The 114,925-nt window shown below is 58.7% G+C and carries 97 protein-coding genes and 4 tRNA genes; 61 read left to right on the top strand and 40 right to left on the bottom strand.

Translation table 11 applies throughout. The annotated features are described in order from the left end of the window. Positions 1 to 161 precede the first annotated feature (161 nt). From QP828_RS05475 to QP828_RS05460, 4 genes are all read right to left on the bottom strand, one after another. The gene (locus QP828_RS05475; protein ID WP_375712906.1) at positions 162 to 437 is read right to left on the bottom strand and encodes a DUF3073 domain-containing protein; all 276 of its coding nucleotides are present in this window, start codon (positions 435 to 437) and stop codon (positions 162 to 164) included. Positions 438 to 594: 157 nt separating this feature from the next. Further along, the gene (locus QP828_RS05470; protein WP_274734131.1) at positions 595 to 1,311 is read right to left on the bottom strand and encodes a DUF3618 domain-containing protein; all 717 of its coding nucleotides are present in this window, start codon (positions 1,309 to 1,311) and stop codon (positions 595 to 597) included. Continuing rightward, positions 1,308 to 1,808: a phage holin family protein gene (locus tag QP828_RS05465; protein WP_274734129.1), complete on the bottom strand. Its 501-nt coding sequence runs from the start codon at positions 1,806 to 1,808 to the stop codon at positions 1,308 to 1,310. The genes QP828_RS05470 and QP828_RS05465 overlap by 4 nt, the downstream gene beginning before the upstream one ends. Before the next feature lie 144 nt (positions 1,809 to 1,952). After that, on the bottom strand, positions 1,953 to 3,386 hold the full coding sequence (locus QP828_RS05460; RefSeq protein ID WP_274734128.1) for a sodium/glutamate symporter: 1,434 nt from the start codon (positions 3,384 to 3,386) through the stop codon (positions 1,953 to 1,955). Between the two features lie 330 nt (positions 3,387 to 3,716). On the opposite strand from QP828_RS05460, the gene QP828_RS05455 reads away from it, so the two are divergent. Next, positions 3,717 to 4,655, top strand: a complete 939-nt coding sequence (locus tag QP828_RS05455) for a sugar kinase (RefSeq protein ID WP_274734127.1) — start codon at positions 3,717 to 3,719, stop codon at positions 4,653 to 4,655. Here the strand turns inward: QP828_RS05455 and QP828_RS05450 are convergent, their stop codons facing one another. From QP828_RS05450 to QP828_RS05420, 7 genes are all read right to left on the bottom strand, one after another. Further along, a complete protein-coding gene (locus QP828_RS05450; RefSeq protein WP_274734125.1) occupies positions 4,656 to 6,872 on the bottom strand; it encodes a hypothetical protein in 2,217 nt (738 codons plus the stop codon). After that, positions 6,805 to 7,470, bottom strand: a complete 666-nt coding sequence (locus QP828_RS05445) for an ATP-binding cassette domain-containing protein (RefSeq protein ID WP_274734123.1) — start codon at positions 7,468 to 7,470, stop codon at positions 6,805 to 6,807. The genes QP828_RS05450 and QP828_RS05445 overlap by 68 nt, the downstream gene beginning before the upstream one ends. A 727-nt stretch (positions 7,471 to 8,197) precedes the next feature. Further along, positions 8,198 to 10,432: a CAP domain-containing protein gene (locus tag QP828_RS05440; protein WP_274734122.1), complete on the bottom strand. Its 2,235-nt coding sequence runs from the start codon at positions 10,430 to 10,432 to the stop codon at positions 8,198 to 8,200. A gap of 265 nt (positions 10,433 to 10,697) precedes the next feature. Then, positions 10,698 to 11,888, bottom strand: coding sequence for an NAD-dependent formate dehydrogenase (locus QP828_RS05435; RefSeq protein WP_126135954.1), 1,191 nt, complete (start codon positions 11,886 to 11,888; stop codon positions 10,698 to 10,700). 461 nt (positions 11,889 to 12,349) lie between these two features. Continuing rightward, a tRNA-Phe gene (locus tag QP828_RS05430) sits at positions 12,350 to 12,425 on the bottom strand. A 39-nt stretch (positions 12,426 to 12,464) separates the two neighbouring features. Next, positions 12,465 to 12,538, bottom strand: a tRNA-Asp gene (locus QP828_RS05425). Between the two features lie 25 nt (positions 12,539 to 12,563). After that, positions 12,564 to 12,636: transfer RNA gene (locus tag QP828_RS05420), tRNA-Glu, on the bottom strand. A gap of 270 nt (positions 12,637 to 12,906) precedes the next feature. Between QP828_RS05420 and QP828_RS05415 the strand changes: the two genes are divergently transcribed. The 4 genes from QP828_RS05415 (at position 12,907) to QP828_RS05400 (ending at position 17,165) form a co-directional block, all read left to right on the top strand. Continuing rightward, positions 12,907 to 14,790 carry a mechanosensitive ion channel family protein gene (locus QP828_RS05415; RefSeq protein WP_274734120.1) on the top strand — a complete coding sequence of 628 codons (1,884 nt, stop codon included), beginning with the start codon at positions 12,907 to 12,909 and terminating at the stop codon, positions 14,788 to 14,790. Further along, a complete protein-coding gene (msrB, locus tag QP828_RS05410) occupies positions 14,762 to 15,238 on the top strand; it encodes a peptide-methionine (R)-S-oxide reductase MsrB (protein WP_126135801.1) in 477 nt (158 codons plus the stop codon). The genes QP828_RS05415 and msrB overlap by 29 nt, the downstream gene beginning before the upstream one ends. 91 nt (positions 15,239 to 15,329) lie before the next feature. After that, positions 15,330 to 16,127 (top strand): endonuclease/exonuclease/phosphatase family protein, encoded by a 798-nt coding sequence (locus tag QP828_RS05405; RefSeq protein ID WP_274734118.1) that lies wholly within the window; start codon positions 15,330 to 15,332, stop codon positions 16,125 to 16,127. A gap of 111 nt (positions 16,128 to 16,238) precedes the next feature. After that, complete coding sequence (locus tag QP828_RS05400) at positions 16,239 to 17,165, top strand: AEC family transporter (RefSeq protein ID WP_274734116.1); 927 nt, start codon at positions 16,239 to 16,241, stop codon at positions 17,163 to 17,165. 2 nt (positions 17,166 to 17,167) lie between these two features. Here the strand turns inward: QP828_RS05400 and QP828_RS05395 are convergent, their stop codons facing one another. Next, positions 17,168 to 18,682: an AI-2E family transporter gene (locus QP828_RS05395; protein ID WP_274734114.1), complete on the bottom strand. Its 1,515-nt coding sequence runs from the start codon at positions 18,680 to 18,682 to the stop codon at positions 17,168 to 17,170. A 117-nt stretch (positions 18,683 to 18,799) separates the two neighbouring features. After that, positions 18,800 to 19,528 carry a hypothetical protein gene (locus QP828_RS05390; RefSeq protein WP_126135798.1) on the bottom strand — a complete coding sequence of 243 codons (729 nt, stop codon included), beginning with the start codon at positions 19,526 to 19,528 and terminating at the stop codon, positions 18,800 to 18,802. A gap of 109 nt (positions 19,529 to 19,637) precedes the next feature. Between QP828_RS05390 and QP828_RS05385 the strand changes: the two genes are divergently transcribed. Genes QP828_RS05385 through QP828_RS05375 form a run of 3 tightly spaced genes read left to right on the top strand, consistent with a single transcriptional unit; the run spans position 19,638 to position 20,876 of the window. Beyond that, positions 19,638 to 19,952 carry a DMT family transporter gene (locus QP828_RS05385; protein ID WP_274734113.1) on the top strand — a complete coding sequence of 105 codons (315 nt, stop codon included), beginning with the start codon at positions 19,638 to 19,640 and terminating at the stop codon, positions 19,950 to 19,952. Further along, positions 19,952 to 20,287 carry a DMT family transporter gene (locus QP828_RS05380; RefSeq protein WP_274734111.1) on the top strand — a complete coding sequence of 112 codons (336 nt, stop codon included), beginning with the start codon at positions 19,952 to 19,954 and terminating at the stop codon, positions 20,285 to 20,287. The genes QP828_RS05385 and QP828_RS05380 overlap by 1 nt, the downstream gene beginning before the upstream one ends. Beyond that, the gene (locus QP828_RS05375) at positions 20,268 to 20,876 is read left to right on the top strand and encodes a hypothetical protein (RefSeq protein ID WP_274734110.1); all 609 of its coding nucleotides are present in this window, start codon (positions 20,268 to 20,270) and stop codon (positions 20,874 to 20,876) included. Before QP828_RS05380 ends, QP828_RS05375 begins: the two co-directional genes overlap by 20 nt. A gap of 28 nt (positions 20,877 to 20,904) precedes the next feature. Here the strand turns inward: QP828_RS05375 and QP828_RS05370 are convergent. Continuing rightward, positions 20,905 to 20,981, bottom strand: a tRNA-Lys gene (locus tag QP828_RS05370). Between the two features lie 145 nt (positions 20,982 to 21,126). Between QP828_RS05370 and QP828_RS05365 the strand changes: the two genes are divergently transcribed. The 7 genes from QP828_RS05365 (at position 21,127) to pstB (ending at position 30,625) form a co-directional block, all read left to right on the top strand. Further along, complete coding sequence (locus QP828_RS05365) at positions 21,127 to 21,753, top strand: hypothetical protein (protein ID WP_274733707.1); 627 nt, start codon at positions 21,127 to 21,129, stop codon at positions 21,751 to 21,753. Positions 21,754 to 21,944: 191 nt separating this feature from the next. Then, positions 21,945 to 25,196 carry an RNA degradosome polyphosphate kinase gene (locus QP828_RS05360; RefSeq protein WP_274733706.1) on the top strand — a complete coding sequence of 1,084 codons (3,252 nt, stop codon included), beginning with the start codon at positions 21,945 to 21,947 and terminating at the stop codon, positions 25,194 to 25,196. A gap of 70 nt (positions 25,197 to 25,266) precedes the next feature. Continuing rightward, entirely contained in the window at positions 25,267 to 26,220 is a 954-nt protein-coding gene (locus QP828_RS05355) for an NUDIX hydrolase (protein ID WP_274733705.1), read from the top strand. Between the two features lie 214 nt (positions 26,221 to 26,434). Next, positions 26,435 to 27,547: a phosphate ABC transporter substrate-binding protein PstS gene (pstS, locus tag QP828_RS05350; RefSeq protein WP_274733762.1), complete on the top strand. Its 1,113-nt coding sequence runs from the start codon at positions 26,435 to 26,437 to the stop codon at positions 27,545 to 27,547. Between the two features lie 41 nt (positions 27,548 to 27,588). Further along, positions 27,589 to 28,701, top strand: a complete 1,113-nt coding sequence (pstC, locus tag QP828_RS05345) for a phosphate ABC transporter permease subunit PstC (RefSeq protein WP_206435409.1) — start codon at positions 27,589 to 27,591, stop codon at positions 28,699 to 28,701. Positions 28,702 to 28,712: 11 nt separating this feature from the next. Next, positions 28,713 to 29,822 carry a phosphate ABC transporter permease PstA gene (gene pstA, locus QP828_RS05340; RefSeq protein ID WP_274733704.1) on the top strand — a complete coding sequence of 370 codons (1,110 nt, stop codon included), beginning with the start codon at positions 28,713 to 28,715 and terminating at the stop codon, positions 29,820 to 29,822. 23 nt (positions 29,823 to 29,845) lie between these two features. Next, a complete protein-coding gene (gene pstB, locus QP828_RS05335; protein ID WP_026428731.1) occupies positions 29,846 to 30,625 on the top strand; it encodes a phosphate ABC transporter ATP-binding protein PstB in 780 nt (259 codons plus the stop codon). Between the two features lie 155 nt (positions 30,626 to 30,780). Here pstB and QP828_RS05330 read toward each other — a convergent pair whose 3' ends face one another. Together QP828_RS05330 and QP828_RS05325 are read right to left on the bottom strand one after the other, a co-directional pair. Beyond that, positions 30,781 to 31,791 carry an inorganic phosphate transporter gene (locus QP828_RS05330; protein ID WP_274733703.1) on the bottom strand — a complete coding sequence of 337 codons (1,011 nt, stop codon included), beginning with the start codon at positions 31,789 to 31,791 and terminating at the stop codon, positions 30,781 to 30,783. Positions 31,792 to 31,793: 2 nt separating this feature from the next. After that, the gene (locus QP828_RS05325; protein ID WP_016442266.1) at positions 31,794 to 32,420 is read right to left on the bottom strand and encodes a DUF47 domain-containing protein; all 627 of its coding nucleotides are present in this window, start codon (positions 32,418 to 32,420) and stop codon (positions 31,794 to 31,796) included. A 405-nt stretch (positions 32,421 to 32,825) separates the two neighbouring features. Here QP828_RS05325 and QP828_RS05320 point away from each other — a divergent pair, with 405 nt between their 5' ends. The 5 genes from QP828_RS05320 (at position 32,826) to QP828_RS05300 (ending at position 38,218) form a co-directional block, all read left to right on the top strand. Continuing rightward, a complete protein-coding gene (locus QP828_RS05320; protein ID WP_274733701.1) occupies positions 32,826 to 33,509 on the top strand; it encodes a heme-binding beta-barrel domain-containing protein in 684 nt (227 codons plus the stop codon). Continuing rightward, positions 33,506 to 34,492, top strand: coding sequence for a hypothetical protein (locus tag QP828_RS05315; RefSeq protein ID WP_284891313.1), 987 nt, complete (start codon positions 33,506 to 33,508; stop codon positions 34,490 to 34,492). Before QP828_RS05320 ends, QP828_RS05315 begins: the two co-directional genes overlap by 4 nt. Before the next feature lie 41 nt (positions 34,493 to 34,533). Continuing rightward, on the top strand, positions 34,534 to 34,875 hold the full coding sequence (locus QP828_RS05310; RefSeq protein ID WP_274733698.1) for a DUF2516 family protein: 342 nt from the start codon (positions 34,534 to 34,536) through the stop codon (positions 34,873 to 34,875). A 61-nt stretch (positions 34,876 to 34,936) separates the two neighbouring features. After that, the gene (gene dtd, locus QP828_RS05305; protein ID WP_126135455.1) at positions 34,937 to 35,404 is read left to right on the top strand and encodes a D-aminoacyl-tRNA deacylase; all 468 of its coding nucleotides are present in this window, start codon (positions 34,937 to 34,939) and stop codon (positions 35,402 to 35,404) included. Between the two features lie 210 nt (positions 35,405 to 35,614). Next, positions 35,615 to 38,218 (top strand): ATP-dependent Clp protease ATP-binding subunit, encoded by a 2,604-nt coding sequence (locus QP828_RS05300; RefSeq protein WP_126135456.1) that lies wholly within the window; start codon positions 35,615 to 35,617, stop codon positions 38,216 to 38,218. A 116-nt stretch (positions 38,219 to 38,334) separates the two neighbouring features. On the opposite strand, the gene QP828_RS05295 is transcribed toward QP828_RS05300, so the two are convergent. The 4 genes from QP828_RS05295 to QP828_RS05280 form a co-directional block, all read right to left on the bottom strand. Continuing rightward, positions 38,335 to 39,330: a hypothetical protein gene (locus QP828_RS05295; RefSeq protein ID WP_274733696.1), complete on the bottom strand. Its 996-nt coding sequence runs from the start codon at positions 39,328 to 39,330 to the stop codon at positions 38,335 to 38,337. Next, on the bottom strand, positions 39,327 to 39,995 hold the full coding sequence (locus QP828_RS05290) for a DUF6318 family protein (protein WP_274733695.1): 669 nt from the start codon (positions 39,993 to 39,995) through the stop codon (positions 39,327 to 39,329). Before QP828_RS05290 ends, QP828_RS05295 begins: the two co-directional genes overlap by 4 nt. Positions 39,996 to 40,135: 140 nt before the next feature. After that, complete coding sequence (locus QP828_RS05285) at positions 40,136 to 41,143, bottom strand: aldose 1-epimerase (protein WP_274733693.1); 1,008 nt, start codon at positions 41,141 to 41,143, stop codon at positions 40,136 to 40,138. A gap of 129 nt (positions 41,144 to 41,272) precedes the next feature. Further along, positions 41,273 to 42,523 carry an ROK family transcriptional regulator gene (locus QP828_RS05280; RefSeq protein WP_274733692.1) on the bottom strand — a complete coding sequence of 417 codons (1,251 nt, stop codon included), beginning with the start codon at positions 42,521 to 42,523 and terminating at the stop codon, positions 41,273 to 41,275. Between the two features lie 177 nt (positions 42,524 to 42,700). Between QP828_RS05280 and QP828_RS05275 the strand changes: the two genes are divergently transcribed. The 7 genes from QP828_RS05275 (at position 42,701) to QP828_RS05245 (ending at position 50,890) form a co-directional block, all read left to right on the top strand. Further along, a complete protein-coding gene (locus tag QP828_RS05275) occupies positions 42,701 to 44,176 on the top strand; it encodes a xylulokinase (RefSeq protein ID WP_274733690.1) in 1,476 nt (491 codons plus the stop codon). Positions 44,177 to 44,266: 90 nt separating this feature from the next. Beyond that, positions 44,267 to 45,361, top strand: a complete 1,095-nt coding sequence (locus QP828_RS05270) for an ABC transporter permease (protein WP_274733688.1) — start codon at positions 44,267 to 44,269, stop codon at positions 45,359 to 45,361. Between the two features lie 19 nt (positions 45,362 to 45,380). Then, a complete protein-coding gene (locus tag QP828_RS05265; protein WP_016442278.1) occupies positions 45,381 to 46,391 on the top strand; it encodes a substrate-binding domain-containing protein in 1,011 nt (336 codons plus the stop codon). Between the two features lie 3 nt (positions 46,392 to 46,394). After that, entirely contained in the window at positions 46,395 to 47,945 is a 1,551-nt protein-coding gene (locus tag QP828_RS05260; protein WP_274733686.1) for a sugar ABC transporter ATP-binding protein, read from the top strand. A gap of 76 nt (positions 47,946 to 48,021) precedes the next feature. Further along, positions 48,022 to 48,645: a KpsF/GutQ family sugar-phosphate isomerase gene (locus QP828_RS05255; protein WP_087069743.1), complete on the top strand. Its 624-nt coding sequence runs from the start codon at positions 48,022 to 48,024 to the stop codon at positions 48,643 to 48,645. Further along, on the top strand, positions 48,642 to 50,144 hold the full coding sequence (gene xylB / locus QP828_RS05250) for a xylulokinase (protein ID WP_274733684.1): 1,503 nt from the start codon (positions 48,642 to 48,644) through the stop codon (positions 50,142 to 50,144). The genes QP828_RS05255 and xylB (QP828_RS05250) overlap by 4 nt, the downstream gene beginning before the upstream one ends. 104 nt (positions 50,145 to 50,248) lie before the next feature. Continuing rightward, positions 50,249 to 50,890, top strand: a complete 642-nt coding sequence (locus QP828_RS05245) for a transaldolase family protein (RefSeq protein ID WP_274733683.1) — start codon at positions 50,249 to 50,251, stop codon at positions 50,888 to 50,890. Here the strand turns inward: QP828_RS05245 and QP828_RS05240 are convergent. Beyond that, a complete protein-coding gene (locus tag QP828_RS05240) occupies positions 50,887 to 51,963 on the bottom strand; it encodes an aldose 1-epimerase (protein WP_274733682.1) in 1,077 nt (358 codons plus the stop codon). The genes QP828_RS05245 and QP828_RS05240 overlap by 4 nt on opposite strands. A gap of 60 nt (positions 51,964 to 52,023) precedes the next feature. Then, positions 52,024 to 53,490, bottom strand: coding sequence for a xylulokinase (gene xylB, locus QP828_RS05235; protein ID WP_274733680.1), 1,467 nt, complete (start codon positions 53,488 to 53,490; stop codon positions 52,024 to 52,026). Positions 53,491 to 53,654: 164 nt separating this feature from the next. Between xylB (QP828_RS05235) and QP828_RS05230 the strand changes: the two genes are divergently transcribed. The 11 genes from QP828_RS05230 to QP828_RS05180 all read left to right on the top strand — a co-directional run bounded on the left by QP828_RS05230 (position 53,655) and on the right by QP828_RS05180 (position 66,809). Next, complete coding sequence (locus QP828_RS05230) at positions 53,655 to 54,923, top strand: AGE family epimerase/isomerase (protein WP_274733678.1); 1,269 nt, start codon at positions 53,655 to 53,657, stop codon at positions 54,921 to 54,923. A gap of 161 nt (positions 54,924 to 55,084) precedes the next feature. Then, complete coding sequence (locus tag QP828_RS05225) at positions 55,085 to 56,269, top strand: ROK family protein (RefSeq protein ID WP_311376884.1); 1,185 nt, start codon at positions 55,085 to 55,087, stop codon at positions 56,267 to 56,269. A gap of 154 nt (positions 56,270 to 56,423) precedes the next feature. After that, positions 56,424 to 57,590, top strand: a complete 1,167-nt coding sequence (gene xylA / locus QP828_RS05220; protein WP_274733676.1) for a xylose isomerase — start codon at positions 56,424 to 56,426, stop codon at positions 57,588 to 57,590. Between the two features lie 278 nt (positions 57,591 to 57,868). Continuing rightward, positions 57,869 to 58,987 (top strand): multiple monosaccharide ABC transporter substrate-binding protein, encoded by a 1,119-nt coding sequence (chvE, locus tag QP828_RS05215; protein ID WP_274733674.1) that lies wholly within the window; start codon positions 57,869 to 57,871, stop codon positions 58,985 to 58,987. 9 nt (positions 58,988 to 58,996) lie between these two features. Beyond that, positions 58,997 to 60,550 (top strand): multiple monosaccharide ABC transporter ATP-binding protein, encoded by a 1,554-nt coding sequence (gene mmsA, locus QP828_RS05210; protein WP_274733672.1) that lies wholly within the window; start codon positions 58,997 to 58,999, stop codon positions 60,548 to 60,550. Then, a complete protein-coding gene (gene mmsB, locus QP828_RS05205; protein WP_274733671.1) occupies positions 60,547 to 61,878 on the top strand; it encodes a multiple monosaccharide ABC transporter permease in 1,332 nt (443 codons plus the stop codon). Before mmsA ends, mmsB begins: the two co-directional genes overlap by 4 nt. A 117-nt stretch (positions 61,879 to 61,995) precedes the next feature. Then, the gene (locus QP828_RS05200; RefSeq protein ID WP_274735225.1) at positions 61,996 to 62,718 is read left to right on the top strand and encodes a sugar O-acetyltransferase; all 723 of its coding nucleotides are present in this window, start codon (positions 61,996 to 61,998) and stop codon (positions 62,716 to 62,718) included. A 61-nt stretch (positions 62,719 to 62,779) separates the two neighbouring features. Beyond that, positions 62,780 to 64,309, top strand: a complete 1,530-nt coding sequence (locus QP828_RS05195; RefSeq protein WP_274735224.1) for a hypothetical protein — start codon at positions 62,780 to 62,782, stop codon at positions 64,307 to 64,309. Between the two features lie 49 nt (positions 64,310 to 64,358). Then, positions 64,359 to 64,862, top strand: coding sequence for a hypothetical protein (locus QP828_RS05190; protein ID WP_274735222.1), 504 nt, complete (start codon positions 64,359 to 64,361; stop codon positions 64,860 to 64,862). 98 nt (positions 64,863 to 64,960) lie between these two features. Next, complete coding sequence (locus tag QP828_RS05185) at positions 64,961 to 65,824, top strand: HAD family hydrolase (RefSeq protein ID WP_274735221.1); 864 nt, start codon at positions 64,961 to 64,963, stop codon at positions 65,822 to 65,824. Between the two features lie 289 nt (positions 65,825 to 66,113). Continuing rightward, positions 66,114 to 66,809: a GntR family transcriptional regulator gene (locus QP828_RS05180; RefSeq protein WP_274735219.1), complete on the top strand. Its 696-nt coding sequence runs from the start codon at positions 66,114 to 66,116 to the stop codon at positions 66,807 to 66,809. A gap of 8 nt (positions 66,810 to 66,817) precedes the next feature. Here the strand turns inward: QP828_RS05180 and QP828_RS05175 are convergent, their stop codons facing one another. Then, positions 66,818 to 67,057, bottom strand: a complete 240-nt coding sequence (locus QP828_RS05175) for a hypothetical protein (protein WP_274735217.1) — start codon at positions 67,055 to 67,057, stop codon at positions 66,818 to 66,820. Between the two features lie 210 nt (positions 67,058 to 67,267). Here QP828_RS05175 and QP828_RS05170 point away from each other — a divergent pair, with 210 nt between their 5' ends. The 12 genes from QP828_RS05170 to QP828_RS05115 all read left to right on the top strand — a co-directional run bounded on the left by QP828_RS05170 (position 67,268) and on the right by QP828_RS05115 (position 80,315). Continuing rightward, positions 67,268 to 67,918: a tripartite tricarboxylate transporter TctB family protein gene (locus QP828_RS05170; protein WP_274735216.1), complete on the top strand. Its 651-nt coding sequence runs from the start codon at positions 67,268 to 67,270 to the stop codon at positions 67,916 to 67,918. Positions 67,919 to 67,936: 18 nt separating this feature from the next. Beyond that, positions 67,937 to 69,631, top strand: a complete 1,695-nt coding sequence (locus QP828_RS05165; RefSeq protein ID WP_274735214.1) for a tripartite tricarboxylate transporter permease — start codon at positions 67,937 to 67,939, stop codon at positions 69,629 to 69,631. Positions 69,632 to 69,633: 2 nt separating this feature from the next. Further along, on the top strand, positions 69,634 to 70,617 hold the full coding sequence (locus tag QP828_RS05160) for a tripartite tricarboxylate transporter substrate binding protein (protein ID WP_274735213.1): 984 nt from the start codon (positions 69,634 to 69,636) through the stop codon (positions 70,615 to 70,617). Positions 70,618 to 70,682: 65 nt separating this feature from the next. Next, the gene (locus QP828_RS05155) at positions 70,683 to 71,690 is read left to right on the top strand and encodes a sugar phosphate isomerase/epimerase family protein (protein WP_274735211.1); all 1,008 of its coding nucleotides are present in this window, start codon (positions 70,683 to 70,685) and stop codon (positions 71,688 to 71,690) included. 75 nt (positions 71,691 to 71,765) lie between these two features. Then, a complete protein-coding gene (locus QP828_RS05150) occupies positions 71,766 to 72,758 on the top strand; it encodes a 4-hydroxythreonine-4-phosphate dehydrogenase PdxA (RefSeq protein ID WP_126135471.1) in 993 nt (330 codons plus the stop codon). A 35-nt stretch (positions 72,759 to 72,793) separates the two neighbouring features. After that, on the top strand, positions 72,794 to 74,107 hold the full coding sequence (locus QP828_RS05145; RefSeq protein ID WP_274778608.1) for an MFS transporter: 1,314 nt from the start codon (positions 72,794 to 72,796) through the stop codon (positions 74,105 to 74,107). A gap of 95 nt (positions 74,108 to 74,202) precedes the next feature. Further along, on the top strand, positions 74,203 to 75,171 hold the full coding sequence (locus tag QP828_RS05140; RefSeq protein WP_274778609.1) for an amidohydrolase family protein: 969 nt from the start codon (positions 74,203 to 74,205) through the stop codon (positions 75,169 to 75,171). Positions 75,172 to 75,181: 10 nt separating this feature from the next. Then, positions 75,182 to 75,889, top strand: coding sequence for a cyclase family protein (locus tag QP828_RS05135; protein ID WP_274778610.1), 708 nt, complete (start codon positions 75,182 to 75,184; stop codon positions 75,887 to 75,889). Beyond that, a complete protein-coding gene (locus tag QP828_RS05130; RefSeq protein WP_274778611.1) occupies positions 75,890 to 77,209 on the top strand; it encodes an MFS transporter in 1,320 nt (439 codons plus the stop codon). It begins immediately after the preceding gene. A 2-nt stretch (positions 77,210 to 77,211) separates the two neighbouring features. Further along, positions 77,212 to 78,924, top strand: a complete 1,713-nt coding sequence (locus tag QP828_RS05125; RefSeq protein WP_274778612.1) for a dihydroxyacetone kinase family protein — start codon at positions 77,212 to 77,214, stop codon at positions 78,922 to 78,924. A 183-nt stretch (positions 78,925 to 79,107) separates the two neighbouring features. Beyond that, positions 79,108 to 79,572: a ribose-5-phosphate isomerase gene (locus tag QP828_RS05120; protein ID WP_126135477.1), complete on the top strand. Its 465-nt coding sequence runs from the start codon at positions 79,108 to 79,110 to the stop codon at positions 79,570 to 79,572. Then, entirely contained in the window at positions 79,569 to 80,315 is a 747-nt protein-coding gene (locus tag QP828_RS05115; RefSeq protein WP_274733967.1) for a triose-phosphate isomerase, read from the top strand. Before QP828_RS05120 ends, QP828_RS05115 begins: the two co-directional genes overlap by 4 nt. Before the next feature lie 117 nt (positions 80,316 to 80,432). Here the strand turns inward: QP828_RS05115 and QP828_RS05110 are convergent, their stop codons facing one another. Together QP828_RS05110 and QP828_RS05105 are read right to left on the bottom strand one after the other, a co-directional pair. Beyond that, positions 80,433 to 81,458 carry a virulence RhuM family protein gene (locus QP828_RS05110; RefSeq protein ID WP_284891312.1) on the bottom strand — a complete coding sequence of 342 codons (1,026 nt, stop codon included), beginning with the start codon at positions 81,456 to 81,458 and terminating at the stop codon, positions 80,433 to 80,435. A gap of 262 nt (positions 81,459 to 81,720) precedes the next feature. Beyond that, the gene (locus QP828_RS05105) at positions 81,721 to 82,758 is read right to left on the bottom strand and encodes a LacI family DNA-binding transcriptional regulator (RefSeq protein WP_274733964.1); all 1,038 of its coding nucleotides are present in this window, start codon (positions 82,756 to 82,758) and stop codon (positions 81,721 to 81,723) included. A gap of 174 nt (positions 82,759 to 82,932) precedes the next feature. Here QP828_RS05105 and QP828_RS05100 point away from each other — a divergent pair, with 174 nt between their 5' ends. Genes QP828_RS05100 through QP828_RS05090 form a run of 3 tightly spaced genes read left to right on the top strand, consistent with a single transcriptional unit; the run spans position 82,933 to position 85,886 of the window. Then, a complete protein-coding gene (locus QP828_RS05100; protein WP_274733963.1) occupies positions 82,933 to 83,679 on the top strand; it encodes a glutamine amidotransferase in 747 nt (248 codons plus the stop codon). 3 nt (positions 83,680 to 83,682) lie between these two features. Next, positions 83,683 to 84,768: a DMT family transporter gene (locus QP828_RS05095; protein ID WP_274733962.1), complete on the top strand. Its 1,086-nt coding sequence runs from the start codon at positions 83,683 to 83,685 to the stop codon at positions 84,766 to 84,768. A 23-nt stretch (positions 84,769 to 84,791) separates the two neighbouring features. Next, positions 84,792 to 85,886, top strand: a complete 1,095-nt coding sequence (locus QP828_RS05090) for a phosphotriesterase family protein (RefSeq protein ID WP_274733960.1) — start codon at positions 84,792 to 84,794, stop codon at positions 85,884 to 85,886. Between the two features lie 241 nt (positions 85,887 to 86,127). On the opposite strand, the gene QP828_RS05085 is transcribed toward QP828_RS05090, so the two are convergent. Next, positions 86,128 to 87,831: an alpha/beta hydrolase gene (locus QP828_RS05085; protein WP_274778614.1), complete on the bottom strand. Its 1,704-nt coding sequence runs from the start codon at positions 87,829 to 87,831 to the stop codon at positions 86,128 to 86,130. Between the two features lie 12 nt (positions 87,832 to 87,843). Continuing rightward, positions 87,844 to 88,581, bottom strand: a complete 738-nt coding sequence (locus tag QP828_RS05080; RefSeq protein ID WP_274735202.1) for an ArsR/SmtB family transcription factor — start codon at positions 88,579 to 88,581, stop codon at positions 87,844 to 87,846. Positions 88,582 to 88,708: 127 nt separating this feature from the next. Between QP828_RS05080 and QP828_RS05075 the strand changes: the two genes are divergently transcribed. Continuing rightward, the gene (locus tag QP828_RS05075; RefSeq protein WP_274735201.1) at positions 88,709 to 90,112 is read left to right on the top strand and encodes an MFS transporter; all 1,404 of its coding nucleotides are present in this window, start codon (positions 88,709 to 88,711) and stop codon (positions 90,110 to 90,112) included. Between the two features lie 43 nt (positions 90,113 to 90,155). Here the strand turns inward: QP828_RS05075 and QP828_RS05070 are convergent, their stop codons facing one another. Together QP828_RS05070 and QP828_RS05065 are read right to left on the bottom strand one after the other, a co-directional pair. Next, the gene (locus QP828_RS05070) at positions 90,156 to 91,670 is read right to left on the bottom strand and encodes an alpha/beta hydrolase domain-containing protein (protein ID WP_274735199.1); all 1,515 of its coding nucleotides are present in this window, start codon (positions 91,668 to 91,670) and stop codon (positions 90,156 to 90,158) included. A 119-nt stretch (positions 91,671 to 91,789) separates the two neighbouring features. Continuing rightward, positions 91,790 to 92,635: a helix-turn-helix transcriptional regulator gene (locus QP828_RS05065; protein WP_274733952.1), complete on the bottom strand. Its 846-nt coding sequence runs from the start codon at positions 92,633 to 92,635 to the stop codon at positions 91,790 to 91,792. Between the two features lie 327 nt (positions 92,636 to 92,962). Between QP828_RS05065 and QP828_RS05060 the strand changes: the two genes are divergently transcribed. Continuing rightward, on the top strand, positions 92,963 to 94,321 hold the full coding sequence (locus QP828_RS05060; protein ID WP_274733950.1) for an MFS transporter: 1,359 nt from the start codon (positions 92,963 to 92,965) through the stop codon (positions 94,319 to 94,321). Between the two features lie 153 nt (positions 94,322 to 94,474). On the opposite strand, the gene QP828_RS05055 is transcribed toward QP828_RS05060, so the two are convergent. The 8 genes from QP828_RS05055 to QP828_RS05020 all read right to left on the bottom strand — a co-directional run bounded on the left by QP828_RS05055 (position 94,475) and on the right by QP828_RS05020 (position 101,845). Further along, a complete protein-coding gene (locus tag QP828_RS05055; protein WP_274733949.1) occupies positions 94,475 to 94,681 on the bottom strand; it encodes a hypothetical protein in 207 nt (68 codons plus the stop codon). Between the two features lie 440 nt (positions 94,682 to 95,121). Then, positions 95,122 to 95,607 (bottom strand): hypothetical protein, encoded by a 486-nt coding sequence (locus QP828_RS05050; RefSeq protein ID WP_274733948.1) that lies wholly within the window; start codon positions 95,605 to 95,607, stop codon positions 95,122 to 95,124. Further along, on the bottom strand, positions 95,597 to 96,055 hold the full coding sequence (locus tag QP828_RS05045) for a flavodoxin (protein ID WP_274733947.1): 459 nt from the start codon (positions 96,053 to 96,055) through the stop codon (positions 95,597 to 95,599). The genes QP828_RS05050 and QP828_RS05045 overlap by 11 nt, the downstream gene beginning before the upstream one ends. 44 nt (positions 96,056 to 96,099) lie before the next feature. Further along, a complete protein-coding gene (locus tag QP828_RS05040) occupies positions 96,100 to 96,909 on the bottom strand; it encodes a DeoR/GlpR family DNA-binding transcription regulator (protein ID WP_274733945.1) in 810 nt (269 codons plus the stop codon). A 299-nt stretch (positions 96,910 to 97,208) separates the two neighbouring features. Next, positions 97,209 to 98,303 (bottom strand): 4-hydroxythreonine-4-phosphate dehydrogenase PdxA, encoded by a 1,095-nt coding sequence (gene pdxA / locus QP828_RS05035; RefSeq protein WP_274733944.1) that lies wholly within the window; start codon positions 98,301 to 98,303, stop codon positions 97,209 to 97,211. Further along, a complete protein-coding gene (locus tag QP828_RS05030; RefSeq protein WP_274733942.1) occupies positions 98,300 to 99,688 on the bottom strand; it encodes a four-carbon acid sugar kinase family protein in 1,389 nt (462 codons plus the stop codon). Before QP828_RS05030 ends, pdxA begins: the two co-directional genes overlap by 4 nt. A 2-nt stretch (positions 99,689 to 99,690) precedes the next feature. After that, positions 99,691 to 100,980 (bottom strand): MFS transporter, encoded by a 1,290-nt coding sequence (locus QP828_RS05025; protein ID WP_274733941.1) that lies wholly within the window; start codon positions 100,978 to 100,980, stop codon positions 99,691 to 99,693. A gap of 400 nt (positions 100,981 to 101,380) precedes the next feature. Beyond that, positions 101,381 to 101,845 carry an NAD(P)-dependent oxidoreductase gene (locus QP828_RS05020; protein WP_274733940.1) on the bottom strand — a complete coding sequence of 155 codons (465 nt, stop codon included), beginning with the start codon at positions 101,843 to 101,845 and terminating at the stop codon, positions 101,381 to 101,383. Between the two features lie 279 nt (positions 101,846 to 102,124). Here QP828_RS05020 and QP828_RS05015 point away from each other — a divergent pair, with 279 nt between their 5' ends. The 3 genes from QP828_RS05015 to ppdK all read left to right on the top strand — a co-directional run bounded on the left by QP828_RS05015 (position 102,125) and on the right by ppdK (position 107,319). Next, positions 102,125 to 102,817 carry a sugar O-acetyltransferase gene (locus tag QP828_RS05015; RefSeq protein WP_274733939.1) on the top strand — a complete coding sequence of 231 codons (693 nt, stop codon included), beginning with the start codon at positions 102,125 to 102,127 and terminating at the stop codon, positions 102,815 to 102,817. Positions 102,818 to 102,849: 32 nt separating this feature from the next. Then, positions 102,850 to 104,478, top strand: coding sequence for a formate--tetrahydrofolate ligase (locus tag QP828_RS05010; RefSeq protein WP_274733937.1), 1,629 nt, complete (start codon positions 102,850 to 102,852; stop codon positions 104,476 to 104,478). A gap of 105 nt (positions 104,479 to 104,583) precedes the next feature. Next, the gene (gene ppdK, locus QP828_RS05005; protein ID WP_274733936.1) at positions 104,584 to 107,319 is read left to right on the top strand and encodes a pyruvate, phosphate dikinase; all 2,736 of its coding nucleotides are present in this window, start codon (positions 104,584 to 104,586) and stop codon (positions 107,317 to 107,319) included. A 147-nt stretch (positions 107,320 to 107,466) separates the two neighbouring features. Here the strand turns inward: ppdK and QP828_RS05000 are convergent, their stop codons facing one another. Continuing rightward, the gene (locus QP828_RS05000) at positions 107,467 to 107,838 is read right to left on the bottom strand and encodes a hypothetical protein (RefSeq protein ID WP_274733934.1); all 372 of its coding nucleotides are present in this window, start codon (positions 107,836 to 107,838) and stop codon (positions 107,467 to 107,469) included. Positions 107,839 to 108,287: 449 nt separating this feature from the next. Here QP828_RS05000 and QP828_RS04995 point away from each other — a divergent pair, with 449 nt between their 5' ends. Continuing rightward, positions 108,288 to 109,331: a hypothetical protein gene (locus QP828_RS04995; protein WP_274733932.1), complete on the top strand. Its 1,044-nt coding sequence runs from the start codon at positions 108,288 to 108,290 to the stop codon at positions 109,329 to 109,331. On the opposite strand, the gene QP828_RS04990 is transcribed toward QP828_RS04995, so the two are convergent. Beyond that, a complete protein-coding gene (locus QP828_RS04990; RefSeq protein ID WP_274733930.1) occupies positions 109,249 to 109,953 on the bottom strand; it encodes a hypothetical protein in 705 nt (234 codons plus the stop codon). The two genes, QP828_RS04995 and QP828_RS04990, sit on opposite strands and share 83 nt — an antisense overlap. Before the next feature lie 868 nt (positions 109,954 to 110,821). On the opposite strand from QP828_RS04990, the gene QP828_RS04985 reads away from it, so the two are divergent. Continuing rightward, positions 110,822 to 111,673 carry an aldo/keto reductase gene (locus QP828_RS04985; RefSeq protein ID WP_274733928.1) on the top strand — a complete coding sequence of 284 codons (852 nt, stop codon included), beginning with the start codon at positions 110,822 to 110,824 and terminating at the stop codon, positions 111,671 to 111,673. A gap of 261 nt (positions 111,674 to 111,934) precedes the next feature. Further along, on the top strand, positions 111,935 to 113,086 hold the full coding sequence (gene fucO / locus QP828_RS04980) for a lactaldehyde reductase (RefSeq protein WP_126135936.1): 1,152 nt from the start codon (positions 111,935 to 111,937) through the stop codon (positions 113,084 to 113,086). 154 nt (positions 113,087 to 113,240) lie between these two features. Here the strand turns inward: fucO and QP828_RS04975 are convergent, their stop codons facing one another. Beyond that, entirely contained in the window at positions 113,241 to 114,662 is a 1,422-nt protein-coding gene (locus QP828_RS04975; protein WP_284891311.1) for an MFS transporter, read from the bottom strand. Positions 114,663 to 114,925: the final 263 nt, after the last annotated feature.

Genomic DNA, 114,925 nt, shown 5'->3' with positions numbered 1-114,925 from the left:
ATAATTTTAGTGGGGAAACGTTGATATAACGCGGGAAAACACGGTTTGAAGGGAGGGTATTTTCGTGGGGAACAAGGAGGGGAGCACACCCGGAAAACCGGGGTGCTCCCCTCCCACACAGGAACTTCTGATACAGCCCCGTCCGTTAAAGGAATGAGTACCTATTTGGTGGCTGGTGGAATATTGTTCGGATCGTAATCGTCCGCCCAATCATCGTCATTGTCATCTGACTCGTTGTAATCTGCGTAGTCTGCGTAACGAGCGTACGGATCATCCGAGGAATCGTAGTGGGATTCCTGGCGCGCATCACGATTAATACCCAGCTCACGTTCGAGAGCGGCGTAATCAGTATCCGGTGTAAAGTACTTGAGATTCCGGGCTACCTTACGCTGCTTAGCCTTCTGACGGCCGCGCCCCATGAGCTCGACCCCCTTCATCTCATCTGGGCTCTTCTAGCCCGGTTTACTATTTCGTGACCTATATTAGCCGCTGTAGCCCATAGATGGCTATGTGACATACGCGGAAATAGTACGGCGCTCCTCACCTTTCCCAGGTAGATGGCCTGTAAATATCAGGCGAGCCGCGCGACAGGTGTCACGCGCCACGCTTGAAGAGAACACTGCCCAGCAGCGTGGCCGCACCCAAGGCGGCAAGCCCGAGGCCAGCTACCACGGCGAGGCCGGTTTGTTCCCCGCGCCGAGCATCGTCAATGACATCTTGAGCTACCTGGCGGGGGGAGAGATGGGCCGCGGAACAATGGCCCGAGCACCCGTGGCCAGCTGCGGCGTCGTCGTAATGATGCGCGCCACCGCACGCACCGCCACCGCATGCACCGCCGCCGCACTCACACGCGCCATCGCCGCCGCAAGCTCCGCCGCATTCGCATTCCGCAACCGCTGCGTCAGAATCGGTACAACCGCAACCGCACGGGCCGCAGTCATCAACGCCCCCGGCACTGGCACCCGCGCCGGCGAAGTGCTCCTTCGCGGAATCGGCCAGGTCGCTTACCTTCGCCTTCGCGGTGTGCGCGAAATCGGAGGCCTTGGCCGAGGCGTCGGCCGCGGTGCTCTTGGCGCTCTCGGTGAAAGCAGCAGTTTTATCCTTCGCGGCCTCAGCAAACGCGGCAGCCTTATCTTTCAGGGTGGCCGTGGTGGAAGCCATCTTGTCCTTCGCGGCGTCTGTAGCGTTTTTGATATTCGTGCGCGGATCGAGGCGGTCAACCAGCTCATTCACCGTGGCGGTGAGCTCCGCGCGAGTGCGCTCGATATCGCGCTGGATATCTTCGGGTTTACGGTTATCGGAAGCGCTCACTTTGACAGGCCTTTCTTCACGGCGTCGACGTCCTTGCTCAGGCCGCCAACAAGATTAGTTGGATACTTTCCGGATTTCTTGAGCTTGAGGAGGCCCAGCAGCACGAGCACCGCAATAATAAGGAGCAGAATTCCCGCGACCGTCAGGTAGCCGGCCCACCAGCGCCCACCAAAGACCATCGCGAAGAAAGCGGCCGCCGCGTGCAGCAGGAAACCGAACATAAACAAGGCCAGCACGCCGGCCACGGCGAGGAGTACCCCGCCCATCCCGAGGTTGAGGACTTTGTGCTTGAGGCTGGCCTGGGTGTACTGAATTTCATCACGAACCAGGGTGGAGAATTGCGCCGTGGCGGAGGAGAACAATTCGCCCACGGTGCGGCGGTTCGGCTCGCGCGCCGCCGCGGCCCGTGCTTCTTCGGAGGAGGACGCCACGTAGCCGGAGCCCGGAAGCGGCCCGGTGGTGCTTGCCCGTGCGTTCTCAACATCTTTTTGCGCCATCACATCCCCTTTGCGTCGGCCAATAACGTGGCGATAGATACATTCTAGTGTGCCCGAGATAGCTTTAAATAGATAACGGACGGCGGAAAATTTCTTCCTGAGCGAGGGCGCGGCGGTTTTGCGCCCCGCATCGGCGCGGGCCGCCTAGCCGGTAAACCCGGTACCCAGGGTACCCACCGGGCCGGGTTCGCCGTGGGTATTCGCGTGCCCGGAACGCACCACCCACCAGCCGCCCAGCAGCCCGAGCACCGCGATGGCGCCCCAGACGCCCACCACGGCCCATCCCATACCGGCCAGCGCCATCACCGGCACGAAGGATACCGCGGAAATCTCCACCGGCACCACGGGTAGGTAGGCGTAACCGAATTGTTCGATGGTGCCCGATTCCAGCTTGGGGTCCACGATGCGTAGCAGCGCCAGGCCGGTGGAGACCGAGCCGGTGGCCCAGCCCCAAGTGAAGAGCTGGCGTTCGAACCAGCCCTCGCCCATGAGCCGCGGGGCCACCACCAGCCCTAAGAACGTGCACAGGATAAGGCCGAAGAGGAAGAGGAGCCCGAGAGCGAGGACGTGATCAGATACAAATTCCGGTTGAATCGACGCGATACCGCACACGATAAGAATGTCCGTGCACAGCCCGGATACCGAGCGTAGGGTGCCCGCGTCGAGCAGGTGGGATGCCCCAACCCCGTTCATAACGATGCGCACCACGATGCCCACCAGGAAGGCGATGGCGAAAAGCGGGAAGGAAATGCCGGGGAAAAGATGCTTGAGGAGCTGGCCGATGCCGTAGCCGGCCACCGCCACCAGGCTCACAATCCCAACCTCGAAGGAAAGCGTTTCAATCGAGCCGCCGGAGAAGGTGTGGTAGCCCAGCGCCGGGCGGCGTTTATTGGCGTCGAGCACCCCGGTGCGGAGTTCATCGGGTAGGGACTCCATGCCGCGGAAGGCCTTGGCCTGCCCGCGCCGCGCCCCGAATTTCGCGAGGATAATCCCACCGATCACCCCGACCAGCAGCCCGACCGTGGCCGAGGTGAAGGCCAGCGACGCCACTTCCGGCTGCCCGTTTTCCGCGTAAATATTGCCCACGGCCGCGGCGGTTCCGAAGCCGCCGGCCCAGCCGGTGAAAAGCATAATTCCCAGTACGTCCGGCGAACCGAGCACGGGGGTGAGGAACAGCAGCGCGAAGGCCATGCCGAGCGCCACCTGCGCCCCGTACATAAGCACCCCGTAGGACGCGAAGCCGCCTACCGCTTTATTGACTTTGCGGATATCGAAATCATCGGTGAGAGCCATGCAGGCGAACACAATGACGATAAGAATCGAGGCGTAGGTGCCCATGTGTTCGGAGAAGGGGATCCCGGTCACCTGCCAGGAGCCGATATGCCAGCCGCGGCTTTCCGCTACCGCCCCGAGCACATTCGGGCCGAGCAGCAGCCCCAGCGCGCCGGCGATCACCGAGGCGGGAACCAGCATATTCTGCAGCCACTTCACCCGGGCGCGCAGGAACACCCCAATGGCAAGCAGCAGGCCAATCATTCCGGCGTCGACCAGCATGGTCCACGGCGTATATGCGTTCATCGTCCCTCCTACGGTTGCGATAGTTGCGCGAAGCTGACGGGAGAGGTGCGTGGAACCTCCTCCCATTGGTAAAGATACAGTAAAACTCCTGTGATGTTTTAGTTACGTGAGGCGCCGGGGGTTGCGATGTGCTGAGTTTCACGCGGGCGGTTGCGTCTCGTGGCGGCGTTCTCCGCGTGCTTTTCCCTTTATTAACGACGACGCCGGGCCTCTCCTCCCGCGCGTGCTCCCCCTCGATATGATGGCTATGGTGACCGCCACGTGAGCTGCGCCGGCGCACAAGGCCGGGGCGTCGGGGCGCGGGCGGCGTCGTCGTCAAGGAGGGAAAATATGACGGATCTGGTGACTTTTGGCGAATCGATGGGGGCTCTCACCTTCACGGAATCTCCGCAGATCGGAGCGCGGCCGCGCGCGTCGTTCGGCGGTGCGGAAACGAATGTTGCCATCGGGATGGCGCGGCTGGGGCATTCCACCGCCTGGGTCGGGAGCGTCGGCAAGGATCTGTTTGGCTACATGATTATGCGTACCCTGCGCGGCGAGGGCGTGCGCTGGGATCACGCCCGCCAGATCACCACCGCGCCCACCGGGGTGCTAGTTTCGCGCCACGCGGGGTTGGGGACTTTTGCGGTGGATTACCACCGTAAGTTCTCCGCCGGGCGCCTCATTACCGCCGACCAGATTCGCGCCATGTTTGATCTGGAACCGAAAATTGTGCACCTGACGGGTATCACTCCGGCGCTCGGGGAGGAGGCGCGCGCTGCCACGATGCTCGCGGTGGAACTGGCCGGGGAGCGCGGGGTACCGGTCTCCTTTGACGTCAATTTCCGTTCCCGGCTCTGGGATGCCACGGACGCAGCCCCGGTGCTAGCGCAGATCGCGCGCGGGGCACATGTGGTTTTCGGCGGCACGGAGGAACTAGAGCTGCTCACCGGTGAATCCGGGGTGGCCGCGGCAACTCAGCGTCTGCTGGACTGGGGCGTTGCAGAAGTGGTGTGGAAAGATTCGACGACGGCGCGCGTGACCACCCCCACCGAGTCGGTGGAACGACCGGGGCGGCGGGTCACCGTGGTGGATACCATCGGAGCTGGCGATGCTTTCGTGGCTGGTTATCTTTCCGGGTGGCTCGAGGGGCTCTCCTTCGCGGAACGCCTGGATCGCGGGCACCTGCTGGGAGCCTTCGCAGTGGGAACTATCGGGGACTGGGAAGGCGGGCCCACCCGCGAAGAACTCACCATCGCGGAGATCTCCGGCGGCGAAGTGGCGCGCTAGCTAAAGCTCACCTTGGCTCCGGCCGGGAGTCCAGGCGTCCGCGGTATTCGCGGACGCCTTAGCCACGTAGTGACCGATGATCCAGGCGCATAGCACCACGCATGCCGCACTTGCTAAGAGTGCCGGCCAGGGGATAGTTACGCCGAAAAGCGGGTCAATGTGGATGTAGCCAAAAACGTAGGTCATGGGGAAGGAAAGCGCGATGGCGATCCACACCGGAACCATAAATCTGGACATCGTTAGTCTGCGAGCGGCAGAGCGAGGAACATTGCTTATGGCAAGCGGGCCGCATTCTTCTGGCTTCAGCCGCGCTTGAGAAGCTGTCCAGATGAGAGTGGCTAAGGTGAGGAGAATACATCCTCCTACCGTGGCGAATGTCAGCCAGTGCCCCTGGTGAATGAGACGTTGTGATCCGATCACCGAGGAAGAAGCGGGAGTGTCAAACCTATAGAAAGGTGCAACGCTCCGGCCGAGGTCAATGACTTGTTTCGCGTCAAAACGGTGGATCCCGTCCGAATAAAGAGCTAAGCGACTTTCCGGATGAGCTTCCGTGAGGGAGGTGTAATACACTCGCTCCACCCGTAACAGGCTCGCGCGCTGTTCCAGAATTGAGTCGGAAGGGGAAGAATTGGCGTTGAGTTCATGAACGGTGCCGGCAGCAACCCCCAGTTTCCGAAGATTCTCATCTGTTGCGGAGACCGTCAGTTCACGATCACCGCTCTCGGCTCGATCCATATACATGAGAACCCAGGTGGCTTCTGGAATCTGATCCAGACCCGTGCGGAAGTGCTCGAGGACGGCTGGTGCGTTGTCGTCCCCCTCAAGAATATGGCCGAATTGAGCCTGGTATATCTCGATTCCCCGCGAATCGCGGCCCAGAGTCCCCTGCCACAACTGAAGTTGGGATACGAAGAATAGGGCAAAGGCGAGAATTGTTGCAGTTTTACCAGCCATGCGTGGTGCGCTGCGCAGGGCCGTTCCGACCAGGAGGAGTGCGCCGGCGTGGCGGCGTTTTCCGAGCGCGGCGGTGAGCCTGCCCGTGAGCGCTGAGATAAGCGTGATAGTTCCGGGGAGAACGATGCACGCCACAATCGTGCATGCCGCGTAGATGATCGTTGTTAGCTCAATGATGGGAATATCGGATAGGAGAGAAACCAGGGGGATTAACCCGCATAGTATCGTGAGGAAAACCAGGGCGCACACATAGTGATACCAGCGTAATTCTGAGCCGCGGTGAGCTGTTCCTGATGTTTTATTCAGATGCGTAGCGATGGCGCTCACGGTCAGGAATGTGGCGCAGACCAGCCCGAGGGTTGCGAGGAGAAGAAGCAAGATTAACGCGGATCTGTAATCGGAGGGCGTGGTGACGAAGCCGGTGAACGGCAGGCGGATCGGCAGCGTGCAGAAGAGGGCCAGCATAATGACCGCTCCGGCAGCCCCATAGAGTAGGCTGGGCATCACGTATCGAAGAATCAGAGCGCGTAAATCGCGGTGGGGAAGCGCGAGGACGCGGAAAATGCGGGATAGGTCCTTCCAGCGCTGGTGGTCAATACGGGCAACGGTGAAAATACCCAGAGCGGCGGCAGGGATAAACATGAGGGCGAAGACGGCCTGCAACATCCACATATTCTGGTAATTAAGCATTTCGCTCACCGATGCCAGATTGCCGCCGTAGGCCGAAATCGGAATGAACTTATCAAGCTGAGCTTGGTTGCGGGACGGGAAAACATAGGCCAGTTTTTCAGTGGGCTGTGTCAAAAACTGCGGCGCAATAACAGCAATATTTTGGATGGCAGAAGGTCCACGCTCGTTACTGAGGGCATCGTAAAGTGAGGGAGAAACCGCGGTTGAGCCAGGAGCTGGCCACGAATCCAAGCCCGGCGGTGGCGGAGCAGCATCATTTGTGCGGATGTAGTAGTAAACACCGTATTGTTCAGTTTCCAGAGAATCCCAGCCGTAACTGAAAAGCGCGATGGTATCCGCGTCGGTCTGCGCTGGCACTCCCGCGGGGATGGGGCTGCGCTGGGCGGCACCGCTATAACCTGCGCTAACCATGCCAATGCTGGTTACTGCCAGAATAAAAGCGCTAACAAAAAACGCGAGGCAGAGGCGCCTCCAGGTGGGCATCCGAATAATTGCGGAAAGCGGGTCACTCATGGCCATCACCGTTTCCGGACGGCTGGGAATCGCGGAGCCCTTGGTGAGTGAGGAACGCATGGGCATCGGCCTGGCGGGCCAGCTCGTTATCGTGAGTAACGAAAAGAATACCGAAGCCGTGGAGCCGTTGTTTCTCGAAGAGCAAGTCCGCAACGCGATTTTTGGTGAGATCATCAAGACTTCCGGTTGGTTCATCCGCAAGAATGAACTTCGGTTCGGTGATGAGTGCACGGGCCAAAGATGTACGTTGCCGTTCCCCTCCGGAAAGCTGGGAAGCGGGGACGTTAATAGATTCGACTTCGAGTTCTTCTAGTAATGTTCGAGCGCGGTCAATGGCGTACTTTCGTTTTTCCTTATCCTCGGAAAATAGGAGTGGAAGAGCAACGTTTTCCACCGCACTCATGGGGCCGTAAAGCTCAGCATTTTGATAGACCACCCCAAAGAATTTCCGGCGGAATGCACGCTGTTTTTCTTTATCGCCGAATTCGATAGGTACGCCGTCAATCTCAACACTCCCGAATGCGAGAGGGAGAAACCCCAGGATCCCGTTAAGTAACGTAGTTTTACCAATCCCGGTTTTCCCAAGGAGTGCGAGGCTTTCGCCGGAGGCTAGTGAGAAAGAAACCCCGCTGAATAGCTGGCGGTCTCCTACCTGCATTGCGAGGCTAGTGACTGTGAGTTTGCTTCCCATGGGGGGCCCTCTCTTGTGTGGCGGGGGATAACTGCATGAGCTTCCCCCACCACCCGCTAGATCTAGATTTACTTCCACTCACCGCATTGCATGGGTGCTAATCCGGCACCGGATTGGCAGGCTCGTACGGATGAAACCGTTCCGCCCGCGCTACGGGTGACAACTGCTCCGTAACCAGAACGGTTGATAACCTGGCGGACGTTGTCTCCATGTCCCATGCGGGTGTAATTACCAAGTACCCAGCGATTATCAGGCGCTTCGTCTTCGACGTTAACGGTCTGTTCGTTGTTCGTCGTCCAGATGGAGGCTGAAACAACACCGTTGTCTTTGACGAAATATGCGGTTCGTGCGTTAGCCGCGGGGAGAAGGGCAACCGAACACCCGAAGAGGGCAAGAGTTGCGGTAATTTTGTATCTCTTTTTCGCTCCTTCGCTATCGACGTCTCAACGTTGAGACATAAATAGTCTATGGAGAAATAGAACTCGCGGTCAATACGTTAATGAAAGTGTTACATCAAGCCTGTTTGTGGCGCCCGTGATGGTGAAATTATGAGTGACTTCACGCTTACCGAAGTATTGGGCGGCGGGTAAAAAATTCCGCCCTCATCGCTATACGGGATGAGGGCGGAAACTGTATTGCGGTACGGATTCCTCGAGGGGAGTCCAGTACTGAGCTATTCTCGAGGCTAGTGAGACTAGCGGCGGACGGCGGGGGTGTCGGTGCCGTTGCCGTCCCAATCTCCCACGAAGAGCTGGTCGGAGGCCCGCCCGTAGGTGAGGACCTGATCCGCTTCACCAGCGGCCAGCGAATTCTTCACGTAAACGGTATTGCCGCGGCGTACCGCCAGCGTATCGACGCCGTCGCCGTTAAAATCGCCCAGGATCGTGGCGTCACTCGCACGGCCGTAAGAGAAAACGGTATCCGCAGCGCCACCCGCAATGACGTTCTTGACGTAATACACGTTGCCGCGGCGCACCGCGAACGTATCCTTCCCATCCCCATCGAAATCGCCGGTGAGGACGGTATCACCCGCGCGGCCGTAGTGGACCACGCCGTCGGCCTCCCCGCCGTGGAGAGAATTCAGAACATAGAAAGTGTTGCCGCGGCGCACCGCGAACGTATCCTTCCCATCCCCGTCGAAATCACCCACGAGGATCTCATCACCGGTGCGACCGTAGGAGAATTCCACATCGGCAGCCCCGCCGTCAACGCTGTTCTTCACGTAAATCTTATTGCCGCGGCGCACCGCGAACGTATCCACGCCGTCGCCGTCCCAGTCACCGACGAGCACTTCATCGCCCGCACGGCCGTAGGAGAACACACTGGTGGCCTGGCGTGAGGTCCAATCATTAGAAACATAGAAAACATTACCGGTGGCGGGCAGATCCGTACCGGGGCCGCCGGGAGCGGGCGTGGGCTGCGCGGGGGAGAGCCGATCTACATCGGCCTGAGCGCGCGCCACATCAGCTTCCGCGGCGGCAAGCTTCTCACCAAATTCCCCGAGCTGGGCGGCACGGGCGGCGCTCCGATCACGCTCCGCGGTTGCGGTGGCGAGCTGCTCGGCTAGTTTCTGGACGTTTGCCTTAGCCGCCTTGGCGGTTTCGTACGCCTGGGTGGCGGCCGCGAGCTTCGTTTGCGCGCTTTCGAGCGCTGCCTTGGCCTCCTCATATTCGCGGGTGGCTGTTTCTAATTTCGTTGCCGCGACCTGGGCTTCGAAGGACTCCGTAGTTCCTCGGGTGGCTGCCTCAAGGTCGGCTGTGGCATCGGCTAGATCCGCGCGAGCCACGGAGGACCCGCGTGCCATCTCATCTTTGAGACCGTCCATGTAACGTTGCAATTCAGCCGTGTACTCGGCAACTGTTTGCGGCTGCGACCTATCTCCGTAAGCGGGTGCGATATCAAAAGTATTGGCCTGGATATTCGGCGCGTAGGACATCCCGGTGACCGTGTAATCACGGTTGACAATATTGAGGTAATGCCCGACCTTCGCGAAATCTGTGACGCCCTGATCGTGGAGAGCCTTTTCGTCGTCATACCAGAGCTTGAGGGAGAGCTCATCTCCGGCATAGCGAGCGGAAGCAAGGTTTTCCGCAACGGTAAAAGCATTGATGTGCGCCATTTTATTAGTGCGGGACTGCGCGTTCACCTGCAGCTGCGCGACCGCCATGAGGTAGTCCGTGACCTTGAGCGGTTTGAGCTGGTGCTTTGCGCGCAGGTCATTGATCTTATTAATGAGGTCGAGGGATTTCTTCATCGACTCGAGGCTGGTTGCATCATCCGCAGCCCCCGGATGGGTATAGGAAGTAAGGGGCTGCCCCTGGTACTCCTTATCGGTGCGGAAAACTTCCAGGGCTTTCTGAGAGTTTCGAGCTTCGTAGAACCCGAGAGCGCCCCTATCCAACTGCTTTTTCGCGGCAGCCTTGGATTCTTCAATGCGGGCGCGGGCGGCATCCACTTTCTGCTGGGCTTCCTTGGCCGCTTCGGGATTAGGCGCGATGGCCTGATCGTAAGCGGCCTGCGCGGCATCGCGAGTGGCCTTAGTCGATTGCGCATTCTTTTCTAGTTGGGGGAGGGCGGCAGCTGCGTCGTCGTACCCCTTCTTCGCGGAATCGAAACCGGAAGCTTGCTGGACCGCGGCATCATAAGCACGCTGAGCAGCCTCCGCCTGGGCGTTTGCCCGCGCGTACGCCTGCGCAGCACCCTGGATATCCGCGAGGCTCGTACCGCTCGCCTTTATCTCAGCGAGGATAGCGTCGCGGGCCTCGATGGCGGCGGCGAGCCGGGCACGGGCCTCAGCGAGTTGGGCTGCCGAGTTAGCGCCGGGCGCGGATTCGCTGGCGGCGGCGGGAACGGGGCTGATGACCGGCAGTGCCTGGGCGGTGAGCGGGACCAGCAGAGCCCCCGTCATGAGGAGTGCCGATGTGCGCATAAGAGTTCTCTTTCTGTTTCGACCGTGAAAGTGAAAGGGATAATTCCCGGTGCGCAGGTTAGTGACCGTTTCTGGACGTAAGCCGGACGTAGATTGGGAAGAGGCTGGCATGCGTGGAGAGCAGCTAGTTCGCGCAGCAGGGCGGCTAACCCGCATGCACGACACCGACGCCGCGTAGCGAAACGGATTCCCACCGGAGGGGAGATCACGGTTCGCCACGCGGCGCCAATGGAGAGTTCAGGACTTGCGAGAGCTAGATAATTTTTTACTTACCGGTGGATCCGGGGCTGGCCTTACCGTCGGTGGTGTAGGACTTCGCGCCGGTTCCGGCGAGAGCCCCACCCTGGACGATAATGTAAGAATCGCGCAGCTGGCGGCCAGCGAAGAAATCTTCGAGGATTTCGCGGGTGCCGGCAGCGTAGCGAGTCTGTGCGGACAGCGAGGAACCGGAGGTGTGAGGGGTCATCGCGTTACGCGGCATCGTGCGCCACGGGTGATCCTCGGCCGGAGGCTGCGGGTACCACACGTCCCCACCGTAACCACCGAGCTGACCGGATTCGAGAGCCTTGACAATGTCGTCGCGCACCACAATTTCAGCGCGGGCGGTATTGACAATGTAGGAGCCGCGGCGCATCGAATTGATCATCTTCTCGTCCACCATATGATAGGTATCCGAGGTGAGCGGGGAATGGATGGAAACCACGTCCACGCTGCGCATGAGATCCTCGACGGTTTCATGATAGGTGGCACCGAGTTCCTTTTCCGTCTGCGGATCGAGACGGTACAGATCGTAGTAGTGCAGGTTGACATCGAAGGGCTTCATGCGCTTGAGCAGAGCCCGGCCGATACGCCCGGCGGCGATAACACCGACGTCCATGCCCTCCAGGTCATAGGACCACTTGACGGCATCGGCAATGTTCCAGCCCTTTTCGTCGGTGACGATGCGATGGGCGGGAACGAAATTACGCACCAGGTTGAGGATGGTCATGGCCGCATGTTCAGCCACTGAAATCGAGTTCGAGTAGGTCACCTCAGCAACCGTAATATTGCGCTTCATCGCTTCGGTGAGGTCCACGTGATCAGAGCCCACGCCGGCGGTGATAGCAAGCTTGAGGTTCTTGGCCTTCTCCAGGCGATCCTTACCCAGGTAAGCGGGCCAGAACGGTTGAGAAATAACCACGTCCGCTTCCGGCAGGTGCTTCTCAAATTCCGAATTCTCGCCTTCCTTATCGGAGGTGACGATGAGTTCGTGCCCGTTCTCCGCAGCCCACTTCTTCAGGCCCAGGGCGCCGGATACACATGCCACCATCTCACCCGGAGTGAAATCGATGCCCGACGGCGTAGGGGTGCTGGAGCCACCCGGGTAGGAATCAATCGTGGGGATGGAATCACGAATGTACTTGGGCGGGAAGCCGTCCACGGGATCCGGGTACAGCACCATGAGAATTTTCGCCATTAAAAATCACCTCTTTTAGTAGTGAGACGCCAGCCACTTCGCCGGCTCGGTTAGTACTTTAGTCCCAGGTGGTGTGTGCGTGTTAAGCCTTTTTCTTTAGTGTCGCTAAGGTTCGTGATCTGTCGCAAAAAAGTGCGGAATAGAGCGGCTATGTAACGGTTTTACGACAATAATTACCTTATCTATTATTGCAATTGCGAATATTTCCGATAGTGGAGGTGGTACTAACGTCCCGGATTTGTGGGCGCGGGTTCGCTGTTGTTGGGCGGGCTCGGCTGTGGTGTGGTCATTGCGCGGAGGTGCTGAGATGCGCCGAAGGCCCAATTGTACGTTGCTAGTGGGGATGATGCAGCGCACAGGGTTGGGGATGTTTTTGGTAGGCATCTCGAACTGGGTCACCAAAGCAAAGATAAGGAGGTGGCGTGAGTGCGAGAAATTGTTGTTGTAGCAAGGGGATCGGGTGGTGGCTCCGACCGGCGTCGATCCGGTGACCTTTCGATTTTCAGTCGAACGCTCTACCAACTGAGCTACAGAGCCGAAAGAGAAACACCCGGTTTCCCGGGCGTTCTTCCTTCGCGACCCCGACGGGACTTGAACCCGCGACCTCCGCCGTGACAGGGCGGCGCGCTAACCAACTGCGCTACGGGGCCATTTGCTAGGCAAATAACCATCGCGTACCCCCAACGGGATTCGAACCCGTGTTACCGGAGTGAAAGTCCGGCGTCCTAGGCCTCTAGACGATGGGGGCTCAAGAACGTTGTTCTCAAAGCGTCCCCGCTGAGGGAACGGGTATAAGCTTACGTAGGATTCCAGGTCTTAGCAAATTGAACGAGAGTGTTCTCGATCACCAACCTAGTTTTCCGCGGTAACTCGCGCATTCCGGGAAGTGACCACGCTGCGTGCGGGCGGCGTCGTACCAGATAGACGCTACGTACGCGCCTCGCAGTTATCTCACGCCGGAGGCGAAAGAAGTTCGACGCCGCTTTTTCTGTCGCAAGCACCTACTAGGCTTTCAGACATGAACGCATCGGTACTCGCGGGGGCCTTGGCCGCCTGGAAATCTCACGTGCTCGCGCCCTTGGTGCGGGCGGAAACTGAGGTGCCCACTCCGGAACCCACCCCCACCTCGGATCTGCACGAAGTCGCGGAACAGGCCGTCGCCGCCACGGTTGATATCGCGCAGCTACTCGGGGTGTGCTTGCTAGGTGCGTTTATCGGCTGGGTGATCGCGGTGGTGGTTGTCGCGGTGGTCAAAGCCGGTTTCCGGCGCCATACCGGGCTGATTGATGTGGTGCGTGGCATTCAAGTACCCACGCAATTCACACTTGCGGTGGTGGGTGCCCGCTTTGGATTGTTCTCCTACATGGAGAATTTCCCAGAACAGGATCGGCCCAATTGGTCGCCCGTGCTCAAACACCTGCTGCTCCTCCTCATTATCGCGGGCCTGACCTGGCTTCTTGTTGGTGTGGTCAACGGTGCAGCGCGCTCGTACCTCAAATTCGTGGAGCGGGTGGCTGAAACGCGCTATCGCCGGGTCCAAACGCAGCTGCAGATTTTGCGGCGCTTAGCGGTGGCCCTCATTATCGTGATCGGCCTGGCTGCCATGCTCATGACTTACCCGGGTGCAAAAGCCGCCGGCGCTTCACTTTTCGCATCCGCGGGCGTGATCTCCCTGGTTGTTGGTATTGCTGCGCAATCCACCCTGGGTACCCTCTTCGCTGGGCTGCAGCTGGCCTTCTCAGATTCCATTCGTGTCAATGACATCGTCATCTGGGATGGGAATATGTGCACTGTTGAGGAAATCACGCTGTCCTACGTGGTCCTCAAAGTATGGGACGGCCGGCGTCTCATTGTGCCTTCCAATAAACTCACTTCCACCACGTTCGAAAACTGGAGCCGGCGCGATCTGGACATCATGGGTTCGGTGGTCCTTCAGCTGGACTGGAGTGCTCCCATAGCGGAACTACGTGCCGAACTTGACCGTATCCTCGCTCATACTGACCTCTGGGATGGCGACACCGGCACCCTCGTGGTGGGGGATGCCTCCACCGCGAACGGCCTGCAAGTCTCCGCGATTGTTTCCGCCTCCTCGCCCGGCGAACTTACCGACTTGCGAAACCACGTGCGCGAAAAGCTCATCGTGTGGTTGCAAAACAACGCCCCGGATGCTTTCCCGCACACCCGTTTTTATAACGACGCCGCTGAATCTCCCACTCTCGGTGCTCTTCCCGCGGGAAGTGATGCGGAGCAGGCAGAATCCGATGTGGAACAGCGCGGAAGAGATGCGGCTGGCGAATCACGCGAAGCTAAGGCTGAAGAAGCTGAGGAAGTCGTGGCCGAGGAATCCGCGCGATGCGCGTCTGTGGAGTCGGGGGAGTCGGGGGAGCCGGCCAAGCCTGCAGCTCGCGAAGTCACCCGCACCTCCATCGGTGCCCAGGAACAAAGCGACGCGGATACCACCTTCGACCCGCAGGATTACCGGGAAACCCGGATCCTCTCCGCAGCTGATATCGAAGCGGCGGTACGCCCGGAGCGGGTACCCGTAGCAAGCCGCCCCGCAAGTACGGCTGGCACGGAAGGCCCGGCCACCCGCATCCGGGAAGGTCACGAAGCTTCGCTGTTCACCGGATCTATCCAAGCAGAAAAGCGCGGCCAAGAATTCTCCGGGCCGGGAGCCGAAGTTCTGGCGGAGCGCGAACATAATGCCGCGCGCCGCACCGGTCAGCAAGAACCTATTCACGAAACCGGCAAAGTCCCAGCAGAATCATCGGCTCCTCCCACCGCGGTATTCCCGGCCATTTCCGAAGAAACAGATGGAACTGACGCCACAAAGCAACCTGACAACAATAAGGAAACTGAAGAAAGGACAGCACATGGCACGGATGCTCCCGCAAAGCGATGAAGAATGGGCCCGGGTTCTCACCCCAGCAGAATTCACGGTCCTGCGCCAAGCCGGAACCGAAGCGCCCTTCACCGGCGAACTCCTGAACGAAGAACGCGAAGGTATCTACCGGTGCCGGGCCTGCGGGGCAGAACTTTTCCGCTCCACCACCAAATTCGATGCCGGATGCGGCTGGCCCAGCTTCTATGACCCTTCCCGCAGTGATGCCGTGCGAACAGACGTTGATTACAAACTCGGATACCCGCGCACTGAAGTCCGCTGTGCCACCTGCGATTCCCACCTCGGGCACGTCTTTCCAGATGCACCTCATACCCCTACTGGGCAGCGTTACTGCATGAACTCCGTAGCACTCACCTTCGAACCCGAAACTGAGCCCGCATCCGGCTCCCAGCCCTCGCCCGCGTCCGGGCCACTATCCAAACCCGCAAGCACGTCCACCACCGCATAGATTCGGTAGAATCACCGGTGTTGCACACCGCGGCCAACGGGGGCTCTTCCCGGGGTGGCGGTGTCCACCGGGTCGCGACAAAGGAGAAACCATGCCGAGCCTTCATGTCATGTCCGCAAACCTCCAGCAAGGTAAGCCCTCACGGCGCCCGCGCCCGGGCACGGACAAAGTGACATGGCAGCGCGAATCCATTAGTAAAGCCATTCGGCAGATCACCGCCGCTGGCCCGGACCTCCTCGCCCTCCAAGAACTCAAAGTCACCACTGCCGGAGGGGACCTCTACGCACCCCTCCTCGCCGCAGGTAACTACCACGAAGCCATTTTCGCGCCCACCAAGAATGAACGCGGCCGGCTCCGCTCCACCAAAAAAGGGCAGGCCCGCGGCGTTGGCACTGCGCTCCTCTCCGTCTACCCCATCGGCGCTCGTGAAGTCATCAACCTCCCCGTCCACCAGCAAGAAACATGGCTGAAAACCCTGCGGACAAATATCGGGATTGGTGAAATCCCCCGGGTTGCGATCCTTGCGGAAATTAAAGTGGCGCCCGGGTACTCCGTCGTCGTCGCTGCAACGCACCTCACTTACACGTACCGCCTCAACGTTACGCAACTACGCACCGTAGCCGGAGCCCTCGCCGGGTTCGCCCAGCGCCACGGTCTGGAGAAGGCCCCGCGCCTCATTATTGGGGATCTCAATATCCGCGGCTGCGATGTACCCCTAGCCGCCACCGGATATGAAGCGGCTGCCGAAGCCCTCACCTACCCCTCCGATGAGCCGGAAAGCCAAATCGACCATATCCTCGGAACCGGGGTAGATGTGCGCGCGGCGGAAAACCTCTTCTTGCCGCTCTCCGACCATCGCGCTTTGCGTGCCACCGCCGTCTGGACATAGGCTCGCCCTGCGCTGCGCTGCGCTGCTACACCGTCGCACTGCTGCGCTGCCGCACCGCGCGCTCGAGACGCGCCCTCACACCTGAAGAAGTCTGTCTACACTAGTGCTGTTATGGCCTCTGTACTGCTCAACTTTTGGGTGATTATCGCGATTATGCTCGTCGGCTACCTCGTCGCGCGCTGCAAAATCGTGCCCCCGGGAAGCGACCGCACCCTCACTCAGCTCGTCTTCTACACCACCCTGCCGGCACTTATGTTCACCACCCTCGCGAACTCCGACCCGGCCTCCTTCTTCGGTGTCAACGGGCTCGCCAATATCATCTCCTCGGTAGGAACCGGACTCATCTATACAGCCCTGGCCGCCACCCTGCTCAAAAGCCGAGGAACCGAACTCACCGTCGGCGCGCTCGTTGCCTGCTATACCAATATCGGCAACCTGGGCGTGGCCTTCCTCGTGGCCATCACCGGCGACCCCACCCCGGCCGCCCCCATCCTGCTTTTCCAAATCCTCGTGATGGTGCCGGTATTCTTCTCCATCCTCGACAACCAAACCGGGAAGAAAACCGAAGGGCTGTGGCGCACCATCCTCTCCCGCCTCAAAAACCCGCTACTCATCGCGGTCTTCGCCGGGCTTATGGTCGCCCTCCTCGAAATACCCATTCCGGAACTCATCTCCGCACCGCTCACCAAAATGGCAGGTGCGAACGTTCCCATTATTTTGCTGGCTATGGGAATGTCCCTACGCGGGGCGCACCTGCCCCGCTTCGGACGCGAAAGCGCACCCCTCATGCTCGGCATCTTCTGCCGGCTCGTCCTCGGGCCGCTTATTGCCTTCGGGGCTGGTTATCTCCTCGGCGCGCGCGGCGAAGCCCTCATGGCCATCGCCATCATCGGAGCCTTCCCCACCGCCAACAACGTGTTTGTTTACGCGCATCGCTACCGTTCCGGCGTCACTATGGCTCGCGACGCCGTCATTATCACTACGGTCGGTTCACTCCTCGTTATCCTCCTCATTACCGTCATTGCCCAAACAGTATGAGGTCACGATCCTTTCACAGGATTGTAATCAGGCCCGGGTGCCTCCCCGTCCACCTCAAAATCAGGCTGATCGTAGGTGTAATCCGGATCCGGAGCCGCGGGAGTAGGGGAGTTCATATCGGCGGTATCGAGTACGCGATCCTCCCCACCAAGGGTGTGCGACGCCGCCCGTGCCGTGACCGGCGAGGGCGATTCCTCCGCGCGGGTATTGAGCTCCTTCGCGTTGTATTCCAGCAGCTGCTTCGCCACCGCGGTACCCGCCAAATCGCGCAGATCCAGATCCGGGAGCTCCGTAAGCGGCTTGTCCGGGGTACGGCGCAGCACCTTGAATACTTCCCACACGATAGAAATAAGTGGAATCACAATAATCGCACCCAGCAGTCCCGCCACGAACGTACCGGCCGTCACGCCCACCGCAATAACGACCGGGTGGAGCGAAACCTGATGCCCCATAATCAGCGGTTGGAGCACATGCCCCTCGAACTGGCCAATGAGCGCCACGCCCACCAGCACTACCAAGGAAATAACCACACCCTTCGTGGCCAAAGCCACCAACGCTGCAATAATCATGGCCGCCGGGGCACCAAAAAGTGGAATAAAGGCACCGATGACCACCAGCACAGCCAGGGGAGCGGCCAGCGGAACCCCGCAAGCCACCAGGAGAATCGCGGCCATAACGCCGTCGCATAACGCAATAAGAATCGTGCCGCGCGCATACCCCGAGAAGCTATACCACCCGGCGGTAGCAGCCGCGTGGGTACGCCGCCGCGCCCGATCCGGGAGCACATTAATGAACCACAGCCACATATTCTTCCCGGCCGCCAGGAAGAAAATCGAGCAGAAAAGCGCCAGCGCAATCAAGGTGAAAGCCAGCGCAACCGTGCCGGCCTGCGAGAGCGCCGTCGACGCAATATTTCCCGCATTGTCCTGCAGATACGCGGCCGCGCGTTCAATGCCCTCATTCAGGGCCGCGCGCAGCTCATCGACCGTAATATTAATCGGAATTGGCCCGTCCGCAATCCAATTAAAAATCCCGTCCAGGCCGCGCTGCATCTGCTCGGAAAGACTCGACCACTGATTCGCCACCGAATCAACAATCCAGTAAATAATCCCGCCCAGCGCCGCAAACAGGCCGAGCAAAGCCAGCGCGGTTGCCAGCGCCCGCGGCATAATCCGATCCAGAATATTGACAATCGGATGGAGCAGCGAGGTCATCACCAGCCCGAGGAACACCGCCACCAGCACCCACTGCACCGAGGCCGCCATGTGGAAAATACCCCAGATGGCAATCACCACGCCGATGAGGAGCCAGGCGCTCACGCCCCATGTCACAAGAACCGGCTGCACCCCGGCCGGATGAATCTCCACAACGGTGCGCTGCGAACGCCCGCTACTATCGGCTGGGTCCTTCGCGTAACGCTCCACGGCCTCTTCGGCCACGCGCTCAATCTGTTCGCGCCGCGACACCGCCGAGCGAATCCGATCCATCAGGGAGGGTGACTTCTTTGATTCCTTCACAAGCTTTAGCTTACTGAAGAACAGTCTGTGCCGCGGGTATTAGTGCGCCGGTGCGTTACGGCGCGGCATTGGACTCGCGCTGCGCGCGGTAGTACGACGACGCCGCCACCCGCCGCGCTACTCATTTGGCCGCAGCAGGTCAATTTCGCTTTCTAGCCACTGAGCTAGCTCGCCAGCGGCAATTCGCGCGTCGATCTCACGCTGTTCTTCCGGCTCCTCAATGCCGACGAGGAAAGATTCCCCGCATTCCCCGAAAGGCACTGCGATGACTTCGCCATCCTCGCTGCCCGCCCACCAGAACTCGGGGCGGTAGCCGGCCGCTGTGAGCGTCTCCCACACCACCCGGGCACGTTCTTCATATTCGGGAGTGAAACGCCCCACCGGCGTATTCCACGCATCGGGCAAACCATCCGGAATGCGCGGGAACACCGCCGCGGGATCGCGCCCTTCAAGCATCTCGGCCGGGATAATACGCGGAGTATCCCGCTCGCTCACCCGCCCCGGCGCCACCGGCCGCAGCGCCAGCTGCCCGCCGGTAGGCTCTCCCAACACTCCCGCCTGGAAGCGGGCGGTTCCCACAGCTACCAGCTGCCCGGCCAGCGATTCCAGATCCACTTCGTTCTCGGCTACCTCGCTCTCGCCCACCTCGGTGAGAAGCGCCAGCGCAGCTGCATCCGCGGCCGGAGTCGCGGAAAGGACGAGAGCGGCGTCGTCGGCAAGAACACGGCGCTGCTCCGAGCCGTTCGCGTACGTGATAGCAACAAGGCAATAACCCTGCTCCGGAGTGGCGGTGATATCGAATGCGGCAATCGGTTGCCCGGAAACGGTGAGCGAGGTGATATTCATGCTTCGAGGATACTCCCCCGACGCGTGTGTTAGCCTGGCCGCGGGCGCGCAATAACCGCCGCGGACGAGGGAGCCGTACCCGCCCAGCGCAAAGACGGCCACAATACCTATGGCGTGGATAATTTTGCTGTTCTCCGGGGCGCTTGAAACCGTCTGGGCGGCGGCCCTTGATAAATCTGAACATTTCTCGCGGCGCGGGCCGGTAGCGGTCTTTGTGCTGGCCCAAACACTCTCGCTCCTCGGCCTGGCCTGGGCTATGCGCGAGATCCCCACCGGCACGGCCTACGCGGTCTGGGTAGGTGTGGGCGCGAGCCTCACCGTGCTGTACGGCTGGCTGAGCGGCCAGGAAAGCACCTCGCGCGCTCGCGTATTGCTGCTGAGTGTGCTCGTCGCTTCGGTGGTGGGACTCAAGGTGGTGAGCTGATGGCCTGGGCGATTCTGGTAGGTTCCGGTATTTTCGAGGCCGTATGGGCGACGGCGCTCGGTGATTCGCGCGGGCTCACCCGCCCGGTGCCGGCCCTAGTATTTGCCTGCGCGCTCGTCATTTCCATGTGGGGGCTCTCGCGGGCGCTACGCGAGATTCCGCTCGGCACGGCCTACGCAGTGTGGACGGGGACCGGCGCGGTGCTCACCGTGGCAATTGCTGCCGCGCGCGGAGTCGAGCAACTCACCGTACTGAAAATGGTGTTCCTGTGCGGGGTTGTTGGCGCGGTGGTGGGGCTGCGGCTGGTGGAGCGGTGTGAGCGTGCGGGTGGATGACACCATAACGCTCTTCGAGCTTTATTCGCCCGACTATCCGGATGTTCCTGCCCGCACCCTCATTGCGTATGTGGATGACCCCTTCATGTATGACAGGTGGGAAAGTGGTGATGACGAAGAATATACCGGGTATGAGGACTACCGGCTGAGCGCCGTCGCCAAAAAGATGGCGGTGTATTCCTCCTGGGAGGAATGGAACGGCGGCCGCGAAGTTAATGATAACGGCGTCATGCGGCCGGTGGCGAAGGACGATCCTCTTGTGGGCGATCAACTGATTCTCAGTGTGAGCCTTGCGATACATGGTGAAGAATTTGAGGCTGGTGAGGTGGATAACCTCACCCCGGACGTTATCCTGCGCGGAACGGTTCGTACTGCGGAACTGGTTGCCAATGCTTTAACCGGTCAAAAATGGTGGCGCTGCGAAGTAGATTGCGGGTTCTTGATTACGCTCGCTCTGCCGGGCGATATCGATCCTGCTCCGGCTCCGGGCACGCTCGTCGATGGCCAGGCGCTCCTGCTAGGATCCACGGGATTTTGGGAAGATAAAGAGCCTGGTGTGTACCAGCTGCGTGGCCAGGGCGAACTGTGAAGTAGTGCCCTTCGGCGAACGAAGAAAATGGTAGGCCCCGTGGGATTCGAACCCACAACCCTTGGATTAAAAGTCCAGTGCTCTGACCGTTGGAGCTAGAGGCCCACGAAGTAGTGTAGCGCGCTTTGGCCCGCTGGTAAAAAATCGGGCCGATTTTGTGTGGAAATCCGCACCGGGAAACACTTTGAGGTGCGACAATAGAAGAGTGAGCGAGCGCACTGGCGCGCCCCGAGCGAGTGGAGGAAAAATTATGGCTAGCAGTTTTCGCCGTCCGGCCCAGATGAAACCGGACCAGCTCGAGTCCATCGAAGGTGAAGCGGACGTCGCCTACCACAGCGAGCTCGCCCACACCGCGGCCCAGGCGTTGCTGCCCGGCGCGGGCTACCACACCGAAGAACCGGAGGTGCGCGCCCGCGTGCTCGACCTCATCGCCACCGAAGGAATCGACGTCATCGCTGAAGCGTGGGCTCGCTCCCCGGAAGGCACCCTCCCCGGAATGCTGTGGCGCGGCTATTTGCTGCGTGAATGGTTGCGGCGTTTCCCGAACGACGCCGCCGCGCGGCTCACCGCCGCGCGGGAAAAGCTCGGCTCCCAGGGCGCTGATGGAGTGGAGAAACTTGAGAAAACGCCCACCCTCGGGGATGTGAAATCCAGCTGGGATGAGGTGTTCGCCGGTTCTTTCAGCGGGGACTTCGCGGAGGTACTGGCTAGCTCGGCTCGCCTGTGTGACACTCTTGCCGAAGTGGATCCGCTCTGGATCCCCACTGATGAGCACCCGCTGGCCACGCCGGTCACGCGCCGCGATGCGGCGCTGCTGGAAACAGCGCGGGAATTCCGCGCGGCCGGGGCTCGGGCAGTACGCGGCACGCTGTCTTAACAAAGCTGGCCTGTTCACACCGTGGGGCTACCCGTTCTTGTGGCGGGGGCTGGCCCGCGCGGGAAGCCACGGTATCGGGGAGGGTTCCCCTGGCGGAGGGGAGCTGCGCCGTCGTTCGTTTGCTTGGACGTAACTTTTCTGTCGTAGTGATCGACTACGGTTAAGAGGTAGCAGGAAAAAGGAGCCCTCCTATGAGTATCGTTAGCGGATCACCGCAGCCGGATCAGGCCGCGCTTTTTAACCAGCTCGCCCAGGAATGCTTCGCGGCGGATGGTGTTGTGCCTTTTAGTGAGCAAACCCTTCTTGATATTGCCGCGGGTGCAGAAAGCTCGCGGGTGTGGACTCTCGGGGATCCCGTGGTCGGGGTGGCTCATTCCGGGCGTACCGGGGATGTGGAATTGGCGGTGCGTCCGGAGGCGCGCGGAAAAGGTGCCGGCAAGGAATTGCTGCGCACCGTTCTTGACGCGGGGGAAACCGCGGTGTGGGCGCACGGGGATCTGCCTGCTGCGCAGGAACTCGCGGCGTCCTCCCAGCTCTATCCGGGGCGTACTCTTCTTGTGCTGGAGCGTCCTGTTACGGAAGAAAACCCTGCTCCCGCACTGTGGACTTTGCCGGGGATCGTGCTGGCTCCGGTGGATCCGGCCACGGATCTGGAAGATATCGCGCGCCTCAATGCGGAGGCTTTCGCGGATCTACCCGATCAGGGCCAACTCACCGCGGAGGATCTGCGTGAACGTATGGAAGCGCCCTGGTTTACTCCGGAGCTCCTAGTTACCGCGCGCTCTCAAGGCGAACTCGTTGGTTTTGTGTGGCTTAAGCCAAATGTGCTCGGGGGTGCCGCGGGTGCGGCCGGGAGTGGTTCTGGCGGCGCGGGCACGGCTGGCGAATCGGCTGCCGCCGCGGCTGGTGAATCGCTCGAAGCAAATGTGCTGGAGCTTTATGTTCTCGCGGTGGCACCGGAACATCGCGGCAAGGGCATCGGTAAACTCCTAACCGCCTGGGCTCTGGTCACCACCGGCTCGCGCGGTTTCTCGCGTTGCGTTCTTTACGTTGATGCCGCGAATGCCGCCGCGGTGCATGTTTACGGAAAAGCTGGGTTCACGCAGGCGGAACGGCATGTTCGCTACGAATTGCAACCCGAACCGGCGCTCTCCGCCACTCGTGCTCGCCTGGCTGCCCGGGAGGGTGTCAGCGCCGTGGAACCCACCCCGCACGAAACTTTCTTGCAGGCGGTGCGGCTCGGCTCCCCGGTCTCCACTAAATCCCTCACGGATATGGCCAAAGAATCACGCAAGCTCGCCAAGCGCTCCGCGAAAGCTCCGGAAGAATCCCAGCTTCCCGAAGGGCGTTTCGCGGATCGGGAACTCTCCTGGCTGGCTTTCAATGAGCGGGTGCTGGAGCAGGCAGAAGATGAAACCCTGCCGCTCCTGGAACGCGCCTGGTTCCTCTCCATTTTCTCCTCGAACCTCGATGAGTTCTTTATGGTGCGGGTGGCTGGCCTCAAGCGCCGTATTGATACCGGCATTGGTGTGGTGGCGGCCTCCGGCCTCACCCCGCGTCAAGTTATGAAGGGCATCGCGGAACGCACTCATGAACTAACCGCGCGCCAAGCGAAGGTCTATTCGGAGGATATCAAGCCTAAACTCGAAGGCCAGGGTGTGTTCATCCGCCGCTGGAATGAGCTAGATGCGCAGGTGCAGCAACGTTTCTCCAAGCTTTTCAAGGATGAAATTTTCCCTGTTCTCACCCCGCTCGCGGTGGATCCCTCCCACCCCTTCCCTTATATCTCGGGCCTGTCTCTCAACCTCGCCGTCGTCCTCAAGGATCGGCGCGGTTCCTCCGCCTTTGCGCGGGTGAAAGTGCCGGATCTACTCCCGCGTTTCCTGATGATCGGGGAAGATGGCACGGCCTACAGCCCGGAAAACGTTCCGGTGGAAGCCGGCAGCGATATTGAATTCCTGCCCCTGGAGGAACTCATCGGGCATCACCTGGGTGAGCTCTTCCCCGGCATGGATGTGCAGAGCTACGCCACCTTCCGGGTCACCCGTAATGAGGACCTGGAAGTGGAAGAAGATGACGCAGAAAACCTCCTCACCGCGCTGGAACGCGAATTGCTCCGGCGCCGCTTCGGGCCGGTGGTGCGCCTGGAAGTGGATGAGGATATGGATGATGCCACCCTCAGTTTCCTCCAGAAGGAAATGAGTGTGAGCTCCTCTGATACCTATCGCTTACCCGCGCCCCTCGATCTGCAATCTCTGGAACAGCTCCACGATCTGGACCGGCCCGGGCTTAAATACCCCAAGTACGTTCCGGTCACGCCTACCGGGCTCACCGATGCCGAATCTGCTAAACCCGCGGATTTCTTCGCCAAGCTGCGTGATCATGATGTGCTGCTCCACCACCCCTATGAATCTTTCTCCACTTCGGTGCAGCAATTCATCGCCCAGGCAGCCGCGGATCCGCAGGTCTTGGCTATCAAACAAACCCTGTACCGCACCTCGGGGGATTCCCCTATCGTCAATTCGCTTATCCGCGCGGCGCGCGCCGGGAAACAGGTCCTCGCCATCGTGGAAATCAAGGCGCGTTTCGATGAGCAGCGCAATATTGAGTGGGCGCGCAAGCTAGAGCGGGCCGGGGTTCACGTGGTCTACGGAATGATCGGGCTGAAAACCCATTGCAAGCTCGCGCTGGTGGTGCGCCAAGAATCCGATGGCTTGCGCCGCTACTGCCACGTGGGTACCGGGAACTACAACCCGAAGACCGCCCGCGGCTATGAGGATTTGGGCCTGCTGACCTCCAACCGGGATGTGGGCCAGGATCTCACCCGGCTGTTCAACCAGCTCTCCGGTTACTCACGCCAGGAACGTTTCCACCGGCTCCTCGTGGCACCCACCGGTATTCGCTCCGGACTTATCGACCGGATCGAACGCGAAATTGAAAATAAGAACGCCGGCAAACCCGCGTGGGTAAAATTCAAAGTCAATTCCATCGTGGACGAAGCCATGATCGATGCGCTCTATCGGGCCAGCCAGGCCGGCGTGAAGGTCAGCATCCAGGTGCGCGGAATCTGCGCCCTGCGCGCCGGTATCCCCGGGCTCTCGGATAACATCAAGGCCCGTTCCATTCTGGGGCGCTACCTGGAGCACTCGCGTATCTACGCCTTCTGTAACGACGGCGATGCCGATGTCTTTATCGGATCTGCCGATCTCATGCATCGCAACCTCGACCGGCGCATCGAAGCCCTGATCAAGATCACGGACCCGGATATGGTGGACCGCCTGGTAGAGCTCGTGGATGTGGCCACCTCGGATACCACTAGTTCGTGGCACCTGGGTCCGGATGGGTGGGTGCGTCACAACCTCAGCCCGAAGGGCCGCCCGCTCGTCGATATCCAGGAGCTGCTTATGAAACAAGCACGCTCGCGCGTGGCAGGAGGCGACTAGAAAACCCGGGCCGTGCGGGGAAACTCGCGGGCCAGCATATATTCGTAACAACTATGCAAAAGGGGGAGTGATGGGCAGCGTTCATGCTGCGGGCGCCGTTGTGTGGCGCAAAAAAGGCGGCGAATTCCAGGTGCTACTCGTGCGCCGGGATAGCTACAAAGACTGGTCTTTCCCCAAGGGCAAATACAAGCCGGGCGAAGGCCCGCGCATGGCAGCCGTACGGGAAGTCTACGAAGAAACCGGCGAATATATCGCCCTGCAGCGCCCCCTGCCTTCCATCGGCTACACCCTCTCCTCGGGGAAAAAGAAACGGGTCTTTTACTGGGTGGCCCGCCCGCTCACACCGCGCTCGCGGCCAGTTGCCGCACGCCCGGAATTCTCCTCTGCTCACCCCGGGGAAATTACCCGGTCACGTTGGATGAACGCGGAAACCGCCCTCGAAAAACTCAGTTATAAAGACGAACGCGCCATGCTCAAACGCGTCCTGAAATACTGGGAACACGGGGAACTTACCACTCGCGCGGTCCTGCTGGTGCGCCATGCCCGTGCCCAAAAACGCTCGGCTTGGAACGGGAGTGAAAAAACCAGGCCCCTTACCCCGCACGGGGCCTCCCGGGCCCGCACCATCAGCGCGGTGCTCAGTGTGTATGGCGTGGACCGCCTCGTCTCTTCCCCCTGGCAGCGCTGCACCGCAACCATTGCTCCCTACGCGCAGGCTTCGGGAGTCTCCCTCACCTGCGTTGCCGCCCTCACCGAACACTCCCACGCGAAGAACCCCGGCGGAGTGCGTAAAACCATTGAGGGGGTACTAACGGACAGCGGGGCTCCCGCGGCGGTCAGCTTGCATCGCCCTACCCTGAGCACCGTTATCGACGTCGTTAAAAAACACGGCGGCCACCATGTAAAAGAAAAACTCCCCGATGAAGATCCGTATCTCAAAACCGGGGAAATCCTCGTTGTGCATATGAAGGGTAGCCGCGCGGTGGACGTCGAGCGTTTCCGCCCCGTCCACACTGAGCTGTAGCGGGCCCGTGCCCACCGAGCTCTAGCGCGCCCACGCCCCCAGCGGCCCCGCGCAGTCAGACGCACGCACCCGACTCCCTGTGAGACATGCTACAAGCTCGTTAACCTTCTGTTTACCTCCGGTGTGGGCCGTCGTAACCCACGCTTCCTAGGCTCGAACCAGCGAGCGCCGAAACGGGCGTTCCTGAACACGCAAGGATTAAACAGTGAAGACCATGAAGATCTCGGCACTTGCTGGTGCCACCGCTCTTGCTCTGACCCTTTCCGCCTGTGGTGGGGACGCAACGACTTCTGCCACCACCGATGCCGCCAAGGGTGACACCACCACCCAGGCCGCGGATAGCGGCTCGAACCTCTCGGGCACCATCTCCGGCTCGGGTGCTTCCTCGCAGCAGAAAGCCCAGCAGGCCTGGCGCGATAACTTCACCATCGCGAACTCGGGCGTGACCGTTAACTATGAGCCCACCGGCTCGGGTACCGGCCGCCAGCAGTTCCTCTCCGGCCAGGTGCAGTACGCCGGCACGGACTCGGCCCTCAAGGCTGAAGAACTCGCCCAGGTTTCCAACGCCTGCAAGACCGACGTTGCCGTTGAGCTGCCCGTCTACATTTCTCCTATCGCGATTGCCGTGAACCTCGAGGGCGTCAAGGAGCTCAAGCTCGATGCCCCCACCATCGCGAAGATCTTCTCCGGCCAGATTGAGAAGTGGAACGACCCGGCCATTGCCGCCACCAACTCCGGTGTCAAGCTCCCGGACGAAACCATTATTCCGATCCACCGCGCAGAAAAGTCCGGCACCACCGGTAACTTCCAGTCCTACCTGGAAGAAGCTGCTCCGGAAGTTTGGACCTACGGTTCGGAAGAAACCTGGCCGATCCAGGGCGGTCAGTCCGCCGAATCCACCTCCGGTGTGGTCCAGCTGGCCCTGTCCACCCCGAACTCCATCATCTATGCGGACTACTCCCAGATCGAAACCCTCACCCCGGTGAAGGTCAAGGTTGGCGATGAGTTCATCGGCCCCGAACCGGAAGCCGCCGCCCGCGTGGTGGATGACTCCCCGGCCGCCGAAGGTGCCACGGACACCCTCCTCAACAAGGACCTCAAGCGTGACGGCTCCGTCAAGGGTGCCTACCCGGTCGTTATGCTCTCCTACCTCATCGGCTGCCAGGAATACAAGGATGCCTCCACCGGTGAACTGGTCAAGGCGTTCTTCACCTACGTCGTCTCCGAAGAGGGCCAGAAGGCCGCCTTCGCCGCCAACGGTGGTAACGCCCCGATTTCGGACACCCTGCGCACGCAGGCCATGGCCGTCATCGACACCATCAAGTAAGCACCGGTTAGACAACCGAATACCTCTATCTGAAAGTCGATATGACTGAACGAGATAACGCAGCCGGGGAGGTTCTTGAGCGTACCGCTCAGGAAACCTCCCCGGAGGTGGGTCAGACTGCAGTGCCGGCCCGCCCGAGCAAACGCGCGCGTCGCCGCGTTGCAGACACTACCTTCAACGGCCTAGCCATCGGTGCTGGAGCTTTCATCATCCTCATCCTGGGTGCCGTTTTCATCTTCCTGCTCCTCGAGTCATATCCGGCATTCATTGCCGGTAAGGAAGACATCTCCGGGACAGCAGATTTCACGAAGGGGATGGGCTTCTGGCAGTATGCCGGGGCAGCCCTCTTCGGCACCGTGCTCTCCGCACTCCTGGCCCTCGCCCTTGCCGTGCCTTTCGCGGTGGCGATTGCGCTCTTCATTTCGCATTTTGCGCATCGGCGCTTCGCCTCCGTCCTCGGCTACATTATTGACCTCCTGGCGGCCATCCCTTCGGTGGTCTTCGGCCTGTGGGGTATCCGTACTCTCGAACCGATTGTGCGCCCCGTTTTCGAATGGGTTTCCAGTGTTCTTACCCCGCCCCTCCAGTGGTGGGTGGACCACGTTCCGTTCATGGGTGAAGAAGGCGGGCTGGCCCAATTCGATTGGTGGCCCCTGCAGCCCAGCCTGGTGGCTTTCACGCCGCCGGCCCGTAACATCATGATGGGCGGCCTGGTGCTGGCCATCATGATCCTTCCGATTATCACCTCGCTGTGCCGTGAAGTATTCCTCCAGACCCCGAAGCTGCTGGAAGAGGCAGCGCTCGGTCTGGGTGCTACCCGCTGGGAAATGATCAAGATGACCGTGCTCCCGGTGGGGCGTTCCGGTATCGTCTCCGCGGCCATGCTGGGCCTGGGGCGCGCCCTGGGTGAAACGATGGCGCTTCTCATGGTGCTCTCGGCCGGCCTGCAGGTGAACTTCAACCTCTTCTCCCCGGGCCAGCATTCCACCATCGCCTCCCAGATCGCCCTGAACTTCCCTGAAGCTCACCCCGGTCTGCAGCGCCAGGTCCTTATCGGTATCGGCCTCATGCTCTTCGCCCTGACCTTCGTGGTCAATTGGTTGGCGCGGCGCGTACTGGCCCGGTACGCAGAATTCTCAGGAGCGAATGCCTAATGAGTACTGACGTGACACAGAACCCAGCCAGCCAGCCCGATGGCGGCGCGCACGCGATTCCGGCCGAGCCGGCTGTCAGCGAAGGCACTCCGATCTTCGCCTCCGAATACGGCCGCCTGCCCAAGTTCTTCAACTGGGCCGTGCTCGTTGTGTGCATGCTGGCCTCCTGGCTGCTTTTCCACTTCGGTTTCAAAGCGGAGTCGCTCTTCGGTGCGGTCCTGGTGGGTCTTATTCTCTTCTTCCTCGTCATCCGCATTGTCGGATACGCGGTGGAAGGCCCGCGCCGCGGTGCCAATCGCATGGCAACAGTGCTTATCACCAGTGCCTTCGCGCTCGCGGTTCTCCCGCTGCTCTCACTGCTGTACACGGTGATTGTGGAAGCTCTCCCGGTTCTCAGCTACTCCTTCCTCAACAATTCCACCCTTGGCATGTCTCTACCGGGCGCTCAGCCCGGCCTCGGCCACGCCATCGTGGGCACGCTCATTATTACCGGCATTACGGCGCTTATCGCCATCCCGCTCGGTATTCTGACGGCCATCTACCTGGTGGAATACAACAGGGGCGGCTGGTTCGGGCGCTCGGTGACCTTCCTGGTCGATATTATGACGGGTATCCCCTCCATCGTGGCCGGCCTTTTCGCCGCCGCGATTGTTCCGGTGCTTGCCCCCGCGCTCGGTTTCCGCAATGGCATCATGGGCGCCGTCGCGCTCGTCGTTTTGATGACGCCGATCGTGGTCCGCAATACCGAAGAAATGCTGCGCATCGTTTCCAATGAATTGCGCGAAGCATCCTACGCACTCGGCGTGACGAAGTCCCGCACTATCATCAAGGTGGTGCTGCGGACCGCGCTCCCGGGTATCGTATCCGGTTGCGTGATCGCCATCGCCCGCGTGATCGGCGAATCGGCCCCGCTGATGATTACCGCCTCCGTCTCGGATACGTTCAACTACTCCTTGTTCAACGGCCCGATGATGACGCTCCCGGTGTTCGTCTACTCGCAGTTCAAGGCCAATAACCTCGACCTGGCCTGGGGCGGCGCGCTCGTCTTGGTGTTTATCGTGCTGGTATTCAACTTGCTGGCGCGCTTGATTGCTCATATCTTCGCCCCGAAGGGCCGCTAACGCGGCAGCCGAAAGGAAAAACAGTGCCTCAGGGAATTAGTGTTCGTAACGAGAACATTTACTACGGTGATTTCCTCGCCGTGGAGAACGTCAATGTGGATATCAAACCGAATTCGGTGACCGCGCTGATCGGCCCGTCCGGGTGCGGCAAATCCACGTTCCTGCGTTCCCTCAACCGTATGCATGAAGTGATCGACGGCGCCTACGTGACCGGCGACGTCTTTATCGACGGCAATAATATTTACGGCCCCGGGGTGGACCCGGTGACCGTCCGCCAGCACGTGGGCATGGTCTTCCAGCGTGCCAATCCCTTCCCCACCATGTCGATTCGCGACAATGTGCTGGCGGGGATGCGGCTCAATTCGCAAAAGATCAAGAAGTCCGACGCGGAGGAAATCGTGGAGCGCTCGCTGCGCGGCTCCAACCTCTGGGAGGAAGTGAAGGACCGCCTCGATAAGCCGGGTTCCTCGCTTTCCGGCGGCCAGCAGCAGCGCCTGTGCATCGCCCGCGCCATCGCGGTCAAGCCCGAGGTGCTCCTCATGGACGAACCGTGCTCGGCCCTCGACCCGATCTCCACCCTCGCGATTGAGGACCTCATGAACAGCCTCAAAGAGGAATACACGATCGTGATCGTGACGCACAACATGCAGCAGGCGGCGCGCGTCTCCGAAATGACCGGCTTCTTCAATATCGCCGGCACCGGCAAGCCCGGCCACCTCGTGGAGTTCGACCAGACGGAGAAAATTTTCTCCAACCCGACCCATAAGGAAACCGAAGATTACGTCTCCGGGCGCTTCGGCTAAACCGGATAAAAGCTCCGCTGTTTACCTTGCGACCTGTGCCGCGCGGGAACGATCCTGCGCGGCACAGTTGTGTTGTGGAGGCGAAATAAGCACGACGCCGCAGCGCCGGCCCGCCGCCTCGCTTTTACGCAGCGCTCGGTTAGCAGCGAAGCGGTCTAGATGAGAACTAACCGCAGCAGCCACGTGGCAACCGCCGCCAGGGCGCCGGCGGCCGGGATGGTGAGGATCCAGGCGGTGGCAATATTTCCGGCCACGGACCAGCGCACTGCCGAGCGCCGTTTCGTGGCTCCAACACCCATGATGGCGCAGGTGATGGTATGCGTTGTCGAAATGGGGGCGGCCCACACGAACGCCGTCGTATAAAGAACGCTCGCGGCTACGCTTTCCGCAACGAAACCGCGGGCCGGATCCAAATCAATAATTTTTGAGCCGAGCGTTTTCATAATACGGAAGCCACCGGTCGCGGTCCCCAAAGAAATAGCGGCTGCCGCAGCCAGTTTCACCCAGGTGGGGATCCCGTCCTCAAGATCATGGAAGCCGCCGGCCGTGAGGGCCAGTACGATCACACCCATGGTTTTCTGGGCGTCCTGGAGGCCGTGCCCGAGGGCCACCATGGCGGCGGAAACCGTCTGGGCGTAACGGAAGCGATGCATCGTGGTGTGGTAGGGAGCCTCCGTCAGGAGGCGCAGCACCACTTTCATAATGAGGTAGGCCAGTAGGAAACCAACCGCGGGGGAGACAACCATCGGCACCACCACGCGGTCGAAAATAACCGTCCAGTGCACGGTGGCCAGAGAGGCGATGCCGGCGCCGGCCAGCCCGCCAATAAGCGCGTGCGAAGAAGAGGAGGGCAGCCCACGCCACCAGGTAATAAGATTCCAGCCAATCGCGCCGGCCAGCCCGCCGAGTACCAGGGTCAGGCCGGTTATTTTTTCCAGCTCGGTAATATCAACGATGCCGGAGCCGATTGTTTCGGCCACTTTCGTGCCGAGCATCGCGCCGAGGAAGTTCATGACCGCCGCCATCGCGAGGGCCACGCCGGGCGTCAATGCGCGGGTGGCTACCGAGGTGGCGATGGCATTTGCGGCGTCGTGAAAACCGTTAGTGAAGTCAAAAATGAGGCTAATGACGACGACGGTGCCCACCAAAAAGAGCAACTCGGACAAAATCAGGACTCCTTGAGGGCAATGCGCTCGACCACGGCGGCGAGCGTCTCGAAAGCATCGACGGTGTCCTCGAGAGTGTCCACAACCAGTTTGACACGCAGCAATTCAATGGCGTCGGTGGCGTTTTCAAAGAGCGAGGCGAGGGTGGAACGGTAGAGGGAATCGCCCTTGTTTTCCAGCTGGTTAATTTCCACCCAGTATTCGCGGGTATCCGGGGACGTCGGGTTGAAATGCGCGAGAATATCCGAGGATAGCCGAGCGCAGGTCTTAAGAATATCCACCACCGTCGGCGCGCTATCGGGAAGGGTGAGGGGGCGCATAAAGGCCACGTTTTCCCCCACCTCGTCCATGAGGTCCACGCAATTATCGATAGCGGTGGTCAGGGCATAAAGATCCTCCCTGTCGAAAGGGAGGACAAAAGACCTATTTACCACTTTGAGGAGTGCGTGATTTGACTCATCTGCATTGTTTTCTATGGTGTGCAGCTGCTGTTGCAACTCTCCGCGCTCGTGAACCGGTGCGGTCATGAGCTGCGCGAGGCCCGCGGCGGCGATGGGAAGATGCGCTGCCTGGGCGCCAATAAGGTCGAAAACCCGCGTGGAACGCGAGAATTTAGAGAATAACCCCACGTGAATTCCTCGTTTCGGGGACATGAACAATCGATGAACGACTCGTTTCAAGGATAGTTCATTACGGGGCGAAACGTGTATTTCCCGGCGGTGAGATCGGGCAAGAAAAGGGTGCCGGACCTGAGAGCGCCTGACGGCGCGAATGCCGCTCGTAGCGGCGCTAGTTGGAGCCCGGGGCTTTCAAGGTCCGGCACCGTGGCTTCAGAATAACAAGAGTGCGGGCAATCGGAAACTTTTCTTCGCGCTTTCGGGCCAAGCGTGAAAAAAGCGGACTTTTGAGCTCCGACGTGGGAAAATGATACTGGCTATGGGTTGTGTCCGGGTGGTTCGTTAGCGCCGGGCGCCGCGGCTCTCACAGGCTTGGCACTGTGGGCCTCATGCGGTCGGGGCGGGTACCCTGAGCTTATGGTCTTCGCAATCCCTGAAAATCTCAGCCCGGAAACCTATCCGATGGCCTGGCTCGTCGATACCTGGCGCGGCGCCGGCCTTCTCGAATACGAAGGTGTGGACGCAGCCGGCTACCTGCACGAATTGCGCATCGATAATGATGACCACGGCCCCTACCTGCGTTTGCGTTCGGCAACCTGGCTTTCCCAGGAGCCGGCCGGGGCGGTGGATCGCGAGGTTCCCGGCGGGCGTATGTACGCGGCTCTCACCAAAGGTCAGCTGTGGTCCAGTTTTGAGGGCTACCTGCGTGTCTCACCGAATAACCTCCAGGGCACGGAGGGGCGTTTCGTTCTGGAAGGAATGATCGCCACCTCCGCCGGCCACGCTATGACCTGGGCCGGTTTCATTAAGGGTCCGCAATTCCAGATCGTCGCGGACGCCATTGCCGCCACCCCCACCGCCGCGAGCTACACCGGCGGCCAAATCATGGGCGGCTATGTGGAATCGGAGCTGTTCTACGCCTACGACATGGCTGCCTTCGGGGCGCCGATGCGCAGCTACATGGCCGGCCGCCTCCAGCGCCTGAGCGACTGCCCGGCAGCGGGCGAACCCGCGACCGGTGGGGCGGGTTCTGCCGGTGGGGCGGGTTCAGCCGGCGGGGCGGGTGCGCCGGACGCACCGGAGGCCCACCCCGAATCGTGATACCTAGCCCGTTGCTACGCTGGCCCGGCGCGGTTCCCGGAGAAGGTGCGGCGGCCGGGGTAACTGCTTTCTACACCAATCCCTACGTGGAACAGCGGGCGCTGGAAGCCGGACGCGGCTTCGTGGACCTTTCGCACTGGCGGGTGGGGCGCGGCGCCGCCGGTGCTTTCCCGTGCGCCGATAACGCGCGTGAAGTGCTGGAATGCGATGCCCAGGGCCAAATTCGCGGTGCGCTGCTGCGCTGTGCGGGTGGCGCAGGCGACGTTTTCTTGAGTCCGCCTGGTGGGCTTGAGCCTAGTGGGCTTGAGCCGGGCGGGCTCGATTCCACTATGTACCCGGCCAACTACATTGCTATAGGTACGACGACGCACGGAGCTGAGCGCTTACGCACGGCCATGCGCGGCCGGCCCGGGCTATCCGCCAGTTTCTGGGAAGACTGGTGGCCGGATAGCGATAGGGTGATCCTCCTGATTGACAATATTGAGGAACTCGCCCGGGCCGGGCAGGCCGCCGGTATGGCCCCGGTAGGTTTATTCGCCTGGGATGCTTATCGGGCCGCGGCGCGCCGCCCGGATCCGTTCCGGGCGGCGCGCGCCGGGGTGCGCCTGGCTGAGATATACGGGCCCGGAGTAGCGGGCGCTCGCGAATCCCGGGTAGCGGGCACCGCCCGGCTCGGGGGAGCCGCGCGGAGCCTTGCCTGCCTGTATTTGGAAGGCCCGGACGCGGCGGACCTGCCCGAGCCCGGCGATCCGGTAGTCGCGGAGCGGGGCGATGGGGCAGTTATCGGCCGGGTAACCTCGGCGGTGCGGCATTGGGAAGAAGGCCCGCTTGCCCTCGCGCTGATGAGGCAGCCAGCGCCGCTGGGCGCGGTGCTGGTAGGGGAATTCCGCTGCGGCGTCGAACCTATTTCACTACCAACTCACGCGCCCGTTGCGGTGACTATTCGTGAAAGCGGCGAAAAAAGTGTCGTAGGCCGTGACTAGAATGGGGGCGAGCACCACGCTCACCACGAGGACGGAGAACCATGAACCTAACAACCTTGCGGCTCGTCACAGATATCTGCAACGGGATATTTTTTGTGATCCAGCTGGCGATTCTCGCGTTTATGGTGTGGGCGCTCGTGGCTTGCCTGCGCCGCCCGGATGCGGATTTTCGCTATGCCCGCAAGGATAAGAAGTTCTGGAGCGGGGTGCTGCTGGGCTGCGCTCTCGTAACAGGGATTGTGTTGTTCACTCCTATTCGTCTGCCTTTCCAGCCGTTCCTCATGCTCGGGGCGGCATACGGGGCGCTCTACTACCTGGGTCCCGAAGAACAACGGATGGGGCCGCGGCGTAGTTCACGCGGGCGCGGTCGCGGGTCCTGGTAAGGCCGAGTAGGCGAAGGTCGTAGCTGCGGCGTCGTACTAAGAACACCACGAAGGAGGAAGAATGCGAGCAGTTATTCAGCGCGTCACGCGCGCATCCGTCACGGTGGACGGCAGCGTGATTTCGCAGATCGGCACGGGACTGTGCGTGCTCCTGGGCGTCACCCACGGGGATGGCGCCCCGGAAGTGGAGAAAGTCGCGCGGAAAATCGCACAGCTGAAAGTGCTGCGCGCCGCGGATGGTAGCGATGATCCCAATAGTCGGCGTAGCGCGGAAGAAGCGCAGGCTCCCGTGCTGCTTGTTTCGCAATTCACCCTGTACGCGGATGTGCGCAAGGGGCGCAAGCCCTCGTGGTCCAAGGCCGCGCCCGGGGAAGTTGCCGATCCGCTCTACGAAGCGGTGGTGCGCGAATTGCGGGATACGTACGGACTGGAAGTAGCCACCGGTCAGTTCGGAGCCATGATGGATGTGGAGCTCGTCAATGACGGGCCCTTCACGCTCCTCGTTGAGGTGGAACCGGCCGGCGCCTAACTCGCCGCACAACCTCGCTTTCGTGGGCCCAAGGGCCTAGGGGTAGTGAAATAAGCTCAGAAATCTCATCGAGAACAGCATTTTCCGCGCTAATTCGGCTTTTTCCCACAGCAAAATGTGAGCCACACACTCATGCCACTGGCGAACAGGGGACGGCTCCTGGGCTGAGGGCCGTTACTCTTTTAGAAGATTGCAAGTGCAAGGAGAGTTATGTTCGAAAGGTTCACTGACCGCGCCCGGCGAGTCATCGTGCTCGCGCAGGAAGAGGCACGGAACCTCAAGCACAACTACCTGGGGACCGAACATATCTTGCTCGGCCTCATTCGCGAGGGCGAAGGGGTGGCCGCAAAGGCGTTGGAAGCCCTGGGGGTAACGCTTGAGTCCGTCCGGACGCAGGTCATCGACATTATCGGTGAAGGCCAGGAGCCGCCCTCGGGTCATATTCCCTTCACGCCGCGCGCCAAGAAGGTCATTGAGTTCGCGATGCGCGAGGGGCTGCAGATGGGCCACTCCTATATTGGAACCGAACATCTCCTCCTCGGGCTCACTCGCGAAGCGGATGGCGTTGCCGCGCAGGTGCTGATCAAGCTCGGTGCGGATATGCCCACCGTGCGTAACCAGGTCAGCCAACTCATCTCCGGTTTCCAAGGTAAAGAAGCCGTGGGGGTGGGCGGAGGCCCGCGCGAAGGTACGAAGGCCGGCTCTACGATCCTGGATCAGTACGGGCGTAACCTCACCGCCGCCGCGCGTGACCACAAGCTCGATCCCGTGATTGGCCGGCATACCGAAACTGAGCGGGTTATGCAGGTACTCTCGCGGCGCACCAAGAACAACCCGGTCCTGATTGGGGAACCCGGCGTGGGTAAAACCGCGGTTGTGGAGGGCTTGGCCCAGTCCATTGCCGCCGGTAACGTGCCGGAAACCCTCAAGGATAAGCAGCTGTATTCCCTCGATATGGGTTCCCTGGTGGCTGGTTCCCGCTACCGTGGTGACTTCGAGGAACGCATGAAGAAGATCCTCAAGGAAGTCAATACCCGCGGGGATATCATTCTTTTCATCGACGAAATCCACACCCTGGTGGGCGCGGGTGCTGCGGAAGGTGCCCTGGACGCGGCCTCGCTGCTCAAGCCTATGCTGGCCCGCGGGGAACTCCAGGTCATCGGGGCAACTACCCTCGATGAGTACCGCAAGTACATCGAGAAAGATGCCGCGCTGGAGCGCCGCTTCCAGCCCATCCAGGTGGAACAGCCCACCGTGGAACAAACCATCGATATTCTGCGTGGTTTGCGGGACCGGTATGAGTCCTACCATCGGGTGACTATTACCGACGACGCCCTTGAGGCGGCCGCCACCCTGGCGGATCGTTACATTAATGATCGTTTCCTTCCCGATAAGGCCATTGACCTCATCGACGAAGCGGGCGCGCGCCTGGCCATTCGTAAGATGACCGCGCCGCCGGAGCTGCGCGAGCTAGACGATAAGATCGCCTCCACGCGCCGTGCCAAGGAAGCGGCAATTGACGCCCAGGATTTCGAGAAGGCCGCCGGGCTGCGTGATGAAGAGCAGAAGCTCGGTGAAGAACGCGATGCTCGCGAGCAGGCCTGGAAAGACGGGGATATGGACGTCGTCTCGGTGGTGGATGAAGATCTCATCACCGAAGTGCTCTCCATGTCCACCGGCATCCCGGTCTTCAAGCTCACCGAAGCGGAGTCCGCGAAGCTGCTGCGTATGGAAGATGAGCTGCATAAGCGGGTTATTGGCCAGCATGAAGCCGTGACCGCACTTTCTCAGGCGATTCGCCGTACCCGCGCGGGGCTCAAGGATCCGAACCGTCCCGGTGGTTCCTTTATTTTCGCCGGGCCTACCGGTGTGGGTAAAACCGAGCTTGCTAAGGCGCTCGCGGAATTCCTCTTCGGGGATGAATCTGCGCTGATCACTTTGGATATGTCCGAATATTCGGAGAAGCACACCGTGTCGCGGCTCTTCGGTGCCCCTCCGGGATATGTGGGTTATGAAGAAGGCGGCCAGCTTACCGAGAAGGTGCGGCGCAAGCCATTCTCCGTGGTGCTCTTCGACGAAATTGAGAAGGCCCATGCGGATCTCTTCAATTCCCTCCTCCAGATCCTGGAAGAAGGGCGCCTCACGGACGCCCAGGGCCGGGTGGTGGATTTCAAGAACACCATCATTATTATGACCACCAATTTGGGCACGAAGGATATTGCGAAGGGCGTGCAAACTGGTTTCCAGTTCGACGCCGATACCACGTCCTCCTACGAGCGTATGAAGACGAAGGTAGCGGAAGAACTCAAGAACAACTTCCGGCCCGAGTTCCTCAACCGCGTGGATGACATTATCGTCTTCCCGCAGCTGGGCCGCCCGGAAATCCTCCAGATTGTGGATCTTATGATTGGCAAGCTGGATAAGCGCCTGCGAGACCAGAACCTGTCCATCGCACTGACGAAGGACGCGAAGGAACTACTTGCTGATCGCGGTTACGATCCGGTGCTCGGGGCGCGCCCGCTGCGCCGCGCCATCCAGCGTGACGTGGAAGATGTGCTTTCCGAGAAGCTGCTCTACGGCGAATTCGCTAAGGGTGACATCATCGTGGTGGATGTGGATAAGGATAATATTCCCATGTCCTTCACGTTTACCGGCCAGTCGCCCGATCAGCCGCTCCCGGAGGGCGTGATCGAAGCGGAAGAACCGGCGCAGATGGAAGGCCTGGCCTCCGGGGTGAATACTCGCCCGAGTGGCGGGCCGGCGGCCGGGGCTGGTGCACCGACCTCCGGGGGTGGCCTAGCCGCGGCTAACTAGATTCGCTGAAGCCCGGCGTGGGGGCGCGAGCTTAAGGCTCCCAACAAGGAGCACCAAGCTCAGGTGCCAACGCTGGGTGCGCGAGCAAGGAATAGCTAATACCCGAGAGCTCGAAGCTAACCGATAAGGTGGGCTTCGAGCTCTCGCGTTATCACCGGGGCTGTTTCGGAGCGAGTGGTGAGTAGCTGCGGCACGGTGCGGCTCTGCCCAGCAACGGTGTAGCGAACCTCCCACTCCACAACGAGCGTGGCTTTCACCTCCTCGTTAGGGCGGTGGTAGATGACTTCCGTATAGGGCTGGCGGGCCGGGATGGGCTGCGCTGAGTGACCGGGTAGCGAACCGCTGGGCGTGGTGTTCCCAGCCTTCCCCGCGGTCGCACTTGTCGCACCGGGAACCTCCCAGCTTGCCCGCACGGGAACCAGATCAATAACAACCTCCGCACCGAGCAACGTGACCGTGTGCCGCTGCGCCGGTGCGGAATAATGGAGGTGGACCGGGTAGTTGATAGCCACCCAGCCGCGCGCCGGTTCCATCCACGCCGCAGCGTTCGCTGCCGCAATTCGGATACTCTCCGTGTGAATAATCGTTTCCAACTGCGCGGCGCTGGGCAGTGCTGCCGCTTGAGAACTAGCCGGAGGAGTGCCATGACCCAATATCCAACTGAGGATTCCGGCCGCGCCGCGCACATGGGCTGGCAGAGATGTATCCCGAACAGCGGCTACTAGTGCACCGTGAGACCACGGCAGTCCATACGCTCCGGTGGCGGGGCCGGTGCCCGAACCGGTTGCCGTAGTGGTCATGCTATCTTCCGGCCCGCCGCCAGAATATCCACTGTCCCCGCCGTCGCTGCCGGTGGCGGGGCCGGTGCCCGATAGTGCGCCGGCGGCCCCAGCGGGTAAACGCCGGGTGTAACGAGACTGACCCTCCACGGTTACACCGCCACCATTGGTATGAGCGGTATATACCCGCTCTTCGTTATCCTGGTATTCGCGGGCGAGGGCCGGAGCGCTTACCGTGCACGAACCAAGAAGTGCCACTGCGGATATACCGATGATGAGGGCGCGCAGGAACCAGCGCGGTCTCAAAGCGGGGTTGGTGTCACGTCTCATCACACACCTCCATCCAGAATGTCATCGTTCATCCCTACCGCATCCACGATCCAGTTATCACCTGAGCGGACTATCCGCATGGTCACAAAGAATTCTTCGGCACGATCTACTTTTTCGGCGCCCTTGCGGTTCACCACCGGATTGGGCGGATGGGAGACGGAGAACTGCACGGTATAGGCGGCTATGGGATCATTCCAGCGCCCCCGCGCCTCGCTAAAACTAAATACGGTGGCTTGCCGGGGTCGGAAATCAGTTTCTTCACGTTTCGCGATTTGGTGTTGGCACCAATCACATTGTTCCCCGGCCAGCGGGGACAGGGGTGCGATATCGCCGGTGATCGTTGCGTAATCGAGGAGGGTGAAAAGATGCTGCCCGGCTGCGATGGCTCCTTCCACGGAATTCTCGGCCATCTGGGCGGGTGGGGAGGGCACCGGAATCTGCACCGGCCAGGTGGGCGGAGCAGATGGAGAATCTGCGGGTGAAGCAGAACTAGCCGTTGGCGAAGTAGAACTAGCCGTCTGCGAAGCAGAGCTAGGGGCCGGCATGCCGGAAACTCCACCGGGGGAGAGCCCCGGGGGAGGCGCACCTGCCCCGGCCCCGCAGCTGCTGAGAAGGAAACAAAGGACGGCAAGAATTCCGGCACGGCGCCCGGTCATGAGTACGTTCATGGCGCCACGTTAACAGCCGCGCCTCACCTACCCCGGGCTTATCCACAGGAAGGCCCGCATCGGTGTGTTGTCCACAGCGTGTGCCGGCTTGGCTACGCGCCAGCGCACGTACACGCCAGCACACTTATGCGCCGGCTCGCCTACGCAGTAGCTGCTTCCGTCACCACAACCCGCGCTTCGAGCTCGCGGCATGCGCCCGGCTCCAGCAACATGTCACGGCCTTCGGCTCGGTTGAAAGCATTGGGTAGCGCCTGGCACGGCTCCATGGCCACCGCTCGCCCAGCATCACGCGCGAGTCCGGAGCCCGCGAAAATATGGAAGTTCTTGGAAGGCCAACTACCCAGACGCGCCCACAGGGCCACTTCGCGAGTTCCGGTGCGCAGGCGCGCCACATTCCAGCTAGCTCCGGCATCGCCCGCATCCGGCCCGGCGCAATCGGCAAGCTGTGCATAGGCCCAATCCGTGGCCGGGTCGATAGGGGAGCCGGCAAGCGGCTCGCACGGCGCGAAAGCGCCGGCGCCGTCGTGCGGAATAAGAGTGGTATCGGTGGCGATACGCGCGCGGCAGTCCAGGCTCAGGCGCGCCTCCGCCAGCGGGCCGGCGAGTCGGAAATACGGATGCCAGCCAAGAGCGACCGGCGCAGCTACCTCGCTGAGGTTCTCGGCGCGTAAGCGTACGTGTAAGGACCCCTCGGCCCCAATACTGTAAATGATGTTTACCGATAGTTCGAAGGGGTAAACAGTGTTCGCGTTTAGCCGGGTACCGAATTCGAGAACGCCGTTTTCCGCGCGTATCACCTCGAGTTCTTGGGTAGTGACCAGGCCGTGCAGGCCGGCTTCAGCCTCGGGAATTGGTGCCGGCACGCTGTGAACGCCGCTTACCGGAATATCGGCGTGGAGTTGAGCCCGCACGGCGGCGTCGTCGCCGTGATAGAGCGCGGCCGGGTAGCGCCCCGCGCGGATGCGATTGGACCACGGCACCAGCACGGCGCTGCGGAAACCGTTGAGTTCGCGCAGCTCATCGGGGTTGCGGTAGCCGTCGATAACCTCGGTATCGCCCAGGCGATAGTTGAGCAGGGTGGCGCCGCGGGTGGCCGCGCGCAGCGTAACGGTCCGGCCCGCGCACTCGCGTTCAGTGGTGACGATCATGGTCCTTCTTCCTTGTACTACCGGGTACGACGACGCCGCAGCTGCGGGCGCCTCCTTTAGCTTCCCACGTTCTCCAGGGTACGCGCCAAGGCCTGGTAAGCGGGCCTTGGCGCGTACTCAGTAAATGGATTATGTGTCGATCTTTAACTGGATTTCCGGCAGTGAAGAGGCATCTACCGGATTGTCGTGGTCCGTGTGTTCCCTATCCCAGGTTTCGGGCCTTCCTAAGAAGTTGGCGATTGCTAACCAGGCAGCGCCGCGGGAAAGAGGTGCTCCCCGAGCGAGGGTAGCCCGAATATCCAAAGGGGCCTGACCACTCCAAATCACGCGGGAACTAATTTCCTTTTGGATATTAGGGAGCAAGAAATCGTAAATATCGGCGAGTTGCCCGCCAAAAATCAAAGTAGGGGAGTGGATCAGATTAATTGCGCTAGCAGCTGCCCGGCCGATTAGGGTGGCTACTTCCCTGACCACTTTGGTAACAGGGGTTTCGTTTCGCTTAAGCAAGGAAACAAGGGTTCCAATCGTTGTTTCAGTCGGTAGGTTGCTGGCTGCAACAATTGCAGATCTGGTAGCAAATGCCTCAAGACAGCCGTTTTGTCCGCAGGTGCAAATGCGTGCTTGATCCGAAACGTAGATGTGACCTAAAGACCCACTCCAGCCGGTGCTATCGGGTGAAAGTGCTCCGTCTAATATATGTACGGCGCCGATGCCTGAATCGAGGTTGACGTAAAGAAAATTATCAAGCTGCTCGTCATTACGGTGAAGATAGACCGTTTCTGCGCTCGCTCCCGCTGTTGTGGAATTGGAAATGACGATATTGCAATCAATTATTCCCTCGACAATTCGAGATAGTTCGACGTTTATCCAACCAAGGGGGGTGGAATTTACTACGGTGGAGGTGGCTGGATCTACGATTCCAGGAAACGTGATTACAACTTCCTTGAGCGAGAGTCCGGCAACGTTGCATTGCGTTGATACGGATCGCAGAATTGCGGCAATATCATTGAGGGTTTGAGAGGTTGAGTCTGGGGGCATGTCAATTAGTCGTTCGATCAGCACGTTTCCCGTCAGATCTATTAGAGATGCCTCTACCGCTTCAGCGGAAACATTGATCCCGAGGGCGCAGTATGTTCTTGGGGCTGGCGTTAAGGGCGCCCCGGGCCTGCCAGGGCCAGAGACTTCGACTTCGTTTTCCCGCACGATATCACGGTTAACAAGCTCGTCAACTAGTCGTGAAATAGTGGACCGATTCAATCCGGTTGAGCGGGCTAGATCCGCCCTTGATGGGGCTGAATTGGTGAAGATAATCCGGCTTGCTAAAGAAGCTAAATTTTGGTTGCGGACAGCACCGTGAGAGGTCTCAGCAGCTTTTCGCACAGCAAGTCTCCGTAGATGTTCCGAAAGGGTTGATCACCACTTAATGATAGAGGACACTATCAGCCGACCTTGTGGCGCGTGACACAGAAGTGCCGACGTGTGCATTGTTGCATTTAATGCAACTGGACGGGTATATTGCAAACAGCAACAAAATCTAACGCTGGGGTTGGAGGTGCAATGAAAAAGAGCAATGTCGCTGGTATTGACTTGTCTACACGTTCCTGCCACGTAGTAATTCGTGATCTGGAAACGGGTGAGCTGGTTCGCGGCGCAACTGCATCTTTCCGCACTAAGACAGAGACCAATCCGCGGACATGGATGGAGGCGTATCGTTCAGCGGTCGAACTTGCTGGTGGATTAGATGATGTAGTGGCGATGTCTGTTGCCGGACAACAGCATGGTTTCGTTGGTCTAGGCACTGACGGGAATGTCCTGCGTCAAGCGATTCTTTGGAACGATAATCGCTCCAAAGAAGATGCCGAAGATCTGATTCGAGAATTAGGCCGAGGTGATGTTTCTGAGGGACGTAAGCTGTGGGCTGACAGCGTCGGAAGCGTGCCAGTTTCGTCGTTGACAGTTTCGAAGCTGAGGTGGTTCGTTGATCATGAGCCTCAGCTATTCAAACAGTTATGTGCCATTGCCTTGCCTCATGATTGGCTCACGTGGCGACTTATGGGTGCTGATGGCTCCCGAGACGGCCTAGAGAAAAAGCGGGATATTCGGGAACTCGTTACAGACCGCTCGGAGGCTTCGGGTACCGGTTACTACTGCGCGGAAAAGAACGAGTACCGCAACGACCTAATTGACTTGGCGGCAAGAAGTGAATTATCTAAGAGACTCGTTTTGCCACGTGTTGTTGGAAAAGCAGAATCTGTAGGAGAACTGAAATCTAAAGGCGAGGCAATCGTTTTGGGTCCCGGATGCGCTGACAACGCAGCCACGGCGCTGGGGCTGGATTTACCTCCCGGTGAGGTGTGTGTTTCTATCGGAACTTCTGGTGTTACTTCCTTGGTTTCGGACAGTCCGATTAAGGACAGGACTGGTCAGGTTACTGGTTTTGCGGATGCGACTGGACGGTATCTTCCTTTAGTCGGAATGCTTAATGCGAGCCGTGTTCTCGATGATGTTGCACTTCTACTTGGAATGACGCTAGAGGAACTCTCACGTGCCGCACTGAATGCCGCGCCTGGGGCGGAAGGCCTTGTGGTGATTCCATATTTCGCGGGAGAGCGAAATCCGCGGCTTCCGGAAGGAATGGGAGCGGTTTTGGGAGTGTCATCGCGAAACCTCACGGCGCCGAATCTCGCGCGTGCGGCATATGAAGGAATCGTAGCGAGTGTAGCTCGAGGTCTTTCCGCATTTCGACGGCTTGGTGTGGAGGTTACCGGTATAACACTGGTAGGTGGGGCGTCGCGTACGCCAGCTATGCGCCGGATAGCCGCATCAGTGCTCGGTTTACCTGTGAGTGTTCCTGAGTATTCAGCTTACTCAGCCGATGGCGCAGCACGACAGGCGGCATGGACTTATATGGGAGGAGACGATCCTCCGGCATGGACTCCACGTCTCCGGTCTCAGTACCAAGCGAAACACGACTCTTTTATTATCGAGAGATTTGAGGAGGTTGCAGAAAAATATCTTGCAACGGTCAGATGACTGTCTATCTTCAATAGATCCGGGAAAGTTTTGGCAGTAGGCATCCGGTCTCTCGATCTGTAAAAGCGAAGTCATGCAAAGGAGCATGTAATGAAAAAATTCCGCGTACCGCAGGAGGCGGGAATCTTTGGTGTTGTGCTGATAGTGGGTGCCATTATGGCGCTGCTCTCTCCAGCATTCCTCACGATGAATAACATGCAGGTTCTCCTGCTCAATGGGACGGTCGTGCTTTTCCTTGCGATGGGGCAGACATTCGTTCTCCTAACTGGTGGTATTGACCTTTCTGTAGGATCCAATATCGCGTTGACTGGAATGATTGCAGCGCTGGCTATGCAGGGAGGTCTCCCCTGGTGGCTTGCCGCATTGCTGGCCATTGTGACTGGAGCTCTCGTTGGCGTGTTCAACGGCGTTTTTATTCATTTTGGGAAAATGCCAGCATTCATCGTCACGTTTGCGACCTTTGGGATTTCCGCTTCAATTCCGAAGATCCTGACGCAAGCCCGGTCAGTAACTGTCGCTGATCCAATGTTCGCATTCTTCGGCCGAGGGAGTATTTTCGGCATCCCTATTCCGGTGGTTTTAGTGCTTATTGCTGCGGTTATTCTCGCTTGGTTCTTGCACAGGACAAAAACGGGTCTCCATATTTACGCGGTTGGCGGCAACAAAGAAACGGCCCGTCTTGCCGGTGTTAATAATGGAAAGATCATTATTCTGGTGTACGTAATCTCCGGTATTTGTTCTGGGTTCGGGGGAATCATTGTTACGTCGCGCCTTATGGTCGGATATCCGACAGCCGGATCGGGTACTGAGCAGTTCTACTCAATCGCTTCGGCAGTTGTTGGTGGCGTTTCGCTTTTCGGTGGTGTCGGTACCCTTCTCGGCGCGTTCCTTGGTGCCATTTTGATCGCAGAAGTTTCCAATGGAATGAACGTTATCGGAGTGGATTCTTATTGGCAGCCGCTTGTCATTGGCGTAATTATTCTCGTTGGTGTTCTTCTCGATACTAATCGCCAGCAACTGTCCCTTTCGAAGCTGTTCCGCAAGACGCAGCAAGCTACGTCGGTGGCATCGCATGCATCTGCGGATACGACCAATTCCGAAATTAGTCATTCACAAAAACAACCTGCTGGAGTTACCGGTGGGAAGAAAAGTATCCAAACCGATGACCGAGACAACGAGGTCTAGGAAAACAGAGGAGAAAAACATGAAAAAGAAGCTCTTTGCAGCTATTGGTGCGACAGCTCTTGCCGCGACAATGGGAGCCTGTGGGGGAGTCGATACCGGAACCGGTGAAAATAGTGGTGGCACTGGCGAAACCGGTAAGGCAAGCGTTCAGATTCCTGAAGCTTGTAACGCTGAGAATCCATACCTCGCAGTGTTGCTTCCTAACCAGCAGAATCCGTACTACGTCGCAATGAAGCGAGGATTTGAAGAAGAAGGCAAGGCGAAGGGGTTCAATGTTGAAGTCCAGATTGCCAATGACGACGATGCAAACCAGCTTGCTCAAGCTCAGGCTATGTTGCAGAAGAATCCCTGTGCTTTGGCGCTTAACCCAGTGAAGTCCGAACCCGCGGCCGCAATCGTCAAGGCAGCTAATGATGCCGGGGTGCCGGTGTTCACTGTGAATATTATTGTCGATCCTGATGCATTAAACGCCCAAGGTGCGAGTGTCGTGCAGTATGTGGGCGCCAACAACCATGAGGGTGGCGTCCAGATGGCAGAGAAGGTTCTTGCCGATTTTGGTGCCGACGCAAAGCTGAACATTGGGTACGTTACTGAACCGGATGAATTGCCTGTGGTTCAGCGCGATCTTGGCTTCCGGGAAAAGATGAAGAGCAACCCGAATGCCAAGGACGTTGCGGAAGTCGACGGCAATGTTAAACCAGATGATTCACTCAATGTTACATCTGCGATGATTCAGGGTAACCCTGACATTAACGTAATTTTCGCGTCGACTGGGCCTGCCGCGTATGGCGCACTGCAGGCTGTCCAGGCATCTGGTAAGGACATTAAGGTCTACGGTTTCTGTGCCGCGGGTGAAACCCTCACTGATGCTTACCCCGGTTGCGTCGCCCAGGAGCCTGAAGAGTACGGACGCATCCTGGTGCAACAAATCGCAGAATATAAGCAAGGTAAGTCTGTTGAGAGTGAGCTATTGCAGTCGCTTAAGCAGTTCGAGAAGGGCCAAACCCCTGGTGAAGGAGAATTGGGGTAAAAGATGACAACGTTGGAAACGCCGGGGAGCAAGCGGTCCCTCAAGGCGGTCGATATTTGGAAGCTTTTTGCGGGTACACCCGCTCTCTCCGGTGTTTCTTTAACGGTTCACCCTGGCGAAGTCGTGGGGCTCGTCGGGCATAACGGAGCGGGAAAATCGACTCTGCTTAAAGTACTTTCAGGTGCATACCGTAATGATGATGGTTACCTTGAAGTGGACGGGGAGAAAGTAACCTTCGCTTCCCCTTCAGATGCCCTTTCACACGGGGTGGCTACTGTTTACCAGGAGCTTTCCCTTCTTCCTAATCTCTCGGTGACCGAGAATACGTTCTTAGGGAGAGAAGTTAGAAAAGGCCCTAACCTCGACCGGTCAGCTATGCGAAAATCCGCCAGGTCTCTTATGGAGAAATACGGAATTGATGTTGACGTTGATCGTAAGGTAGGTAGCTACCCCGTTGCGACTCGGCAACTGATGGAGATTGCTATTGCTACAACTCGAAACACGCGCTATTTGCTTCTGGATGAGCCAACAACGTCGCTCGAAGGTGATCAGGTAGAGAGTTTCCTGGAGTGGGTGCGTGATCTTTCTAAAAAGGAAGGTATCGGGATTGTACTCGTCAACCACAAACTTGATGAGCTGTACGCCGTGGCCGATAAAATCGTTGCTCTCGTTGACGGTAAGGTAAGGATTTCGGGAAGGGCGAACGAGGTTTCGCATGCAGAGGTTGTAACCGCGATCGCCGGTGAAGTGAATGCGGGTACAGATGTATCCATTGAAACTAGCGCTACTGTTCGTGAACGGCAAGGGAAGGTGCCGGAAGGTGTACCTGCACTTTCTGTTCGGAATCTGCGTTCAGCAGCCCATAAAGGTGTGTCGTTCGATGTTTATCCGGGTCGAGTCCATGGGTTCTACGGGTTAATCGGATCTGGGCGGACCGAGGCCATGCGTTGTATTTACGGCGCTGACGAATATGAGTCGGGTGAATTTACGGTTAATGGGGACCCGTATAAGCCTAAGAACCCGAAAAGCGCGCAGAAAGCTGGGTTTTCTTATCTCACAGAGGAAAGGAAACTTGATGGGATTGTTCCTCAGTTAAATAGCTATCGAAATGCCACACTCCCAATTACAGACCGGTACTCTAAACCTGGATTCCTTGACCGCAGGAAGGCACGGAAGGCATCGAAACAACAGTTCGACGCTTTAAAAGTGCGAGGTAATGTCGAGGCGTCGATAGAGTCGCTTTCTGGGGGTAACCAGCAGAAAGTCCTCCTAGCTCGAGTCATAATGGAAGACTCGCAGATTCTGATGCTAGACGAACCAACAAAGGGCGTGGATATTGGTGTCAAAGCTGAAATTCATAGAATCGTCCGGGAACTTGCGCATGAAGAGGGTCTTGCTGTCATGGTCGTATCGTCCGAGGAGGAAGAGATTCTTGAGCTTTGCGATGATGTGACTGTTTTCGCGCATGGCCGAGTTGTCCAATCGGGAGTTCCTGCGGGAGATCTAAACGTTACGCGGCTCCGTGAGATGGCGTGGCAAGAGATTTCTGAATAGGTTCAAAAGATAGTGGGGTGTGAGGCTGCTCAACCGTGGCCCTCGCACCCCACCTTCACTTAGGGAAGAATAAAACATGAAAAACCAGGCTGTTTTGGAAGCTGCATGTCAACAAATTGAACGGGAAGCTAGGGCAGTTGCTGGAGTAGCGCAGTTGCTGAACAACTCTTTTATAGAGGTGGCAGACTTATGTTTGCGTATGACAGGAAAAGTTATAGTTACCGGAGCGGGAACTTCTGGACATGCCGGTCGCCGAATGGCTCATCTTTTATCCGTATCTGGTACGCCAGCGGTTTTCCTTCACCCGATGGACTGTCTCCACGGCACCATGGGAGCTATCACCAAAGACGATGTTGTTTTTGCGATTTCTAAAGGAGGCGGATCCGACGAGCTTAATCAGCTCTGCTCGATTTTGCGAGAAAAGGGAACGAAAATTGTAGCGTTGACTGAGAACGAGTCTTCGGAACTTGCTGGACTGGCTGACGTAACTGTCCTTTTACACACGCCCGATCAAGCGGATCCGGGCAACGTTATCGCCATGGGATCAACGCTGGTTTCCGGGGTGTGGGGTGATGCGTTGGCTTATGTGCTTATGCGTTTACGTAAGAGATCGTGGAAAGAAACGCTTGAAATTCATCCGGCGGGCGCAGTTGGAAAAATGCAGACGGCACCTGAAGAGCTCAACAGATTGGATCGATGAAAGTGTCCTTTGTCCTTGGGATTGACTGTTCAACCCAATCCGTAACCTTAGAAGTGCGGGATGTGGAGACGTTTCACGTAGTTGATTGCGTGTCAAATCCGCTACCGGCTACTCAGCCACCAGTGTCGGAACAGAATCCGGAGACCTGGTGGGACTCTCTAGCAAAAGGGATGCGCCTCCTCCATGCGCGTGGTCTTGAAGTGCGCAAGATTCGAGCTATCTCAGTTGCAGGTCAGTGTCATGGACTTGTGCCTTTAGATCGAGAATGCACAGTCATTAGACCGGCGAAACTGTGGAATGACACGACCTCTGCACTTGAAGCAGAGATGCTCGTTGAAACGTATGGTAAAGAATTCTGGGTAGAAAAAGTTGGTTTCGTTCCGAATGCTGCACATACGGTTTCAAAGTTACTCTGGCTCGCGCGTCATGAAGTAGATACGTTGGAGCGGATCTCTAAAATCTTGCTTCCGCATGATTACCTAACCTATCGCTTAACTGGTCAATTTGTGACAGACCGGAGCGAGGCCTCTGGGACTGGTTATTTCGATGGTTTGAGAAACGTCTATCTCTTCGACTTGGTGTCTGACGTTATAAGCAACGCGTTTGGGAAGGAAGGGAAGGGGATTCCTTCCCGATCTTGGCATGATGTTTTCCCCGAAGTTCTCGAACCGTCGGAGGCTGTAGGCTCAATATCTCCTGAAGCGGCCGTAGACCTAGGACTTGCCTCTGACGTCATTGTGGCGGTTGGGGGTGGCGACCAGCATCTTGGTGCGGTCGGCATAGGTCTCGACGACGGCGATATGTGTTTTTCAATTGGCACATCGGGAGTCACTTTTAGTTCATCTCCTACACCGGTTCGCGATTATTCTGGCGATGTTGACGGAGTTTGTAATGCCACAGGTGGTTGGTTGCCATTAACGTGCACGCTCAACTCGACGAAAGTGACGGATACGGTGGCGAAATGGCTAGGAGTATCCGTTCAGGAGCTAGGCAACCTGGCGGAATCGATGAGCGTTTCTTGTAATACGCCACTGCTGGTTCCATTTTTTGATGGTGAACGTTCTCCGTCGATACCGAACGCAACCGGATTGCTTGAGGGGCTAACAAACGGTACGACACGCGAGGATCTAGCCTTCGCTGCCTTCGAGGGCGTTGTAATGGGTTTGTATGCCGGATCAAGAAAAATACGGGCTCTAGGTTCGGGTATCAACGGTGTAAATGTTGCGGTGGGTGGAGGTGCAAAGTCGGATGTCTACTGTCAGTTATTGGCAGACTTTATGGGTGAGCCGGTCTCCCGTCTAGAATTGACAGAAGCAACTGCTAGGGGCGCGTGTGTCCAGGCGTTGGCGGTGATGACGGGTGATTCGATTGACGCCGTTCGGGCCCGGGTTCGACCTACTATTTCATCTACATTTACGCCGAAAGTCGAGCGTGGGCGAAGCGACAGATTCTCGCGTTATCTCGATATGGTAGCTAGTAGAAAAGCTAATTGTCGTTGAAGAAAAGGTAACGTCTCTGAATGGGCGTGGCTCACTATGACACGAGTGTTCTTTGCCGATACGTCAAAACGGTCCGGATAGCAATCACGAATGAGAGAGATAAAATGGCGATCTATTTTGATAGTGCCGATTGCGCGCAGATGCGTAAGTATGCATCAACAGGAGTTTTTTCTGGAGTGACATCGAACCCTACCATTTTGGCGCGGCAGGGGTTGCGCCAGCAGGATATCCCAGAGCTTTATCGCACTCTCCAAGAATTTGGTTTTGATCGATTATTCTTCCAAACCGCAGGGTGTACTGAGAGTGAGATTGAGGAGTCTGCTCGTCAAATTCTAAGTCTAGGCGATGACGTTGTGGTTAAAATTCCGGCGACGCTTGAGGGGCTATCTGTTGCAGCTAAAGTGAGCAACGAAGGATATGAAGTGCTGCTTACGGCGGTTTATGACTCTACACAGGCTGCTATTGCTGGAGAATTAGGTGTGTGGGGACTTGCTCCGTATTTTTGCAGAATGCGTGACATTGGCAAAGATCCGGAATTGGAGCTCAAACGTATGGCTCGGATTCTATCTGAGACAAAAATTCGTATCCTCGCGGCGTCGCTTCGGAAAGTTGAAGATGTATCAGCGGCGTTTGCAGCTGGTGCAGATGATGTTACGATCTCGCTCCCAGTAGCAGAGACGCTGGTAAATAATCCACTCTCAATTGAGGCACTGACCACGTTTGAGCGTGATGGCGGAAGAGTTTAACTGCACATCGGGTCGGTTGTAGAAGACGACTCTTCGATCCTGGCTTGGATGAGAGTACGCATTTGCCTGCTATCTCCTGGTTGTACAAGTTTATTTCCGACATCATGCCGGTTGAAGGCATTAACAATAGCCTGACATGGTTCGATGGCAATTGAAGTAAGAGGATGTCGCTTGAGGTTATGACCGGTGAACACATGGAATGTGCGCAACGGAAGATCGTCTCCAAAATTCACGTACATGTGAATTGAGCGGTTCCCAGTGTTTAGATGGGCATAACCCGAAAAATCCCTCGAAGCTTTGCCGTCAAGCGATGTAATCGCACCCGTAGGGGGATTGCAGTGCTCAATATCTTGGAGGTTTTTCAGGTGGGTGTACCCCACGTCCGCATAGGTCGAGACTTTCCCAGGTGCGGGACTTTGTATCGGTTTAAATGCAGCGTTTCCTGGAAGGGGAATGAGGTCGTCGTCGGTTTTCACTACTGAAGATCCATATATGCGCAGGTCGGCTTGCCCTAGAGGGCCGTCAAGAAGAAAATATGGATGCCAACCGATAAAGATTGGGCAGGCGATCAGAGATTGATTCTGCGCGCTTATTCGTGTGACGAGGTCTCCATCGGGTGTTATCTCGAAACTTACGGAGATTAGTAGTTCAAAGGGGTATCCAGGTTCGGATTCCAGATGAAGTTCTAACCTAAGAGCTTCGGAGCTGTTCTCGACAACCTTGAAATTTTTGTCGTAAACAAGACCGTGAATGCCAGGTTCATACTTCGGGTTTTTTGCCGAGAAAATGTGATCGGCAGCGAACGGGCCGGGGCTCTGACCAATGCGTGGACGGTCATCTACACTGTCGTCCTTGTAGATAGCGGAAGAATATCTTCCGTCACGAAGTCGATCTGACCAGGGCACCAACACTGCAGATCTGAAACCATCTTGTGTTTGCAACTCATCTTCGTTGAGATAACCGTCTATAAACTCGGTCCCATCTATTTGATAGCTGAGAAGGGTGGCGCCGATTGTAGATACTTTTAACGTAACCTGTCCGCGTGTGGAAGTGCGATCATAAGAAAGAATCATGTCCCGCGTTCTCCGGATTGATAAATGATGAAGTAGTACGGTCGCTATTGCGATTTACAGTCAGGCTGATTCAGGACGAAAGGTCGGGTAGCTTTTACGAATTGACTCGGAGACGGCTCTATAGCGTTCCCAGACGCTTTTATTCTCTCGCGGCTTGTATGTTTGGGTAATGTCTGGGGACCAGGAGTTAGTATTCTCAGGAATACCCGCAACCACGGCGGCTTGCCGCGCTGCACCCCTAGCGACGTATTCGGAAGTTCGCGGAACGCTAATAGGAATTTCGAGAACATCCGCAAGAATCTGGTTGAGCGTTTCTGATTGTGCGCCTCCGCCGATAAGCATGGCATCATTGACTGATATTCCTCCGCCGCGAAGAGCTTCGAGCGCCCCGCGCATTAGGCAAGCAAGACCCTCGTAGGCCGCACGGGCGAGGTTTTCACGTGTGAAATTGTGAGAGGTGAGCCCCGCGATATGCGCGGTTGCGTAAGGCAGATTGGGTGTTCTTTCTCCTTGGAAATAAGGAACCAAGGTAATGCCTTGGGCTCCCGGTTGTGCTCGTTCGGCAAGAGTGCCTAACTCTTCAAAGCTCACGTTTAGGATCTTGCGGAAGTAGTCCTGGATGAGGGCGCCATTGAGGGTGCAGGCAAGCGGTAGCCATTTGTCTGTGGCATCTGAAAACCCGGTAACACCGAAACGAGGATCTTGAATAGGGGTGTCGGAAATCGTCGCGATAACGCCGGAGGTTCCGATGGAGATTGATGCCTGGTTAGTTTGAAGGTTAAGACCAAATGCCGATCCGGCGTTATCACCCATTCCGGGGCCAATTAGAATTTGTTGACTGGAAGGTTTGTCGGTTATCCATTCCTGTGCGACAGTTCCAACGCTTTGGTTATAGGGAACAATTCGGGGAAGAATTATATCCTTAGCTTTTTCGGTGGTGATGTGTAGAGCATGCGCGAGGATATCATAGCGGTATTCGTCAGTTAAGCAGTCTACATATCCTGTCCCAGATGCATCGCTGCGGTCAGTTGTAAGTTCAGATAGCCTTGTTGACCCAGATAATTTCCATGTTAACCAGTCGTGAGGTAGGCATATCGCCTTGATCCGAGCGGCATTGTGAGGCTCGCTATCGGCGAGAAAACGGAGTTTGGAGACTGTCAAGGACGCGACGGGAACGGAACCGGTCGCTTTTGCCCAAAATTCGGGCCCCAACTCATCAACAAGCGCGGCAGCACCTGGCCCGGAACGCGTGTCATTCCAGAGAAGCGCGGGCCGAATAACATCGCCGTTCGCATCCAATGCAACCAGGCCATGCTGTTGGCCGGCGATGGAAATGGAAGATACGTCGCTTATTCCACCAGCTTTTTGGATAGCTGTTCTCAAAGCTGTAAGCCATTCGTTAGGATCCACTTCGGTTCCTGAAGGATGGGGACAAGTGCCCATCCGAACAACTGCACCGTTATCTGTGTTGACAATGAGAACTTTTGTTGACTGAGTAGAAGAATCTACACCCGCTACAAGTGCCACTATGTCTCCTTTGACTATTCTGTGGGTGACGTTAGCTTTAACTAAGAAATAGTCTATCAGTGTTTGTTGCCGCCGGGAACTAATGTTTTGTCTTTTGCCCGACAGAGGCTCGAGTGGAATACAATAGAGGGGTCAATGTCGTTAGGGACAAGGAAGTCGACACGATGCCTGTTTTCTCATCTCAGTTAAATTCGACTGAAACTCCAGCGTTTTCTGATGTAACCCACCAGGAGTACCTTTTATGTGAGCGCGAGAGGCTTTTGGATCATTTCCAGCCGCGGGTGTGGAAGTCATCGGATCTGGGGTTCGCTTATCTGGATCGAGATGGCAATCCTATGCCTGAACGGGGTGCTGAACTGTATCTCGGGGCGCGAATGATCCACTGTTTCGCGGTCGCCGCAATGCTCGGTCGGCAAGGCGTGGAAAAACTGGCTGAACAAGGCGTGCGTTTTTACTTAGATGGGCCGGGCAAGGATCGCGAATATGGTGGGTGGTATGCCACCGTGGGGGGTAATACCCCATCGGATCGGAAAGAACTCTACGGTCAGGCCCATATTATGCTTGCTGCCGCTTCGGCAACTCTTGCGGGCATCCCCGGTGCGGTAAAACTACTCGAAGAATCCATCGACTTAATCGATACGAAATACTGGCTTGATGACGAGGGACGCTGCGTTGAAGCCTATGATCGGACATTTACAGACCTTGATACCTATCGGGGCCAAAATGCAAATATGCATCTGACTGAAGCTTTTCTAGCTGCATACGAGGCTACAAACGATAAGGAATTCCTCAAACGTGCTAGTCGTATTGCGGAGAATACGGTGGGGCAGGCTGTATCTAGCGAACAAGGAAGTTGGCGTATCCCGGAGCACTTCGATGAAGAGTGGCATCCGTTGCGTGACTACAACCGTGACGATCCGCGACATGCGTTCCGTCCTTACGGATCGCAACCTGGACACTGGCTGGAGTGGGCGAAACTGCTTATGCAAATTCGTGGTGCAGGAATTGAGCAGGATTGGATGCTCTCAGCGGCGAAAAACCTTGTGAAGGGAGCGTTCGAAGATGGGTGGACCCGAGAGGGAGGATTTGTTTACACCGTTGATTGGGATGGTTCCCCTGTGGTTACGGAAAAATTCTGGTGGCCACCCGCCGAAGGGGCTGGCGCTACTCGCTTCCTGTACGAGGAGAGCCCGGATGCTGGACTATCTAAGCTGTACGAACGTATTTGGCGTTGGATTGATTCGGCAATCGTAGACAAACCTGGTGGTGGTTGGTTCCATGAAGTTGATAGCAGCAACGCTCCTGTAACTTACACGTGGCCAGGACAACCGGACCTCTACCATGCTTATCAAGCGACCCTTTACCCGTTCATGTCGTCGAAACAAGGGATTGCCTCGTGGGCTCGTAGTTGCCGTGAAAATAATAAAAGGTGATTGTTGCATTGCTGTGAAACGCGAAAGGAGACGAGCCGTACGAAGAATGGCTCGGACGCGGTAGAGCCTCGGCTGTCAGCTAGGAATGGGGTGATCGTAAAAAACCGCCAGGCGGTTTATGCTGTCTAGTAGTTTGTCAAAACGACACGGGAGGGTAGCTGATGGGGAAAAGTGGCAAAACGCCCACCTCGCTCCGGATGGATAACACTAAACTTGTCCTAAAGACGATCCTCTCCAGTAAAGTCCCCCCATCACGTGCCGATGTTGCAGCTTCCACCGGTCTTACGCGCGCCACGGTTTCTCGCTTAGTAGACTCACTCCTAGACTGCGGCATTATTAGTGAACTGCCACCGGTAAAATCAGCAATCGGGCGTCCCGCATCTCCCCTTGTGCCTCGTACATCGCGGCATGCTGTCGTTGGTTGCGAGGTCAATGTGGCTTATTTGTCTGTTGCTGTGATGGACCTCTCCGGAAAACTCCTCTACTCGCAAATCAAAAAAATGAGCACACGTCACTTAGGTCCAAGTGGTGCCTTGAAAGAACTTGAGAAGATTTACGGGCAATGGAAGCAACCCAAAGCTGTCAAAGTTCTCGGTGCAGGGCTTTGCGTTCCGGGCTTGATTGCCGATGATGGTGCCACGGTATTGACTGCCCCAAACCTGGGCTGGACGGGCGTTCAGATGAAAGAACTATCTTTTGCCCAACCGGGATGTTTTGGGGGATTTCGTCTTTTTAACGAGGCTGATGCTGCGGGGTACTCTGTTCTCCATTCAGCTCCCGGAAAAGTATCAAACTATAGGGATTTCCTTTATGTTTCCGGTGAGGTCGGTGTTGGTGCTGCGGTGTACGAAAAGGGCCGGCGTCTGGGTGGCTCTCATGGCTGGGCTGGAGAGTTTGGGCATGTTTGTGTCGACCGATCAGGACCGAAATGCAACTGCGGTTCTAATGGTTGTTTAGAACAGTATGTTGGCGAATCGGGATTAGTGCGAAATGCAGGTCTTCCTGAGGGTACCGAACTGTCGAAGCTAATTGAGCTTTTCCGAGAGGGAAGTGAAACTGCTCGGGATGCGATGGACGCTGGAGCTCTCGCCCTAGGCCTAGCGCTCGCAAATACGCTAAATCTTCTTGATCTGGACACGGTTTTCTTTGGCGGGACTTTCGTAGATTTGTATCCATGTTTTGAGACGATTCTTAAAGCTGAATTGAAGTATCGTGTGCTTTCGTCGCATTGGAAAGATATTGAACTCATTGTGAATCGGAAGGGTGAGATATCGGCGGCAATAGGGGCTTGTCTATGGATTTTTAATGATTTGATAGAGGATCTAAGCGGTTTCCCCGGCGTCTAGCCATACAAGCTGTGCGTGAATCGCCTCACAATAAGCTTGACTTACGCTTTGTTTTGAGCCAAATCAAAATGCCTTGATTTTCACCCCCTTGACGCACCGTTTTCGCGCCCTTAGTTTAGAGGTAGAACAAAGGAGTTCGGCTACGCAAGGAGGAATGATGAGAAAGCCTACAAAAGAAGATAAGTTCTCCTTCGGTCTGTGGACCGTGGGGTGGACCGGAACCGATCCCTTCGGCGGGGATTCCCGCCCGGCCCTGGACCCGTGGGTCTACACGGAAAAGCTCGCCGAGCTGGGCGCCTGGGGCATCACCTTCCATGACAATGACGTTTTCGCTTTTGACGCCAGCGATGCTGAGCGCGCCGAGCGGGTGGGCAAGGTCAAGGAAGCAGCCGATGCCAACGGCCTGACCATCGAAATGGTCACCACGAACACCTTCTCCCATCCCATCTTCAAGGACGGCGGCTTCACCAATAACGACCGCTCGATCCGGCGCTTCGGCCTCCAGAAGATCCTGCGCAATGTGGATCTGGCCGCGGAAGTCGGCGCCACCACCTTCGTGATGTGGGGCGGGCGCGAAGGCACCGAATACGATTCCTCCAAGGATCTCAACGCCGCGTTCGAGCGCTACAAGGAAGGCCTGGATACGGTAGCCGGCTATATCAAGGAAAAGGGCTACGATCTCAAGATCGGCCTGGAACCCAAGCCGAACGAACCGCGCGGTGATATCTTCCTGCCCACCATCGGCCACGCCCTCGGCATTATTGCCGAGCTGGATAATGGCGATATCGTGGGCCTCAACCCGGAAACCGGGCACGAGCAGATGGCCGGCCTCAATTACACCCACGGGCTGGCCCAGGCCCTCAACGCCGGCAAGCTCTTCCATATCGACCTCAACGGCCAGGCCGGCCCGCGCTACGACCAGGACAAGTGCTTCGGTCACGGCGATCTGGCTTCTGCCTTCTTCACGGTGGATCTGCTGGTCAACGGATTCTCCAATGGCGGCCCGCGCTACGAAGGCCCCATCCACTTCGATTACAAGCCCTCGCGTACCGAAGGTCTGGAAGGCGTATGGGAATCCGCGGCCGCGAATATGGAAATGTACCTCATGCTCGCGGAAAAGGCGAAGGCCTTCCGCGCCGACCCGCGCACCCAGGAAATCATGGAAGCTGCCTCAATTCCCGAACTGGCCGAACCGACCGTGGCGGAAGGTGAGAGCCTGGACGATGTGCGGGCGGAGAAGTTCGACGTCGCCGCGCTGGCCGCGCGCGAATACCACTACGTTGAGCTCTACCAGCAGGCCATGCGCCACCTTATTGGCTAAGAACCGCGGGGAGTAGGCCTGCGCTATCCCGGCCTACCTCCTGGCTATCACTGTGCCCCGGTTGGTGGGGGTGAGATGCAGCCGCACCTCGCCCCCACCGCACGCCGGGCTCACCGCGCAGATTGACCACGCTACCCCGGCGTGCCATGCCCTGCCGGGCTCGCACGCCGCCCGCGCCTGAATCCACCGCGGACATATATACAGGCGCGCCGCATTGACGATAGCGCGAGCTGCGCCGTCGTTCCCCACTACTTCTCACACAGAGCAAGGAGGCTCCGGTGAAGATTTCCCTGAAGAAAATAGCTGCGATGATCACGGGGATGTTCCTCGTGCTTGCCACCGCAGCCGGGTGCTCCGCCACGCGAAGCGATGAGTACTACGGTCGCAGTGGTGGTGGCACCATCGGCATTTCCATGCCCTCCAAGTCCCTGGAACGCTGGTCGCGTGACGGTGACTACCTCCAGAAGCAATTGCAGGATATGGGATACAAAACCTCGATGCAGTACGCCGATAACAAGGTGGAACAGCAGATCTCCCAGATCCAAAATATGATTAACGAAGGCCCCGCGGTCATTATTGTGGCTTCGATTGACGGTTCGGCCCTCGCTCCGGTGCTTGCCCAGGCAAAGCAGGCCGGTATTAAGGTCATCGCGTATGACCGCCTCATCCGTGATACCGATGCGGTTTCCTACTACGTGACTTTCGATAATTACCGCGTGGGGCAGATGCAGGGCGAATATATCGTCAAGGAACTCGGGTTGGACCAGGGCAAAGGCCCCTTCAATTTCGAGCCCTTCTCCGGTTCCCCGGACGATAATAACGCGCGTTACTTCTTCGAAGGCGCCTGGGACCAGCTCAAGCCCTACCTTGATAAGGGACAGCTCAAGGTACCCTCGGGTAAAGCACCCGCGAATGTAGCCGATTGGCAGTCCATCGGTATCCAGGCGTGGATGGCACCCACCGCACAGGCCGAAATGGAAACGCGCCTTAACTCCTTCTACCGTGGCGGCACGCGGGTGGATGCGGTGCTCGCCCCCAATGATGCACTGGCGCTGGGTATCACCCAGGCCCTCGACGCGGATGGTTATACGCAGGACACCTGGCCGGTCCTTACCGGGCAGGACGCGGACCAGGCCAATGTCACCAATATCGTCAAGGGCCGCCAGTCCATGACGGTGTGGAAGGATACCCGCAAGCTCGCCGACCAGGCAGCCCTCATGGTGGATCAGATCGTCAAGGGTGAAGAGGTGACAGTTAATGACACCGAAACCTATGAGAACGGCATGATGGTTGTTCCCACCTACCTGCTCGAACCGGTGGTAATTAACGCGGAGAACGCCCGTGAGAAACTGGTGGATTCCGGATACTACTCGGCTGCCGAGATCGGCCTCGAGTAGGAGGACGCCATGTATTCAGACGAGAATATTTTGGAGATGCGCGGGATCGTCAAGGATTTTTCCGGCGTGCGCGCTCTCGACGACGTGACACTCAACGTGAAACGCGGGGAAATCCACGCGATTTGCGGGGAGAACGGCGCGGGGAAATCCACCCTCATGAAGGTACTCTCCGGTGTGTGGCCGCACGGCACCTACGAGGGGGAAATTATTTACGATCACGAGCCGGTCAAGTTCTCCACCATTAAGGATTCGGAGCGTTCCGGAATCGTGATTATCCACCAGGAGCTGGCGCTATCGCCCTTCCTCTCGGTGGCGGAAAATATTTTCCTCGGTTCCGAAATTACCCGTTTCGGGGCCATTGACTGGAATAAGACGAATGATCGCGCCGCGATCCTGCTGGCCAAAGTGGGCCTCGACGTCGACCCCACTACCGAAGTGGTGGACCTGGGCGTAGGTAAACAGCAGCTGGTCGAAATCGCTAAAGCGCTGTCGAAGAACGTCAAGCTGCTCATCCTTGACGAGCCCACCGCGGCTCTCAATGATGACGATTCCGAACACCTGCTCAACCTCATGCGCCAGCTCCAAGCGCAGGGCGTTTCCCAGATCATCATTTCCCATAAGCTCAACGAGATCGCGGACATTGCCGATAACGTCACGATTATTCGCGACGGGCACGCGGTGGGCACCTGGCCCATGAAGGGCGAGGGCGCTATTAGCGAAGCGGATATTATTCGTCATATGGTGGGCCGCGAGCTGACCAACCGCTATCCGGAGCACACCCCGAACGTGGGGGAGATGCTTCTGGAAGTGGAGGACTGGACCGCCTACCACCCTCTCGACACCGGGCGGAAAGTGGTGGACGGCGCCGCGATTAACGTGCGGGCCGGGGAGATTGTGGGCATTGCCGGGCTCATGGGAGCCGGGCGCACCGAACTAGCTATGAGCCTCTTCGGGCATTCCTACGGAACCAAGATCTCCGGTACGGTGCGCATGCACGGCCAGAAGGTCGACACCTCCACCGTGGGCAAGGCGATCAAGGCGGGCATCGCCTACGTTCCCGAAGACCGCAAGAGCTTAGGGCTCAACCTCATCCAGGATGTGCAGCTCAATGTCACCTCCGCTGCGCTGCGCAAACTCGTGCGGGGCGGCGTGATCGATGAGCATGAAGAGAGCCGGGTGGTGGATGGCTACCGAAAATCGATGCGGATTAAAACCTCCTCGAACCGGGCGCTGGTCTCCTCACTTTCGGGTGGAAACCAGCAAAAGGTGGTGCTCTCCAAGTGGATGTACACCGATCCGGAGCTCCTCATTTTGGACGAACCGACGCGCGGTATCGACGTCGGTGCGAAATACGAAATCTACCAAATCATTAACGAACTAGCGGACCAGGGCAAGGGTGTTCTGGTGATTTCCTCCGAGCTTCCCGAATTGCTGGGAATCTGCGACCGCATTTACACACTCAACGCCGGAAAAGTCACGGGCTGCTTCGCGCGCGAAGACGCGAGCCAGGAAAAGCTCATGAGCTACATGGCCGGTGATCGTATGGAAGGACAGGCAGCATGAGCGAGAAACCTGAGGTAACCACGGGCGCGGCCGGTGCAAGTGGCACGCGGGCCGCCGGCACCGAAACTGCCGCCAGCACCGAAAGCACCGCGGCACGCGCTGTTCCCGCGGTACGCGCCCCCAAGAAATCCGAGGACCCGGCCACCGCGCATCGCGGCAGCATGAAACTGGGTGGCATTAACCTGCGCCAGTACGGAATTTTGCTGGCCCTCGTCATTATTATTCTGCTTTTCCAGGTCCTCACGAAGGGCCTGCTCCTCGCCCCGAATAACGTAGCTTCTCTGATCCAGCAGAACGCCTACGTGCTTATTTTGACTATCGGCATGACGATCGTCATTATTGCCCGGCATATCGACCTCTCGGTCGGCTCGGTGGTGGCTTTCGTGGGCGGCGTTGTGGCACTCATGATGGATTCCATGGGTTGGTCCTGGCCGGTCGCGGTGGTGGCCGGACTCATCATCGGCGCGCTTATCGGCTGCTGGCAGGGCTTCTGGGTCGCATACGTGGGTATTCCCGCCTTCATCGTGACGCTGGGCGGCATGCTTATTTTCCGCGGCCTGGCCATTGTGCTAGTGGAACGTACTATTTCCGGCCTGCCCGGTGGCTTCGTTTCCATTGCTAACGGATCGCTCCCCAATTGGCTCGGTTTCTTCACCCCGTCCTTCCTCCGCGATTGCGACGTGCTCACCCTCCTCATCGGCCTGCTGGCCGTGGCGGGCATGCTGGTCAGCGCGCTGCGCAAGCGCCGGGCCCGGGCCCGCGGCGGAGCGCTACTCGAATCCGCGGCGAGCTTCTGGATCCGCAACGTCATCCTCGCGGTCGGCATTATGGCGGTGGCTTACGTGCTCTCGCTATCGGCCGGCGGCACCCCGATTGTGCTCGTCATTATCGGTGTACTCGTCATGATCTACGCCTTCGTCATGAACCGCACCGTTTTCGGCCGGCACGTCTACGCCGTGGGCGGCAACTTGGAAGCCGCGAAGCTCTCCGGTGTCAACACTAAGCGGGTGGACTTCCTCGTCTTCGTCAATATGGGCGTGCTTTCCGCGCTCGCGGGCATTGTGACGACGTCGCGCGCGGGTGCGGCCGTGGCAACGGCCGGAAACGGCTACGAACTGGATGCTATCGCCGCGGCCTTCATCGGTGGGGTAGCGGTAACCGGTGGGCGCGGGCGGCTCTCCGGAGCTATTATCGGTGCCTTTATTATGGGCGTGCTCAATATGGGCCTGTCGATCCTCAACGTCGATTCCGCCTGGCAGCAGTCCATTAAGGGCCTCGTGGTTATTCTTGCCGTCGCTTTCGATATGGTTGCTAATCGCAAGAAATAATCTCCGGAATTGCACTCCTCCGGGGTCGTGCGGGGCGGGTAGGTCACTACTCGCCCCGCACGGGCGTCGTCGTACCACCTTTCCATCTTGCCCCGCACATCAACCTAAGGAAGAAAAATGCCTGAAAAGCCTCTCAACCCGCGCCGTGTGGCCCGCCCGCACGTTGGTGAGCTGCCCGAACGCAGCCGCTGCCCGATTCCGGGTGAACCCGTGGACGTGCAGTGGCGGCGCATGGTGGAAGGCCGGCTCTACCGCTGGGGGCCAACGCAAGCCCGGGTGCGCGAACGCGCCATCGCGCTGCTGGAAGAATTCAACGCCGAGGCCGCTTGGGGCAGCCCGCGCGCCACCGAAATCCTGGGCGAACTACTCGGTGAAATCGGGGCCGGCTCCCAGATCGTGCGCCCCTTCACCTGCGATTACGGCGTGAATATCAGCTTGGGGGAGGGCTCCTTCATTAATACCGGAGCGGTTATCCTCGACCTGTGCCCGGTGCGCATCGGCGCCGGGGTCCTCATTGCCCCGCACGTCACCATGTCCTGCGCGTCGCACCCCATCGACCCAGCTCTGCGCGCCACCCGCCTCGAATACGGCCGCCCCATCACCATCGAAAATAACGTTTGGATCGGCATGGGTGCCTCCATCGCGGGCGGCGTGACCATCGGTGAGAATTCCGTGGTGGGCGCCGGCGCCGTGGTGCTGCGCGACGTCCCGCCGGGGAGCGTTGTGGGTGGAGTTCCGGCCCGCGTGCTCCGTTCCATTAATTCCGACGACGCCGCCTTCGCGGCAGCACTCCTCGCTGACTACCAAGCGGACGTAAGCGAGGAGCCTCTTTTGCAGTAGCCCAGATGCGCGGGCGGCGCATTATCGCTACCCTGGAAAGGCGCCGAAGGAAGGAAGTTTTGTGCCGCATCGTCACCGTCGATCGCACCTGGCATCGCTCACCCTGCTCGCCGTCCTGGCCCTCGTTCTAGCTCTCGGTCTCAGCTCATGCAGCAGCGCCCCGAGCGCCCAAGAACGCGGTCCCATTGCCGTGCACCGCGCTCCAACGGCGGACCTGGTGCTCCCCGTCGCGGATATGGAAGGTGCCCTTGCCGCCTCCGCCACGCTTTTTGCCAGCGCCCGGCTCGCGGTAGTGAGCGGCCCGGACTCCGTGGAACAGGCCGGTGAGCTGGCCGAATCTCTCGGGGTGCCGGTTTTCCCGGTGGGGAATGCGCAAGCGCACGTCGCGCCTCTCGCGCCTCAAGGAGGGGCGCAGCCCGAAGCCCCGATTGCCGAGAGCGCCCTCGCCGCGGAATTTGAGCGGCTCGGAGTCACGCATACTCTCCTGGTTGGAACCGCGGCCCCGGCCTGGTTTAGCGGCACGGTCGAGGAGTATCGGTACCCGCTCACGCCGGCCGATTTCCACTACCTGCCGGCCACCACCACCGCGCCATTCCCCGTCATTACCGACGGTGCGAATTCCGCTACTCTGGCCACGGTGCGTGCGGCAGGTGGCGCCGTCGTCGAATCTGGGCCCGATCCGCGCGCACGCAGTGCAACTATCCGCGCGCTCGCGGGAAGCGAGGCGGCGGTGGCCAGCTTCGGCGTCGACCTTCCGAATCTTTCTTGGCAATTAGCGGCGGCGCGCACCGGAACGGAACTGCCCGGCGGCGGGCAGCTGGTGCTGGACGGCAAGCGCTACGTAGCGCTTTACGGTTCGCCGGTCACGGCCGCGCTGGGGGTGCTCGGCGAGCAGGGCGTGGAGGAAACCGTGGCGCGGGCCGCAGCGCATGCCCAGCCCTATCGCGCCCTCACGGAGGATGCCGTTATTCCCGCGTTGGAACTCATCGTGACGGTGGCGGCCGGGCAGGCCGGTGACGATGGTAATTATTCGCACGAATGGGATCCGGATATTTTCATCCCCTATATTGAGGAGGCCGCGCGGCACGGCCAGTACGTGGTCCTCGATTTCCAGCCCGGGCGTTCCAGCTTCCCGGAGCAGGTCAAACGCTACGAGAAGCTGTTGCGCTACCCGAATGTGGGTATCGCCTTGGATCCGGAATGGCGCCTGGGCCCGGATGATTTCCCGCTCGAGCGCATCGGCCACGTGGAGATCAGCGAGGTCAACGAAACCATTAATTGGCTCGCTGATTTTGTGCGGGAGAATCAGCTACCCCAGAAAGTCGTGATTCTGCACCAGTTCCAGGTGCAGATGCTGCGCGACGTCGATCAGCTCGACCGGTCCCGCGCCGAAGTCGCGCTGGTGATCCACGCCGACGGCCAGGGTAGCCAGGCCGCCAAGCAGGACACCTGGCACACCCTGCACAGCTACGCGCCCGCGGGTGTGGCGTGGGGCTGGAAGAACTTTTACGATGAGGACACCCCCATGCTCACGCCGGAGGAAACCTACACCCAGGTGGAGCCAACCCCGGCTTTTGTGAGCTACCAGTAAGCGCGGTCGAATCCGCGCGGGGCACGGGCCCGGAAACGAAAGGCGTGACATGCGGAGCAAGAACATGATGGCGGTTGCCGCGGGCGTGATGGCTGCGCTTTGCGGCGTGGCGGGCCTGGGCGGCTGCAGCGGTGATACGACGACGCCGCCACCGGCCACGCCCCTCCCCGGCGGCCCCGGGGATACCGAATCCGGTCCCGCTGCGGCTATTGCGCACGGGACCGGGGAAGTGAAAGTACGCGGCGGGGTGATTATTAGCGGCGGGGTGGCCACCATGTGTGAGGTGTTTATGGCGAGCTACCCGCCCCAATGCGGGGGAGCGCGGGTGACTATCGCCGGCCTGGAAAGCTATTCGCCCCAGCGGCTCGGCTTGCAAACCGTGGATCCGGCAGTGGTGACGCGCCCGGGTGAAACTCCCAAGCCGGCCAGCCCGGATCCGGCCTGGGGTGAGCTGGCCCTGACGATTGATATCACGGAGATCGCCAAGGATGGCCAGTCCGCCACCGCGCAGCTGGTGGAAATTCACGGGAAAGAAACGGTGAGCCACCGGTAGCGGGCGGTGTCGGCGGCGGGTGTGGCGGCGGGTGTGGCTGCGGTGATGCCGGCCGCGCGGCCCACCCGGAGCGCGCGCGAGTAGCGTACCGTGGAGATATGGCTATTCATCTGGACCTGGAAGCAGAGCTTCCCGCAGACCTTCTCACCATTGACGCGCTGGCCCTTGATTTGGACGGCACCCTGGCGCGCAATGACAAACACGTTTCCGATGCCACGATCACGGCACTGGCCCGGCTGCATGCCACCGGCGTCGCGATTATCGTAGCGACCGGCCGGGTATACCCGGCTACCGTGGGGATTTACGAGCGTGCCAATATTGACGGCCCGCTGATCGCGGCTAGTGGCGCTATGGCGGTGGCCTCCGTGCGGGATTATGCGCATGGTGAGGTAGGCGCGGCGTCGTACGAACCTATGGATGATGAACTCTACGAGCGCATCCTCGACTTTTGCCGCAAGCATGCCCTCCAGCTGGTTATTTTTGGACGCGACCACCTTTTCGCCAAGGAGGACGGCGAAGCGGTGCGGGTGCTCGCCGAACGCAACGAAGGCGAGCAGCCCATCGTGGCGGATCTGGAGGAGCTGCCCCGCGAAGACCGCCTCAAGGCCGCGCTTTTTGCTAACGACGCAGAGTATGAGCGTATCCGCGCTGATCTTGCGGCGGAATTCCCCAACGCGGCGCGCTCCTATGACGGCACTATTGAGGTGACCAGCCCGGCTACCGATAAATGGGTAGCGCTGCGCACCATCCTCGAGGGGCTCGGCGCCCCGGTTGCTCGCACCGCCGGCATCGGCGATTCCGCGAATGACCTGCCCTGGCTGCGCGAAGTGGGTGTGGCGATCTGCCCGTCGAATTCGGTAGCGGCGGTCAAGGACATTTCCGCCTATGAGATCGGCTCCAATGACGAGGATGCCGTGGCTGCGCTGTGCAATCGGATCGCGGAGGCGCGGGAGGCACGCTGACGGAGGTGTGGGAGTCGCGCGAAAGGCACGGAGGCGCGCTGATCAGCAAGCCTACGGACCTCCCGAAAAAGCTAATAAAGTGCGGGCGGCTTGATGAGTGCAGTCAAGCCGCCCGCGGTTATCGCAGCGGCGTTCCTTTGCTTAAGTGACCTTGACTCAAGTCCCGGAGCTGGCCCAGCGCCCTCGGTATACTATGCCCATACCCCCGCCTCTGTGACGCGATTCTTTGCGTGCTAACGGCGCGAGACGGTGGGCGAAGAGTGTGTTCATTGGATTCCAAGGAGTCGCCGTGGCCGTCACCGGTTCTCTGCTTAAGCGTCGTCGTGCTGCTTTGCGTGACGAGGTGTATTCCACCATACTCGATATGCTGCTGGGCGGCGTGTTCCAGCCGGAAGAATCTTTGAGCATTGACGGCCTGGCTCGTGATCTCGATGTCTCTCCTACCCCGGTACGCGAAGCCATGGTGGAAATGGAGCATACTGGCTTGGTGGAGCGTCTAGCTCGGCGCGGCTACCGGGTGGCGCCCCCCATCTCTACCGAGCAAATTCGCAAACTCATTGATGTCCGTAAGCTTCTGGAACTCCAGGCGGTTGACTGGGCTTATCCGCACGCCAAGCGACTTCTTCCGGAATTGCGCCAGGCCCACGCCGAACACGAAGTCGCGTGGCAGAATCTCGAACATGAAAAAGGGCACCTTGACCTCGCCCATATCCGCCACTATTTCGATGCTGATTGGAACTTCCACCGCGTTATTATTCGCTACGCCAATAATTCATACCTGGAATCGGCGGTGGATAACCTCGCTTTCCAGGCTCACCGCATTCGCCAAACCGTTGGGGAAGGAAGTTCTGACGGTGCGCAGGCCACTGCGGAGCATCATGCTATTTTGGAGGCTTTCGCCTCGGGTGCGCGCGAGGATGCACTAGCTGCTATGGAAGCCCATCTCAACGGGGTGCTGCGCCGATCAATTTCTGACGCGGAATAAATCGTTTATTAGCATCCACGGCCGGCTTGGCGAATGCGCCGCGCGGCAAGCGCGAGGCTGATAAAGATCCACGCAGGCCAAGCCCAGCAAGTAGCTAAGGCGAAGTAGGTGGTTCGCCGTGCGCCCCGATCCAGCTGCGAGTGGGGATCCTTTGCTGCGTGGCGCAATCCGCGTACCAGGTTAATAGCCCAGAGCACCGCGACACCTAGGTAGATAACAATCCCGACCGTGATGAGAATCTGCCCCATCGCTCCTCCTTCGGCATCGGTGTGACGGCTGAGAACGTCTCGCTTTTGTGTAGCTTCGGCATGTCACAGTACCGCGCGACCCTTGTCACAGAATCCTATACGATATAGGATATTGGAAACTTAGTAGCGCGCGTCACTGTCGATGTCGGTTTCAAAGCAGAAACGTCATCCCTACCACAGAAGTGCACTACCAGAAGGAAAGGTTGCTCGATGAGGAGTACAACGGTGAAGACCGATGGAGACCCTGGGATGCACCCACCCGGCGCGGTTTCTCCGAACACCACGGGTGCCACCACAAGCGCGCCGGCACAAGCCCAACGCCAGTGCGGAAATCGGGATATCGGCGCACTGGCTTTCCGCCTCGTTATTTTAGGTATCGGCATCTACGTCATTGTGTCGGGATGGAATTACGGACTATCAGAAACCAATGGCGAAGTTGGTGCCGGGCTCATGCCTTTCGTCGCCGGTTGCGTTATTGTCCTCGCCTCGATTTGGGATCTCATTCGCTCCAACATCACGAAGCCCGCGCCGGAAACTGACTCAGAAGATGACGAATCCGTCCAGCTGATGGAACAGTATGCGGCAGAAGAAACGCCCGCGGAAGGTGAACGCACCGAACGCCAGCGTCAGCTCGCGGTAGTCTACGTCTTCCTCGCAATGCTTGGCGCAATTATCCTCACCCGCGTGATCGGCCTGCTGTTTTCCGTCACGCTCATGGTCTTTGTCCTCGTTGTTTTCGTGGAACGGCGCAAATGGTGGCAGGGGCTCCTCGCTGCTATTCTCACCTTCCTCTTCGGCTACGTGGTTTTCTCTGTGCTTCTCCAAGTGCCGCTTCCTACCGGGATGCTTGACCTGGTGTAAGGGAGGAACGAACATATCATGATTGAGAATCTTCTACTCGGTTTCCAAACATCTCTCACCCCAGACAACCTGCTCTGGTGTTTCATCGGGGTACTTCTCGGTACCGTTATTGGGATGCTCCCCGGACTGGGGGCCACCACGGGCGTGGCAATTCTGCTGCCTCTTACCCTCACGATGGAACCGGTCACCGCGCTCATTATGCTCGCGGGTATTTACTACGGGTGCCAGTACGGCGGCACGATTGCTGCGGTCCTCATTGCCACTCCGGGAGATGCGAGCGCCGTCGCAACAGTTATAGACGGCTACTCTCTAGCCCGAAAAGGAAAAGCTGGTAAGGCGCTCGCGATTGCTGCCATCGGCTCCTTCTTCGCCGCCATTGTTTCCCTTATTCTGCTCTGCTTGGTGGCAGCTCCTATTGCTCAATTCGCGCTGCGTTTCGGCCCGGCTGAAATGCTCGCCATTATGATCATGGGCCTGCTCACCATCATCTCCTTCTCCGGCGATAACCTCGCCAAGGGCCTCATGATGGCCGGTATTGGCCTAGTGCTCTCCACCGTGGGAATGTCCTCGGCCTTCGCGGCTTCGCGCTTCACCTTTGGAAGCGTGAGTTTGCTGGGCGGCATTGATTTCGTCGTCGTTATGATCGGAGTATTCGCCATCGGTGAAGTAGTGTCCCAGATCGGTGCGGGCACCGCGAAACCGATTCGTGCCCGCATGCGTGACATGGTCATTAAGCCCTCCGATATTAAGCAGGCTTTTCCGGCCATTACTCGTGGTACCGGGCTTGGATTTGTACTCGGCTGCCTGCCCGGTGCGGGGTCCACTCTTGCCTCCCTGGTTGCCTACGGCGCGGAAAAGCAGGTCTCCAAGAACTCCCGCAACTTTGGTAAGGGCGCTATTGAAGGCGTAGCAGCCTCCGAATCTGCAAATAACGCCGCGGCCAATGCGAATTTCGTTCCGACTCTCGCGCTGGGCGTTCCCGGTGGTACGACGACGGCAGTTCTCCTCGGCGCATTTGTCATGTACGGGATCCAGCCGGGGCCCCTCCTCTTTGAGAATCAACCTACGTTGGTGTGGGGTTTGCTAACGTCTTTCTTCATCGGGAACGTTATCCTGCTCGTCCTCAACCTGCCCATGGCACCCGTCTTTGCCCAAGTTCTGCGCCTGCCTTACTCCTACCTCTATCCCCTCATTATCTTCTTCTCGATGTTTGGGGCATTTGCAGTAGAGAATGGTGTTTTCGCACTCACGGTTCTTTTCGTTGCTGGCTTGGCTGGGTTCTTCATCAAGAAATATAACTATCCGACGGCGCCGCTCATCCTGGGCATGGTGCTTGGGCCCATGGTGGAACGTTATCTGGTGCAGACTTCTGCTTTCAGTCAGGGCGATCTCACCATCGTATTCCGTCAGCCCCTAGCCTTGACCATCCTTGGCATCACCCTTGCCATCATGGTGGTCCCGGGCCTCCTCAAGCGTTTTTCACGTAAATCCAGCCGCAAATCCGCGGCGGCCGAAGTTCCCGCAGAAGCGACTTCCGCGATTGAGCCTGTGCCGTCCGTGGATGCTGCGCAACCTGCTGCCGTGGGGGAGTGCACCGGCTCGGCCGCGCGCGGAACCCGCGCTCTCGACACGACAACCACCCCACCGCCGGGTCTTGCGCTAGGCGGTGACATCCCCCAATCCGGATCAACGACGATCAACTCTAAGGAATAACAATGAAAATATCACGACTCATGAGCGGTATCGCCGCTGTTAGCTGCGCGCTCCTTGCCCTCTCCGGCTGTCAGGATAAGGGCGGGGGTTCCTCCGCGGGAGGAAGCGATTTCGATCCCGGCGCCCGTATCACCATGGTGGTACCTATGGCCCCCGGTGGTGGTTCCGATATGTCAGGCCGTGCCATCGCCTCCGGCCTGGAGAACGTCACAGGTAAGTCCATCTCGGTGGAGAATCGCCAGGGTGCCGGCGGCGCCGTCGGCTATGCTGCGTTCCTGGGCGAAGAAGGTGATAGTTCCAAGCTCCTCGCCACCGAAACCGCCCTCATAAACCTTCCTCTCACCGAAAATGTGCCCTTCACGTGGCGTAGTTTCACCCCGATCATGAAGGCGGGTCAGGACTCGACGATCATGGTTGTAAAGAAGGGCTCTCCTTACAATTCCTGCCGTGCTGTGGTGGATGCGGCGAAGGCCGGTCCTGTCAAGGTTTCCATATCCGGTGGTGTGACCGGTAACGACGCTATCCAATTTGGCCTTATCGAAAAGGACCAGGGTGTGCAGTTCCAACGCGTGCCCTACGAATCCGGAGGTGAAGCCGTGACTGCGTTGCTCGGCGGACACGTTGATGTCGCCCTGGGTAATCCCAGCGAAGTGATGGGCCAGCTGGAAGCCGGCGATCTTGTTCCCCTGTGCGTGATCTCCGAAGATCGCTATAGCTACGATGCGCTCAAGGATATCCCCACCACCGTGGAGGAAGGCATTAACGTGACCTTCTCCCAGTTCCGCGGCCTTATCGCGACAGGTGGGATCAGCGAAGAAGCCCGCGAGTACTGGATTGATGCAGCAAAGAAGTACAGCGAAAGCAAGGACTTCACCAACTACATGGAAACCAATTTCATGCAGATCGATCCTCTCTTCGGCGATGATTTCGTCAAGTACCTCGAAGGGTACGAAGCAGATCTCAAGAAGGGACTCGGGCAGAGCTAAGGCTCGCTAGCAATAAGCAGATAAGCGCCGGCCCCGGAACCGGGGCCGGCGAAAGGAGTGATGAGGTGTATACGGCGGATACCTGGCCAATTGCGGCCAAGATGAATTTCGGATCCCGCACAGAAACAGGGGAGGATATAGGAACCGCACCGGTAAGCATATGGGAAGACCAGCTTCTCCAAGTCAAGGAGCTTGGTTTCGGTGCCATTGATCCGATGGATGATTGGGTTCCCCTTGTTGAGATATCCGAGGAACGCTTCGCGTCTTTCCGGGATATGTGCCGCGATCTCGACCTCAGCATTCCCGCTATTTCCGTAGGTAGGCGTTCCGTCGTCGATGTTCGCAACGGAGATACCAATCTTGCCTTCGTACATGACCTCATTGACCGCGGGCATGAGCTCGGGGCACAGGTCATCAATATCGGCTTTATGGAGGCCCTCACCCCGGCGCAGGAAAAAGCGCTGTGGTTCTGGCTAGCACCCGGGCACGTATGCGATCCGCAATTGCGTCCGCTCGCGGTGGAACGGGTGCGGGAACTAGCCCGGCACGCCGGCCAGCTCGGAATGCACATCAGCCTGGAAATGTACGAAGACACCTACGTGGGAACCCACGACGGCGCGGTGAGTTTCGTGCGTGATATTGACCGTGACAACGTGGGGCTTAATCCGGATATCGGCAACCTCATTCGCCTGCACCGGCCCATGCCCAGCTACCAGGACATGTTCGATGCGGTTCTTCCCTACGCCAATTACTGGCATATCAAGAACTATATTCGCGATGAGGACCCGGAAACTGGCACCTATATGTCCGCGCCGGTTCCCCTGGAAAGCGGACTTATTAACTACCGCGCCGTGATTCGGCAAGCTTTGCGGGGTGGCTTTACCGGAGCATTCATGGTGGAACACTACGGCTCGGACTGGCTGGGAGTGGGAGCAACAAATGCCCGCTATATCCGCCAGGTACTGCGCTCCGCACTGCGCACCATTGATCCTTTCAACGCGAATCTTTCCGCCACGGGCCAGGGTGCCATTGGACAGATTACTCGTGAGTCGGCCCCCGCACCGTCGTACTAATCCCCGAACCTATTTACCCCAGTTATCCGTCCGTCACTGGCCGCACGAGCGACCACAGCTACAAAGGAGAAAACAATGACTATCGTTCCCAATCTTGCTATGACTATCGGTGATCCCTCAGGCATCGGCCCCGAACTGGCGATGAAGTTATGTGCCGATGAGGAGAACCGTCAGAAGGCCAATATTAAGCTGCTTGCATCGGCTTCCGAAGTAGAGAAATACTGCGCGGAGCTCTCTCTGAGCTTCCCCTATTCGGAAGAAGCAAAGCCCGGTGAGGTGCAGATCGTGGGATCCGAGCTCCAAGATCAGCCCGTTAAACGCGGGGAGCATTCCGTGGAAGGCGGTCGGCGTGTGAAATCCGATCTCCTCAAGGCTATCGGCATGTACAAGGACGGCAAAGCGGATGCGATTATTTTCCTCCCCCTCAACAAAGCCGCGCTCCACGAAGCCGGCATGCATGAAGAGGACGAGCTGCGTTGGTTCGCCAAGGAACTCAATTACGACGGCTTCACTTCCGAACTCAATTTCATTCCCGGGCTCACCACTTCGCGCGTTACTTCGCATTGTGGAATCTCGCAAGTAGCCGCCCGTATTAACGCCCGAGCGGTTCGCGATGCCATTAACCTTCTCAACGATGTTATTAAGGGCATCGGAGTAGAAGAACCGCGTATCGCGGTATGCGCGCTCAACCCGCACGGTGGAGAATCCGGGCAGTTCGGCCGGGAAGAAATTGACCATATTGCCCCTGGGGTGGAACTCGCCCAGTTTGATGGTGTTAATGTGCAGGGTCCCTTCCCGCCGGACACCACCTTCATGCGAGCCCAGAAGGGGAATTTCGACGGCGTTGTCACGATGTACCACGATCAGGGCCAGATTGCTCTCAAGACCATTGGCTTCGATAAGGGTGTGACGGTTCAGGGAGGTTTGCCCGTGCCGTTGGCCACCCCGGCCCACGGCACCGCCTACGAAATCGTGGGCCAGGGTATTGCCTCCATCGGTCCCTCCCAGCGAGCCTTTGATATTGCTACTTCCCTCGGGGTCAAGACCGCAGAAGCGGCCCAGGCATAGAAAGCCGGTTCACCATGTCCGTTAATAAGCACGCAGTGAGCCACCCACGCAAGGGTAAAAAATCGAAGATTCGCATTGAAGTCTTCATGATTTTGTGGCTCATTATTCTGCTCAACTACATTGACCGCACCACCCTGTCCATCGCCCTGCCCTTTATCGATAAGGAACTGGGCATCGATGAGGATATGCAGGGATGGATTCTTTCTACTTTCTTCTGGACCTACCTCATCTTCCAGGTTCCGGGTGGTTGGCTCCTCGATAAATTCGGGCCACGCCGCGTTATCGGTGCGGCCGGAGCACTTTGGGGCGGAACCCAGATGGTTATTGGTTTTATCCACACCGGCTTGGGCTTCGGGGTATCCCGCTTGCTCCTCGGTGCATTGGAAGCACCGTGTGCGCCCTCGGGCTCCAAGCTCAACTCTTCTTGGTTGCCTTCCGGGGAACGTGCCCGCGGCGCCACTTTCGTGGATATGGCCGGGGCCTTCGGATCCGCTGTGGGTGGCATTATGGTCACCGCAATAATTGGATTCTTCGGGTCCTGGCGCTGGGCTTTCTATATAACCGGCGGGATCACGGTGATCGTTGCGATTATCTACTACATCTGGGTGCGTGACACTCCGGAAGAACACCCACGGGTGAGCGCGGAAGAACTCGAACACATCCGCGAAGGTGAGGTAGGTCAGGAAGGGGCCGAACTCACCGCAGAAGAAAAGGCCAAGCTCCCGCGCATCGTTGACTATGCACGTTCCACCTCCTGGTGGGCCTTCTGGTTCGGGCGTCTTGGCTGGGCCACAGTATGGTGGGGCCTCATTTCCTGGACCCCGTCCTATCTCTCGCGTGCCCGCGATTTCGATTTAGCCGGCCTAGGCTGGGGCACCTTCTTCATGTTCATGATGGGCGTGGTGGGCCAGCTGGTAGCCGGGTGGCTCGCGGACTGGGGCCGGCGCACCTTCAATGATTACAACAAGGTCATGAAGGCATTACTGGTCGGTTCCGCCCTCGGCATGGCGGTATGCGTGGCGGCAATTCCCTTCGCACCATCCGGAATGACCGCACTTTTCCTGCTCTCTGGCGCGGTGTTCTTCACGAACTTCGGTGGGCTGTACTGGGCTATTCCGGCTTGGCTCGCCCCGAAGAGCCAGGTGGGAACGGTTGGTTCTGTCATGAACATGGCCTCATCCCTGGGCGGTGCGCTTGCTCCCATCATCATGGGCTACGCGATCAAGGCAGCCGGGGGCTCCTTTACTGGAGCGTTCGTCTTCCTCGCCTGCGCGGCAGGACTGTACATGATCGGTTCTGCCCTCATTAATTTCAATCGTCCCTTGGCGCAGCGGCGGCCTATCGCCTAAGCGCGCCTCGTAGCGACGAATTTTTGGGTGCGGTGGTGCCATTGCGGCATGTGCCACCGCAATGGCACCACCGCACCCGGACCAAGGAGGAAACAATGGAGTTATACACAGGTCCAGTTATTGACGCGCATCATCACTTTTGGGAGCCGCATCTGGGTTACCAACCCTGGTTGCGCCCCGATGCGCATATCCCCTTCCGCTACGGAAATTACGATCCAATCAAAGTTGATTTCGTGCCGGCGGATCTCACCGATTTAGCCGCGAGTATTAATCTCAACCTCGTCGGTTCGGTAACGATGGAAACCGAATGGGAACTCGATGATCCGGTTGGCGAAATGCGCTACACCCAAAATATCGCGGATCGCTTCGGCCTCCCCAACGCCGGGGTAGGGCATGCGATTCTCAAAGATCCGCAGGTGCAGGGAACCCTTGAAGAACTAGCTGAGATTCCTATTGTGCGCGGGGTTCGTAATAAGCCCGGGCAGTCAGATTCTCCGGTTAGTGCAGAAAGCAACCCGAGCCTGCTCACCGATCCGCAGTGGCAGAAGGGTTACGCAGCGTTGCGCGCCGTCGGATTTAGTTTCGACCTGCAGGTGGCCTGGTGGCATATGACCGAGGCGAAAACCGTTCTGGAGCAGAACCCGGATATTCCCCTCATCATTAACCACTCCGGGCTGCCCGCGGATCGCCACCCGGATATGATCGCCGGCTGGGTGCGCGCACTGGACTTCATGGCGCAATATCCGCAGGTCTCCATCAAGATTTCCGGGATCGGGTTGAAAGACCAGCCCTGGACCGTGGAAAATAACCGTCCCATCGTGGAAAGAATCACCGAGATTTTCGGAACCGAACGCATTATGTTCGCCTCGAATTTCCCGGTCGATTCCATTGCCGGAAGCTTCGCAGACATCTGGAATGGCTTCCGCGAGATCACGAGCGGATGGTCCCAGGCGGAACAACGAGCCGCCTACGCAGAGAACGCGGTGCGGATCTACCGCCTCCCGCAAGACCTGCTCAACACAACATCGGAAGCCGTGCGCACGGCAGCGCACGCAGAAAAATAGGACAACTACTATGGGATTTTTCGATCACTACCGCGTCGTCGACCTGTCGATGCTTATTGAGCCGCATTGGCGTTTTGCTCCGGAGTTCGCTTTCAAGGAACTCCCGAAACCGGAATTTACCTTCCGGTCCACTGTTCTTAAAGATTACGGTGCCCATAATTTCTCCCATTGCGATGCGCCACAGCATGTTGATCGAGCCCTCGAAACCATCGAGATGCTCCCCATCGAGCGTTTCTGCGGGGAAGCAAGTCTTATTGACGTCGCAGATTTGGGTGGTAACGCTGCACTTTCCCGTGAAGTTCTTGAGGCGCGGGCGGGCGCGGTACGCGCCGGCGACGTCATACTTATCCGCAGCAACCAGGCACTGCGCCACCCCACAACCGTGCCAGAATTCTGGACCAGGTCCCCGTGGATCACGAAGTCCGGTGCGGAATACCTCCTCGAGCTTGAGGCCAAGGCAATTGCTTTTGATTTCCCGCAGGACCGCGCGATCCGCGAACCGTACCTCACGGATTTTGAGCACCATGAACCCGTTGAAGACTGGGCCTGCCATACCGTGCTGCTTCCCAAAGGGATTCTGCAAATCGAATACTTGGCCGGGCTGGAGCAACTTAGCCAGGAACGCTTCCTCTTCTTTGCTGCACCCTTGAAAATCAAAGGCGCGGATGGTGGTCCCGCACGCGTCTATGCGCTCGAAGTAATCGCCGAGGAGGCATAAATGACAACCCCGGTCCACGTTCCCACGTCAGCGCGGCGCCGCTGGAAAATTCTCATTCCCGTTATTATCACGATCTACATCATCGCGTATATTGACCGTGTCAATATTGGCTTCGGCATGGAAGGCATCCGAGAAAGTCTCAATATGGATGCTTCCCAGGCCGGATTTGCCGCGGGAATCTTCTTCATAGGGTACCTCGTACTCCAGGTCCCGGGCGGCTACCTAGCGCAGAAGTGGAGTGCCCGGAAAGTTGTCTTTGTGCTCATGATCGGGTGGGGAGTCTGTGCGATTCTCGCTGGTTTCGTCCACTCGTATACGCAGCTACTTATCGCTCGTTTCACGCTCGGGGTATTCGAGGGTGGGGTGCAGCCAGCACTCATGGTTCTCATTTCGAGGTGGTTCTCCAAGGCGGAACGCGGGCGGGCCTTCTCGCTGTTCATCATGCACAATCCCATCGCCACGATCATCACAGGCCCCTTCGCCGGCCTTATCCTCATGTACGGGAACTGGCGCGAACTCTTCATTATTCAGGGTGCGCTGCCGCTGGTCATCGGCGTGGGGCTGTGGTGGTATTTCGCGGCCGATAATCCGGATACCGCCCGGTGGATTGACCAGGATGAAAAGGACGAGATCCGCGCCCTGCAAATCATTGATGGTAACGAAAAGCCGGTGGAATCGGATTGGCGCCTCGCGGTGCGTAATCCCTTCACCTGGTACCTGGCCTTCCTGGGGATGTTTGTGTGGCTGGGCTTCTACGGGCTCCAGATTTGGCTTCCCACCCTCCTCAAGCAGTCTTTCCACGGTTCTCTTACGGTGGGTCTAGTTTCCGCGATCCCGCCCGTTTGCGCTGGTATCGCTATTTGGTTCAACGGGAAGGGCGCGGACCGAGATCAGCGCTATTGCACCCGCGTGGGTATTCCGCTCATCCTTGGCGGCATTATCCTGGCGCTTTCCTCTTTCGTGACGGCGGACCAGCGATGGCTGGTGGTGATCGCCCTCGCGGCGGCAACCGCCTGCCAGCTCTCCTTCTTCGCTCCGTACTGGACGATCAACTCCCTGCTGCTGCCCCCTGCGGCGGTGGGTGCCGGCTTCGGTATCATTAACGGTATCGGGAACCTCGGCGGGATGCTCGGCCCGTACCTCGGCGGATGGCTGCAAGACCTCACGAACGGAAATATGTTCGCTACCACGGTGTTCTTCGGGGTATCGGTCGCCGTTGCCGGGATTATGGCTTTCGGCCTGTCCGGTGCGGTGCGAGCCAAAATCGCTGAGGATCGTGCCCGCCAGAGTGCAATCCTCGCAGATCAACCAATGGAGTAACAATGACGTTTATCTACAACGATCCTAAACAATTCCCCGCTGAAGCCCTCGCGGGTTTCATCGCCGCTAATGAGCGGTACGTGGAGGCGGTGCACGGCGGCGTCGTACGGTCTACTACCTCCCCGGAGGGCGAAGTGGCGCTGGTCATTGGGGGTGGTTCGGGGCACTACCCGGCCTTCCCTGGCTGGGTCGGCCCAGGTATGGCGCACGGTTGCGTATGTGGGAATATTTTCGCTTCCCCCTCGCAGTCCCAAGTCACCGCGGTATCCCAAGCTGCTGATAACGGCGGTGGCGTGCTCCTCATGTACGGCAATTACGCCGGGGACGTTCTCCACTTTGGGAAAGCCGCCAGTATTATGCGTGCGGACGGTCTGGATGTGCGCGAAGTACAGATTTCTGACGACGTCGCATCGGGGATCCCGGAAAAACACCGTGAGCGCCGGGGTATTGCGGGTGACCTTTTCGTCGTGAAAGTAACCGGCGGGGCAATCGCCGCCGGGTACAACCTGGACGAAGCCGAACGCATTGGCTGGCACGCCAATGATTCCACCCGTACCCTCGGGGTCGCTTTCACCGGCTGCACCCTCCCGGGATCGGGCGATCCGCTCTTCACCGTGCCTGATGGAAAATTCGCTCTCGGGCTTGGGATTCACGGTGAGCCCGGGATCTCCGAACACGAACATGCCACCGCGGATGAACTGGCAACCCTTCTGGTTGACGGTGTTCTTGCCGAAGAACCCGAGCGCCGCGAGGGCGGCTACAGCGGGCGCGTGACGGTGATCGTTAACGGGCTGGGCGGAGTGAAGTACGAAGAAATGTTCGTGCTCTACCACGCAGTCTCTAGCATCCTGGCCGAACGTGGCCTGGAGGTCGTGGCGCCGGTCGTAGGTGAACAGGTGACCTCACTCGATATGGCCGGTGTTTCTCTCACCGTTGCTTTTCTCGATGAGGAACTGGAGAAGTTCTGGCTGTCCGGTGCGGATACCCCCGCTTTCCGTACTGGAAACGTGGAGAACCAGCAACGCCGCGAACGCCCCGTTGCGGAAGCGCACGCGGTGGAACTCAGTGCCGGCACGCCCGAATCGGCAGCGCAGGCGGAACGCATCGCCGTCGTCTTCACCGCTTTTGCCGATGCTGCTATCGCGGCGGAAGCGGATCTGGGCAAGCTGGATTCCATCGCTGGGGACGGTGATCACGGTCAAGGCATGACCCTCGGCTCGGTAGCTGCACGCGATGCGGTCCGCCGGGCCCTCTCCGCCAAGGCGGGAGCTGCGAGCCTGGTGGACTCGGCTGGCAAAGCATGGTCCGAAGGCGCGGGTGGTACCTCGGGTGCACTCTGGGGAGATGCCATCTGCCAAGCTGCCAGCCATCTTGACGATGGAGGAGCGGTTTCGGCCGAAATATTGGGCGCGGCCGTCGTTGATGCGGCGCGAAATGTGGCGCGCGACGGTGGTGCCGTCGTCGGAGATAAAACGATGGTGGACGCAACCGAACCTTTTGCCGATGCACTGGAAAAGGAGCTTGCCGAAGGCGTGGGGCTCAAGGACGCCTGGACGCGCGCGGCCGAAGTAGCCCGTCAGGCCGCCGAAGCTACTTCGGAGCTGGCTGCACGCAAGGGCAGGGCCAAGACACACGGCGATGCGTCACTCGGTCACCCGGATCCGGGCGCGGTGTCTTTCGCCCTCCTCATGGCCGCGGCAGCGGAGGCGCTCTGATATCAATCTGCATGAACCGCGCAAAAAGATAGGATAAAGTGATGGCAAGACGCTAAAATGTGGCTTTTTGCGCGGTTCGTGTGGTGGAATAGCGGTGAGCGGTTGTTACCTCAATGTGGCGTGGCTCGTAAGAATGTACCAACCCGTATATACGTGGCTAGAAAAGAAAACAAAGGAGAAAACATGGGATTTCGTGTGGTGGTGCTCGGTGATTCGGCCGGGTACGGATACAAGGACCTCATCAAGGCTGATCTGGAGAAGGATGAGCGCATCGACGAAGTGATCGACCTGGGTCTCAAGGAAGGCGAATCTGCGCTTTATCCGAACCTCGCTACCGCGGGTGCGGAAATGATTGCGCGCGGCGAGGCTGACCGTGGTATTTTCGTATGCGGGACCGGAATGGGCGTGGCTATGTCCGCTAATAAGGTGAAAGGCATTCGCGCCTCGACCGCGCATGACTCCTATTCGGTGGAACGCCTGGTGCTCTCCAATAACGCCCAGGTGCTGTGCCTGGGGCAGCGGGTTATCGGTGCGGAACTCGCGCGACGACTGGCCAAAGAATTTTTCAATTATGAATTCGACCCGAGCTCGCATTCCAAGGCCAATGTGGATGCCATTTGCGCCTATGACGGTTCACTGGAGGAATGATGCTTTGGGTTGGAACTAGCTGGAAAATGAACGGCACCCGCGCTTTCGCACGGGACTATGCTCGCGCACTCGCCGGCCTTGATGTGGCCAGCCTAGGTGATATCCAGCCTTTTATTATTCCTTCGTTTACTGCCATTGATGTGGCAGCTAGCGAGCTTGAGGGAACCAGAATCCTGGTGGGTGCGCAGAATGCGGCCTGGGAAGATGCCGGGGCGTGGACCGGGGAAGTATCGATCCCTCAGGCAATCGATGCCGGGGCCACCCTGATTGAGATGGGGCATTCTGAGCGGCGTGAGTACTTCGGGGAAACGGACGAGACTGTTAACCTCAAGATCAAAGCTGCGCTGCGCCACGGGGCTATCCCACTGGTGTGCTTCGGTGAGCCGGCTGAGGTATTTGAGGCGGGGGAGACCCTTCCCTTTATCACCGCGCAGATTAATGCGGCCCTGGATGGGATAGCGGATACTTCCCGCGTGCTCCTCGCCTACGAACCGATCTGGGCAATTGGGGAACATGGGCGCCCACCGCGGCGCGAGGACCTGGTACGTACCTTTGCCGCGCTCGCGGAGCGTTACGGGGATCGCGTGGAGGCCATCCTCTATGGAGGCTCCGTCAATCACGATAACAACAAGGATATTCTGGGAATCCCGGGCGTGGGTGGCCTGTTTATTGGCCGTTCGGCATGGACCGCGGAAGGATATATTCGCAACCTCGAACTCGCTGCGGAAGCGGTGCGCGAGTAGCGAGAAGAAGGTGTGGTGTCGCGGGGCTCTTTCTATGCTTTGCGAGTACCTGCGTTGGGTAGGCTGCCGTTGGAAACAAATTCTGGACGGCAGCTTGCCCGAACGTAAATTAATTATCTAAGGTTGTCCGTGATCCTCGTTGACCCGTTCTGCTTGGAGAGCAAACTTATCGAAATCTGATTCATAGGTGAGATCCTGCACCACTCGATATTTGGAGAACTCCTCTAGTGCGTGTTCATCGGCAAGGTTCTTTGAAATTTTTCCCGCATTGTTCAGCAGTTCACGACTATCGAGGGTAAGAACTTGGTCGAGGAACTGTACCCAGTCGTTCATAGTAGTGGCAATGTGACGGCGTGCGCGTGACTCTGCAAGGTTTAAATACGCTTCTACCAACCGCCCCAAATCATCAAGCTCGTTCTTGGTGAGGTAGTTTTTGCCGATGGTCACGTCACCCGCGAGCACTTTACCGTCAGGCGAATTTTTCCACGAAGTTAAACCCATATGTGGTTTCTTAGCATCGGCTCTCTCGGTGATGAGTTCCGCCGCGGTGTGTCCGTGTACAGCATAGTGAAGCTTGTTTTGGACAGTAGCGAAGAAAGTCCGGGTTGTGGGCGCTTTGGCATCATAATCGACAGCTGTTGAATAGATGTCGGTTATCTTCTGGTAGAAACGCCTCTCTGAGAGCCTGATTTCCCGCACTTCTTGGAGGAGTTGCTCAAAGTAGTCCTCGCCAAGAATGTCGCCAGTTTCCATACGTTCTCGGTCAATCACGTAGCCACGTAAAGTGAAATCACGCAGGATGCCAGTGGCCCACTGCCGGAATTGAGTGGCGCGTATTGAATTGATCCGGTAACCAACCGAGATAATTGCGTCCAGGTTGTAGTGCTGTGTGAGGTAGTTTTTTCCGTCAGTAGCAGTTATCCGGAATTTCCGGATAACTGCAGAATCCGACAACTCCCCCGATTGGAAAATATTTCGCAAGTGTTCGCTTACGGTTCGGACGTTGACGTCAAACAATTGTGCCATCAACTTCTGGGTAAGCCAGATGGTACTTTCTTCGTACCGTACTTCAACGCTGTTAGCCGCATTGGTCGTAAACACCAAAAACTTAGCAGTGCTGTGCCGAACAAGCTTCTTAGACATCTTCAACTCTTTATGCTTCATAAAACTGAATGACTATCGCATGGGTGCGTAAGTACCTACTGTGTACTCCCGCATTGTTACGAGCAGCCTCTTCGCAGCCTGCACGCGCATCGGTGGTGGTGATGGCAAGCTGTGGAGAGTCAGCTATAGACATGCTTTAGTTTACCGTATCGGTGAGATGGAGCAAATACCCATGGACTCTAAAATTGAGTGCAACAACTTTTACGATTACAGGTGTCCAGTCCGGGGCGCCTCGAACCGTTTACCCGATCCGTTTCACCGATGCACGCGTCACCACATGCATGGGGAAAATATGTCCGCTGGGTGCCTGTCCAGTTGCGGTGTCAACAATAGCGCGCAAGGCAGCTTGTGCCATATCTGCAATGGGTTGTTGTACTGAGCTCAGACCCGGATGAATCCAATCGCACAGGCTAATATTGTCGAATCCGATGACGGAAAGGTCATCGGGAATATGCAGTCCACATTGCTCTGCGGCACGGATAAGACCAATGGCCACCACATCCGAACTTGCGAAGACCGCAGTAACAGGATCCGGGGCGGTTAAAAGCCGTGGTAATGTGGACGCACCAAAAGCCTCGGAGTAGGGACCGTGGAAAATGTAGCGCTCATCCACCTTGAGCCCGTGGAATGTTATGGCTTTCCGGTAGCCGAGTTCTCGTTGATGTGCGGAGAGAAGTCCCTCAGGTCCACCAATGAACGCCACGCGGCGATGCCCGAACGCCAGAAGATGATTCGTTGCCTGGTAGGCGCCATTAGCGTTGTCCGCTACAACGTAGGGGATAGAGCTCGGGCGAATATTGGTGTACCCCAAGGCTGAATTTTCGAGAGCTGCATCCACATTGAGAACCATCTCGTCAAGCATGACGAAGGGTTTAGTTAGGCTCACGGAATTGATATCTCCATCGAGCGAGTTATTTCCAACCAGGATGATCGCGTCAACTGTAGGATTTGCGAGGGCTTCCTCGATGAGTTCCACTTCGTTATCAATTTGCCCTCCCGAAACGAATACAGCCACTGTTTTCTGTGCAGCGTCACCCGCGGAGATAACTTCGGCCCCTAGCTTTGCGAAAAACGGGTTAGTTAGGTTGGGGATAATCAGGGCGATTGTGCGCAATGAAGTGTTTGTCAAAGTGGGAGCTTGCCAGCCTACTTGGGACATCGCCTCTTGGATTTTCTCTGCGGTTTCCCCTCGAACATTGAGTTCCCCACGCACGAACCGAGAGACTGTCGACGGTGAAACGCCAGCAATTCGTGCTATTTCGCTTAGAGAAGCTGCCATGGGACTCCTGATGTAAACGAGGGTCTTGTGTGAAACACCTCAAGCCTATAACATAACAACCAGACGTTGCGTAACGTTGCGCAACGCTCGTGATGGTTGTGGTGATGAAAGTCGTTTCCGACGGCTCTGTCGCTACCTTGAGCGAAACATAATTGGTAGTCGAAGGAGACTGGAATGGTAAAAGTTCTGCTTGCAGGCGAGTCGTGGGTCAGCGATATTGTTGACCATAAAGGCTTCGATCAATTCCCGCACACTCAAGTACATATCGGTTGCGCAAAACTTCTCGAATGTTTGCGCAAAGCTGGGCATGAAGTGACCCATATGCGATCGCATGATGTGGCGGTCGAGTTTCCTTTTACGGAAGAGGAACTCAATGAGTATGACGTCCTCATTTTGTCGGATGTTGGAGCTAATACCCTCCTTCTCCCGCCGCAAGTTTTCGAAGAGGGAAAGCGTGTTCCGAATCGACTCACTCTCATTCGTGACTGGGTGAAGAACGGGGGCGGATTAATGATGGCGGGCGGCTATCTCAGCTTCCAGGGATTCCAAGCGATGGCGAATTATGCGGGCACTCCAGTTGAGGATGTACTCCCGGTTACTATCCACCGCTATGACGACCGTATTGAAGCGCCTGAAGGTGTCCGCGGAGAGCTCACGGATGTCAATCACCCCATTACTCAAGGAATAGATAAAACGTGGCCGTATCTGCTCGGTTTCCAAGACCTCGTGGCGAAAGAAGGCGCGAGTGTCTTGGCAACTGCGGCGCATAAGCCGCTCTTGGTGGCACGTGAATACGGGCGAGGCCGGTCGGTAGCTTTCGCCTCGGACATCTCCCCGCATTGGGCTCCGCAGGAGTTCATGGAGTGGCCCGGCTATTCCACCCTTTTTGGCAATATCGTCACCTGGCTCTCGGGAAAGTAGGCAATGATGTCTTCATTAAAATCTGATTCGTGCGTTGTGGATACTGGCGACGCAGTGACTAATTCTCAACAAACGGAAACTCATGCGGCGGAGAAGCGCGTGCGTGCACACGGAAGTGCTGCGCAAGGAACTGCCATTGTGCTGTTTACCTTCCTCACCGTTCTGGCGGGCATGCTCGGTCCCATGCAGAGTTCCGTCAACGGGCGGCTCGGTGTTGCGGTCGACGACGGACATCTGGCCGCGTGTATTTCATTCTTCTCGGGACTTGTCGTCATGTTCATTATCGTGCTGCCGCAGCGCCGGCTGCGGAAAGCCCTCATTTCGATTCCGGGGCATCTGCGGCATGGAACCTTGCCGTGGCCGTACTTCTTCGCAGGTCTGTGCGGAGCCGTTATTGTTCTCTCTGAGGGTGTTTCCGTCGGAGCGCTCGGGGTGGCGACGTTCCAGACCTCATTGATTGCAGGCATGGTTATCTCCGGAATTATTTGTGACCGTTTCGGTATCGGAGTTGAGTTCAAACAAGCGCTGAATATCCCCCGTATTTTGGGGGCACTCCTCGCTATTGCAGCGACCGTGCTGGTGGTATCGCCGAATTTCACGGCTCCCCATATGATTGCGTTGGCAATTCTGCCGTTCTGTGGTGGTCTCCTTGCTGGATGGCAACCGGCGGGTAACTCCAAGATCGGCTATCTTGCGGATTCTATGCTGGTATCCATTACCTGGAATTTCATCATTGGGTTTTCCGCGCTCGCTCTTGCGTTCATTATTCGATTGGCGATGGGTGCTGCTACTTTCCATCTTCCGACTCAGTGGTGGATGTACCTCGGCGGTCCTTTGGGTCTGCTCTCCATCGCACTCATGGCACTGCTGGTTCGCAAGCTTGGTTTGCTGCTCCTCGCTCTTGCTTCAACTGCGGGTCAGCTTATCGGATCCATCCTCATTGACCTCATCCTCCCGCAAGAAGGGCACGTCATTTATGCCGTTACGGTTGCGGGCGCTGCGGTAGCGCTGGTTGCCGCAGGAATCGCCATGGTCCCGTCTCGCAAGCTCGGAGCAGGTACCGAACATAAAACTGAAGAATCTCACTAGGCAGCGAAGAAAGGACAGCTGCAATGTCTCAACTGAAGAACGGCGAACTGCAAACCGTTCGCGGAATTATCAAGGCTCAAGATATGGGGATGACACTTCCCCACGAACACCTTTTCAATGACTTGTCCTCGGTTGTGGATGAGCCCTATTACGAGTTCTCCAAGGAAATAGTCGGCAAGAAAGTCACGCCGGATCTTATGTATGGCCTGCGCCAAGATCCGTACTGCAACGCGGATAATATGGCGGATAAGCCGGCTCAGGATGTGATCCTGGAAGTCCGTAAATTTGCTGAGCTCGGCGGGCAGACTATCGTTGACGCAACTGGAACCGTCAGCATCGGCCGTAACCCGGCGCGCTTACTAAAAGTTGCGGAAGTGACTGGACTCAACGTTGTTATGTCGACCGGGCCATATCTTGAAAAGTTCGAAGGCGAACGCATTACCGCGCGTAGCGTTGACGCCATTGCGGAAGAAATTGATGCCGATATCAATGAGGGTATTCCGGCAATTGATACCGCTCCGGGCAGTGCGGCGGAAAAGTCGGAGGGTGGCGACCGGAAGATTAAAGCCGGCATGATCGGTGAGATAGGGGTATCTCCCTTCTTTACAGAAGGGGAACATGCGTCCTTGCTTGCCGGAGCCCTTGCTCAAACAAATAATCCGACCGTAGCGCTCAATATTCATATGCCCGGGTGGCAACGGCGCGGAGATGAGGTTCTGGACCTGGTCTTTGCGCAGGGCGTGGCGCCGCATAAGGTTTCCCTTGCCCACTCGGATCCTTCCGGTGCTGATAAGGATTACCAGCGTCGGCTCCTCGATAGGGGAGTGTGGCTGGAATTCGACATGATCGGCCTGGATATCACCTTCCCGAAAGAAGGTGTATCTCCGTCAGTTAACGAAACTGTGAGTGTTCTTGCTGACCTCATAGCTGATGGGTACGCGGATCAGATTATCCTCAGTCACGATCTCTTCCTCAAGCAAATGTGGACTCAGAATGGCGGTAATGGATTTGCCTTCGTTCCAACGGTCGTCATTGACCTGTTGCGCCAGGAAGGCGTGAGCGAAAGTGATCTGCACAAGTTACTGTACGAGAATCCGGCCAGGGTGTTGACAGCTTAAGCGGGCACCGGGCAGAAGATAGTGCAGAAAATAGAGACGGGGGAGCAGTCATAATGATTGTTCCCCCGCAATTCTGAAATGACATAGAAATGTAACTAACTTGGCCGCAGGGCCCTATGCTGGAGGCGGCAGGAAGATATTGCGGTTTATCTCCGCGTGGTATTAGAAGACGGCGATCCAGCGCTTCTTCAAACGGCGTTCAAGGACATTGTGAAATCTCTGGCCTTCAGAGAGATTGCTCCTAACGCCCGGCAAACGCAGTCGCAATAAACTCACTTATTCGCGCGCGTACCTGCTCCCACACCTTCGTGCCGGGGGAACATAGCATCGCATGGAAAGTCCCCGGATACATGTGGAGTTCCACGGCCGCGCCGGCGTCCATGAGGTCGCGCGCCCAGTCGAGGCCCTCGTCGCGCAGCGGATCAACCGGATTGACCACAAGCAGCATCGGCAACCCTGAATACGGGCCGCTACCTGCGGAAAGTGGCTCGGCGCGGTACCCGGAATCGTCAGCGTAGGCGTTCCACGCCGCGGCCGCGGCCTCCCGCGTCCATACGGGGCCGTCGCGATAGGTTCGATAGGAGAGCGTATCGAGGCGCGGGCTCACGCACGGTTCGAGGGCGACGACGCCGCACAAGCCCGCCAGTTCCTCTGGCTGCGCGAAGCGCAGCACCTGATCGGCCAAGCCGGCCCCGGCCGAATCTCCGAAAACCAGCACGGGTGCACCCGGGAAAACCCGCGTAATATAAGCGAGCGCAGCCCGGCAGTCGTCCACCGCTGCTGGGAAAGGATGCTCGGGTGCCAGCCGGTAATCGGGAACCACCACGGTGGCCTCGGCCAGCTGGGCGATCTCAGCATTGCGGGCGTCGTCGTAGCGGGCGCGGCCCGCAACGTAACCGCCGCCATGCAAAGACAGCACCACGCGGGGCTGCGGCGGCGTCGTGCTATCGGGGTGGAAGATACGCAGCTCCAGGCCGTTCTCCACCACAACCTCGCGGCGGATACCCGAGGGCAGTTCCGGTTCGGCACCCAGCAGCGCTTCGCCTTCCGCGCGCATCGCCGGAGCATCCCAGGTGGTTTGCTCGGGCACGCCCGCGAGCAAAGGCGTGAGCTGCGGATCGAGGTAAGGCTGCGGGCGCTTCTGCGCCTTCGCGCACTCGGCAAGGAAGGGGTCCACCGCGGCGTAGAAAGCGCTCTCCTGGTCGCGGCGGACCGTATGGGTGGAGTGCGGGATGACCGCCCCGCGCAGGTGCGGATTGTGATGCTCAGTCAGTGCCTCGATGCCGGTGGCGCCGAAGAGCACATCGTCGCCGTCGCCGGTCACGAGGAGGGTGGGCATGCTTAGCTGGCCAAGCACCGCGCGCCCGGGGCGGCCCACCACGCCGGTGGCAATGAAATCGAGGTCCACCTCGGTCTTACCCTGTGCCCAGCCGGCGTATTCGGAGGGGGTCCAGGTGGTATACGATTCGCGCAATGACGCGATAGCTTCGGGTAGATACTCGCGCACGCGCTCCTGGGTTTTGCCAAGATCTTCGGCGGCCTCGCGGTAGGTACGGGCCTGCTCCGGGGTGAGGAGCGCGGGGTCTTCAAGCACCAGACCCGCGATGAGCGCCGGGTGAGCTGCGGCAATATGCGCGGCGACCGCACCGCCTAGGGAGTGCCCCATGAGGAGGATCTGGCGTGCGGGAGTGCCGGCGGCGGCGCGCACCACCACATCGGTTGCGCTGGCAACGAGGGCGGTGAAGGGATCGGCCAGGTCGTCCTTGGCGAAACGGGCCGAGAGTCCGTGGCCGAGCAGATCGCAGAGCACCACTCGGTAATCACGCCCGTAATGCGCGGCGAGGCTGTGTAACGAGGCGGCGCAATCTGTCACCCCGTGAAAAGCAACGATGGTGCCCTCGATGGGAGCCCCGGAAACTGAATACGATAACGCGGAATGCCTCATTGCGCTCCTTTGCTAGCGGGTACTTGCGTGCGTGTTGTGGCCAGGGCTGCGCGGGATAATAGCCTGGAGTGTCACAAAGGGAGTGGCGTTTTCGGGTGTGGCTTTCTTGGAAGAATCAGAAGAGTTATTCGGGCGGGTTGCCGCGCCCGCCTCATTATCCACCCGATATTCTTCCACGAGTTCATACATTTTCTTGGAAAGATCGGCGGCCTGCTCACGTGTGAGAAGGACTTCCGCCGGGTGCAAACTGGTGAACAGCGGCCGCTCCTCCGGGTGGTTAGTGCGGGCGGTCATGGCGGCCAGCCACAGTGAGGTGGCCCATTCCAGAATCGCGGTGCCGGCCGCGGTCACGCTTTTGGAATACTCCGAATTGGGCAGGCTGGAATCGGTGGCCATGCGCGGGGAAGTGAGGGTCCACACCCGATCACGCTTATCGCGCGCCCGGGTCGGATCCTCGCGAATCAGCCCACCGCGGGCCAAAATTCGCAGGTGATAGCTCATGGAATTGGCGGGAAGCTCCAGTTCCTCAGCCAAATCCGCGGCGCGCGCGTGGCCTAGTCGGCTGAGAGTGTGGAGCAGGCTCAAGCGGACCGGGTGAGATAGGGCCCGCAGCTGCTCCCGGTTGAGGCGAGCCACCGTTTCCGGCGTGGTGGTTCCCGTGGTGGTGCCCGCGGTGGGCGCGCTGCCCGAATCGGCGCTGGTCATTTCGGGAGTGTCACGTGATTCGGCAGTGCTGTCAGAAGAAGCCATAGAATCATTGTAGCTGGAACAACGGACTTGCCCACATACGCAACAAATGTTGCGCAATAATTCTTGCGTAATTATAGTGGGAGGTGGAGGCCGAGGTATTCGGCTCATCAGCACGTAAGGAGACCTCATGTCAGGTACGGACAATGGGACAGTTATAGCAACGGAACAGGTGACCGCATCAGAGCGTGAACCTGCCACCATCTGGGCATCCCGTGAATACCGGGCCTGGTTTACCGGCGATCTGCTCCAGGACCTGGGCGCGGGGATCGCGATGTTCGCCTTCCCGCTGGTCTGCCTGGCGGTGACCGGCTCTCCTGTACACGCCGGAACGGTGGGATTCTTCCAAGGCGTAGGTACGTTGCTGGGTATTCTTCCCGGCGGGGTATTGGCCGACCGCCATAACCGGCGTACCCTCCGCTTGGTCTCGTCTGGCCTAGGGGCGCTCGCGCAGGTTGCGCTGGTAGCTCTGTTGCTCAGTGGCACCGCGAACGTGCTCAATCTTGCCGTTCTTGCTTTCCTCGACCGCCTGCGTAACTCCCTGCTTTCCCCGGCCTCAAATTCCATGCTCAAACAGGTGGTTCCCGGGCGACTTCTTCCCAACGCCGTGGCTGCGAATCAGGGGCGCGATGCCGCGGTCACCCTCGCCACCGGCCCGGCCGGCGGAGCGCTTCTTGCCATCCACCTCTACGTCCCCGCTCTCGCGCAAATCGTCGGGCAGCTGGCGAGCATGGGGGCTACGCTCCTCATGCGCGGGGATTACCGGCCCGGGCGTTCCGGCGGCGCTGAGTGTTCCGGCGGCGCTGAGTGCTCCAGCAGTGCCAGGTGCCCTGAGAACTCGGACAACTCTGCGCGCCCTGTTCGTACCGGCCGCATCTCCCGTGCGCTCGCGGAATTCAACGAGTCGCTACGGTGGATGTGGGAACGCGCCGTGGTCCGAGTGCTTCTTATCTGCGCCTGCCTGCTCAACCTGGGGTGGGCAGGCATGATGATGAGCGTGACCCTCGGCCTCGCCGACCGCGGGGTGGAGCCGGCGCTCATCGGCCTGCTCGCCACCGCGCTCGGGTGCGGGGCGCTTGCCGGGGCGGTGGTTGCCGCGCGTCTCGTCGCGCGGGTCCCCTCCGGAATTCTCATCATCGCCGGATTCCTCATGTGCGCCGGCGTCGTCGCCATTGTTCCTTTCCTTCCCGGTTTGGGGTGGATCGGCGCGATGTACGCATTAATGGGCCTGATTATCCCCGCCGTCAATGCCGCGGTGATGGGCCTGGTCACGCTCATGACGCCCAATGAGCTGATGGGCCGCGTGGGTTCGGTCAGCCAGTTCTTCGCCTCCGGAGCCGCGGCTTTCGCCCCCGCGCTGGCCGGCTGGGGGATTGGGATGATCGGATGGGAACTCACCCAAATCTCCTTCGCGATTCCCACCGCGCTCGCGGCCGTGCTCATGCTGGCCTCCCGGCAGGTCAGGCAGGTGCCGGCTTCACCCCATTGGGAGAGCTACCTGGAAGAATCCGGTGCCCTGAGCGCGCGGGATTAACGGCGACGCCGCGGCGCGTTCCGCCCTGGCAACCCGGGCGCTGCTACCGACCTTGCGGTGAACTCAGGGGAGCCGGTGCGCCTTCCACCGCGCGCTCCCACAGCTCGCGTTCCACGGCGTGGAGCAAGCGGCGGCCCACAGGCTCAAGATAACCCGCCTTTTCCAGCGCGTCATCGACTTCATCGCAGGCGGCCCGGTAGCCCTCGAAAGAAGAAAAACGCTTGAGAATCGACTCGCGCGCATGCAAGGTCATGAGGCCGTACACGGGATTTTCGGGCGCTCCGGGGAGGAAATCCGCGATCGGATGAGCGAGGAGTCCCAATTCAATCCCACCCGAAAGCAGCCCGGCGCCATCTTTTACCCACTGCCCATTTTCGGCATCGAACCAGGTGGAAGGTGCAGCCGGTACCCCCTCCGCTGCCCACTTTTCTACCGCGGCCATGGACCCGGTAATAATCGGTTCAATGGGAAGCGCACTGAGGGATTCGAGGAACGCGGTATCCATCTGGCGTGGGCGCCGCTTCGCCTTGACCACTTCCGAATTTTGTGGGATAACACGCGAACGGGCATCCGAATGTGGTGAACGCTTCACATGCCAATGCCGGCGCAACGGTCCGTCCCCTAGGCGGAAAGATTCGGGACCAGCGCCGAAGAGGCTCACATCAGCCTCCGAGGAGGTGCTGATAATCGGAACATCAAGTTGGGCGGGCTCAACGAGGTAGGGGACAAAGGCTGCTTGTTTCTCCCCAGTCCCAGGTGCATCAAGATCTACGCCGCTCAGCATTTGCGGCGGGATCCCGGACTTGTGCTGGTTAATAGCTTTGACAAACACAGATCCGACCCCGGGAGCATAACCGTCATAGGTAGGTGCATCGTCGGCTAGCCGTAACAGATTGTGGAAGTAGGTGAGATATGTATTGGTATACACCGAGGATTGGGACTGGCCGATAAGGAAGACGCGCTCTAGGCTCACAGGGCTGTTCGAGGATCGTAGCCACGCGGACACCTGCGCGATCACATCCCAGGCCAAGCCCTCTTCGCACTCGTCAAGCTGCATAAAAGGATTCCATCCCGGCTCTGCGGCATCGATCTGGCGCGGTTTTCCGCCCCAGTTGAGCTGTCTGTAGCGCTCCGGATCAAAAGTGTGCAAGGCGGAGATCTGGATGGGTTTGGCCGTCACGGCAACATAGGTGTGCCGCTTGTCCATAAGGTAGTCCCAGGCCCGCCTCCAATCGTCTTCGATGTCGTATCCCTGCGAGGCATTCAAAATAGATACCCATGCGGTCGGTGAACTTTCCTTAGCTGGGCGCCGCACCAGTACGCGGGTACAGTATGGAATTCCCTCTTTTTCGACGATTATGCGGGTGTCTTCCTCCGGAGTGAAACCATAAACGTTTGCGGTACCGGAAAGGAAATACTCCTCCTCAACGTATCCGTACGAGGCTAAATCTAGTGGTTCGCGTGCGAACCGCATTGCAGAAAAGGGATAGCTCTCATTGTTGACTGCAATTGGGCCTGTGGCAGCGGGAACTGGTACTGACAATGTCGGTGCGTTCATCATTTCTCCCTCGAAATAATCTCCTGTGCGATTAAGTGCCAGCCTAGAGTCCAAACGCTGAATTAGCTTGTCCCATTGGGGTGAAAACGCCTTCCAGTAGCTGTTAGGGACTAGTCTCTCTACGAGTTCGATAGCATTCCATAGCGTTCCGCTGTGTCAAGAAGCTCCACTACATTGTGTGCTCCGAGTTTTCGCATGAGGGTGCGGCGATGGCTGCGCACCGTATTGATAGATACATGCAGAGCGCAGGCTGCTTCGGAATTAGTAAGTCCCAATGCTACTTGCGTTAATACCTCTCTTTCGCGGGGCGTAAGCGCAGGTGCGTGTCTCGATTCGGTTCGCGGTGGCGTATTTTCAGGGGTCGAATTCTCAGGTGTGTCCGCGGTGAGCTGAGTGGGGGTGGTAAGAAGTACATCCCATACCTCCGCTAAACCGTCAGAATTGAGAATAGTTGCGTGAGGTGCGGTGCGCAGAAGTAACGCCGCAAGGGTGGAAAGCTGGGAAATGCGCAACCGATCTGTTGTCGAAAAAGCTCCGGCTCGCGAGTGGGATTCCAGCCAAATAGTTCCCTCTAATTCTTCCCCGATGATGCAGGGCTGAATAACCGCGGACGTGTGAGTGGCTGCGGAAGCCGAGTGAAATAGCGGTCGGGTTCGTTCGTAGGCAAGCGAAGAATCATCCGGGAAGGAATACAGGCGAGCTACCTCGGCCGGAGTACGGGCCCAGTACTGTTCGCGGCAGTCAAGAGTTCTTCCGAAGGGTGAATCAGCTTCCACCAGGAGAGTCGAATTATAATGGCGTAGACCGTATACACCCAGTACCGCAAAGATATTCTGGCGTGGCAGGAATACGTGGAAAGAAATGTAGTCTGAATTAGGTGCCACATCCGCAAGTAAGGCAACGAAATAGCGTGCGATGGCCCGCCGGTCATCGGCTGCGTGGAGCGCCTGAATTGCATCCGTCAAACGCTGTGAGAATTGTAGGTTTGTTCGCATTCCGCCCCGCCATTCGCTACACGGATTTTTGAGTATTACTTCCGGTAATTACGGACTAGTCTACTCGTCTGATGGTATGAAGAGAGGACGTGTAATTCACCCGCAGTGAGGCGGTTTTAATCACCATGCTCTCAGTACGCTAGCTGATGGACGTAAGGGAACGTCCACGATTTACCGCATAAAACGGATGCAATGCAGCGCCGTTGCGCGAAAGGATAACCAATGACGGACCCACACACGACACCAGGTGCTACGCCGGCATCGTCGCCAGAGAGTGGTCTTGCATCGAATGTAGCTATGAAGGTCTCGGGCGAGAAAGTGAACGTAGAAAAATCAGCCAAGAAAGCCGCAAAATCTGGTTTTTGGGGCGCTCTTGCCGAATACTATGACTTTGGCCTGTACGGAACCGCATCCGCGGTTATCTTCCCTACCGTTTTCTTCGGTGGTGGGGATAATCCGACCTTAGCGAATGTCGCTTCGCTTGCCTCGTTCGGTGTTGCGTATCTCGCTCGGCCTCTCGGAGCTATCGTGCTCGGTCACCTCGGTGATACCTGGGGGAGAAAGAAGACGCTCCTCCTCACTCTCGGGTTAATGGGATTTGCAACTCTCGTTATTGGATTCTTGCCGTCCTATGACTCGATTGGCCCTACTGCGGGCATTATTTTGATTGCTATGCGGCTTATTCAGGGATTCTCCGCGGGCGGCGAGCAAGCCGGATCGACAGCGATGACGTCAGAGCTGGCACCGCCAGAGAAACGTGGCCGTCTCGTTGCTTTCACCATGCACGGACTTCTTATCGGCCAGCTTCTTGGTATTGCCGCTTTTATTCCCGTGTCAGGGAATGAGTCCTTCCTTCTCGATTGGGGGTGGCGGATCCCTTACTTCATTGCTATTCCGCTGGTGCTCTACGCGTTGTGGGTGCGGACGAAGGCAGATGAACCGCGCGATGTTTACGAGGCACTCGCCCGCCAACAGGGTAAAACCACGCAGCACTCGGTGGAAAAGACTTCCGGAAAAAATAAGGGGAGCCTCGGCGACCTCTTCAAGAATCACTGGCAGCAAGTCATTCGCGTTATGGCGATGGGCCAGTTCGCAATCACCGGCGTTTTGCTCACGAATTACATGCTCAACTACGGCACCACCTACTGGGGTTGGGAGCGCTCGACCTTGCTGACTCTGGCCACCGTGTCGATGGTTATTGGTGTTCCGGTTCAGCCACTGTGGGCAGCGCTCTCGGATAAGATCGGCCGCCGGCCGGTGTACCTTATTTCGATGTTCAGCCTCGTGGCACTGTTCCCGGTTATCTTCTGGGCAATTCAGATCAAGAGCGTGCCGCTGCTGGTTATTTTGCTCTTCATTATCGGGCTGGTATCCACCGGCGGAAACGTTGTTCAGGCGCCGATGTATAGCGAGATGTTCCCGACTCGCCTGCGAATGACAGGCTATGCCGTTTCCACTCAGCTGGGCAATATCATCGTGGGCTTCACCCCGATGATCGCGGCCATTATCGTGCGGCCGGGTAGCTTCGGTTGGTGGCCGGTACTAACCTTCACCACCATTATGATGGGCCTTGGCATTCTGGCGTGCCTATCCACGCCAGAAACCATGGGCAAGGTTATTACCGACGACCTTGAACAGGAAGTAGCGGGAGCATAAATTAACGCGATGTTACGGAACAGGCACCGCCGCGCTGGGTGAAACCGGGACGGCGGTGCCCTCTTCTCGTTTATGATCCGTATTGTGGCAGCATACGGTTTCCGTGCCGCGCCACATTAAGAACGACGATGCCGCGCCTGCCGTCCCGCACACCTAGCGGTTCTTGGCGTATTCTTCGTGTGCCGCATACCCGGCCAGGAGCGCGCTTTCGGGAATCATCTTGAGAACCGGGCCCATGAGGAAGTCGGCTTTGCTGTCTCTCGTTTTACCTGAGCCGGCTGGCGATAAATCACATTCCACTGTGGAATTTTCGGATTCTTCGGCTTTCGCGGTCGGTTGAGCTGCAACTGCCTTACACATCTTCTTGCGAAGTTTGGTGTCAACAGTGAACGAATCTTCGTATACCTCGGTCAGTCGGGTATCTTTCCCTCCGGCGGAGAAGCTGAGTATTGCAGTGTCATCTTTCTCGAAGGTAACCGTCTACGAAAACCCTTCGGGGTCAGGTACCCCAAGCTGAGACACCGTGACAGTGCCGGTACATTTTGCTATCTGTTCTGGCAAGGCTTGCCCTTGCGAGGAGCAGGAACTCAATGTCGGGGCAATACCGATACTCACGAGTGCGGCACCACTGCGTGTGAAAGTGGAGAAGCTAACCATAGGATTCTCTTTTCTCTATCTTGAGAAGCTGGGGTGGCATGGGCGTGCGAGAAGTTGGCGCACTCTAGGTAAATCACCGCTATCCAATGTGGAGCGTAGCTGATTGAAGAATCTCTCGTGAAGAGAATGATGAAGCGGTTCCTCTAGCGGTTCTCGGCGTACTGCTCATATGCCTCATTCGCGGCCCACAGGCGTTCTTGGGTGACCATGAGCATGACCGGCTCCATGAGCGAAGTTGCTTCCTCATCGTTGGTGTGCCCGGAGCCAGCCGGCCCCAGATCCCAGCTGACGGTCGCCCCGCCCGGCAGGGGTTCTGCTTCTTTCGTCATCGCAGCCCGCATGCACATCTCTCGCCGCAGTTGCGCATCGACCGGGAAAGATTCCCGATACACCTCGGTCAGGCCCGTGCCACCTCCAGGAACGTTATACGTCAAGGTGGCGGTGTCGCCCTCCGCAAACTCAACCGTCCAGGAAACCCCGTAGGGCCCGGGGAGGTTGAGCTGGGAGAGCGTAACGGTTCCGGTGCATGCCGCCAGTTCATCCGGGGAAGGTTGACCCAGCGAACAGGCGGCAAGAGTGCCGAGCGTACCGCTCAGTGCAATAACTGCGCTCGGGACTCTAGCGCGCATCGGCCCAGGCGCGGATTTCTTCGTCGCTGAGGCCGTCGTGGAAACGCAGTCCGTTCGTCCACGCGATCTGCGGGAAAGCGGAGCGTAGGTAGTCCTCGGCTTCGTCCATCGGTGAGCTTCCGGAGGTGCAGAAGGGGTGTACCCGTGCGTTTCCTAGCTCATGCGAGCTCACGAAGCTATCCACGACTTTCGGCGGGATACCCCACCAGATCGGAAAACCGAGGAATACTTCCGTGGCGCCTCCCAGCTCGACAGGTTCAGCAAGGCCGGGAGCTGCGATTTTACCGTGCTGTTCCAGATTTGCCCGGCTGTCCTCGACCCGCCAATCCAAATCCTCATTCGTGTAGGGCTGCGCAGCGGCTATCCGTACCGCTTCGCCGCCGACGATACCTTGCAAGCGTTCTGCTGCTTTTTCAGTAGTACCAGTCTCGGAAAAGTAAATGATCATCGTTCCTCCTGCCATTCACCGTTGTGACATGAGCCATTTAAAATCTACACCTTGGCGAGCAGAATCTCCTCAGCACCCGAGCGCTGCAAGCGGCGCAGCATCTCGGCATCTGCGTCGGTATCAGTAATTAGCGTCCAGCGTTTAGGAAAAGGTGACCAGTATGGATAAGGGCGATTATGCAGTTTCGCCGCGTCTGCCATTACGTAGACCTGGGAAGCATGTGCCATCATCTGGGTTTTGAGCCGCGCCTGCTCGTAGCTGAGAGATCCGATGCCGCGTTCCGGGGAGATCTGTACCGCGCCCATAAAGGCATAATTGCCGTGCATAGATTCGAGCATTTTTTCTGCATCGACGCCGGTAATTGAGTCGTGTGCAATATCGAGGGTTCCACCGAGCACCACTACCGTCACTTTATCCTGGAGTGCCAGGGCGTTAATCGGGCGAATCCCGTTGGTAATCACGGTGATGCGGCGCGTGTTATCGAGGGCAAAGGAAAGCTGCTCGGCGGTGGTTCCCGCATCTAGGATCACGAGGGAATCATCAGCGATAAGAGCCGCGGCCCGCTTCGCAATTGCTTTTTTACGGGCCAAATTCGTGGGGGTAATCCCGCCCAGGTGAAGAAATTCCGGGTGAGCAGAGACCGCACCGCCGTAAGTACGGGATAGCTCCCCACTGGTTTCTAGTTCACTCAAATCCCGACGGATGGTCGCGAGGGAAACACCGAAATGCCGGGCGAGTTCTTCATTGCGCAGCGGTGCATCTCCCCCGGCTAGCAGTTCTAAAATCCGGGCGCGGCGCTTGACTACTTTGCGGTTCTGTGCGCGGCGGGCGCGCGGTTCTTCCGTTGCGGTCATCGGTGTTCTCTCACCTCGTGGCTAGCTGCATGACTCTCAGATTATGTTGGGTTTAGCGGATTTCTGTGTCCTATAAATCTGAGTGATATCGCTCATCTTAGCCCGCGGTGACACTGACGTTAAGGACGCATGGCCCGGAATATTCGCGGGTCTGCTCACGCAAATGCGGCGTCGCGCCCATACGGACCAGAGAGGGCCGCGTCCCACCTGAGTGGAAACGCGGTCCTCTCGAATTGTGCGTGGCTATCATTCACCGCGCGACCGGTACTAGCCACGTAGTGGAATCAGCACGCACCGTTTTAGGCCCGCGCGGCCCGGCGCGCTTCGCCGTCGAGTTTACGCAACGCAAATTCCGCGCATACCCGGGTAGCTTCCACCATAGAACCGGTGTTGGCGATGCCCTTGCCGGCGATATCGTAAGCTGTGCCGTGATCCACGGAGGAACGCATAAACGGCAGCCCGAGGGTCAGGGTGATGGCTTTCTCGAAGTCGAGGGTCTTGCAGGCAATATGGCCCTGATCGTGGTAGAGAGAAAGGATGGCGTCGTGGCGCCCGTCCAGCGAGAAAGCGAAAATCGAGTCGCCAGGGAAAGGGCCGCGGGCACGAATGCCCTCGGCGCGGGCGGCAGCCACTGCCGGCTCTAACTCCTCAATTTCCTCACGGCCAAACATCCCATTGTCGCCGTTATGCGGGTTGAGCCCCGCCACCGCGATGGAAGGATTATCGAAACCGATGCGCTCGAATTCCTCGTGGATATTCCGCAGGAAATCAAGCACGTGCTCTTTGGTTACGAAATTCACCGCATCACGTAGAGACACGTGCCGCGATAGGAAAAACACCCGCAGCTTATGCACGTGGAACATCGTGAGCGCGTACTTGGAGTGGGTGAGATTCTGGAAAATCTCAGTCTGCCCCGGGTATCGCACCCCGGCTTCCATCATCCCTTCCTTATGGGTCGGGGCGGTAGACACCGCGTGCAGTCTCCCCTGGTTCCCCAGCTCAATCGCCTTTTCCAAATAGGAATAAGCCTGTAGCTGGGCTTCGCGTTGAATCTTTCCGAACTTGATATCGGCATCAGAATGCACTCCGGTATCGAGGAGGTCCACGATACCGAACTCAAACTTCGCTTCTTCCGGCTCAGAGATCTCGTTGATCACCAGTTTCTTACCGGCCATCTTCGCGGCGCGTTCCAAAGCCTTGCGATTACCAATCACGAAGGGACGAGCGCATTCGTATACGCTGGGATCGCAGACGGTTCCCACCACAATTTCCGGGCCAACGCCGGCCGGATCCCCTAGGGTAATTGCGGTAACGGGCCGGCGATCCTTGCGGGCCTGGTCGGCCAGAGCGCGCGCGTGCTCGCTGGGCTCAACGGTGTGTGCTGCGGATGTCATGAAACGGTCCTTTCATCAAAGAGTCGGTTGACGATACGAAGTGCGGTGTGTTCAGTTCCGGTGAGTCCGCCTTTACCCACCAGGGGAAGGCCATTGAAGGGACCTCCCACAATTCTGCCCTGATCTGATTGCGGAATCACATAATCTTCCAGTGCGATACCGCTTGCTTCGATAGCGTGGCAGGTATTGACAAGCGTGTCGCCTCCTGTGGCATACATGCCTGCTAGCTGATTACCGAGCATGTCCATGACATCGCGGGCAACTTCGCCCAGGTGTTGCGCCAGATTGCGCGAGCCTTGGCCGGCTGGCAAGTTCTTCGCCACTTCAATCCGGTTGATATCGACGACGGTACCGCTCAGCGTGGTATCGAGGGTAATAATGATAACCCGCACCTGTCCGGGTTCCCCATTGCCTGCTGTGGCGTCGTCGAGAATCCTTCGTGCCTGTGCCACAGCCTCTGCCCGCGCCTGGGAGTATTCGTGCCCACCTCCAATAAAAGGGTCATGAGGGAGAGTGATGGTATGCGTGCCGGGCACCTCCTGCATGTATTCCAGCTGCTGGCGAGTAGTCGCGGTTGCGGATCCCGCCACGATCACCACCGTGCCGTGATCATTTTCCTGAGACTTGGTGCGTAGTGGCGCTTTGGGGCTTTTCTCTTCGGTCCGGATCCCTTGGGCCACAGCGTATTCCGTGGTAAATAACCCCGGATCCACGCAGAGCACCTTCCAGCCGAGCTGGCTGACCACCGCGGCAATATCAGCAACATCTTCGCTCGATACTGAATCGCAGAGGATATTACGTACGCCACGATCATAGGATTTTTGCATGGCGGCGCGGATAGCGTCGCGCCCTTCCACCACGGTATTCATGCAGATAAGGTCGACGGCATCACGTAGTTGCCCGGCCAATAACTTGGGAAGGTACGACTCCTTGACCGGGCTGAGAATATCGTTGGCCACGCCGGTGCGAGCTAGAAGCAGCGAATCGATAAGTGAATATCCGGCCACCACAATGCGCTTCGAGGGGGGCATGGCCGGCACGATAATAGCCATGTAATCCTCGCCCAGCACATCACGCATGGCGTCAATTTCGTAACCGATACCGCCACGCATCGTAGTATCAGTGCGCTTAGAGAATATCGTTGCCCCGCGTGCCACCAGATCGCGGGTTGCATTACGTACCCGGGAGGCAGCTTCCTCAGGTGGGAGCCTGCGGGAATCGGTGGAAACAAGCAATGCGTCAACGTCGTCGTAACTTAAGTTCGACGTGTCGCTGAGGCTGACAATATTCTTGACCCCGCGTGCCGCCAGTAGTGCTCCCGTGGTGGTAGCGCCCGTGAGGTCGTCGGCTACCACGCCGGAGAGAATTTTCCTTTCGGCACTCATAATTAAGCTTCTTCCTTTCCAACACTCGCCGCCTGCGGCTTCGGCTCACGCAGCGTCAGCAGAATAACGAAGGCGAGCAGCAGAACGACGACGAAGTAAGAGAAGGCCACGTTATAGCTACCGGTAGCATCAAGCAGCATACCCACGATAAGCGGGGCAAAGAATCCGCCCAGGTTGCCACCGGAGTTAATAATCGAAATTGCGAAGGGGTAGGTTTTTTCGGTGGAATGGTTCATCGCGTAGGCGGTGAACATCGGCCAGCCCAGATTGAGACAGAAACCTGTAAGGATCAGTGCGAGTGCCACCACGTACATGTTATTGGGAACCATGAGGACCACGGCGAACATAATCGCTGTGAACAAAGCGGTCAGCAGCATAGTTGGCTTGCGTCGGCCCGCGAAGATACGGTCAGAAACCCAACCTCCGGTGAGGGCGCCAATAATACCGCCCAGCGCCGGGCAGGCAGCTACCCAGCCCATGGCGAAGACATCATAACCGCGCGCATCCACCAGGTAGGTGGGAATCCAAGTCAGCATGCCATAAAGCACGTTGTTCATGAAGAAGTACGCGAGGGTGTCACCCCAGATATCCCAGGAGCGCATAACATCGCCGTTGGTCTCCAGACGCTTGACCTTCCGGTAACGGATCAGCTTATCGACCTTGGGCATCCACGATGCTTCCTTGCGGTTGGTCTGGGTGATCACTTCTTCGGAGGCAATGTGGGCGAGCTCGGCCTTGTTGACGTGGGAAGACTGGCGGGGATAAGAACGCACAAAAATATGCCAAACGATGGCCATAATCGCACCCGGAATTGCGAAGACCCAGAACACATGCTGCCAGCCCATATTGTGGGCGAGGACCACCACGATAGGCGGAACCAGCATCGGTGCCAACTGGGTGGAAGCGATATAGATACCGGTGGCAGTGCCTTTCTCCCGTTTCGGGAACCAGTTATTAATAGTGGAGGTCATTCCTACCGGAGTGGGGCCTTCGGTCAGACCCAGAAGCAGACGCAGCACGATCAGGCCGATGGCCGTGGTGGTAAAGCCCATGAGGAAGGTAACGAGGGAGAAACATAGCACCGCGAACGTCACCATATTACGGGTCCCGAATTTGCCCATGATGAGACCGGCTGGGATCTGTGAAATCGCGTAACCGAGGAAGAACATAGAAGCGATGAGACCCTGCTGGGAATTGGTCATGTGGAAGTCTTCTTTGATGAAGGGCAGCAGGGTGCCGATATTAGAACGATCGGCCATACAAATAACGTAAGTGACGAAAATAATCGCCATGACTACCCAGCGATATCGAGTGGGCCGCTAGGCCATCTGCGGGGACGTAATCATGAAAAACTCCTGGAACACCGCGCGGGGTGCCGCGATCGCTTCCTTGCATCGCGAGTGGTACGGGCCTGCCGAACACGCTACCGAGAGTGTCGTGCCCCTGGTCGGGGCGGGCGTGGCACTCACAGATATTCGGAGGGCGCGCCTCCGCGCTCACCTATCGGAACATATATTTCGTTCGAAATATACGGATAGATTAGCTGAGGTGAGCGAACCACGCAATAGAATGTGCATAATATGCTCGAAACGTGCAAAAAGGGCCGCTCCCGGATTCCCAGGCGCGGCCCTTATTCGTGTTTGCGGAGATGTGCTCTCTGCGGTGCGTTCCTCGCTCCGATTTCTCTACGCTCTATTTCTCACCCACCACGAGATGCTTGCGGATATGGGCAGTCAGCGGGCCGCGCTCGAGTTCGTCAATCACGCCCGCAGCCAGATCTGCGGAAGTAATCTCCGGGGAGATGTACGTCCACTTGGCGATGTGGGCACCCTCCAAAGCCGCCGGGACTTTCGCATCTCCGCTATCGAGCGCGATGAGCCGGGTCGGCAGCCCGGAAACCAACTCAATGAGGTGGTGTGCGGCGCGCTCGGGGAAGTCCTCCCCGGCATCTGCGCTGGGTGTGAAGGCATCTACCATGGCATCGAAGCCGGCAATATCCCCGCGTTCAATATCGAAAACATCGCGGCGTAGCGAGACCGGGGCCTCCGTTTCGTTTTCCGAGCGCGTCACGGCGATAACTTCGTGCCCGCGCGAAACTGCTTCCTGAGTGAGGAGCTTTCCGGCCGCGCCATTAGCTCCAATAATTGCAATGCGCATGATTCATCCTTTCTGATGTGGGGGCCGGCTGAGCGGCCCGCTGCTGGTGAGGTCTTATCAAGGCTGCTGCGGTGACGGGGCGCCTTGCCGCGTGGCGGAGTATTTCTCCAAGCGGTTCGGAGCCCGCCGCGTTGCGAGATGGCAGCATGCCAGCTGGGCCACGATGTCCAGCCGGCCACCGCCGGGGTAGAAAACCTGGGAAACGCACCACCGCATCCCTTCCGAAGGGCGAACAAGAGTTCACCATAGATGGTAGCCCAGATATGCCAGAATGAACCTATGACCGAATCGAATCAGCCCGTTCCGGAATCGTCGCCCGCGCCCGTCCAGCGCACCGCGCCGCAGCCCTCGCCCACCTGGGAGCGCATGGTCGCCGGGAAAATGTATATCGCCGACGATCCTTACCTAGCCCACGTCCGCCGCGAGGGCCTCACTGTCCAGCACGAGCTGAATGCCACCAACCCTTCCGATAACGAAACGATCCGCACCATCGCCGCCCGTTTCTTCGGTTCTTTCGACCCCAGCGCCACCGTGGTTCCGCCCGTCCACTGCGATTACGGCGCCAATGTTCACATCGGCCCGGAGGTCTTTATCAACTCCGGTGCGATTCTCCTCGACGTCGCCCCCATTACCCTGGGCCGCCGTGTCCTCATCGGCCCGCGCGTCACTATCACCACCGCCCGGCACCCGGTTCCTCCGCGCGTTCGCGCCGAAACCGACCTGGAATTCGGCACCGCCATCACCATTGGAGATAACGTGTGGATCGGTGCCTCCGCCACCATCGGCCCGGGCGTGACCATCGGTGAAAATTCGATTGTGGGCGCCGGCGCCGTCGTTATGCGTGATGTCCCCGCCAACTGCATTGTGGTTGGGGTTCCGGCCCGCGTGCTGCGTTATTTTAACGACGACGACGAATCCCGCGGCCAAGCGCTCCGCGCCGCCTATGAAGAAGAGATGGGTCCGCTTGCCTAGGGGATCGGGCAGAGCGGTATAAACTACAGCGTATGTCTATTGATCTTCCCCTTGTTGATACGGCGCTGGCGGCCGGGGTGCCCGCCGATGCCGTTATCCCCTTCGGTCGGGACCGGGCGAAGATCGATTACCGCTGGGTTGAAAAGGTCGGTGCGCAGCCCGGCCGCCTCGTGCTCGTGACTGCCATGTCACCCACCCCTGCCGGGGAGGGGAAAACCACCACCTCCATTGGCCTGGCGGATGGCCTGCGCTACCTGGGTAAACGCGCGGTTCTGGCGCTGCGTGAACCTTCGCTCGGCCCGGTTTTCGGGCTCAAAGGCGGGGCGATCGGCGGGGGCCGAGCCACCCTCACTCCGGCCGCCTCCATTAACCTGCACTTCAACGGGGATTTCGCTGCGATTGCTGCCGCCCATAACCTCCTAGCCGCTATGGCGGATAACGCGGTCTATTTCGACACCCACGATATTGACCCGGCTACGGTCAGCGTGCGCCGCGTTATCGATATGAATGACCGGGCCCTGCGGGCTATCCTCCTCAGCCCCAGCGGGCGCCTCGATAGCGCCGGCCCGGGCGCGGGCACCCGTTCCAATCCCGGTGCGCACGCCACCCGCGCCACCGGCTTCGATATTGTTCCCGCCAGTGAAGTTATGGCAGCTTTCTGCTTGGCATCCTCTTTTGCGGATCTGCGCGAGCGCCTCAACGCCATGGAAGTGGCCCGCACCCGGGCTGGCGTACCCGTCACCGCGGCGGATCTGGGTGCCACCGGTGCCATGCTTGCCCTTCTGACCGAAGCGTTCTGCCCGAACCTTGTTGCCACCCGGGAAGGCACCCCCGCGCTCGTGCATGGCGGGCCCTTCGCCAATATTGCGCACGGTTGCAATTCTGTGATGGCCACCCGCGCCGCGCTCGCGATGGGGGAGATCGCGGTAACGGAAGCCGGCTTCGGGGCTGATCTGGGGGCCGAAAAATTTATTGACATTATGTGCCGTACCTCCGGGCTGCGCCCCGACGCGGCCGTTTTTGTGGTCACCTTGCGCGCCCTGCGCTACCACGGGGGTATCGCCAATGCCGCCCGGCATATTCATAATTTGCAGGCGGTGTGGGGGCAGTCCGTCGTCGTCGCCCTTAATCGTTTTGATACGGATACCGAAGCAGATATCGAAAAAGTGCGTACGCAATTCGAAGAATTGGGTGTGCCGGTGGCCGTCTCTGAGCATTTCGCGCGCGGCGGGGAAGGCGCGGCGCCCCTGGCCGAAGCGGTTCTGGCCGCGCTCGAAACGCCGTCCCGCACCCGTTTCACGTACTCGGATAGCGCGAGCCTCAGCGAGAAAATCACGGCGGTGGTGCGGCGCGTCTACGGGGGAGCGAGCGTCACCTTCGCGCAAGAAGCGCGTGAGCAGCTACGTGAGCTGGAAGAACGCGGCTACGGCAGCTATCCCGTCTGCATCGCGAAAACTCCGGCCTCCTTCACCACCGACCCGAAACGCCTGGGCGCTCCCAGCGATTTTGACGTGCCGGTACGCGATGTACATCTCTCCGCGGGGGGCCGTTTCGTTGTGGTCATGGCGGGGAGCGTCATGCTCATGCCGGGCCTGCCCAAAGAACCATCCGCGCTGGCCATTGACGTGGACGCCGCCGGAAACGTGCGCGGCATTCACTAAAAATTCCTCTCGATCACGCCGCCCCGAAGTGTTACCCTGGACATGTGAGCGGCGAAGGGGCCGCTCCGCGCACTTATGCGCGTGTGAACCCTCACGGAGGACGATATGACCAAGTTCGTATACGCATTTACCGAGGGCAACAAGGACATGAAGGACCTTCTCGGCGGCAAGGGAGCCAACCTGGCGGAGATGGTCCACATGGATTTGCCTGTCCCACCCGGTTTCACCATCACCACCGAAGCCTGCCGCTACTACCTGAGTAACGGGCAGGAACCCGAGGAACTCGAAGCGGAGGTGACGCGCCACCTGGAAGCCGTGGAAGAGCAGATGGGCAAGAAACTTGGCGATCCGGAGGATCCGCTGCTGCTCTCGGTGCGTTCAGGCGCGAAGTTCTCCATGCCGGGGATGATGGAAACCGTGCTCAATATTGGCCTCAATGACCAGTCCGTCAAGGGCCTCGCGGCGCAATCCGGCAACGAACGTTTCGCCTGGGATTCTTACCGGCGCCTCATCCAAATGTTCGCCCGCACCGTACTCGATATTGATGGAGATCTTTTCTCCGACGCCCTGCACGCCCTGCAAAAGGCGAAAGGCTACAGTGGCGATCTTGATATGACGACGGCGGACCTGCAAGAGCTGGTCGAACAATTCAAGGGAATCGTGCGGCGCGCCAGCGGGTATCCCTTCCCGCAGAACCCGCGCCGGCAAATGAACCTCGCGATCACCGCGGTATTCCGTTCTTGGAACACCGAGCGTGCTCGGATCTACCGCCGGCGCGAACATATCCCGGATGACCTGGGCACCGCCGTCAATATTTGCACGATGGTGTTCGGCAATATGGGGGAGAAATCCGGCACCGGGGTGGCGTTCACCCGCGATCCTTCCACCGGACACTCCGGGGTATACGGTGATTACCTTGTCAATGCCCAGGGGGAGGACGTGGTGGCCGGCATCCGCAACACCCTTTCCCTCAAGGACCTCGAGCAGCTGGATCCGGCTTCCTACACCGAGCTCATGGACATCATGAAGCGCCTGGAAAACCACTACCGGGACCTGTGCGATATTGAGTTCACCATCCAGGAAGGCAAACTGTGGATGCTACAAACCCGCGTGGGTAAGCGCACCGCCGCCGCGGCCTTCCGAGTGGCTACCCAGCTGGTAGATGAGGGCCTTATTAGCGCGGAAGAAGCGATCACCCGTACGACCGGTGAACAGCTCACCTCGCTACTCTTCCCGCAATTCCAGCGCGATGCCCAGCGCACCCTCATCACGAAGGCCATGGCGGCCTCCCCGGGCGCGGCCGTGGGTGAAGTGGTCTTTAGTAACGAGCAGGCCCAGGCGCGCGCCGCCGAAGGTGCCAAGGTGATCCTGGTGCGCCGCGAAACCAACCCGGATGACCTGCCCGGCATGGTGGTGGCCGCCGGCGTGCTAACCGCGCGCGGCGGGAAAACCTCACATGCTGCGGTGGTGGCCCGCGGGATGGGCCGTACCTGCGTGGTGGGCGCGGAGGATCTCCTCGTGGAAGAAAAGGCCGGCACGGTCTTCATCAAGTCCACCGGGCAAACACTGCGCGCCGGGGATGTTATTTCCATTGACGGCACCACCGGGGAAGTGTTCTTCGGGGCTGTCCCGGTGGAAGATTCCCCGGTCATGATCTACGTATCCCAGGGCCTGGAGGCCGCGCTGGAGGCCGCCGGTGATGATAAGGACACCTGCGAATTGGTGCGTTCCGTGGATCGCATCCTCACCCAGGCGGATAAGTCTGCGCGCATGCACGTGCGGGCCAATGCGGATAATCCGGAAGACGCCGCGCGCGCTCGCGAATTCGGGGCGCAGGGCGTGGGCCTATGCCGCACCGAGCATATGTTCCTGGGTGAGCGGCGCGAGCTTATCGAGCACGTTATCCTCGCGGCTACCCCGGAATTGCAGGCCGCCGCGCTCGGGGCGCTTATGCCGCTGCAACGCGGGGACTTCGAGGGTATTTTCGAGGCGATGGACGGACTGCCGGTGGTGGTGCGCCTCATTGACCCGCCGCTGCACGAATTCCTCCCGGATATGACCAAGCTGGCGGTTGAGGTCGCCACGATGGAGGCGCGCGGCCAGCAGGTTCCCGAACACACCCGCACGCTACTGCGGGCGGCAACTGAACGCCACGAAGACAACCCCATGCTGGGCCTGCGCGGGGTGCGTCTGTCCATCCAGATCCCCGGCTTCGTGGATCTGCAGGTGCGGGCGGTGGCCGAGGCGGCGGTGGCCTGCCGCAAGCGCGGGTTGGATCCGCATCCGGAAATCATGATCCCGCTGATTGGCTCGGAGAAGGAATTCCGCCTGGTGGCGGACCGGGCCCGCAAGATCATTGCCGAGGCGGAACGCGAATCTGGCTACGACCTCGATATCGCGATCGGCAATATGATCGAGCTGCCGCGCGCGGCCATTATCGCGGAGAAGATCGCCGAGGATTCCGAATTCTTCTCCTTCGGCACCAATGATTTGACCCAGACCACGTGGGGCTTCTCGCGGGACGACGTCGAACACGAATTCATCCCGACCTATATGGCGGAAGGAATCTTCGACACCTCGCCTTTCGAGACCATCGACCGCGAAGGTGTGGGCGAGCTGGTGCGCATGGGTACCGAGCGCGGGCGGAAGGGTAATCCGAATCTCACCGTGGGTATCTGCGGTGAGCACGGCGGGGATCCCGCTTCGGTGCACTTCTTCGATTCCGTCGGTTTGGATTACGTGTCCTGCTCGCCGTTCCGGGTACCGGTGGCACGCCTGGAAGCCGGGCGCGCGGCCGTCATGGCCAAAGGGCATGAGTCCGGAGCCGGGGCGACGGCGTAGCAGCGGAACCGTAAGCTAGCTGCGCAAACGCTAGCTAAACGCGGCTCGCGCTGCACGGTGGCCGGGCGGGAACGGAGCTCTGCACGGAGCTGGTTCCCGCCCGGCCGCTTGGCGTGCGGGTAGAAGAAGGTGCAGTTAATGCGGAACTTAGGCTGTTTGCAGAATCTTGGAAATGCGTCCGGGTGAAAGCTCCATAATCTCTGCAACTTCACGGACGGTCATCCCTGAAGATCGCAAGCTGGTAGCGGCTTCTCGCGTAGCTTGCGATGCCCGTGACTGAAGTTCGTGAGCTTGCCGGGATAGTTTTTTAGCCTGAGCAATAGTTTCGGCGGTGGAGCCAACATCTATGACTAAATCGAACCCGTGGTTTTCAACATTAAGAAGATTGAGCGCATCCGCGACAATCTCGCTAATTTCATTGAGCCTGCGGGCTTGAGAATGGTAAATTTCACCGTTTACGGTAAGTTCGAGCCCCCACCACCCGTGGTCGCGAAAGGCTCTCACATGCGTTTTGCTCATAGTCCTAGTCCTTTCCTGAATTTACGGATTGTGCCCTTTGCGGTTTCCTCTGGAATGTCGCGGTGCCGCCCCACGATGTCGCTTACATCGCCGATGGTAACGCGTGTGTGTCGAGTTCCTTCGGTGGTTATAAGCGTGTGGCCGCTCTGTTTCGCGATTTTCTTGAGCTCGTTCAAGAGGTGGGCCCGTTTCATAGCAGGTAGTTTACCCCTGTAAACATAACGTGTCTACGGGGGTAAACGGAGTAGCTTTTCTCTTCGGCTCTTACCGTAGTTGTGACACATGGCAAGTTTGCTGCTCTTGGTTTAGTTCGCAAGGTGTACGTGGGCTTCTTCCACGCGGGCGTCGTCGTGCAATAAAGCGCGGTGCAGTCAATTCTCAGGTATCTCGCCTAGGATAGGCTTGAGTTGGCAGGTTCGTGCGGCAAACAGTATCGGAGATGGTATCTCGTGGGCGTTTTCTCATTACGTGGCGGGCAATTTCATCGCGCGGCGCCTCCTGCCGATCTGCCGGAAGAAACCCGTACCGCGGTTGCGGAAGCACTGCGCGCCCAGATTTCTGATTTCCTGGATTTCCCGGCCTTCCAGGTAGCGTGGACGCGCCCGGAAGGGGAGCGCGGCACCGCTTCATTGGTTGCCTTGGATGCCACCGGGAACATTATTAGCGTGGATATTATTGATGTTCTCGACGGCGCAGCGCTCCTCGCGGCCCTCGCCCGTTCCGCGCAGCACGCCACTCTGGACCGCCGCGAAATTACCCGGCTTTTCCCGGGCGGGCCCCACGATTTTTCCTCCGCCTGGCAGGAGTTCACCGCGGTCAATCCGCCCATCCCGGAACCGGCCCCGCGCCTGAGCATTTTTGCTTTCGCCATCGAGCCGGATACCTATGATGCCGTGCGCGCTCTGGCCGGAGCCGGAGTGCAGGTCTGGCAGGTGACCATCCTGGAGCGGGCCACCGGGATTTTGCTTTCTGTGGATGAAATTCGCCTCCAGCGCGCTACCGCGCTCGGGCCCGCTGTCGGGGTGCCGCTTCTGGATGTGGCGCCGGAAGCGGAGGCGAGCGAAGCGGCTGAAGCGGAGGCAACCGAAAAGACCGCCGCGGTTGAAGTAACCGAGGAGCTTGAGGCGAAACCCGAACCTGCGGTAAAGGTAACCGAAACACCGGCAGCTGCCGAGCGGCCGCGGCGCCGGGGGAGCCGCGCTGCCCAGCCGGGTACCGAGAGCACGGCACGCAGCCGCAATATTTGGCAGGAAATCCGCGGCCGCCGGGCTGCGCATACCTTCGCTGCGACCGCTACATCCGGGAGGAGCTCAGCGCACCGTGCCTCCCACAGCTCAACGGCAAGCCCCGCGCATACGGCCGCAGAAGGCTCCGCGCACACAGCTGCAGAAAGCCCCGCGCACCGCGCCGCTAATCCCGCCCTTCACGAGGGCTCTCAGCGGAGTGATTATCAGGCTGCTCCGCGGCGTCGGGCTCGGCGCGCGGCGGAATAAAGTTAACGCGGTGCGGCCGGAATTCGAAGCCACCCGGCTTTACCGTGATAATCGGACTGGTGTCCTCTGGTAAGCCAAGCTGCTTGCGGCGCTCCGCCGCCCTGAGCCGAGCTTTCTCCTGCCGCTCTATGCGCAGTTCTATAGCTATGTCCTCAAGCGCTTTCTTGGCTGCCAGCGTGGCTTCTTTTTCCTCCGCTATGGTCACGCCTGTTTTCCATTGCCGTATCCCGATCACCTCAATGATCGCGACCGCGGTAGCCACGCCACCACAGATGAGTGCTTGGCGAGAGTCCAGCGTCAGCACCAGCGTGACAAGAAAATAGACCCCTGCGAAGAATGCAATCCGGCTCAGCGGGGCAATCCATCCTCCCGGGCTCGGGTGGTGCCAGCGACGTTGATGCCAGCGGTCGATGTGCGTTGAAAGGAATTCAACAGCCACGGTGCTGAGCACAACAATGAGCAGCAGCGCGAAAAAGTTCACCTGATGAGGGAGGAACAACCGGCTCAGCGCCAGCGTAATCACAATACCTATTGCGGTCAGCGTGCCCGCGATGAGATGCCCGCTCCATGACTGGCGGAAAGGCACTGGTGTCCAATCCGGATCCGGAGATACGCGAACCATAGTTATCCCTTCAATCGAGGCATGTACAAAGTGTACGTGGTTGGTCGGGGTCAAGCAGTTGTGAAAAGTCAGGGACTGTAACATATGTGAATGTGATGGTCGTGGCTTCATGTTGATCATCGCCAAGACAGGTGGTCGGTCACTAACATCGCCAGGCGTGTTCGTAAGATGAAACGACACCCCAAGCACGGGCTTAGCGATGCCGACCCAGGCACCGTGCCTCCCGCCACTTGCCTCGCCGCCCGGCGCGCTGGCGGGGAGGGTGTGTTTTTCCGGGATGTACTTCGCATGTACGACAAGCGCAGTACAGTTATGAAAACAGATCCCCCTCCCTAGGGGCCGGTGTGACTATTGAAGTTCGTGAGGCCTATGAGGATCCCGTGAGGAGGCCGCCGCGTATGCCCGAAATCAAAATGCAACCGCAGCTACATTAAGAAATTGTTTTGATGTCGTGGGGTTGCTTTTTGTGGGACCCACTGTCGTGGGGTTACATTCTGAAGAGCTGCCCGTCGAGATGTTGCTTTTTGTGGGGCGCACTGTCGTGGGGTTGCTTTTTGTGGGGGCCTCCTGCCGGGAGGGCGCATCCTGGGGGCTCCGCTGTTGATGCGTCGCTTTTTATGGGTATCACCGCTCACATCGTCCACGCTTGTCCACGCGAGCGAGTGATTGCGATGGGGCTGACAGCTTTTCGCGGTTTCAATATTCCTGACGCACTTTTTGCAGTCCAGTTGCAGTCCAGGCGATCTCGGCGCACTGAAAGGCCTGGCGCGGGCACGGCATCCGTGGCACCCTGGAATGGAAAGCGCCCGCGGTCTGGACTTGCGGCGGCGGGCTCGGGGAAGCAAGCAGGAAACGAAAAGGAAACCCCATGCGAAACATCACCTTGGCCAATGGCGATACCGTGTCAGCCCTCGGGCTGGGCACCTGGTTCCTCGGTGATGACCGAGCGTGCCGGCAGGAAGAAATTGCGGCCTTGCGCTGCGGAATCGAGGGCGGCGCCCGGCTCATCGACACCGCGGAAATGTACGGCAGCGGGCGCTCCGAAGAGCTCGTGGGCGAAGCAATCACACCTTTCCCGCGCGAATCGCTCTACCTCATCACCAAAGTGCTCCCCTCCAACGCATCCCGGCGGCGCATGGAAGGCGCGCTGGATGCCAGCCTGGCGCGGCTGGGAACCGAGTACGTGGATATGTACCTCTATCACTGGCGCGGTGGCACCCCGCTGGCCGAAACCGTGGCGGAGCTGGAGCGCCTGCGCGAGAACGGGAAAATCCGCAGCTGGGGCGTCTCCAATTTCGACGTCGAAGATATGGAGGAGCTGGCCGCGCTGCCCGGCGGCGCGAATTGCCAGGCTAATGAGGTGCTCTACCACCTCGGCTCGCGCGGAATTGAAGTGGAATTGCGCGGCCTCATGGAGCGGCTCGGCGTGGCGCTCATCGCCTACTGCCCGCTCGCCCAAGCCGGGACTTTGCGCAACGGCCTGGTCACCAATCCGGTGGTCACCGAGGTAGCCCGCGACCTGGGCGTGAGTCCCTTCCAGGTGCTACTGGCCTGGGTGCTAGCGCAGAGCCCGACCATCGCGATTCCGCGCACCGGGAAGCTCGCCCATATGCGGGAAAACCTGGAGGCCGCGCGGATCGAGTTGAGCGTCGAGCAGCTGGCGCGCCTAGATGGCGCTTTCCCGGCTCCGCACCGCCGGGTTCCGCTCGATGTGGAATAGGTTTCGCAAGGTAGGTACGACGGCGCCGCGGCGCGCCCGCGCGCCGCGGGGACGCGGCGTCGTCGTGCTTCCTACGCACATTACCGTAGCTTCTCAGTTACCCCGCGCCGTAACCAATCTGGCGGGAAAATGTCGCCGCGCCTCCGGGCGCTCTCTCCTTGTCGGGCCTTACGTCATAAGGCGGGGGTCAAAAAAATGGAACAATGTTCCATGTCAGGAAAGTGGCGCAGTTGCTACGAATATTCGACATAAGGAGTTGTCATGGTTAATCGCATGATCCTCAACCAAACCTCGTACTTCGGGCGCGGTGCGCTCGACCAGCTGGTCCCCGAGCTGCATCGGCGCGGCTTCAAGAAAGTCCTCATCATCACCGACAAGGGTGTGCGCCAGGCCGGGACCGTGGACCTAGTCACGAAACGTTTGGATGAGGCCGATTTTGCTTACGAGATTTTCGACGACGTCGTTCCGAACCCGCCCGTCGAAAACGTGAAGGCCGGCGTGCAGGCGCTCAAGGATTCCGGTGCAGATGTGCTCATCGGCCTGGGTGGCGGTTCCCCGCAGGACACCGCGAAGGCCATCGGCATTATCGGTGCGAACCCCGAATTCGCTGACGTTCTCTCCCTCGAGGGCGTGGCGGATACCAAGAACCCCTCCGTGCCGATTATTGGCATTCCCACCACCGCCGGTACCGCTTCGGAAACCACCATTAACTACGTGATTACCGATACGGAGAAGCACCGCAAGTTTGTGTGCGTGGACGAACACGATATTCCCGTCCTCGCCATCGTGGATCCGGACCTCATGGACGGCATGCCCCGTTCCCTCAAGGTAGCGACCGGGCTCGACGCTCTGACCCACGCCATCGAGGGCTACATCACCCCGGGCGCCTGGGAGCTTTCGGATGCGGTCCACCTCAAGGCTATCCAGATGATCGCGAAGAACCTGCGCAAGGCTGCCGATGGCGATACCGACGCCGTTGAGCAGATGGGTTACGCCTCCTACATCGCGGGCATGGGCTATTCCAACGTGGGCCTGGGCCTCGTGCACGGCATGGCGCACCCGCTCGGTGGGCGTTACGACGCACCGCACGGCGTGGCCAACGGCATCCTGCTGCCGGCCGTTATGAAGTTCAACGCGGAGTACACCGGTGAAAAGTACCGCGATATCGCGCATGCCTTCGGCATGAAGGATTCGTACGACGTCGCGCTAGAAGAAGCGCGCACCTACGCGGTGGACGCGGTCAAGCAGCTGGTCGAGGACCTGGGTAACCCCACCACGATCTCCGCGGTGGGCGTGGATGAATCTGGTCTCGATGCCCTGGCCGAGGATGCCTTCAACGATGTGTGCACCCCGGGCAACCCCCGCAAGGCCACCAAGGAAGAAATCCGCGCGCTCTACGCCTCCCTCCTCTAAAAGCTGAGGTGCTCGCTGTCTGGCGTATTACCCGCAGCCGAGCATGAGTGCACGAAATTGGCGGCCGGCACCTGATTGTTCAGATGCCGGCCGCTTTTGTAGTGGGCCCGCGGCGCGCGGGGTGTACAGCTGCCAGGTAGCTGCGTCGTCGTTATTAATCTGTGCGCATCTTCAAGACGCACGCGCACAGTAGAGCGATCCCGGCGATGCCGGCGGAAAGAGCCAGTGCCCCGCGGTAGCCATCCCACGTTCCGACGAGGGGCGCCACCAGGCCAATACCTAGGCTTGCGCCCACGCCAAAAGCTGCGCCGTTGAGACCGGGGAGCGAGCCGGGTGCTTCGGGTGGGGCCAGGATGACGCCGAGCCCGTTGACAGTTGTGAGGATCATGCCGTTATAGGTGATTCCAAGAATCGCAATGAGGGTGAAAACAACCCATTGGTGATCGAGGAAGAACCAGATCCCGCCAATTGTGCATAGCGAAATAAGGAGTCCGGTGCGCAGAACGGTGAGCCAGCCGATTTTTCCCGCCAGCCACCCGGAAAGTGGGGCAGCGGCCAGTCCGATAAGCGCGGGCGGTGTGAGATAGAGGAGTGCAGCGCGGCCAGCCTCTAGCCCGTAGCCCGCGTCGGGATTCTGGGCGAAAAGCGCGACCGTGAAATTAATGACCGCGAAAACTGATGCGAGAGATAGAAGTGTTGTAGCAATAAGCGGCCAACAGTGGCGTGATGCCAGCTGGCGCAGGGCGAAAAGCGGCGAGGGAACCCGACGCTCAACCATGCAAAAAGCGCTGAAAAATAGCGCGGCCACACCGAAAAGTGGGAGGGTAGCCGTGGTGAACCACCCGCGGGTGCCGCCAACATTGACGTAGTAGGTGAGGAAAATAAGGCTGAGGGAGAGGAGTCCGCCGCCCCACCAATCCATTTTTCCGCTGGCGGCAGGCCGCTCCTGCGTCGTGAGTAGTCGAACTGTCAGGATAATTGCCACTGAGGTGAGACCCGCAATAACGAAGAAAATAGCCTGGAAACCGAAGTGGTCGGTGAGGATCCCGCCAAACCATCCGTCTAGGCCGCCCACGCCGCCGTTAGCGGCGCTAATAATACCGAGCATGGTGCCTAGAATCGCGGGAGAGACCGATTCGCTCAGGATCATATATGCGAGTTGGAAGACCGCACCGGAAACACCTTGAAGGACACGTCCGGTCACGAAAATAGGGAAGTTCGGGGCGAGTGCACATACCAGTGTTCCCACCAGCAAGATCGCAAGAACCGCGAGTAGCATGCGGGCGCGGCCAAGGAAATCGCTCCAGCGGGTAAGAAGAATCCCGGCGACCGCCCCGGCGAGGAAGAAGAGGCTTGAAACCAGAGCAAGCGTTCCCTCGCTCACCGCAAAACTTCGCCCGATATCCGGGAGCGCTGGGGTGACCATCGTGGTGTTGAGCTGGTAGGACAGCACGGTAATCACCAGGGTGACAAGGAGCCCGAACTGTCCGCCGCGAGGAAGTCCAGTACTACTGTGTGGGAACCTGGCATCGTGGGAGCATAGCTTCGCGTCGTTTTGTATGTGCGTGCTTGTCACGGCAGGTTCTTTATGTTCACTCACTTCTCTATTATCGACGACGCCGTGGCTTCCTGCGTGCTCGCCCGGTGTGAAGCGGCGCGTAAGAGTGGCTGGGTGGTGTCGGGTTAGTGGGGTGTGGTGGGTGTCTCGTTGGTGTGGTTTGTGTTTTGGGTGGTGGGCTTGTAAGCTTGTTATCCGTCGCCAAGGCCCGGGAAACCGGTAAGCGGTGACAGGATCCCTTGAGAGTGGCGTGGTTCACTGGGGCTGGGTTTGAAATCCTG

Origin of the sequence: Actinotignum sanguinis, from assembly GCF_030230305.1 — a bacterium.
Taxonomy (GTDB): domain Bacteria; phylum Actinomycetota; class Actinomycetes; order Actinomycetales; family Actinomycetaceae; genus Actinotignum; species Actinotignum sanguinis.
This window is presented reverse-complemented; position numbering and strand designations above follow the sequence as displayed.

Excerpts from the sequence above, each read along its gene's own strand:
- QP828_RS05475 (WP_375712906.1), bottom strand. The coding sequence starts at position 437 with ATGAAGGGGGTCGAGCTCATGGGGCGCGGCCGTCAGAAGGCTAAGCAG.
- QP828_RS05465 (WP_274734129.1), bottom strand. The coding sequence starts at position 1,808 with ATGGCGCAAAAAGATGTTGAGAACGCACGGGCAAGCACCACCGGGCCG.
- QP828_RS05460 (WP_274734128.1), bottom strand. The coding sequence starts at position 3,386 with ATGAACGCATATACGCCGTGGACCATGCTGGTCGACGCCGGAATGATT.
- QP828_RS05455 (WP_274734127.1), top strand. The coding sequence starts at position 3,717 with ATGACGGATCTGGTGACTTTTGGCGAATCGATGGGGGCTCTCACCTTC.
- QP828_RS05450 (WP_274734125.1), bottom strand. The coding sequence starts at position 6,872 with ATGCGTTCCTCACTCACCAAGGGCTCCGCGATTCCCAGCCGTCCGGAA.
- QP828_RS05445 (WP_274734123.1), bottom strand. The coding sequence starts at position 7,470 with ATGCAGGTAGGAGACCGCCAGCTATTCAGCGGGGTTTCTTTCTCACTA.
- QP828_RS05440 (WP_274734122.1), bottom strand. The coding sequence starts at position 10,432 with ATGCGCACATCGGCACTCCTCATGACGGGGGCTCTGCTGGTCCCGCTC.
- QP828_RS05435 (WP_126135954.1), bottom strand. The coding sequence starts at position 11,888 with ATGGCGAAAATTCTCATGGTGCTGTACCCGGATCCCGTGGACGGCTTC.
- QP828_RS05415 (WP_274734120.1), top strand. The coding sequence starts at position 12,907 with ATGAACGCATCGGTACTCGCGGGGGCCTTGGCCGCCTGGAAATCTCAC.
- msrB (WP_126135801.1), top strand. The coding sequence starts at position 14,762 with ATGGCACGGATGCTCCCGCAAAGCGATGAAGAATGGGCCCGGGTTCTC.
- QP828_RS05405 (WP_274734118.1), top strand. The coding sequence starts at position 15,330 with ATGCCGAGCCTTCATGTCATGTCCGCAAACCTCCAGCAAGGTAAGCCC.
- QP828_RS05400 (WP_274734116.1), top strand. The coding sequence starts at position 16,239 with ATGGCCTCTGTACTGCTCAACTTTTGGGTGATTATCGCGATTATGCTC.
- QP828_RS05390 (WP_126135798.1), bottom strand. The coding sequence starts at position 19,528 with ATGAATATCACCTCGCTCACCGTTTCCGGGCAACCGATTGCCGCATTC.
- QP828_RS05385 (WP_274734113.1), top strand. The coding sequence starts at position 19,638 with ATGGCGTGGATAATTTTGCTGTTCTCCGGGGCGCTTGAAACCGTCTGG.
- QP828_RS05380 (WP_274734111.1), top strand. The coding sequence starts at position 19,952 with ATGGCCTGGGCGATTCTGGTAGGTTCCGGTATTTTCGAGGCCGTATGG.
- QP828_RS05365 (WP_274733707.1), top strand. The coding sequence starts at position 21,127 with ATGGCTAGCAGTTTTCGCCGTCCGGCCCAGATGAAACCGGACCAGCTC.
- QP828_RS05360 (WP_274733706.1), top strand. The coding sequence starts at position 21,945 with ATGAGTATCGTTAGCGGATCACCGCAGCCGGATCAGGCCGCGCTTTTT.
- QP828_RS05355 (WP_274733705.1), top strand. The coding sequence starts at position 25,267 with ATGGGCAGCGTTCATGCTGCGGGCGCCGTTGTGTGGCGCAAAAAAGGC.
- pstS (WP_274733762.1), top strand. The coding sequence starts at position 26,435 with ATGAAGATCTCGGCACTTGCTGGTGCCACCGCTCTTGCTCTGACCCTT.
- pstC (WP_206435409.1), top strand. The coding sequence starts at position 27,589 with ATGACTGAACGAGATAACGCAGCCGGGGAGGTTCTTGAGCGTACCGCT.
- QP828_RS05320 (WP_274733701.1), top strand. The coding sequence starts at position 32,826 with ATGGTCTTCGCAATCCCTGAAAATCTCAGCCCGGAAACCTATCCGATG.
- QP828_RS05310 (WP_274733698.1), top strand. The coding sequence starts at position 34,534 with ATGAACCTAACAACCTTGCGGCTCGTCACAGATATCTGCAACGGGATA.
- dtd (WP_126135455.1), top strand. The coding sequence starts at position 34,937 with ATGCGAGCAGTTATTCAGCGCGTCACGCGCGCATCCGTCACGGTGGAC.
- QP828_RS05300 (WP_126135456.1), top strand. The coding sequence starts at position 35,615 with ATGTTCGAAAGGTTCACTGACCGCGCCCGGCGAGTCATCGTGCTCGCG.
- QP828_RS05290 (WP_274733695.1), bottom strand. The coding sequence starts at position 39,995 with ATGAACGTACTCATGACCGGGCGCCGTGCCGGAATTCTTGCCGTCCTT.
- QP828_RS05285 (WP_274733693.1), bottom strand. The coding sequence starts at position 41,143 with ATGATCGTCACCACTGAACGCGAGTGCGCGGGCCGGACCGTTACGCTG.
- QP828_RS05275 (WP_274733690.1), top strand. The coding sequence starts at position 42,701 with ATGAAAAAGAGCAATGTCGCTGGTATTGACTTGTCTACACGTTCCTGC.
- QP828_RS05270 (WP_274733688.1), top strand. The coding sequence starts at position 44,267 with ATGAAAAAATTCCGCGTACCGCAGGAGGCGGGAATCTTTGGTGTTGTG.
- QP828_RS05265 (WP_016442278.1), top strand. The coding sequence starts at position 45,381 with ATGAAAAAGAAGCTCTTTGCAGCTATTGGTGCGACAGCTCTTGCCGCG.
- QP828_RS05260 (WP_274733686.1), top strand. The coding sequence starts at position 46,395 with ATGACAACGTTGGAAACGCCGGGGAGCAAGCGGTCCCTCAAGGCGGTC.
- QP828_RS05255 (WP_087069743.1), top strand. The coding sequence starts at position 48,022 with ATGAAAAACCAGGCTGTTTTGGAAGCTGCATGTCAACAAATTGAACGG.
- xylB (WP_274733684.1), top strand. The coding sequence starts at position 48,642 with ATGAAAGTGTCCTTTGTCCTTGGGATTGACTGTTCAACCCAATCCGTA.
- QP828_RS05245 (WP_274733683.1), top strand. The coding sequence starts at position 50,249 with ATGGCGATCTATTTTGATAGTGCCGATTGCGCGCAGATGCGTAAGTAT.
- QP828_RS05240 (WP_274733682.1), bottom strand. The coding sequence starts at position 51,963 with ATGATTCTTTCTTATGATCGCACTTCCACACGCGGACAGGTTACGTTA.
- QP828_RS05230 (WP_274733678.1), top strand. The coding sequence starts at position 53,655 with ATGCCTGTTTTCTCATCTCAGTTAAATTCGACTGAAACTCCAGCGTTT.
- QP828_RS05225 (WP_311376884.1), top strand. The coding sequence starts at position 55,085 with ATGGGGAAAAGTGGCAAAACGCCCACCTCGCTCCGGATGGATAACACT.
- xylA (WP_274733676.1), top strand. The coding sequence starts at position 56,424 with ATGATGAGAAAGCCTACAAAAGAAGATAAGTTCTCCTTCGGTCTGTGG.
- mmsA (WP_274733672.1), top strand. The coding sequence starts at position 58,997 with ATGTATTCAGACGAGAATATTTTGGAGATGCGCGGGATCGTCAAGGAT.
- mmsB (WP_274733671.1), top strand. The coding sequence starts at position 60,547 with ATGAGCGAGAAACCTGAGGTAACCACGGGCGCGGCCGGTGCAAGTGGC.
- QP828_RS05200 (WP_274735225.1), top strand. The coding sequence starts at position 61,996 with ATGCCTGAAAAGCCTCTCAACCCGCGCCGTGTGGCCCGCCCGCACGTT.
- QP828_RS05190 (WP_274735222.1), top strand. The coding sequence starts at position 64,359 with ATGCGGAGCAAGAACATGATGGCGGTTGCCGCGGGCGTGATGGCTGCG.
- QP828_RS05185 (WP_274735221.1), top strand. The coding sequence starts at position 64,961 with ATGGCTATTCATCTGGACCTGGAAGCAGAGCTTCCCGCAGACCTTCTC.
- QP828_RS05175 (WP_274735217.1), bottom strand. The coding sequence starts at position 67,057 with ATGGGGCAGATTCTCATCACGGTCGGGATTGTTATCTACCTAGGTGTC.
- QP828_RS05170 (WP_274735216.1), top strand. The coding sequence starts at position 67,268 with ATGAGGAGTACAACGGTGAAGACCGATGGAGACCCTGGGATGCACCCA.
- QP828_RS05165 (WP_274735214.1), top strand. The coding sequence starts at position 67,937 with ATGATTGAGAATCTTCTACTCGGTTTCCAAACATCTCTCACCCCAGAC.
- QP828_RS05160 (WP_274735213.1), top strand. The coding sequence starts at position 69,634 with ATGAAAATATCACGACTCATGAGCGGTATCGCCGCTGTTAGCTGCGCG.
- QP828_RS05150 (WP_126135471.1), top strand. The coding sequence starts at position 71,766 with ATGACTATCGTTCCCAATCTTGCTATGACTATCGGTGATCCCTCAGGC.
- QP828_RS05140 (WP_274778609.1), top strand. The coding sequence starts at position 74,203 with ATGGAGTTATACACAGGTCCAGTTATTGACGCGCATCATCACTTTTGG.
- QP828_RS05135 (WP_274778610.1), top strand. The coding sequence starts at position 75,182 with ATGGGATTTTTCGATCACTACCGCGTCGTCGACCTGTCGATGCTTATT.
- QP828_RS05130 (WP_274778611.1), top strand. The coding sequence starts at position 75,890 with ATGACAACCCCGGTCCACGTTCCCACGTCAGCGCGGCGCCGCTGGAAA.
- QP828_RS05125 (WP_274778612.1), top strand. The coding sequence starts at position 77,212 with ATGACGTTTATCTACAACGATCCTAAACAATTCCCCGCTGAAGCCCTC.
- QP828_RS05120 (WP_126135477.1), top strand. The coding sequence starts at position 79,108 with ATGGGATTTCGTGTGGTGGTGCTCGGTGATTCGGCCGGGTACGGATAC.
- QP828_RS05115 (WP_274733967.1), top strand. The coding sequence starts at position 79,569 with ATGATGCTTTGGGTTGGAACTAGCTGGAAAATGAACGGCACCCGCGCT.
- QP828_RS05110 (WP_284891312.1), bottom strand. The coding sequence starts at position 81,458 with ATGTCTAAGAAGCTTGTTCGGCACAGCACTGCTAAGTTTTTGGTGTTT.
- QP828_RS05105 (WP_274733964.1), bottom strand. The coding sequence starts at position 82,758 with ATGGCAGCTTCTCTAAGCGAAATAGCACGAATTGCTGGCGTTTCACCG.
- QP828_RS05100 (WP_274733963.1), top strand. The coding sequence starts at position 82,933 with ATGGTAAAAGTTCTGCTTGCAGGCGAGTCGTGGGTCAGCGATATTGTT.
- QP828_RS05095 (WP_274733962.1), top strand. The coding sequence starts at position 83,683 with ATGATGTCTTCATTAAAATCTGATTCGTGCGTTGTGGATACTGGCGAC.
- QP828_RS05090 (WP_274733960.1), top strand. The coding sequence starts at position 84,792 with ATGTCTCAACTGAAGAACGGCGAACTGCAAACCGTTCGCGGAATTATC.
- QP828_RS05085 (WP_274778614.1), bottom strand. The coding sequence starts at position 87,831 with ATGAGGCATTCCGCGTTATCGTATTCAGTTTCCGGGGCTCCCATCGAG.
- QP828_RS05080 (WP_274735202.1), bottom strand. The coding sequence starts at position 88,581 with ATGGCTTCTTCTGACAGCACTGCCGAATCACGTGACACTCCCGAAATG.
- QP828_RS05075 (WP_274735201.1), top strand. The coding sequence starts at position 88,709 with ATGTCAGGTACGGACAATGGGACAGTTATAGCAACGGAACAGGTGACC.
- QP828_RS05070 (WP_274735199.1), bottom strand. The coding sequence starts at position 91,670 with ATGAACGCACCGACATTGTCAGTACCAGTTCCCGCTGCCACAGGCCCA.
- QP828_RS05060 (WP_274733950.1), top strand. The coding sequence starts at position 92,963 with ATGAAGGTCTCGGGCGAGAAAGTGAACGTAGAAAAATCAGCCAAGAAA.
- QP828_RS05055 (WP_274733949.1), bottom strand. The coding sequence starts at position 94,681 with ATGTGTAAGGCAGTTGCAGCTCAACCGACCGCGAAAGCCGAAGAATCC.
- QP828_RS05050 (WP_274733948.1), bottom strand. The coding sequence starts at position 95,607 with ATGCGCGCTAGAGTCCCGAGCGCAGTTATTGCACTGAGCGGTACGCTC.
- QP828_RS05045 (WP_274733947.1), bottom strand. The coding sequence starts at position 96,055 with ATGATCATTTACTTTTCCGAGACTGGTACTACTGAAAAAGCAGCAGAA.
- QP828_RS05040 (WP_274733945.1), bottom strand. The coding sequence starts at position 96,909 with ATGACCGCAACGGAAGAACCGCGCGCCCGCCGCGCACAGAACCGCAAA.
- pdxA (WP_274733944.1), bottom strand. The coding sequence starts at position 98,303 with ATGACATCCGCAGCACACACCGTTGAGCCCAGCGAGCACGCGCGCGCT.
- QP828_RS05030 (WP_274733942.1), bottom strand. The coding sequence starts at position 99,688 with ATGAGTGCCGAAAGGAAAATTCTCTCCGGCGTGGTAGCCGACGACCTC.
- QP828_RS05025 (WP_274733941.1), bottom strand. The coding sequence starts at position 100,980 with ATGGCGATTATTTTCGTCACTTACGTTATTTGTATGGCCGATCGTTCT.
- QP828_RS05020 (WP_274733940.1), bottom strand. The coding sequence starts at position 101,845 with ATGCGCATTGCAATTATTGGAGCTAATGGCGCGGCCGGAAAGCTCCTC.
- QP828_RS05015 (WP_274733939.1), top strand. The coding sequence starts at position 102,125 with ATGACCGAATCGAATCAGCCCGTTCCGGAATCGTCGCCCGCGCCCGTC.
- QP828_RS05010 (WP_274733937.1), top strand. The coding sequence starts at position 102,850 with ATGTCTATTGATCTTCCCCTTGTTGATACGGCGCTGGCGGCCGGGGTG.
- ppdK (WP_274733936.1), top strand. The coding sequence starts at position 104,584 with ATGACCAAGTTCGTATACGCATTTACCGAGGGCAACAAGGACATGAAG.
- QP828_RS05000 (WP_274733934.1), bottom strand. The coding sequence starts at position 107,838 with ATGAGCAAAACGCATGTGAGAGCCTTTCGCGACCACGGGTGGTGGGGG.
- QP828_RS04990 (WP_274733930.1), bottom strand. The coding sequence starts at position 109,953 with ATGGTTCGCGTATCTCCGGATCCGGATTGGACACCAGTGCCTTTCCGC.
- QP828_RS04985 (WP_274733928.1), top strand. The coding sequence starts at position 110,822 with ATGCGAAACATCACCTTGGCCAATGGCGATACCGTGTCAGCCCTCGGG.
- fucO (WP_126135936.1), top strand. The coding sequence starts at position 111,935 with ATGGTTAATCGCATGATCCTCAACCAAACCTCGTACTTCGGGCGCGGT.